Here is a 113,486-nt window from a genome sequence, read left to right as displayed (position 1 = left end):
GCGAGAATTTCGCCGGCCGAGTTTCCGATGCCACAACCTGCCGCATCCAAAGCGTTACTGAGGGCGAAGAAGTTTGCAAACGTCCCGATCCTGATCGTCTTCCACGCAGGGACATCGACGGCGGATTTGATTGGGATTTGCGGCCCAGACGGCGCTTGCTTGAGCTTCAGGTGATTCCGCAGGACGTCTCGCGCCGAGCATTGAGCCACGGCCTCGCTCGCAAACAGGAAAGTGCATGCGATGCAGAGGATGGCGACAATGAGAATGCCACCATGGTGCCATCCCGGCGAACGCCCCTGAATGGCATGGCAACTGACTTTCCTGCCAGCTGTTCGGCCCATAACGGACCTCTCTTGCGCAAATCCAACGCGCTAAGAAGAATTCGGAATCATCACTTCCATGTGGTCGGCGCGGTTACAGCGGAAAAGCTGTCGTTCCTGTAGCTATGGAAATTAGTCGGAGAAAATTCACGAAGGTTCAGCGACGAAGACGTCGGAGGGCAACTCAATATAGGTCAGCGTGCGTGCACTTTCGTAACTGCTCGACGTCAGCGGTCCCCTGAAAGGATCATCTTACCGACATCCTCGTAATGCGTGTCGCGCGCCTGGATCTGCTGAGCGATGGCGTGCATGTCGCGAAAGCGGCGCTCGAACGGATTGCTGCGGAATACGGCGGTCGCGCCGGCCATGTGATAGGCGGTGTCGACCACTTTGGCCGACTGGTGGATGGTCCAGGTCGCGGCGAGGCGAACCGAGCCCCGATGTGCCGCGCTGAATTCGCCGGTCGTACAGAGATCGCGCCACATCGCACTTGCCGTCGCATAGAGATAGGCGCGCGCGGCCCGCAGGTCGCCCTCGGTGCGACCGATCAGGCCCTGGACCGCCTGGTTGTCGCGCATGGCGCTTGCCGCCAGCGACTGATGCTTGCCGCGCGCCAGCGCGATCGCGGCATCCAGCGTGGCGCGCGCGACGCCGAGCGACACCGCGGCAAAGCCGAGGCTGAACGTCGAGCCGGTGCCGATCCTGTAAAGTGGACCCTGCTCGCGTAGCGCGGACGGCACGTCACGAAACGCGGTGAAGCGCTCGGGGACGAACAGGTCGGCGACCTCGTAGGAATCGGTGCCGGTGCCGGCGAGCCCGATCGCCTGCCAGACGTCGTGCAGCACGCCGCTCGCGACCGGAAACAGGATGGTGCGCACCTCCGCCGAGCCGTCGGCATTTTTCCGCGGCGCGCCGTCGGCTCCGACGATGCGGACATGCGCGCCGAGCCAGCTCGCCTGCCGCGAGCCGGAGGCAAAATCCCAGCGCGCCGTGACGCGATAGCCGCCTTCGACCGCCCGCGCCTCATGCGCGATCGCGCCCCAGGCGAGGATGCCCGGCGCCGTGTTGAAGATCTCCTGCGCGGTGTCGTGGTCGAGCGAGGCCGCGATCATGGCGCAGACCGTGCATTGGCCGAGGCACCAGGCGGTGGAGGCATCCGCTTTCGCGATCTCCTCCAGCATCTGCATGAAGGCTTCCGGCGGCGCTTCGGCGCCACCAAGGCTCTGCGGCAGCAGCGCGCGATAGAGCCCGTTCTCGATCAGCGCGCCGACGACGGGATCGGTCAGTCGCCGCGTCCGCTCGATCTCGTCGGCTTCGCGCGCGATCAGCGGCGCAATAGCCCGTGCCCGCTCGACGAGGCCAAATCCGGAAGTTGCGTTCATGCGCGTTTCCTCGCCCATTCTACCGTGAGCGGTCAATCGCACGATGGTGATCTATTTGGCGAGGGGGATCAAGTTGGTGTGGCGTCAATCCGGCCATCGCCACGTGAAGTGCGGAATCAGAGATGATCGCGCAAGCTCGAAAGGCTCACGCCGGCCCAAGAAACTATTGGGGCTGCTCGGACATTATCGTTTTCCAGAAGAGCATGATACTGTTCCGAAACAGGCAGCGATTTTGGCCTCCAACCGGCAGCGGCAAATGTCCTCGTCTGATGCTCCGATGAAACGCAGTGACGCAGCCCGCAGAGGGCGGAGACAGACGAAGACCCTATTGCTGATTTTAGCCATCGGATTTCTCGTTTTCGGTGCCGCTGCGGGCACGTTGTATTACGCGCTGCGGCCGATAACGCTTCGGATTGCCGTCGGACCGCCGGGAAGCAACGATCACAAGGTGATCGAGGCGATGACCGAGGCCTTTGCCAACGAAAGCAGGACGGTGAGGTTGTCTCCGATCGCGACCGCCGGAGCGGCCGAAGCTCTCGCTCTGCTCGGTGCCGGCAGGGCCGACCTTGCGGTCGGTCGCGGCGATCTGGAAATGCCGGCCGACGCGCAAACAGTCGTCATCTTGCGCAAGAACTTCGTCGTGCTGTGGTCTTCTTCGGGACCGGCGGGCAAGGGCTCCAAGCGAAAGCCGACGCCGAAAATCAAGGAGATTGCCGATCTCGCGGGGCACAAGGTGGGGGTGATCGGCGCGACCCCGGCGAACGCCGCGTTGCTGAGAGTCATCCTGAGCGCCGCCGGTGTGGAGCCGGACAAGGTCACGGTCACTCAATTCGGCACTGGCCAGCTCGAGGAGCTGGCGCGTGACCCGAGTCTCGACGCCTTCATGGCTGTCGGTCCGCTCGACAGCAAGATAACTGCCGATGCCGTCGCCGCGACCGCCCGGGCGCGTGGCGAGCCGAAATTTCTCGCGATCGACGCATCGGAAGCCATCGCCTTGAAGCACCCGCGTTATGAATCGGAGGAAATTCCGCCAAGCATTTTCAATGCGAATCCAGCCTGGCCCGATGACAAGGTGGAGACCGTCAGTGTCAGCCATTTGATCGTCGCACGGAAAGCCTTGTCCGAAACGACAGTGTCAGCGTTTTACCGCCAGCAATTTGCCCTCCGGCAGGCGATTGCCAGACAGGTGCCTGGCGCTGCGCAAATCACCAAGCCGGACACCGAGAAGGAAGCCGAGCTTCCGGTACATCGGGGAGCGGCGGCCGTGATCGACGGGACCGAGCGGACCTTCCTCGACAGATATGGCGACTATTTCTGGTTTGCGCTCCTGCTTCTCTCCGGCATTGGCTCGGCCGGCGCCTGGCTGCGTCAATATCTGAATCGGGATGAACGCGACGAGAACACTGGCCATCGCAACAGAATTCTGGCGCTGGTTTCCAAGGTGCGCACTGCGGAGTTCGACCACGAACTGCTGGCCATGCAGCAGGAGGTCGACGCCATCATCGTCGAAACACTTGGCTGCTACGACGACGGCGCCATCGAGGAGGAGGAACTGGCAGCCTTCGGCCTGGTGCTCGAACTGTTCGATCATGCCCTCAGCGAGCGGCGCGCAGTGTTGCAAACCCCTCCTTCGAACGTGCTCGCCGCCCGGCGGTAGCGATACCGGTTTTGGTATCCGGGAGTTGCGTTCATGCGCGTTTCCTCGCCCATTCTTGGTGTGAGCGGTAAGGAGGCAATCGTGGTCTATCTGCGGGAAGGATCAAGCTGGTCCTAGCGTCGGTCTCGCCAGCTCGCGCTGACACCGGCGACATCACAGCTCGGGCAAACCCGACGGCGGCCTGCGCGCGTTGGCTGCTTGCTCGAAGGCATACGCCAGACGCAGCAGCTTGTGCTCGCTCCAGGCGCGCCCTGCGAAAGTGACGCCGAGTGGATAGTCGGGCGTGTCTTTGCCGTCGTTTGTCCCCGAGACGAAGCCGCCGGGCACCATGACGCTGGGATAGCCCGCCTTGGCGGCGATTACGGCGCCGTAGGCGCCGGGGAACAGCACCGCGTCGAGCTCGTGCTGGTTCATATAGGCGTCCATGCCGCGCGTCCTGGCGGAGAGCAGGTCCATGACACGTGCAGACTTGTACTCGGGCTCGCTCAGATCGCCCCTGGTCAAGTCAGCGGCGAGGAAGTGGTCCTGTCCGAAACGCAGCGCATTGTCGGCGTTTGCTGCGTTGAAGGCCACGATGTCGGCCATGGTCTTGATGTCAGTGTTGGTCGCCCAATCCCTCAGGTAGAGATTGAGATCGTGCTTCAGCTCGTACAGAAAGACGACCGGCGGCCTTGCGACCGTGCCTTTGTGGGCGCTGAGCGGATTGCGGTTGAGCACAGCCATGGTCGTGCCCGGCCCACCGATCCAGCCAAGTGTGGGCATGCTGGCGCGCACGATGACGGCGCCGAGATCCTCCAGCACCTTGATCACCTCAGCCATCAGCTTGGCCGACTTCGCCGGCAGCTTGCCGTAATAGCAATCGTTCAGCGGGTCAGCGGGGTCGCTCGGCACGCCGATGCGCGCGCCCTTCATCGCGTCGGCGACGAGGCCGGCGGTGTAGTCGGCCGGCCGCCGCTGCTCTTGCGTCGCTGGGTCGAGCGGGTCCTTGGCAGCCAGCACATTTCAGCAACATCGCGGCATCGCGCACCGTGCGCGTCATCGGACCGGCGGTGTCCTGGCTGTGCGCAAGCGGCAGGATGCCGGCGCGGCTGATCAGCCCGACGCTCGGTTTCACGGTGACGAGGCCGTTCAGGCTGGCGGGGTGCAGCAGCGAGCCCGAGGTTTCGGTACCGATCGAGGCCGCGCACAGTCCGGCCGCCACCGCGACCGCCGAACCCGAGCTTGAGCCCCCTGGGGTCAGAACCGGGATGCCGTGCTCGTCCATCAGCCCTGGTGCGTAGGGGTTCTTCACCTGCCCGCCCAGCGATGAATAGCCCGAGGGCATGTCGATCGCGAGCATGTTGGCGAACTCCGTCAGGTTCGCCTTGCCCAGGATCACCGCGCCGGCGCTCCGCAGCAGCTTGACGATGGTGGCATCATCCCTGGCGCGCGCGCCCTCCAGCGCCAGCGAGCCCGCCGTGGTCGGCTGTTCGTCTCCGGTCGCGATATTGTCCTTGAGTAGGATAGGGACGCCCGCCAGCGGCCGCTGGGCCGACGGCCTCGTGCCGTCGAGCGTGCCGGCGAGCGCATCGGGATTGAGTGCACGGACCGAGTTGAGCTTAGGCCCGTCGCGGTCATAGGCCGCGATGCGCGCGAGATAGAATTCCGCCAGCGCTCTCGCGGTGATCCGTCTGCCGGCCAAGGCATCGATGACGTCGCTCATGGGCGCGTGCGCGAGCATCTGCATGGTCGACGCCGGCGGCTCAGTCAGGCCAGCTCTAGGAAGCTCGGACATTTGCCTTTCCTTGCTCCATTCCATCGCGAGTGCGAGAGGCACTATCGTGGCGGATTTGGCGGGGAGGATCAATGAGGGGCGATGGGTTTCGCAAGCGCCAAGCCCATCTTACGAGCTGCCATCGAGCAATCGCTCCATGACGATCGTGCGTTCGTCACCATGATAGCTGTCGCGCGCCGCCCTGAATCCAAGGCCGGCGTAGAAGGTTTCAGCGGTGATTGAGGAAGAAAGGGTCAGCGAAGGGATGTTGCGCTCGCGTGCGGTACGCTCGATCTCGGCCATCAGCAGCTTGCCGATGCCGCGGGCCTGAACGTGTGGAGCGACGAAGACAGTGCGGACGACGGACCCGTCGAGGCTCGCGGTCCCGACGATGCGGCTGCGGATGGTAGCGACAAAAACGGTGCGTTGCCCAATGAGCTGCCGCACAGCGTCCGGACTGAAGCCGCGCACGATCCTTTCGATGACCTCGTTCGGATAATCCTTCGCGTTGGCTTCCCGCAGTGCACGCACGATGACCGCGCTGATATGAGCGGCGTCATCTTCAAGTGCAGGACGGATTGTGCATTCCATGGGCCACTCCAGTTCGCGGCGTGAAAAGCACAAAGACCGCTCGCTATTGCAGTCCCAGACCGCTGCAGTACCACGCCATGTCTTCGTGTCTCCAGCCGCGCTTGACGCCTGATTCCTTGCATTCATTGTAGGTCTTGAAGTTAGCTCCGTTTCGGCAGCCTGACGGATAGCTCCCAAAGCCGCCACCCGAGGTGGAACATGCGACCGAACTGGCCGCCGTGGTCGGGGCGACAGTGGCTTTGGGTGCTGCGTTCGCTGATGTGATCGACAAAATCAGCAAGCCCCCTAACGCAAGAACCGACGCTTTCATTGCATTCTCCTGATGGAACGATGCGTATACTATCTCAGGATGCATTATAGCTGGAGGCGCAACCTGAATGAAAGAGACCCGCGCTGCGGGCGCCCTCTGGTTTTCCATTCAACACCAAACCGGACAGCGTTGGTTCCTCTGAAGGAACGGTCAGGAGCTCAAGGCGTTTGAGGTAGCGAAAGGACACTTGCATGACCGAGAAATTCGATCCGGCACCGCCGGACAAGAACGCGGAAGATCTCAAGCGTGGCATCCGACGCGACAAGGCCAGGGACGACGAGCTGGACAAGGGCTTGAAGGACAGTTTCCCGGCGTCGGACCCGGTGAGCAGCACCCAGGCGTCCAAGGCAACACCGGACGCATGAAGGAGGGATAGACTATGGGCCTCGCAGCCTATGATATTGTTGGCAGGGACGGTGCCTGGCACGTCGACCACGATGGCGAAATCCGGAACACTTACCAGACCAAGGAAGCCGCTTTCGAGGCGGCTGTGGCCGCGGCATCGCTCGCCATGCGGCAGGGTCATTCCGTCCGGCTAACGGTGCCGGAGAGCGAGAACACCGTCGGCGCAGAAAATTCGGGCGGATGACCTTCGAGAGCATCCTGGTTCTACACGGCCGCCAGCAAATGGGCGGGCGCAAACGGCTTGCGCAAAAAGGTCGTGTTGGGCGGCAGCGGCGCCATCACCGTCCCGGACATCAGCACGATGTTGAGCCCCGGATGAGCACTGCGAGCGTATTCTGCGAGCTCAAGCCCGGTCATTCTCCCCGCGAGGTTGTGATCGGTGATGAGCGCCCGTAGCTCCGTGCCCGTCGACGCCACAATAAGCTCCGCGGCTTCCGCAGTGGCGCACTCGACGACTTCGAACCCTTCGTCCTTGAGAAGGTCGGACAGAACTTCGCGCTGGAGTGAGTCGTCCTCGACCAGCAGCATGACGAAATTCGACATGCGGTCATTCCCAACTTATCGGATGTTAATGCGCATCCCGGAAGATTGTTCGGTTGTGATGTCTTCGTTCGGCGCTCCTTGCGCCACGGCATGATCAGTCGAACATGTTGCATTCTCCTTGAGGTTTCGACGCAGGCGCCGAAGCGGGGATCGAACAGGAGCGGCAATGGCAATCGTCTTCATCACCGGCAGCACGGACGGTCTGGGCCGCGCAGCTGCCCAGTCTCTGCTCGAACAGGGCCACCAGGTCGTCCTGCACGCACGATCAGCGGAACGTGCGACCGCAATCTCCGAGCTTGAATCGCATTCCGCACGGGTCGTGATCGGCGATCTCAAGAGCGCCGCCCAGACGAGACACGTGGCAGATCAGGTCAACGCAATCGGACGAATGGACGCGGTCATCCACAACGCCGGGGTCTATACCGAGCGCAGCCGCGGCCCGACGCCCGAAGGCCACGCCACCACCCTGGCGGTCAACACGCTCGCGCCCTATTTGCTCACCGCCCTGATGAAGCGCCCCGATCGCCTGGTGTATCTCAGCAGCGGACTACATCGCGGCGGAGAGGGATCGTTGAGCGATCTCGACTGGACGAGGCGAACCTGGGATCCGGCCAAGGCGTACGCGGAGAGCAAGCTGCACATGGTCGCACTGGCCTTTGCCTTGGCGCGGCGTTGGCCGCAGGTGCTGAGCAACGCCGTCGATCCCGGCTGGGCGCGCACCAAAATGGGCGGTGCCGGAGCGCCGGTCGGCGTGGCCACCGGACAACGGACGCAGACCTGGCTCGCTGTGAGCGATGATCCCGCCGCCCTGGTCAGCGGTCGTTACTGGCATGACCTCCGGCAACAAGAGCCGGCGCACGAAGCAGTTGATCCCGATTTTCAGGAGCGGCTTCTGGACAGGCTGGGCGAGTTGACGGGAGTGATGCTTCCACCGGCGTAGAAGCAATTCGCCTGAAGCCCACATCTTCCCAAAGCGTCCGGAGGCCGATGCTGCCTCTCATGCGCACGGCATTGCCACGTGCTGCATGATGGCATAATGCCCCTGTTTTGCCCGACGAGTCAAACGAAATTCTGAAAATCAAAAATTCAATCCGAACAAGCCCCTCGCTACTGTGCATGGGGTTGTTTTCGCGTTTTTTGTTTTCGGTCCCGAAAAGCGCGGACCGGACCTGTCTCGCCGCGCTCGCGGCGGCCTAAAGCCGTCGCCTCAGCTGTCCACCTTCAGCGCGGCGATGAAGGCTTCCTGCGGGATGTCGACCTTGCCGAACTGCCGCATCTTCTTCTTGCCTTCCTTCTGCTTCTCCAGAAGTTTGCGCTTACGCGTGATGTCGCCGCCGTAGCACTTTGCGGTGACGTCCTTGCGCAGCGCGCGCACCGTCTCGCGCGCGATCACCTTGCCGCCGATCGCCGCCTGGATCGGGATCTGGAACATGTGCGGCGGGATCAAATCCTTCATCTTCTCGACCATGGCGCGGCCGCGGCCTTCGGCGCGGGTGCGATGCACCAGCATCGAGAGTGCGTCGACCGGCTCGTTGTTGACCAGGATCTGCATCTTGACGAGATCGGCCGGCTTGTAGTCGGTGAGATGATAGTCGAACGAGGCGTAGCCCTTGGAGACCGACTTCAGGCGGTCGTAGAAGTCGAACACGACCTCGTTGAGCGGCAGATCGTATTTCACCATCGCGCGGGAGCCGACATAGGTCAGCTCCTTCTGCGAGCCGCGGCGGTCCTGGCACAGCTTCAGCACGCTGCCGAGATATTCGTCGGGGGTGAGGATCGTGGCCTCGATCCAGGGCTCCTGGATCTCCGCGATCTTGACCACGTCCGGCATGTCGACAGGATTGTGAATCGAGATTTCCTGTCCGTCGGTCAGGCTCATCTTGTAGATCACGCTCGGCGCGGTCGCGATCAGGTTGAGATCGAATTCGCGCGACAGACGCTCCTGGATGATCTCCAGGTGCAACAGCCCGAGGAAGCCGCAGCGGAAGCCGAAGCCGAGTGCGGCCGAGGTCTCCATCTCGTAGGAGAAGCTGGCATCGTTGAGGCGTAGCTTGCCCATCGCCGCGCGCAAGGTCTCGAAGTCGTCGGCGTCGGCGGGGAACAGGCCGCAGAACACCACGGGAATGGCCGGCTTGAAGCCCGCCAGCATCTCGGTGACCGGCTTCCTGTCGTCGGTGATGGTATCGCCGACACGGGTGTCGGCCACTTCCTTGATCGCGGCGGTGATGAAGCCGATCTCGCCGGGGCCGAGCTCGTCGACCTGCGTCATCTTCGGGGTAAAGAAGCCGACGCGCTCGATGTCATAGGCCGCGCCCGTGCCCATCATGCGGACCCGGCTGCCCTTCTTCATGACGCCGTCGACGACGCGGATCAGCACCACCACGCCCAGATAGACGTCGTACCAGCTGTCGACCAGCAGCGCCTTCAGGGTCGCTTCGCGGTCGCCCTTCGGCGGCGGCAGGCGGGTGACGATCGCTTCCAGCACGTCGGGCACGCCGAGACCGGTCTTGGCCGAGATCATCACGGACTCGGACGCGTCGATGCCGATGACGTCCTCGATCTGTTGCTTGACCTTCTCCGGCTCTGCGGCGGGAAGATCGACCTTGTTCAGGACCGGAACGATCTCATGCCCCGCATCGAGCGCGTGGTAGACGTTGGCGAGCGTCTGCGCCTCGACGCCCTGGCTGGCGTCGACCACCAGCAGGGAACCCTCGCAGGCCGCCAGCGACCGCGAAACTTCGTAGGCGAAGTCGACATGGCCGGGCGTATCCATCAGGTTGAAGATGTAATCCTTGCCGTCCTTGGCGCGGTAGGCGAGGCGAACCGTCTGCGCCTTGATGGTGATGCCGCGCTCGCGCTCGATGTCCATGGAATCGAGCACCTGCTCCTTGCCCGCCATTTCCCGGTCGGTGAGGCCGCCGGTCATCTGGATCAGGCGGTCGGCCAGCGTCGATTTGCCATGGTCGATATGGGCGACGATGGAGAAATTGCGGATGTTGGAAATGGGGACGGTCGTCATGGGCGCGGGATACCACTCACATCCCCGTGCGGCAACCATATTGCTGTATTTTCAGGGCCTTTGTTCACGCCAAGCTGATTCCACGAAGGCCCGAAACGCGCTACGCAACGCCTGATGTCCAGGCCCATGACGACGACCTCGATCCCGTCTGCCCGAGCGCGCGCGAAGACCCGGGTGAGCTATGCCCGCTTTCGCGCCTGGCTGGTTGCCAGCGCGACCCGCCCCGAGGCGCGCCTCTGGCTGGTGATCCAGCTCGCCATCCTGCATGCGGTGCTCTGGACCTTCATCCTGATCAATCTCAAGGCAGCGCAGGACGTTCACATGGACGTCGCGGAAGCCTGGGGCTGGGGGCAGAAATTCCTCTGGGGCTATGGCAAGCACCCGCCGCTGTCGGGCTGGGTCGCCGGCCTCTGGTTCACAGTGTTCCCGCCGACGGACTGGGCGACCTATGCGCTGGCGATGGCGACCGTCGGCACCGGTATGGTGATCTGCTGGCTCATCGCGCTGCGCGTCGTGGATGCGCGGCGCGCGTTCCTGGTCGTGGTGATGGTCGCGCTCTACCCGATCTTCAATTTCAAGGGTTTCAAGTACAATCCCGACCTGCTCCAGCTCGTCACCTTGCCGCTCCTCGTGCTCGCTTATCTCAATGCGTTCGAGAAGCGGAGCTGGCAGTCCGGAGTGTTGCTCGGCCTTGCCGGCGCGCTGGCGCTGATGACCAAATACTGGGTGCTGACCATGATCGGCGCCATCGGGCTTGCCGCGCTGATCCATCCGGAGCGAATGAGATTCCTGTCGTCGCCGGCACCGTGGGTTGCGATCGCGACGATGGTGGTGGCGATGATCCCGCACATCGTGTGGCTGGCGGACGCGCATTTCGTGCCGCTGACCTATGCCGGCGATACCTACAGCCTCGAGGACAGCGGCCAGGTGCATCAGCTCGTGACCGGCTATGCCCTGCATAATGTCGCGCTGCTGGCATTGCCGGTGGCGCTGGCCGCGCTGGCGATGGCGCTGGTGCCACCTTGGTTCAGGCTGCTCCTGCGTGCGCCCTTGCGCATCGTCACGCGGGACTGGGCGCGCGGCGCGAATTCCAGCGTGAACCTTTCGCAGGCGCGCAACGTCTGGCTCATTCAGATCATCGTCGCGGTCGGCCCCGCGCTCGGTGCGCTGGCCTTCAGCATCTACATGAAGACCGATTGGGGCATCTCGCTGTTCTTCCTGGTGCCCTTGGCGCTGGTCGCGATCCCGGCGTTGCGGGTGCAGAGCGCTGCGCTGTTCAACATTGTCGCGATCTGGCTCGTGCTCAGCGTTGCCACGCTCATTGCCTCGCCCTGGATCGCCGCCCGCGAGATGGCGGCCAATGCCGGCAATACGGCGACTTACGGCGCGCGCTCGGATCTCGCGCGCGAGCTGACGCAGGCTTGGCACGCGCGCTTCGCCTCGCACTGGGCGGTCGTCGCCGGCACCATGGAATCGATCCAGCCGATGGTGTTCTACAGCCCGGATCATCCGGCCGCGTTCACGCCGCTAGAGGCCTGGGGGTCCGGATTGATTTCGCCCGATGACGTCAAGCGATACGGCTTCATCGGCGTGTTCGACCCGGCCGATGGTCGCCTGCCGGCGTTCGAAAAATGGGTGTCCGAAGTTGCGCCGAAGGCCGAGCGCATCGTAATGACGACGCGCCGTTTCACTCACGGCAAAGCCGGTCCGTCGATGAGCTGGAACATCTACATCGCGCCGCCGGGGAATTGATCGAAGCGAATCCGCCTAAATCCCTTCCTCGTTGAATTTGCTTTCAACGAGTTCGGTGATCGCCGCGAGCGCGGCTTCGGCATCATCGCCGGACGCAGCGACCGTGATGGTGGTGCCGGGACCGGCGGCGAGCATCATCAGGCCCATGATCGAGGTGCCGCCGACGGTTTCGCCGCCGCGCGTCACCCAGACCTGCGCGCTGAAACGCTCGACGGCCTGGACGAACTTGGCGGAGGCCCGCGCGTGCAGGCCGCGCTTGTTGATGATCAGGAGGTCCTTGGAGATCGCGCCCGCGGGCACGCCCGTCCCGGCTTGCGGCGCCTCGTCGCTCATTTGCCGGCGAGGACGCGGCTGGCGATGGTGACGTATTTGCGGCCGGCTTCCTGGGCCATCGCGATCGCGTCGGGGAGCGGACGCTCCTCGCGCACCTTGGCGAGCTTCACCAGCATGGGAAGGTTGATGCCCGCGAGCACTTCGACCTTCGGCCGGCTCATGCAGGATATTGCCAAATTGGACGGCGTGCCGCCGAACATGTCCGTGAGGATCGCGACGCCGTCGCCGGAATCGACGCGGTTAACCGCCTCGATAATGTCGCTTCGACAGAGATCGGAATCATCTTCGGCGCCGATCGTGATCGCTTCGATTTGCTTTTGTGGGCCCATGACATGTTCAAGCGCTGCCTTGAATTCGTCGGCAAGGCGCCCGTGGGTCACAAGTACTAGACCAATCATCGGAAAACTCCTCGCGGGCGCTTTTGGTGCACCGCACGAACGCGCCACTTTGACCATCCAGAGCCCCCGCGCAAGAGGGGATGTTGCGTATCTCCCTGAATCTAGACGGATGGATAAGGGGAGCTGCGCCGGTCTATTCGGTCGCGAGTGTGGGGTTCATATGGTTACCATTTCCCTTCAAACAATCGCCTGAAGGGTTAACGGGAGATGAACTCTTGGTAGTGGTCAAGGCCGCGACAACCAGAGGAAGGGGCAAATAGTCGCGGCCGACTGGGATTCGTGGTATTTCGACACCTAAAATGGCTGTTTTCAGGGATTGGGCCGGCGGCAGCCGCTCCGCATCCGCGGCGTCCAGATCGACCACGAGGCCGACGGTCGCATGCTCCACAAAGTCGCAGCGGCGGATTCCCAGCCCCCGGATCTCGATCAGGCCGGCCAGAACCGGGGCGGGGCGGACCTCAATTTCGCGGCCGACTGTCGCCAGATGGACACGGTCATCACCGACCAGAACGGCCGTTTCGAGCACGCCGCTGCGTCCTGCCATGATCAAATCGAAGGCAAGGCGCGACTTGCCGGAGCCCGAGGGCCCGCGGATCAGCACCGCCAGATCTCCAACCTTGACCGCCGAGGCGTGAACGCTGGGCCCACCGTCGCTCATAGCGCCGGCAGCCTCACCACGAAACGCGCGCCGACAACACTGGGCGCGCCGTCCTCGTCCGCCGGGCCGAGGCGGTTCTCGGCCCAGATGCGTCCGCCATGCGCGTCGACGATCTGCTTGGAGATCGACAGGCCGAGGCCGGAGTTCTGGCCAAAGCCCTGATGAGGGCGGTCGGTGTAGAAGCGCTCGAAGATGCGCTCCAGCGCGTCGTCGCGGATTCCGGGGCCGTCGTCGTCGACCACGATCTCGATCTCTCCGCGTACGCGGCGGCAGGTGAGGCGCACCTTGTTGCCGGGCTCGGAGAAGGACTGTGCGTTCGAGAGCAGGTTGGAGACCACTTGTCCTAGCCGCGAATCGTGGCCGGTCACGGCGAAATTGTCGGTCGGGCTGCGGCCCTCGAAACGCATTTCGACCGCGACGTCATGGCCGAGCTTGGTTTCATTGGCGACGGAGACGAGCGTCGTCAGCAGGCGGCGCAGGTCGACCGGAATCGCATCCTGGCGCTGCAGTTCTGCATCGAGACGGCTGGCGTCGGAGATGTCCGAGATCAGCCGGTCGAGCCGCTTGACGTCATGCTCGATCACCTCGAGCAGGCGCGCGCGGCTGTTCTCGTTGCGCGCCAGCGGCAACGTCTCGACCGCGGAGCGCAACGAGGTCAACGGGTTCTTCAATTCGTGCGCGACGTCGGCGGCGAACATCTCGATCGCTTCGATGCGGCTGTAGAGTGCACTGGTCATGTCGCGCAGCGCACCGGAGAGATGGCCGATCTCGTCGCGACGACGGGTGAAGTCGGGAATTTCGACGCGGGTCCTGATCCGGCGGCGGATCAGCTCGGCGCTATCGGCGAGCCGGCGGACCGGACCTGCGATCGTGCTGGCGAGCAGCAGCGACAGCATGATCATGACCGCGGCGGCGACGCCGCCCACTTTGAGGATGGCGAGGCGCTCGGCGGTGACCATCTGGTCGATGTCGTCGCCCTGCGTCGACAGCATCAGCGCGCCATGGATGGCGCGCGAGCGCAGCACGGGGACCGCGACAGAGACGATCACCTCGCCGCGCGCATTGACCCGCACCATCGAGCGCTTCTGGCCCTGGAGCGCGTCGCCGACCTCCGCATAGCCATTGCCGTTCTCGGGGCCGAGCTCGCGATAGAGCGGCAGGTCGCCGCGATTGAGCCAAGTACGGACCGCGACCATGCCGCGTTCGACCATGCCAGGCTTCTCGGCGGACACTGACGGCAGGGGGAAGCGCACCACGGTATCGAGGCTGCGGCTATCGACCAGCAGGCTGCCGTTCGGGTCGTAGATGCGGGCGCGCGTCTTGGTCGGCGAGATCAGCGTGCGCAGCACCGGTGCCACGCGCTCCGGATTGATCGGAAAATCCAGCGGGGAATACTCGTCCGAGCCGCCATAGGTCTCGCCCGGCTTGAGGTCGAGCAACCGGTCGGGGTCGATGGTGATGGCGTTGGTCTGCACCGTCGCGGACGCCGCGATCGCGCCGGCGATGATTTCCGCCTGCACCAGCAGGCTCTGCGCGCGCGCGTCGATCAGGCCGGCGCGGAATTGCGACAGATAGAGGATGCTCGCCACCAGCGCGACCAGGCCGGCGAGGTTGAGCGAGACGATGCGGCGGGTCAGGCTCGAGAAGGACAGCGCGAAGAAGAACTGCCCGGCCCGCTTCAGCCAGTTCAGCGGACGCCAGCCCCGCACGGCCGGCTTGTCCTCAGCCAATTGATCCGGAGCGCCGTGGGCGGTGACGTCCTCGGCGTTCTGGTTCTCGTCAGGCTGCGTTCGGTCAAGCAATGCTCACGCCCGCGTTAGGACAGCTCGTGCGAAGGTCCCCGCATCCTAGAGCCATCCCGGTCCCGATGGAATCAGAACCGGCGATGCTCTCGGTCTTTCGTGGAGGCGCGTGCGCCTCAGGCTTCCTTGAAGCGGTAGCCGACGCCGTAGAGCGTCTCGATCATCTCGAACTCGTTGTCGACCACCTTGAACTTCTTGCGCAGCCGCTTGATGTGGCTGTCGATGGTGCGGTCGTCGACATAGACCTGGTCGTCATAGGCGGCGTCCATCAGCGCGTTGCGGCTCTTCACCACGCCGGGCCGGGTCGCGAGCGCCTGCAGGATCAGGAATTCGGTGACGGTCAGCGTCACCGGCTCGTTTTTCCAGGTGCAGGTGTGCCGTTCAGGATCCATGCGCAGCAGGCCGCGGTCGAGCGCCTTGGCGTCGTTCTCCTTCGGCGTGACGGTCGGGTCCTTCGGCGCCGAACGGCGCAGCACCGCCTTGACGCGCTCGACCAGCAGGCGCTGCGAGAACGGTTTGCGGATGAAGTCGTCGGCGCCCATCTTGAGGCCGAACAGCTCGTCGATCTCTTCGTCCTTCGAGGTCAGGAAGATCACCGGCAGGTCGGATTTCTGCCGCAGCCGGCGCAACGTCTCCATGCCGTCCATGCGCGGCATCTTGATGTCGAGGATGGCAAGATCGGGCTGGGTGGTGCGGAAACCGTCGAGCGCTGAGGCGCCGTCGGTATAGGTCATGATGCGATAGCCTTCGGCCTCCAGCGCGATCGAGACGGATGTGAGAATGTTGCGGTCGTCGTCGACCAAAGCGATTGTGGGCATGAGCCTCTGCTTTCTGCTTTCCGTTTGGGTCGTGGCTTGAAAACGGCGAGCAATCCACTGATGCGCCGCATACATGGGTGCCGATGTTGGCATTCGAACCTTGTCACCGAGCAATGCAAGCTAGGCTGAAGTGTGACCAAGTTCCACGAAACACGGCAGATTCGCCGCATCTCGACCCATAACCGGGCCCCGGTTTACCCGAAAAAAGGCCCTCCATGCAACCACCTGACCCGAGAAAGCCGATGCAACCGACCCCCGACTTCGACCCCGGAAAGCTCGCCAAATCGCTGCTGCGGCGGTCACGGCAGGGGGCCTTGGCGACATTGATGGCCGGCAGCGGCGATCCTTATTGTTCCCTGGTCAATCTGGCGAGCCATCCGGATGGCTCTCCGATCCTGCTGATCTCAGGATTGGCCGTGCACACCAGGAACATCCTGGCCGACAGCCGGGTGTCCTTGATGCTGGACGAGCGGGCGGCGGGCGATCCACTGGAAGGTGCCCGGATCATGCTGTCCGGCCATGCCGAGCCGGCCGATGCCGACAAGGATCTGCTCCGGCGACGGTATCTCAATGCTCATCCCTCAGCGGGAGCCTTTGTTTCCTTTAAAGATTTCTCTTTCTTTCGGATCCGGCCTACGGGAACCCATCTGGTCGCCGGCTTCGGCCGGATCGTCGACCTCAAGCCGGAGCAATTCCTGACCGACCTCACGGGGGCCGAGGACTTGCTGACGGCGGAGGAGGGCGCGGTGGAGCACATGAATGCCGACCACCGCGAGGCCATGGGCCTCTATGCAACAAAACTGCTCGGTGCTGCCGCGGGCGACTGGCGCTGCACCGGCTGCGACCCGGAGGGCCTCGACATGCAGGACGGCCAGACCGTCTTGCGGCTGGATTTTCCGGAGCGGGTGGCTGATGGCACGGCGCTGCGCAAGATGCTGGTTCGCCTCGCCGGCGAAGCGCGCACCAGGATGAACCAGAGCGCAACACATTGAACGCTGCTGCCCATCGCCGCGACCCAAGTTCGTTACCGGTCAGAAGGCGGCGGCGAGAGCGTCATGACAGAATGGAATAGACGGACGCTGGTTGCGGGTTTGACGCTCGCGATCACCGCATCGCTTGTCACGCCTAGCGTCGCCCAGAAAGGTCTCGCCGCGGAGAGCGCGCGGATCAACACCCTCATGAGCGCCGGCAGATATTCGGAAGCACTGCCTTTGGCGCAAGGTATGGTCGCGAACCTGGAGAAGAGCGACACAGGTCGCGAACTCGCCGCCGCGCTGAACAACCTCGGCCAGGTTCATGCCGGTCAGGGCCACGACGATCTGGCGGAGCCGCTCTACAAGCGCGCCATCATGCTGATGGAAAAGTCGCTCGGTCTCGAAACCCCGTTGATCGGAGCCGAACTGAGCAACCTCGCCGCGCTCTACCAGCGGCAGAGCCGCTACGCCGAGGCTGAGCCGCTGTTCAAGCGCGCGCTCGCCGTTCGCGAGAAGGGATTGTCGCGCGAGCATCCCGATGTCGGCCAGTCACTCAATAATCTCGCCACGCTCTATGTGAAGCAGCAGCACTATGCCGAAGCCGAGCCGCTGTTTCAGCGGGCGCTCGCGATCTACCAGAAGGCTGGCGGCTCCGAGCATCCGGCGGTGGCCACCGTCCTGAACAATCTCGGCCAGGTCTATCGCGATCTCAATCGCGATGCGGACGCGGAAGCGCCGATCAAGCGCTCGCTCGCGATCCGGGATAAGGTGCTGGGACCGGATCATCCCGACGTCGCCCGCTCGCTGAACAATCTCGCCGGCCTCTACGAGCACCAGCAGCGCTACGGTGACGCCGAGCCGCTCTATCGTCGCGCGCTGGTCATCCGCGAAAATGCACTCGGGCCCGATCATCCCGAGGTCATGACCTCGACCGGCAATCTGGCTTATTTCCTCTACGTGGCCGGGCGCGCCGCGGACGCATTGCCGTTCGCGGAAAGGACTCTTCGGGGCGATCGCGCCCAGTTGCGCATCGTCTTGCCGGTCCTGTTCGCCGCGCGCCAACAAGATCTGCTGTCCGGCGACAAGGCGCTCGACGAGGCCCTCGCCGCGATCCAGCGCGGCACGCAATCCTCCGCCGCATCCGCCGTGAACAAGCTCGCGGTTCGGCTTGCCGCCGGCAGCGACCGGCTCGCCGAGCTGGTGCGCCGGGATCAGGATCTCGCGGCTGAGTCAGAGGCACTCGACAAGGCGATCGTTGCCGCAGTGTCGAAGCAATCCGCGCAGCGCGATCTCGCAACCGAACAGCGCAGCCGCGCGCGGATTGCAATGATTGCCAACGAGCGTGCGGGCTTGCAGAAGACGCTCGCGGTCGAGTTTCCCGACTACGCGTCACTCTCCAATCCGCTGCCGTTGACGGCAAAGGACATCCGGCTGCTGCTGTCGGCCGACGAGGCGATGGTGCTCTATTCCGTCGTCGACAAGCAGAGCTATGTCATCGCGATCACGCGCGAGGGCGTCGACTGGAAGGCCATCCCACTCGGCGCGGATGCGCTGACGCAGAAGGTGACGGCATTCCGCAAGGGACTCGACGTCGGCAAAGCGCGCGACGCCTCCGGCAAATCCGGATTGTTCGATCTGGCGCTCGCCAACGAGCTCCATGTCGCGCTGCTCGGTCCGGTCGAGGCGTTGACAAAGCACAAGCACAGCCTGCTGGTGGTGCCGTCGGCTGCGCTGACCGCATTGCCGTTTCATCTGCTCGTCACGGAGAAGCCGCAGGCTGCGATCCCGGACACGCTCGAAGGCTATCGCGGCGCCGCCTGGCTGCTGCGGCGCCAGGCCGTCTCGGTGCTGCCGTCGGTGGGCAGTCTGAAATCGCTGCGGGCCTTCGCGCGTCGGGATCAAAGCGTGAAGCCGATGACCGGCTTCGGCGATCCCGTGTTCAATCCTGCACTGGAAGGGCCCGCCGAGCGGCGCGCCGCGAACGGCAAGGTCGCCGCGCGCAGCATCGCGACCATCGCCTATAGTGATTTCTGGCGCGGTGCCGGCGTCGATCGCGCGCGGCTTGCGCAGGCGCTGCCGCAACTGCCCGACACCGCCGATGAGTTGAACGCGGTGGCCAGGGATGTCGGGGCTTCCGAGGCCGACATTCATCTCGGCCGCGACGCCAGCGAGACGACGCTCAAGCGTGCAGCGCTTGCTCAATACGGCATCATCTACTTTGCCACCCACGGCCTCGTTGCCGGCGACATCAAGGGACTGGGTGAGCCCTCGCTCGCGCTCTCCATTCCCGATCAGCCCACTGAACTCGACGACGGTCTACTCACCGCGAGTGAAGTCGCTCAGCTCAAGCTCAATGCGGATTGGGTTGTGCTGTCGGCCTGCAACACCATCGCGGGCGACAAGCCCGGCGCCGAGGCCCTGTCGGGACTGGCGCGCTCGTTCTTCTACGCCGGTGCGCGCGCGCTCCTGGTCTCGCATTGGGCCGTGGATTCGGAAGCTGCCACCCGCCTGACCACGATGACTTTCGAGCTGCTCAAAAACGAACCACAAATCGGGCGTGCCGAAGCCTTGCGCCGCGCGATGTTAACCTACGTTGACGACACCTCGTCTCCGCGCAACGCCTATCCTGCGATATGGGGGCCCTTCGCGCTCATCGGCGAAGGCGCGGTACGATAGGGTGGCCTTGGAATTTTCATCGAGACCGTCTTGGGCATTGTGCGTCGCAATAACCTTGTGAAACGCCGAAACGCGCATTTGGTTGCGCGATCATTGTTGATTTTTTGATGCGCCTGCTCAGAGCTGACATGCGCGACGTTTGGCGCGGTCCTTGAATAAACCAAATCCGAAGGGATCAGCTTGGCAACGCCTGCGTTCATCAGTATTAGGTCGTTCCAACCGAGGCCGAACGGCCTGTAATCACGGTGACCGCGGCGGCGCCAAGCATGATCGCGCTGAGTGGGTTCTAGGAGGATTTTTCGTGCAAGAGACGGGCGTGCGCAACGGTGCCTTCGGCGCCGACAAATTCGGCTTAAAGAATCTCAAGCAGGTTCACTGGAACCTCGGTGCGCCGCAACTCTATCAATACGCGCTCTCCGCGGGCGAGGCGGTGCTGTCGGCCGATGGCGCGCTCTGCGCCGACACCGGCGAGTTCACCGGCCGCAGCCCCAAGGACAAATTCACGGTGCGTGACGCCACCACCGACAAGAAGATGTGGTGGGCCGGCAACCAGTCGATCACCGCAGAGCAGTTCGAGACGCTCTACCAGGACTTCCTCAAGCACGCCGAAGGCAAGTCGCTGTTCGCACAGGACCTCTATGGCGGCGCCGATCCGGCTTATCGCATCAAGACCCGCGTCTTCACCGAGCTCGCCTGGCACTCGCTGTTCATCCGCACGCTGCTGATCCGTCCCGAGGCGATCGAGCTCTCGGCGTTCGTGCCCGAGCTCACCATCATCGACATGCCGAGCTTCCGCGCCGATCCGAAGCGCCATGGCTGCAAGTCGGAGAATGTCGTCGCGATCGATTTCGCCCGCAAGATCGTGCTGATCGGCGGGTCTTACTATGCCGGCGAGATGAAGAAGTCGGTCTTCACCACGCTGAACTACTATCTGCCCGAGCGCGGCGTGATGCCGATGCATTGCTCGGCCAATGTCGGCGCCAAGGGCGATGCGGCGATCTTCTTCGGCCTGTCCGGCACCGGCAAGACCACGCTGTCAGCCGATCCGAACCGCACGCTGATCGGCGATGACGAGCACGGCTGGGGCCCGAACGGCGTCTTCAACTTCGAAGGCGGCTGCTACGCCAAGTGCATCAAGCTGTCGCAGGAAGCCGAGCCCGAGATCTATGCCGCCTCGACCCGCTTCGGCGCGGTGCTCGAGAACTGCGTGTTGGACGAAGACACCCGCGTGGTCGATTTCGACGACGGCTCCAAGACCGAGAATACGCGCTCGGCCTATCCGCTCGAGTTCATCCCGAACGCCTCGCGCACCGGCCGCGCACCGCAGCCGAAGAACGTGGTGATGCTCGCCGCCGACGCCTTCGGCGTGCTGCCGCCGATCGCCAAGCTCTCGCCGGCGCAGGCAATGTATCACTTCCTGTCGGGCTACACCGCCAAGGTCGCTGGCACCGAGCGCGGTCTCGGCAATGAGCCGCAGCCGGAATTCTCGACCTGCTTCGGCTCGCCCTTCCTGCCGCTCGACCCCTCCGTCTACGGCAACATGCTGCGCGACCTGATCGCCCAGCACAATGTCGACTGCTGGCTGGTCAACACGGGATGGACCGGCGGCAAGTACGGTACCGGCTCGCGCATGCCGATCAAGGTGACGCGCGCGCTGCTGACCGCGGCCCTCGACGGCTCGCTTCGCAACGTCGAATTCCGCACCGATAAATATTTCGGCTTCGCGGTCCCGACCGCGCTGCCGGGCGTGCCGAGCGAGATCCTCAACCCGGTCAACACCTGGAAGGACAAGGACGAGTTCGACAAGACCGCCCGCGCGCTGGTCGGCATGTTCCAGAAGAACTTTGCCAAGTTCGAAGCCCAGGTCGACGCCGAGGTCCGCGCCGCTGCACCGGACGTGAAGCTCGCGGCGGAGTAAGCTTGCGTCGTTTGAAATTCGAAAGGGCGGCCGTGAGGCCGCTCTTTTGGTTTTCGAGATGTCTCTCTACCGTCATTGCGAGCGCAGCGAAGCAATCCAGAATCCCTCCGCGGAAACAGTCTGGATTGCTTCGCCGCGCTCGCAATGACGAACTTGCGGAAGCAGCTACGCCTTGAAATACGCGATCTGCGTGCTCGTCGCGAGCAGCCTTCCGTGGGGCGACCACAGCTCGGCGTTCTGGTCGGCGTAGCTCTTGTGCATGATCTTTGAATCTGCGGTCGCCAGCACGCGGGTGATGTCCTCGGCCGCGAGTTCTTCGCTGTCAGTGTGGAAATACGTCGTCAGCGACACCGTGCCGAACGGCACCAGCTCGCGCCGCGCGTGGAAGATGCGGCCGAAGAAGGCGTCCGACATCGACATCAGCGACGGCATGTCCAGCTTGCGCGGCTCGCGATCACTGATCCAGAGCTTTGAGTAAGTGCTGGCGAGTTCGGGCTTGGACGGGCCGATCCGCATCTCGCCCTCGACGAACCGGAATTCATACTGGTTGGCCCAGGACGCCGCGATCTTTGGGAACGGCATCGTCTCTTCGAACGGCTTTGCATCCGGATATTGCGCCACCCTGTGGTCCCAGGACGGCCGGCGTTCGGCGAACACCGCGGTGGCGAGGGTTGCGACCTCGCCGCCGCCTTGCGACAGTTCGACGCTCCAGTGCTGGCTGGAGCGGTTGGCCTTCACCAGTCGCACGTCGAGATCGAACGGCCCCTTGGCGATCGGCGCGCAGTAATTCACGGTGAGCGCCAGCGGATCGCCGGCACGTTCCGGATGCTCGATCAGCGCGCGCAAAATGGTCGCGGCCGTGACGCCGCCGAACGGGCCGACAAAGGCCCAGTAATCGTCGCTGGTGTGTCCCTGCCAGCTCGAGTCACCGGCGGTGACGCGGGTGGCGTCGTCGAAAGGGTGCGGGAGCTTGGCGTGCATTGCTTGATCCGGCGTTCAATGACGGACGTCATATCACGTCCGCCGCCGGCTTGTGCAATTACCTCGTGGGTAACCGATTTCACGCAGCGGAAAATTAGCCGGCGACATCGCGCAGGGTCGGCAGCAGCGGTGTGGTCGGATTGACCGGCACGTTCCAGATCTCCTCGGCATATTCGCGGATGGTGCGGTCGGAGGAGAACCATGCCATGCGCGCGACGTTGAGGATCGAGGCACGCGTCCAGGCCGGCGCCACCTGCCAGCGCGCATCGACGCTACGTTGCGCATCGTAATAGGAATCGAAGTCGGCGCTGACCATGTAATGGTCGAGATAACGCAGCGCGTGCGCGATGGATTCGAAGCGGCCGGGATCGCCGGGCGAGAACTCGCCGGTGCCTATGGCATTGATGGCGCGCTGGAGCTTGGGCGAATTGCGGATCACGTCCGAGGCGTCCAGCCCCTGCTTGCGCCGGATCATCACGTCACCGGCTTCCATGCCGAAGATCGCGATGTTCTCCGCGCCGACATGGTCGCGGATCTCGATGTTGGCGCCGTCGAGCGTGCCGATGGTGAGGGCGCCGTTCAGCGACAGTTTCATGTTGCCGGTGCCGGAGGCTTCCATGCCGGCTGTCGAGATCTGCTCGGAGAGGTCGGCAGCGGGAATGATCACTTCGGCAAGGCTGACATTGTAGTCGGGCAGGAACACGACCTTGAGCTTGCCGCCGATGGCGGGATCGTCGTTGACGACTTCCGCAACATCGTTGATGAGTTTGATGATCAGCTTGGCGTAGCGGTAGCTCGCCGCCGCCTTGCCCGCAAAGATCTTCACCCGCGGCACCCAGTTGCCGTTGGGGTCGTCCTTGATCGACTGGTACAGCGCGACCGTCTCGATGACATTGAGAAGCTGGCGCTTGTATTCGTGGATGCGCTTGATCTGCACGTCGAACAGCGCGTTCGGGTCGACCTTGATGCCGAGCCGCTCGCCGATCAGGCGCGCCAGCGCGGTCTTGTTGTGAAGCTTGACTGCACGGAACTTCTTCTGGAATTCGACGTCGCTGGCGCGGGCCTCGATCAGGCTGAGCTGCGTCGGATCGTCGAGCACGGCATCGCCGCAAGTCTCGCGCAACAGATCGGTCAGCTTCGGATTCGCCAGCATCAGCCAGCGGCGGAAGGTGATGCCGTTGGTCTTGTTGGTGATGCGGCCAGGATAGAGATGGTTGAGGTCGTGGAACACGGTCTCGCGCATCAGGTCCGAATGCATCGCCGAGACGCCGTTGATGCGGTGCGAGCCGACGAAGGCGAGCTGGCCCATGCGCACGCGCCGGCCGCTCCGCTCATCGATCAGCGAGACCGAGGCGCGGAAGTCGATGTCGCCGGGGGCGCGCGCCTCAGCGAGCGCGAGATGCTGCACGTTGATGCGGTAGATGATCTCGAGATGCCGCGGTAACAGCCGTTCGAACAGCTCGACCGGCCAGGTCTCCAGCGCCTCGGGCAGCAGCGTGTGGTTGGTGTAGGACAGCGTGGCGACCGTGATCTTCCAGGCCTCGTCCCAGCGGAAATTGTGGTCGTCGATCAGGATCCGCATCAGCTCGGTGACGGCCAGGCTCGGATGGGTGTCGTTGAGCTGCACCGCGACCTTGCTCGACAGGCTGCGGAGCTGGCCGTCGGAGGCAAGATGCCGCTTGATCAGATCCTGCAGCGAGGCCGAGACGAAGAAATATTCCTGGCGCAGGCGCAGCTCGCGGCCCGCCGGGCTCTCGTCGTTCGGATACAGGAATTTACAGATCGCTTCCGCGCGCGACTGCTCGGCGCTGGCGCTGACATAGTCGCCGGTGTTGAAGGCGTCGAGCTTCAACGGATCGGGCGAGCGCGCCGACCACAGCCGCAGCGCATTGACGTGCTGGCCGCGCCAGCCGACGATCGGCGTGTCATAGGCCATCGCCTGCACGGTCTCGGACGGATGCCAGATCGCGCGATCGCGGCCCTTGTCGTCGACATGCTCGACACCGCCGCCGAAGCGAATGTCATAGATCACCTCGGGCCGCTGCAATTCCCAAGGGTTGCCGAAGCCGAGCCATTCGTCCGGATATTCCTGCTGCCAGCCCTGATTGATGATCTGGCGAAACAGGCCGTAATCATAACGGATGCCGTAGCCGATCGCGGGGATCGACAGTGTCGCCATGCTTTCCATGAAGCAGGCGGCAAGACGGCCCAGACCGCCATTGCCGAGCGCTGCATCCGGCTCGCATTTGCGCAGCTCAGGCAAGGAGACGCCGAGATCGCCGAGCGCGACTTCGAAGATCTTCAGCAGCCCCATATTGTTCAGCGCGTCGCTGAAGAGGCGGCCGATCAGGAATTCGAGCGAGAGATAATAGACGCGCTTGCGCCCTGCATCGTAGCTGTGCTTCTCGGCCGTGAGCCAGCGATGCACGATGCGGTCGCGCAGCGCCAGCGCCGCGGCCTGGTACCAATCGTGTTTGGTCGCCATGCCCGCATCCTTGCCGATGGCAAGGCGCAGCTTCGCCAGGATAGCGCCCTTGATCTCAGCCAGCGCGAGTTCGTCGATGGGCTGGTTGGGGGCGGGAAAATTAGGCTGGAACGATGAATCTTGCAAAGTCGTCACTTCCTGGTCGCGAGAACACTACTGACCCTACGCATCTTGCCTCTGTACCGGAACCATTGCTGGTGCGACCGTGCACTGCGTTGGCGTAAAATTATGCAAGGAACGGGCCGATTTGGGAACCCGGACGCATACGGGGAAACGTGGATTTGGTGCTAGAATGGCGGCCAATTCAGCCATCAGTGTGGAGGAGACGTCCCATGAAAGCTCTGATGAGACCTGTGATGCGACGGCTGATCGAAATCGCCGCGGCCACCTTCCTCGTCGTCTGCATCACGGCGTCCAGCGCCGCCTTCGCCGCCGGCAAGATCGGCCGCAGCGCCGACGGCCTGAGCTGCGCCGTCACGCTTCCGCAAAACGCATCCTCCGCCGCCCGCTGCGCCGCCATCAAGCGCCAATGCGGCGGCAAATTTTACGCAAGCGCGTGCGGGGATAAGTTGATGTCAGCGGCGAATTGAGCAGGGGCTGGTGCAACGAAGAAGGTGTCGTCCTGGCGGAAGCCAGGACCCATTACCCCGCCTGTCAGATGAGGCCTGACCGATCATTCCGGGATTTTCTTCCTCGATCAGCTTGATCTTCCAGTCCCGCTTCCAGAACTTCAGTTGCTTCTCGCGCGCGATAGCTTCCTGGGGAGTCGAGAATGCTTCGACGTGCACAAGGCGGAAGATCTTGTACTTGTGCACGAACTTGGAGCCATGACCCGAGCGGTGCAATTCAAGCCGCGCGCGGATGTCGTTGGTGACGCCGAGATAAATGTCCCGTGATGGCGGCTCGCCAGGATGTAGACGTAGTAGCTGCTTGCGCTCATGGCCTCAGCTCGCAAGGGCAGCGCTGACCGGGGTAATGGGTCCTGGCTTTCGCCAGAACGACGCTCTCAACAAAACACGTTTGCCGTCAGAACAAATTAAGAACACTTTAGCAAGTCTTTGATATATCATTGTGATTCGGCGTGTTGCCGACACCATATCTAGCGTCTGCCAGACTTCGCGAGGACTACATGTCCACCATTGCCTTCGATCAATTTGCCCTCACCAGGATCGCCGATTTCGCGCGCTCGCTGTCGCGGCTGCATCAGGCGGCGCGGCGCCACGCGGTCGACGACGACCAGTTCGACCGCGAGTTCAACGCGGTGTGCCAGTCGATCTGGGGCTACACCATCGACGACGTCAGCGACGATCTGTTTTCGGCGCAGGACCATCTGTTCCTCGACACGCTTGACGAAGCGCATGCGCGCATCTTCGCCGCCGAGCAGGGTTATGATCTCGTCGACGACCAAGGCATGCTCACCGACTGGTGGGGTTTTTGCTGGATGATTTTAGCCGAGAAGCGCGGCCTGCTCACGGCAGACAACCGCGCCGCCGCGCGCGCGGCGATCGAGGAGAAATATCTGGCGGCGCCGAACGTGATCGGCGTGATCATCGGACGGTGACCCATCATCCTCCGTCATTGCGAGGAGCCTCTTGCGACGAAGCAATCCAGAGTGCCTCCACGGAGCCAGACTGGATTGCTTCGCTTCCGCCTTCGCTCTTCGAGCTTCGGCGGACAAGTCGCTCGCAATGACGGCTTGGCTACAGACGAGCCCGAGCTAGTCCAGCCCAGCCCGCTTCGCCGGCTTTTGCGTTTTCGGCACCGTCACGTCGGGGAGCGTCTCGCGCACGATCTCCGCGGCAGGGGCATCCGCCGCCACCGTGTCGGCGCGCACCGGCGCCACCTTCATCTCGCCGAGCCGTGCGCGGACCTGCGCGGTGAGACCGGGATAGGAGGCGACCGGGGTGAAGTCCGCGGCCTGGTCGTTGCCGACGCGGATGCCGGTATAGGCGACGAGACCGTCGCTGGTGGCGATCACGTCGCCGGGCTTTAGCGACGAGTCCAGCGCCAGATCGACCGGAGCAAGGCCGACCGGCTCGCGGCCGTTGCAGGTGCAGTCGGCGCGCAGCGCCTTGCGATAGGCGAACGCGTTCTCGCTATCGGCATAGCGCTCGCCGGTCTGCGACGCCGCGCCGTCGATCGAGGAGCCGAAATAGATCTTGGTGGCGCTTGCAGGACAGAACGCCTGACACATCTGCGCGGGCGAGGTGAGACCGCGCATCAGCGGAAAATATTTGCCGTCGCAGCTGCGCACGCAGAACGCCGGTCCCGAGCCGCCGGCCGCAGCCGAACGTGTCGGCGGCACGTATGGCGGACTTGCGCCGTTCTGCTGGCCGGTGAATGGATCGGCGTAGGAGCTCGGCTGCTGCGGCACCTCACGCTGCGGCCGCTGCTGCTGCTGCATTCCGCCGAAGAAGAAGTCGAACAGGCCTTCGGCCGAAACCGGGGCCGGAGCCGCAACCAGCGGTGCTGCCAATGTGGCGGCTACGAGCATCGCGCGACGCCACCGGCGCGCATGGGACATGACTGTACGCAAACGCTTACTCCACCCGGCGCTACCCAACCGGCCGGGACCATCAGGTCTCAGCACATGATTCACCATAAGGCGGGATGGTAAATGAGCGGTTGAGGGGGGGAGGAGCGGTGTCGCCGGACGGGTGGACCTCGTCCATGGCCGGGCTTGTCCCGGCCATCCAGGATCTCTGGTGCGGCAAAGACGTGGATGCCCGGTCAAGCCCGGGCACGACGGCGGAAAAAGTCTAGCCGCTCAAGCCTTCAAGAACTCCGACGCCTTGTACAGCGAGCGGAACGGCAGCCCGGCCGCGCCAAAGGTGTCGTCGGCGCCTTCCTCGCGGTCGACCATGGTCAGCACCAGCACCACTTCCGCGCCGGTCTCGCGCACCGCTTCCACGGCCTTCATCGCCGAGCCGCCGGTGGTGGTGACATCCTCGACGATCACGACGCGCTTGCCCTCCAGCGTCTCGCCCCTGGGCAGCCCCTCGATCGCAAGCTTCGCGCCATGCTCCTTCGGCTTCTTGCGCACGAAGAAGGCCGCGATGGGATGGCCCTTGATCCAGGAGATCTGCGCCAGCGCGCCGGCCAGCGGCACCGCGCCCATCTCGAGCCCGCCGATGAAATCGAGCTGGTCGTCCTTCAGCGCCTCATAGGTCAGCTCGGCGAGCAGGGTCGCACCCTCCGGGTCGAGCATGGTCGGCTTGAGGTTGAAGTAGAAGTCGCTCTTGCGGCCCGACGCGAGCGTCACCTCGCCGCGGCCGAAGGAGCGCCGGCGGATGATCTCGAACAGGCGGGCGCGGGAGGCTGATTTAGACACGGCGGGCCCTCGGGAGCATTTTTGGAGGTGGCGGAATTTATCCGCGACGGCCTCGACATTCCAGAGGGGGCTTCCCCCGTCAACAGGGATCGGCCATCCCGGGCGGCCGGTTGTGGGGGTGCAACGTTCTGGGGTAGGTGGATGCCGGATATCTCGGGCAAGAAAACCTGCAAGAAGGCTGGGCAAGGACACGCGACAAATGACCATCGAGCTGCACACCTGGAACACGCCGAACGGCCGCAAGATCTCGGTCGCGCTGGAGGAGATGGGGCTGCCCTACAAGGTGATCCCGGTGAATATCAGCAAGGGCGAACAGATGGCGCCGGAGTTCCTGACGCTCTCGCCCAACAACAAGATCCCCGCGATCGTCGATCCTGATGGCCCGGACGGCAAGCCCGTCAGCATCTTCGAGTCGGGTGCGATCCTGCTGTATCTCGGCGAAAAGACCGGCAAATTTCTGCCGAAATCGCTTTCGGGCCGCATTCCCGTTTATGAATGGTTGATGTGGCAGATGGGCGGTTTCGGGCCGATGCCGGGCCAGGTGCACCATTTCATCGCGCTCGAGAACGAGCAGGACCGCGCCTACGGCCTCAAGCGCTACATGGCCGAGACGCGACGGCTCTACGGCGTCCTCGACCGCCGGCTGGAGTCCAGCGATTTCGTCGCCGGCGAGCTCTCGATCGCCGATTTTGCCATCCTGGGCTGGGCCTGGCGTCACCCTCGCCACAAGGTTGACCTGGCCGACTTTCCCAACGTCAAGCGCTGGTACGAGGCCCTGATGGCCCGCCCGGCGGTGAAGCGGGGCATGGAGGCGAAGCTGGATTGATCTTTCTCTCCCTCTCCCCGCAAGCGGGGAGAGGGGAAAATCACACCTTCCGCGCTTCCACCGCCATCCGCACCGCAAGCCCGGCCAGCACCGTGCCCATCAGCCAACGCTGGACCAGCATCCAGCTTGGCCGGCTTGCGAGAAACAGCGCGATCGACCCGGCCGCGAGCGCGATCATCGCATTCACGCTGACACTGATCGCGATCTGGATCGCGCCGAGCACCACTGACTGCGCCAGCACGCTGCCGGCGGTGGGATCGATGAACTGCGGCAGCAGCGCGAGGTAAAGCATCGCGATCTTCGGGTTGAGCAGATTGGTGACGAACCCCATCGCGAACAATTTGCGCGGGCTGTCGATCGCAAGCTGCTTCACCTGGAACGGCGAGCGCCCGCCCGGCTTCACTGCCTGCCAGGCCAGCCACAACAGATAACCCGCGCCGGCAAAGCGCAGCGCGTCATAGGCGAAGGGAACGGCGAGCAGCAGCGCCGTGATGCCGAATGCCGCGCACAGCATGTAGAACACGAAGCCGAGCGCCACGCCGCCGAGCGAGACGATGCCCGCCGCAGGCCCTTGCGTGATCGAACGCGAGATCAGGTAGATCATGTTCGGCCCGGGCGTGAGCACGAGGCCGAGGCAGACGAGAGCGAAGCCGAGCAGGGCGGAGGCGTGGGGCATGGCTGAACCGGTGCGGGAGACGGCACGGTTCTAATATGCGTGGCGCAGTGGGGCCATCGCGCAATTGCTCGGAGGACAATTCAGCTTGTGCGTGTGCCTTCGCCGGGGCGGTACCGTCCGATCAATGCGCCTCGTCCCAATTGTTCGCTGCGCGTGCATCGACATGCAGCGGCACCGAGAGCAGCACGGCCGGGAACGGCGCGTCCTGCATCACGTGCTGCACGACGGGGAGCGTCGCCTCGACCTCCGCGTCCGGTACCTCGAAGATCAATTCGTCATGCACCTGCAGCAGCATCTGCGCAGACAGTTTCTTCAGGACCAGGGCATCCTCCATCCGCGTCATGGCGCGGCGGATGATGTCGGCGGCGGTGCCCTGGAGCCGGGCGTTGATCGCGGCGCGCTCGTTGAAGGCGCGCACCGAGGCGTTCGAAGCCTTGATGTCGGGATAGTACATCTTCCGTCCGAACAGCGTGGTGACGTAGCCGTGGTTCCGGCAGAAGTCGCGCGTCTCGTCCATGTAGGCGCGGATGCCGGGGAAGCGTTCGAAGTATTTCTTGATGTAGGCGGAGGCCTCTTCGCGCGCGATGCCGAGCTGGTTGGCAAGGCCGAATGCCGAAATGCCGTAGATGATGCCGAAATTGATCGCCTTGGCCCGGCGCCGGATTTCGCTCGGCATGCCCTTGATCGGCACGCCGAACATTTCCGATGCCGTCATGGCGTGAATGTCGAGACCGTCGCGAAACGCCTGCTGCAGCACGGGAATGTCGGCGATCTCGGCGAGCAGCCGCAGCTCGATCTGTGAATAGTCGGCGGAGACCAGCTTGTGCCCTGGCGTTGCGATGAAGGCGCGCCGGATCTTGCGCCCGTCCTCAGTGCGCACCGGAATGTTCTGCAAATTCGGCTCGTTCGACGACAGTCGGCCCGTCGTGGTCGCGGCCAGCGCGTAGGTCGTGTGGACGCGGTGGGTCTGGGGATTGACGTAGGTCGGCAGCGCGTCGGTGTAGGTCGATTTCAGCTTAGAGACCTGGCGCCACTCCAGGATCTTCCGCGGGAGCTCGTGGCCCTGCTCGGCGAGTTCGTCGAGCACCTGGGCGGTGGTCGACCACGCGCCGGTCTTGGTCTTGGTGCCGCCGGACAGTCCCATCTTGCCGAACAGGATGTCGCCGATCTGCTTCGGGCTGCCGACATTGACGGGCTCGCCCGCGATCTGCTGGATCTCGGCCTCGACGCGCGCCGCGGTCTGGGCGAAGTCGCCGGACAGCCGCGACAGCACCTGACGATCGATCGAGATGCCGCGCCGCTCCATGCGTGCGAGCACCGCGACCAGCGGGCGTTCCAGCGTCTCGTAGACCGTGGTCATGTGCTCGGCGATGAGGCGCGGCTTCAGCACGCGCCAGACGCGCAAGGTCACGTCGGCGCCTTCCGCCGACAGCGACGCGGCCTTGTCGATCGGCACCTGGTCGAACGTGATCTTGCCCTTGCCGCTGCCGAGCAGCTCGTTGTCTTTGAGCATCGCGTGACCGAACCAGCGCTCGGACAGTTGCTCCAGCGCGTGCGAGCCGCGGCCGGCATCGAGCACGTAGGAGATCAGCTGCGCATCATCGGTGTTGCGCAGTGTGATGCCGTGCTGCGCCAGCATCACCGCGGTGAATTTGACGTCGAAGCCGATCTTGAGAATGCCTGGTGATTCCAGCACCGGCCGCAACGCTTCGATCGCATCAGTGTGCTTGACCTGGTCGGGCGCGAGGCCCGCGTCGAACAGGCCGGCGCCGCCGCCGGACTGCTTGTGCGCCAGCGGCACGTAGCAGGCCTCGTTCGGCGCCAGCGCCAGCGCGATACCGCAGAGGTCGGCCTGCATCGGATCGATCGAGTTTCCCCGGATCTCGACCGCGACATGGCCGGCATCGTGAATGCGCGCGATGAACGCGTTCAATTCCGCGAGCGTCTTGATGGCCTGGTACTTGCTGCGGTCGACCGGAAGCTTGCGCAAAGCCTCTTCCCGCGCGGCGGCGAGCGAAATCGGCGCGCCCTTCGGACTCGCGGCCTTGTCCTCCTTGCTCGCCGAAGGGTTGCGCTGGCCCACCGGAACTTGCGCCGGCGCGCCGGGTCCCGGGGCCGGCACGACGTCCGAAGGCGGCAGCGGCGAGAAGACGCTGGCGCCGCTGGAATAGCCGGGATCTGCATCGACGTTGGCCGGGTCAATCTGCGAGAATTCGGCGACGCGGCGCGTCAGCGTGGAAAACTCCATCGCCTTCAGGAACGCGATCAGCTTGCGCGCATCGGGCTCGTGGACGGCGAGATCGTCCAGGGGGACTTCGAGGTCCACCTTGTCGTCGAGCAATACGAGCTGCCGCGAGATGCGCGCCTTCTCAGCGTTCTCGATCAGCGCCTCGCGCCGCTTCGGTTGCTTGATTTCGGTGGCCCGGAACAGCAGTTGCTCGAGATCGCCATATTCGACGATCAGCTGCGCCGCGGTCTTGATGCCGATGCCGGGCACGCCAGGAACGTTATCGGTGGAATCGCCGGCCAGGGCCTGCACTTCCACCACCTTCTCCGGCGGCACGCCAAACTTCTCGATCACCTCGGGGATGCCAATGCGGCGGTCCTTCATGGTGTCGTACATGGTGACGCAGTCGGTGACGAGCTGCATCAGGTCCTTGTCGGAGGACACGATTGTCGCGCTTGCGCCGCGCTCGCAGGCTTGCCGTACATAGGTCGCAATCAAATCGTCGGCCTCGAAGCCCACCTGTTCCAGGCAAGGCAGGTCGAAGGCGCGCACCGCCTCGCGGATCAGCGAAAATTGCGGGATCAGATCGTCCGGGGCCGGCTGCCGGTGTGCCTTGTACTCAGGATAGATCTTGTTGCGGAAGGTGATTTCCGACTTGTCGAAAATGATCGCCAGATGGGTCGGCCGGTTGTCCTCGGGCATCTCGCGCAACAGCTTCCACAGCATGTTGCAGAAGCCGAGCACGGCATTGACCTGCAAGCCGTCGGACTTGCGGTTCATCGGCGGCAGCGCATGGTAGGCGCGGAAGATGTAGCCGGAACCGTCGACCAGGAAGACATGGTCGCCCTTGCCGGCCGCCTTCGCGGCAACGGGCTTGGCAGCAGCTGTCGCAGCAGCGGGCTTGGTTTCGGCGGCCTTGGGCGCGGCAGCCTTGGTGTCAGCTTGGGCGGTGGTCTTTGGGGAGCTCTTGGGCATGGCCGCAATGTATGAATTTTTGCGGGATTTGACAGCCTTAGGAGGTGGATTTTTGGCTTGCGGATGCCGCTATCCCCACTGTCATTTCCCGCATCCCCCGCTGTCATTCCCCGCGACGGCGGGGAATCCAGTACGCTGCGGCTTCTCCGTATACGACTGCTGCCCTCTGGAATACTGGATCCCCGCCTTCGCGGGGATGACAGCAGAGTATCACTCCGCCGCCTGCAACACCGCGCTTGTCTTCTTCGGCGCGATCCAGAACGCATCGGGCCGCTCGAACAGGAAGTTGCCGCCAAGGCGCAGTGCGATCTGCCAGATTGCGAGCGAGCCGATCACGCCGGCGATGGTCACGATCAGCGACACCGCACCGATGTCGGGAATGATGCCCGTGCGCAAGAGCAGAGTCCGTGTCGCCGCCATCGGCAGGAAGAAGGCGAGATAGATCACGATCGAATGCTCGCCGCAGAAGCGGAAGACATTCAGCCATTGCACGCGCGCGAGCAGCGTGCCCATCGTGATGATGGCGCAGGCGCCGGCGAAGCCGAGCACGAGCGATACGATTTTCCATTCGCTGGCGCCGAGCGCAACGAGGCCGGCATTGACCAGCACCCATGTCGCGAGCGCTGTCAGCGCCCATGCGGGATGATTGCGCGCGCGGTCCGACAGCGCGAACACGTAGGGCGCGAACAGATAGCCCGAATAGAAATAGATGAAGCGCGCGCAGAACTCGTCGATCGCGGTCCAGCCGGTCGAAATGCGCGCCGTCTCCAGCGCGGCCGCGACGAGCCATATCGCGGGCTGCGGCATGCGCCGTGTCAGTTTTGTGACGACGAAGAAGATCGGCAGGAGGTAGATGAACCATAGCGTGCCGAACGGCTCGACGAAGGATTCCAGATATAGCAATCCGGCGTCGCGCCAGCTCGTTTCCGCTGCGAATGCGGGGGCCTTGAAGCCGAACTGGATCGTCACCCAGACGACATAGAAATAGGCGAAATGCACCATCTTGCGGTCGAGATAGGTTCGCCAGTCCCGGTCGATCACCAGTGACAGGAACAGACCCGAAATCAGGAAGAAATCCGGCATCCGGAATGGCTTCGCGAAGGCCACCAAAACATGCATGAAACCGGTCTCGCCGGCGGCAAGCTCGACCCCCAGCACCGAATGCATCATCACGACCATGACGATGCAGATGCCCTTGGCGTAATCGACCCAATCGACGCGCGCAGCAGCCGGGGCCTTGAGTCCCCCGCTCGCGGCGATTGTGCCTGATGGTGCCATGGTGTCTCTTTTCGAGGCGTGTTCCGCCAGCATCTGTGTGAACGCGGAGCAGTTTGCCGCCTTGCGGCTTACGATTTCTTTACTGGTACAATTGCTGTGCCGTTTTTTGCACGCGGGCTGTTCCCTCACCCCGGGAAAATGCTAAACCGCCGTGGAATTGGGGTTTTGTTAACCAAGCCAAACAGGGTTTTTCATGCGCATTGCTATGATCGGCACGGGCTATGTGGGACTGGTGTCCGGAGCCTGCTTTGCGGATTTCGGCCACGACGTCATCTGCGTCGACAAGGACGAGAAGAAGATCGCGGCCCTTCATCGCGGCGAGATCCCGATCTACGAGCCTGGGCTCGACGAGCTGGTGGCGACCAACGTCAAGGCCAAGCGGCTGGAGTTCACCACCGATTTGTCCAAGCCGGTTGCGGATGCCGATGCTGTCTTCATCGCGGTCGGCACGCCGTCGCGCCGCGGCGACGGCCATGCTGATCTGTCCTACGTCTATGCCGCTGCGAAAGAGATCGCGCAGTCGCTGTCCGGCTTCACCGTCGTCGTGACCAAGTCGACCGTTCCGGTCGGCACCGGCGACGAGGTCGAGCGCATCATCGGCGAGACCAATCCCAAAGCCGACGTCGTCGTCGCCTCGAATCCCGAATTCCTGCGCGAGGGCGCGGCGATCCGCGACTTCAAATTCCCCGACCGCATCGTCGTCGGCACCTCCGACGAGCGCGGCCGCAAGGTGATGAGCGATATCTATCGTCCGCTGTCGCTGAACCAGGCGCCGCTGATGTTCACGGAACGCCGCACCGCCGAGATGATCAAATACGCCGCCAACGCCTTCCTCGCGACCAAGATCACCTTCATCAACGAGATCGCGGACCTCTCCGAAAAGGTCGGCGCCAACGTGCAGGAGGTCGCGCGCGGCATTGGCCTGGACAACCGCATCGGCACCAAGTTCCTGCACGCCGGTCCGGGCTTCGGCGGCTCCTGCTTCCCAAAGGACACCAAGGCGCTGATCAAGATCGCGCAGGACTACGACGTGAGCTTGCGCATCGTCGAATCCGTGCTCGCGGTCAACGAGAACCGCAAGCGGGCGATGGCGCGAAAAGTGAGCCAGGCGCTCGGCGGTTCGCTGCGCGGCAAGACCATCGCCGTGCTCGGGCTCACCTTCAAGCCCGACACCGACGACATGCGCGACGCGCCGTCGATCCCGCTGGTGACCGGCCTGATCGACATGGGCGCGAAGGTGAAGGCCTTCGATCCCGTCGGCATGGAGCAGGCGAAGACTGAGCTGCCCAGCATCACTTATTGCGAAGACGCCTATTCCTGCGCGGAAGGCGCCGATGCGATCGTGATCGTCACCGAATGGGTGCAGTTCCGTGCGCTCGACCTCGACCGGCTGAAGGCAACCATGGCACAGCCCGTCATTGTCGACTTGCGCAACATCTACCGCCCCGAGGAGATGGCTGCGGCCGGCTTCGTCTATGAGAGTGTTGGACGGCCGCCGGTGCAGGGCTAGCGATCCGACCTCGCAACGATTCCGTCATGGCCGGGCTTGTCCCGGCCATCCACGTCTGTTTTCTAGTGTGACGACGTGGATGCCCGGCGACTTCCGTGCGAAGACGCGCTTCGCGCTTTTTGCTCGGGCGTGACGAATGGACAGGCCTTGCCCCTCAGTTTCGACACGCCCCTCCCGATCGATGCCGTGCTCGACGACCTCTCGCGCACGCTGGAGGCGCATCATGCCGCCGTGCTGGTGGCCCCTCCTGGCGCCGGCAAGACCACGCGCGTGCCACTGGCGCTGCTCGATGCCCCCTGGGCCAAAGGCAAGAAGATCATCGTGCTGGAGCCGCGGCGCATCGCGGCGCGCGCCAGCGCCGACCGCATGGCCAAATCACTCGGCGAACGCGCCGGCGAGACTGTCGGCTATCGCGTCCGCTTCGGCTCGAAGATCTCGCGCGCGACCCGCATCGAGGTGGTGACGGAGGGCATCTTCACCCGCCAGATTCTCGACGATCCCGAACTGTCGGGCATCGCCGCCGTGCTGTTCGACGAATTCCACGAGCGCTCGCTCGATGCCGACATGGGCCTGGCGCTGGCGCGCGACGCGCAGCTGGGCTTGCGCGAGGATTTGCGCATCCTCGTGATGTCGGCAACGCTCGATGGCGCCCGCGTGGCAAAATTGCTGGGCGAAGCGCCCGTCGTCGAAAGCGAGGGCCGCGCCTTTCCGGTCGAGACGCGCTATCTCGGCCGCAAGGCTGACGCGCCGATCGAGCGGCAGATGGCGGATGCGATCGCCTCGGCGCTGCGGGCCGATGCCGGCTCGGTGCTGGCGTTCCTGCCGGGCGCCGCCGAAATCCGCCGCACCCAGAATTTCCTCGCCGAACGCATACACGATTCCAGCATTGAAATCGTGCCGCTGTTTGGCGCGCTCGACGCCGCCGTGCAGGATCGTGCCATCTCGCCGGCGCCCAAGGGCACGCGCAAGGTGGTGCTGGCGACCTCGATCGCGGAGACCTCGCTCACCATCGAGGGCGTGCGCATCGTGGTCGATTCCGGTCTCGCCCGCGTGCCGCGCTACGAGCCCGACATCGGCTTGACCCGGCTCGAGACCGTGCGCGTCTCCCGCGCGGCGGCGGACCAGCGCCGCGGCCGCGCCGGCCGCACCGAGCCCGGTGTCTGCTACCGGCTCTGGGACGAACCTCAGACAGCCTCGCTAGCGCCCTACACCCAGCCCGAGATCCTCAGCGCCGATCTGTCCTCGCTGGTGCTCGATCTCGCGCAATGGGGCGTCGCCGATCCTGCCGCGCTGTCGTTTCTCGACCCGCCGCCGCAGCCGGCCTGGAAGGAAGCAAAAAGCCTGCTCTCCGAGCTCAACGCGCTCGATGGCGATGGCCGCATCACCGCGGAGGGCAAGAGCCTGCGCGCGCTGGCGCTGCCGCCGCGGCTCGCGCGCATGATCGTGGATTCGCACCGTGCCGGCGAAGGCGAGGCCGCCGCCGAGATCGCGGCCATCATCACCGAGCGCGGGCTCGGCGGCGACAGCGTCGATCTCGAGCACCGGCGCGATCAGTTCCGCCGCGACCGTTCCCCGCGTGCCGCAAGCGCGCGCGACCTCGCCCGGCGCTGGGCTTCGCAGGTGGCGGCGTCAGAGAAGGCGGCGACCGCAGAAGGTGACCTCTCGACCGGCCTGATGCTCGCCTACGCCTTCCCGGATCGCGTCGCGCGCAACCGCGGCAATGGCAGCTTCGTGCTCGCCAACGGCCGGGGTGCTGCGGTGGATCAGACCTCGTCGCTCGCGCGCACGCCTTATATCGCGGTCGGCGAGATGACCGGCACGGCGGCGAGCGGGCGCATTCTGCTCGCGGCGCAAATCTCGCAGGACGAGATCGAGCGGCATTTCGCCGAGCATATCGAATCCGTCGAGGAGATCTCGTTCGATCGCGGCGCGATGGCGCTGCGGGCGCGGCGCAAGCGCGCGCTGCACGCGATCACGCTCTCCGAGGCGACGCTCGCCGTGTCGCCCTCGGGGGACACTGCGCGCATCTTCGCCGACGGGTTGATCGCCGCCGGACTCGACCGGCTGCCCTGGTCGAAGGTAGCCAAACAATGGCGCGATCGCGTGATGTTTTTGCGCAGGGCCGAAGGCGACAGCTGGCCCGATCTCTCGGACGACGGATTGATCGCGCGGCGCGACGATTGGCTGGTGCCGGCGCTCTACGACAAGATCGCGCTGAAGGATATTTCCGCCGGCGATCTCTCCGACGCGTTGATGGCTTTGTTGCCGTGGGAGATGCGCGCGCGGCTCGACCGCGAGGCGCCGACGCATTTCGAGGCCCCGACCGGCAGCGTGCTCGCGATCGACTATGAAGCCGAGCAGGGGCCGACCATCGCGGTGCGGCTGCAGGAATTGTTCGGCCTCAACACCCATCCCTCGATCGCCGCCGGCAAGGTGCCGCTGGTGCTGGAACTGCTGTCGCCGGCGCAGCGCCCGGTGCAGGTGACGCGCGATCTCCCCGGTTTCTGGCGCGGCAGCTACAGTGCCGTGCGGTCCGATTTGCGCGGCCGCTACCCGCGCCATCCCTGGCCGGAAGATCCGGCGAATGCGCTGCCGACCCGGCGGGTCAAGCCGCGCGGGACGTGAGGCGCAAGAAGACCCTCATGGTGGGGAGCGCGGCCCGCCCTTCACGGGCATCCTTCGAGACCCGCTCCTATGGAGCGCTCGTTAATCCAAGCACGGCACCGACCTCTAGCTGCCGCCGGAGTGGGGCTGTTTATCGCGGTAAATGGCGGCTCTGAGTTCGTCAATGAGTTATCATTTATGCGCTGCGGAGGCGCTCCGAACGAGCAAAAGCGTCACAAGCTCTCAGGATGAGGGTCTCACAAAATTGCATTCTGCCCGGAAATCGCTATTTTCCGCGGCCCGGAGGCCCCTTAGATGTCTGTTATCGATCTTGCCGCGAATCCGAGCGATCTGCGTGCGCTCGCCGAACAATCCAACGCCTGGCCGTTCGAGCAGGCGAAGGCCATTGTCGCGCGGCTGAAGAAAAGCCCGAAGGACGAGGTGCTGTTCGAGACCGGCTACGGGCCATCAGGCCTGCCGCATATCGGCACCTTCGGCGAGGTCGCGCGCACCTCGATGGTGCGGCACGCTTTTCATGTGCTGACCGAGAACAAGATCAAGACCCGCCTGCTCGCGTTCTCCGACGACATGGACGGGTTTCGGAAAGTGCCCGACAACGTCCCCAACAAGGAGATGCTGGCCGCGCATCTCGGCAAGCCGCTGACGCGGGTGCCGGATCCGTTCTCCAACGAATACCCGTCGTTCGGGCACCACAACAATGCGCGGCTGCGCGCCTTCCTCGATCATTTCGGCTTCGACTACGAATTCGCGAGCTCGACCGACTATTACACGTCCGGCCGTTTCGACGCGACGCTGCTCAAAATGCTCGCGGCCTACGACAAGGTGATGGCGATCATCCTGCCGACGCTCGGTCCCGACCGCCGCGCGACCTATTCGCCGTTCCTCCCCATCAGCAAGACCACGGGTGTCGTGCTGCAGGTGCCGATGATCCGCCGCGACGTTGCGGCCGGCACGGTGACCTACCTCGATCCCGATACCAACCAGGAAGTCGAGACGCCGGTCACCGGCGGCAACGTCAAGTGCCAATGGAAGGCCGATTGGGCGATGCGCTGGGTCGCGCTCGGCGTCGATTACGAGATGGCCGGCAAGGACCTGATCGACTCGGTCAAACTCTCCGGCGCGATCGCCAGGGCGCTCGGCGCCACGCCGCCGGAGGGCTTCAACTACGAGCTCTTCCTCGATGACAAGGGCCAGAAGATCTCGAAGTCGAAGGGCAATGGGCTGACCATCGACGAATGGCTGCGCTACGCCTCGCCGGAATCGCTGTCGCTGTTCATGTATCGCGAGCCGAAGGCGGCCAAGCGGCTGTATTTCGACGTCATCCCGCGCAATGTCGACGATTACCAGCAGTTCATCGACGGCTTTGCGAAGCAGGACGCCAGGCAGCAGCTCGGCAATCCGGTCTGGCATGTCCACAATGGCCATCCGCCGAAGTTCGACATGCCCGTCACGTTCCAGCTCCTGCTGACGCTGGTGTCGTCGTCGAATGCGGAGAATGCCGAGACACTGTGGGGTTTCATTGGTCGCTACCGACCCGGTGTGAGCCCGCAGACGCATCCCAAGCTCGACGCGATGGTCGGCTATGCCATCAACTATTATCGCGACTTCGTCGCGCCGACGAAGACGTTCCGCGAACCGACCGAGACCGAGCGCGCGGCGCTGCAGGATTTGCGGGATGCATTATCGCAGCTTCCGCAGGACGCCTCGGCCGAGGACATCCAGAACGTCGTCTACGAGATCGGCCGCCGCGAGCCGTTCCTCGACCAGGTCAAGAAGGGCAAGGACGGCCGTCCGGGCGTGACGCTCGACTGGTTCAACATGCTCTACCAGGTGCTGCTCGGCCAGGAAAAGGGCCCGCGCTTCGGCTCCTTTGTCGCGGTGTATGGCGTGCAGAACGCGGTCAACATGATCGACGGCGCGCTGGCGCGGAGTGCGTGAGAGCTACGGAACTGAGTTGTAGGCGCGACCTATCTCCCCGATTCGTCCTGGCGAAAGCCAGGACCCATAGCCACCGCCGGATGTGGTTACGGAGACTCGGAGTGGCCAATTGGTGCCACAACTTCTCCCGGGGTAATGGGTCCTGGCTTTCGCCAGGACGACACCGAGGCCTCACTGGCTTGCCCACACGATCCGCGCGATCCACACCACCTCGCTCGCCGCCATCCTGCGTTCGGCCTGCGTCGCATCGAGCGGCTGCAAATCCAGAGCCTTTGCGGTGCGGCGCTTCAGCGTCGCCACCGTCAGCTCGCCCGCGTTGGTCTTCACCACCACGCGATCGCCTTTGTGGATCGGCGCGCCGGGCGCGACCAGGATGATGTCGCCGTCGCGATAGGCGGGCGCAAGCGCTTCGCCGGACATCTGCAGCGCGAAGCTATGGTTGCCCTCGAAGGCGGGAAGGGCAAATTCGGTCCAGCCCTTGCCGACGGGAAAGCCGGACTCGTCGAAGGCGCCGCTCGCGCCCGCCAGCGCGAAGCCGAGCAGCGGCACCGAACGGCCGCCGCCTGCCTCGTCGCCGACCAGCCTGGCAAAAATGTCGATCGACGAATCTGCCGCCGCCAGCGCTTTCGCGATCGATTCGGTCGAGGGCCAGCGCTCGCGGCCGTCGGAGGTAACGCGCTTGGACTTGTTGAAGGTGGTGGGATCGAGCCCGGCGCGCTTGGCGAGGCCGGACGGCGACAGGCCGGCACGCGCCGCCAGCCGATCCAGCGCGCCCCAGATCTGGTCGTGGGTGAGCATCCTCTGCGCTTTGGCCTGCCTGACCATGGAAGGTCCAGCCCGTCGCAACTCAGGAAAACTATCCTCAAATCAATCGGTTTTCCGTTTTCGGTGCAAGAGGCGGCGTCTAAGTCTTGAGTTCGGCAGGGGTGGCCTTTACGGTCCCGCCCGGGATTTAACGACCCACGAGAGACGAAAATCCCCAGGAGACTCAAAGAGCTGTCTCCCCGGGCAAACAGGGCTGCGTAAGCGGTGGTCAAGATCTACAAAATCTGTCCGGCCTCGGCCTGGCGCGAGGCGGAACGGCAGGGCGTTTATCGCGGCAGCGCGGACGATTCGCGCGATGGATTCATCCATTTCTCGACCGCCGCCCAGGTTCCCGAGACCCTGCAGAAGCATTATGTCGGGCAGCGCGCGCTGTTCCTGGTGGAGGTCGACGGCGATGCGCTCGGCAGCGCGTTGCGCTGGGAGCGCTCGCGCAATGAGGAGCTGTTTCCGCATCTCTATGGCGAGCTCGATCTCGGCGCGGTGATGGCTGTGATGAACCTCAACACGCGCTCCGACGGCGGCCATGATGTTCCGGAGCTTGCCCCGTGATCCGCGCTTTCGACGCTCTCTCGCTGCCGGTGCTGCGTTGGCTCGATCCGGAGGATGCGCATCGCCTCGCGATCCAGGGCCTGCGCTTCCTGCCGCCGGGCAAGCCGCACGCTGACGATCCCAAGCTTGCGGTGCGTGCGTTCGGGCTCAACTTCCCCAATCCGATCGGCATGGCCGCGGGCTTCGACAAGAGCGCCGAAGTGCCGGATGCGCTGCTGCGGCTCGGCTTCGGCTTCGTCGAGATCGGCTCGGTGACGCCGAAGCCGCAAAGCGGCAATCCGCGACCGCGGCTGTTTCGTCTGGAGCGCGACGAGGCCGTGATCAACCGCATGGGCTTCAACAATGACGGTGCGGAGACAGCCCTGCGCCGGCTTGCGGCGCGCGCGCAGCACGGCGGCATCGTCGGCGTCAATGTCGGCGCCAACAAGGATTCGCCCGATCGGGTCAATGATTACGTCAAGCTGATCGAGACCTTTGCGCCGGTCGCGAGCTATTTCACCGTCAACGTCTCCTCGCCGAACACGCCGGGCCTGCGCAATCTGCAGGAAGGCGCGCTGCTCGACGATCTCCTCGCCAGGGTGATCGACGCGCGCCAGCGGGTGCGCGAGAGCGCCGGCGACACGCCGGTGCTGCTCAAGATCGCGCCGGATTTGAGCCTCGCCCAGCTCGACGACGTCGTGCAGGTCGCGCGCTCGCGCCGGGTCGATGGCATGATCGTATCGAACACCACGATCGCGCGGCCGAGTACGCTGCGCGAGGAGATGCGCGCCAAGGAGCAGGGCGGCCTGTCCGGCCGGCCGCTGTTCCGGCTGTCGACGCGGATGGTCGCGGAGACCTATGTGCGCGTCGAGGGCGCATTCCCCCTGATCGGTGTCGGGGGGGTGGACTCGGGCGGCGCCGCGCTGACGAAGATCCGCGCCGGCGCGAGCCTGATCCAGCTCTATTCGTCGCTGGTCTACAAGGGCCTCGGCATCGTCGACGAGATCAAGCGTGACCTCGCCTCGACCCTATTGCGGACGGGGCGGGATTCTCTCTCCGAGATCGTCGGCTCCGACGCCGCCACGCTGACGGCGGAAGACTGGCCGGGGATGTAGGCGGTCTCGTGCCACGAGCGCAGCGCAGCACGTTAGTGATGCACTGCTGAACCGGGGCCCACGCTCGCGGCATTCTGGGTCCCGGCTCCGCGCAGCAGCGTTTCACCCTGCAGCGTGTCCGGGACACGAGAGCTACGACCTCGAAAACGTCTTCCTGTACAGCGCCGGATAGCGCGCGGCCTGCAAGCCGCCGCGCGAGACGTAGGAGGCGATCAGCGCGCTCCACAGCCCGGCATTGCCGAACGATTGCAGCGCCCACCATGTGGCGAGGAAGATCGCGAGCGAGGCCAGCATCAGATTGCGCATCTCACGCGCCCAGGTCGCGCCGATATAGATGCCGTCGAAGCCGAAGGCGAACACGCCGGGAATCGGCGCGAGCACGACGAACGGCAGGAATTCCCGCGCGCCGCGACGGACGCTTTCGCTCGCCGTCATGAAATCGATTAAGTTCGGCCCGAATACCGCGAATAGCGCGGACACGACCAGCGCGAAGCCGAGCCCCCATAGCAGCACCAGCCGGGTCGAATCAGCAAATCCCCTGGCGTCGCGTGCGCCGAGCGTACGGCCGCAAAGCTGCTGGGCTGCGTTCGCTAGACCATCGAGAAAGAAGGCGCTGACCAGCAGAAAATTGTTGAGCACGGAATTCGCGGCCAGCGTGACGTCGCCGGCCCGCGCGCCCTTGGCGGTGAAGAACAAGAACACGGCGATCAGCGCCGCGGTACGGATCAGGATGTCGGAATTCACGGCCAGCAGCCGCATCAGCTTGGCCCGGTCGAACAGCTCTGCGTACGGCACCGCGAACCCACCGTCCGCATAGCGGCGGCAGACGATCATGCCGAGGCCGAATCCGGCCGCTTCAGACAGCAGCGCTGCGATCGCAGCACCTGCGATGCCGGTGTCGTAGACCAGCACCAGCAGGATCGTCGCCGCCGCGTTGACGAGATTGATGACGATTTGGAGCGCGAGCGCCGGGTTGGCGCGAGCCTGGCCGACCAGCCAGCCCAGGATAACATAATTGACGAGCGCCAGCGGCGCCGACCAGATCCGGATCACGAAGTAGGTTTTCGCCGCGCGCGTGACGCCTTCGCTGCCGCCCATCAGGTCGAACAGCACGGTGGCCAGCGGCAGTTGCAGCGCGATCAGTGCTACGCCGATCAAGCCGGCGACGATGAAGCCGCGCACCAGGATCGCGGTCAGCTCGCGCGTCTCGCCGGCGCCGAGCGCCTGCGCCGTGAAGGCGAGCGTGCTCATGCGCAGGAAACCGAACAGCCAGAACAGGCAATCGAAGATGACGGACGCGATGGCGACGCCGCCGAGCAGCGCGGCGTCGTCCAGCCGTCCGATCGCGGTGGTCGAGACCACGCCGATCAGTGGCGTGGTGAGGTTGGCGACCATCGCCGGGCCTGCGATGGCGAAGACCTGACGGGAACCGATCTTCAAGTGAACGGGTGCGTGCATGTCAGAACACGAGCACCATGCCGTCTTCGGCGGCGAGATGGGCGATGTCGTCGAGGCGCGACAGCACGTCTTCGCTCATATGGGTGAGCACGAGGCGTTTTGCGCCGATTTCGGGAAGGTGCTGTTCCAAGGTCGTCAGGCTGAGGTGATTCTTGACCACCTTCTCGTACATATAGGCTTCGGCGATGAAAAGGTCGGCGCCATGCGCCAGCGGAATGAGCGTCTCCGTCCATTCGGTATCGGCGCTGTAGGCCAGCGTGCGACCCTCGGCTTCGACGCGATAAGCGAGGAACGGTCCACCGGATTCGCCGTGCACGACGGGATAGGGCGTCACCGTCACCGCGCCGAAGCTTTGGCTCTGCTCGGGCGCGAGCTCGACGACGGACAGCTCGAAGCGCTGTTTCGTCTTCGAGGAGTGCTCGAACAGAGCCTCCATCACCTCACGCAGCCGCGTCTCGATGCCTTTGGGGCCGGCGATCGTGAGCGGCCGCGTCCGCCGCGAGAATTGTGCGTCGAGCAGGACAAACGGCAGCCCGGCAAAATGGTCGCCGTGGAAATGCGTGATCAGGATGAGATCGATCTCATTGCGGTCGATCTCCAGCCGCTTCAGTGCCGGCAAAGCCGACGCGCCGCAATCGATCAGGAAGTTGGCTTCGCGCCCCGAGACGTGGAAGCAGGTATTGAGCCTGCCGCCGGATCCGAAGGCGTCGCCGCAGCCGACAAAGCGCAATTGCATCGGCCGCCAGCTCCAAATCCTTTACCTGCGTGGCGCGCCGAAAACGCGCATCAGCAGCCAGATCGGAATCACGATGACAGCGCCGAGCAGGAAGTAGCGCCACAGCCAGTTCACGGTATCGAAGCCGAGATCCCACAAACGCTGGAACAGAAGACGAATGCTTAAGATGATATTCCAGGGGTCGAAGCCGATCGCCGCCAGCACGACGCCGACGAGGATCGAGAGCAGCACCAGGCGAAACGCGACCGCCAGCGGCGAGCCGCCGAGAAAGCGGTGCAGGCCGTCACTGCGGCCGGCCGGCAAATCTCTGACGTCGTGGGCCATCTCAAACTCCTCAGGGGATTCGACCTATCATAGGGCAAGGCGGGGACATGGGGAACCTGTGAGGGGGCGTCAATCGGCTTACGGGATTTTAATTCAGGCAAGCACACGCCCGGGGCTTCTTAAGCCTCAACCTCGGCCGCCTCCGCTTTCAGCATCTTTTCCAGCGTTTCCAGCCGGTCGGCCTCCCGCGGCGGCTTGTCCCAGCGCAGCCGGCTGATGCGGGGAAAGCGCATCGCGACGCCGGATTTGTGCCGTGGTGAGCGCTGCAGCCCCTCGAAGGCGACCTCCAGCACCAGCCCCTTGTCTGGCTCGTGCACGACGTGGCGGACGGGGCCGAATTTTTCGGTGGTATTGCGACGCACGAAGCGGTCGATCTGGAGCAGCTCCTCGTCCGTGAAGCCGAAATAGGCTTTTCCAACCGGCACCAGTTCGTCACTGCCCGGCCCTGCGGTCCAAACGCCGAAGGTGTAGTCGGAATAGTAGGACGAGCGCTTGCCGTGGCCGCGCTGCGCATACATCAGCACGGCGTCGATGATGTGCGGATCGCGCTTCCATTTCCACCATTGTCCCTTCGGCCGCCCCGGCAGATAGGGTGCGTCGCGCCGCTTCAGCATCACGCCTTCGACGGCGTCCGCGTCCTCGCCCGCACCAGCGCTGGCGGGATCGGCGCGTGCTGCGGTCAGCGCCTCCCAGCTTGCGAAGGCGACGGTGGGCGACAGATTGATGCGGGGATCGTCGAGCTTACCGATGAAGGTCTCCAGCCGTTCGCGCCGCTCCGCGAAAGGCAGCTCGCGCAAATCGTTCTCGTCGTCGCCGAGCAGATCGTAGGCGCGCAGATGAATCGGAAATTCCTTGATCAGCTTCGGAGACACGACCTTGCGGTTGAGCCGCTGCTGCAGAACATTGAAACTTTGCACGCGCCCTTCGCGCAGGATCAGAAGCTCGCCGTCGATGGCGCCGGGCAGCCGCAGCGACGGCACGAGGTCCGGAAAGCTCCCGGTGATGTCCTCGCCGGTGCGCGAATAGAGCCGAGCGGTGATGTGGCCGTGCTCGTCGCGGCCGGCCACCGCCTGCACGCGGATGCCGTCCCATTTCCATTCGGCGATGTAGTCGGCGGGATCGAGTGCAGCGAAATCGGTGTCCTCGATCGCATGCGCCAGCATGACAGGACGGAACGGCGCGGGATCGCGATTGACTGGCTTGTCGCCGCGGCCTTCCAGCCAGGCGAACAGGTCGAGATAAGGCGGCGCGAGACCGGGCCAGATCAGCTCGACCTCATGCGGGTCCTTGTCGCCGAGCGCGGCGGCCGCGGTCTTTGCCAGGCGCGCGGAGATGCCGATGCGCAACGCGCCGGTGACGAGCTTCAACAGCGCCCAGCGGCCGGTCTCATCCAATTCGTCGAGCCAGCGCTCGAGCTGCTTCGGCAGCTCGGTCTTGCCGAGGGTGCGCAGCGTGGTGACGACCTCGGTGAGGGTTGGGGGAGGTGGGTTGTTGTGGACACCCACGGCCTTCGGCCACATCAGCGCGATCGTCTCGGAGAGATCGCCTACATAGTCCCAGGATAGGCCGAACAAGACCGGGTCAGTTCGCTGGGCGATAAGATCGCGCAGCAGAGAAGGTTTTGCGTGCTTGAAACTCAGCGCACCGGTCAGCGCGGCCAGCGCGTAGCCGCGATCGGGATCGGCGACCTCGCGAAAATAACTCGTGATCAGCCGCAGCTTGTTGTTGCGGCCGGGTTCGTAGGCGAGGCGGTCGAGAAGCTCGGCGAAGCGGTTCATGCTTCGGCCTCGTCAGCGAGCGGCGTCTCGGTCTCCTCCTCGTCGCCATAGCCGACGAGATCGAGCGGCCGCGACCGCAAACCCTTGCTTTGGCACCAATGCACCAGCGCGTCTTCCTGGCCATGGGTAACCCAGATCTCGCCGGCACCGGTCGCGGCGATCGTGGCGGTGAGGCCGTACCAATCGGCGTGATCCGAGATCACCAGCGGCAGCTCGATGCCGCGTTGCCGCGCGCGGGCGCGCACCCGCATCCAGCCAGAGGCGAATGCCGTGACGGGATCGGGAAACCGGCGGGTCCAGAGATCGGATGTTGCAGAGGGCGGCGCCAGCGTGATGGTGCCGGCGAGCGCCGCCTTCTTGACGCCCTTCGCCGGCCGCAACTCGCCGAGCTCGATTCCGCGGCTCTGATAGTAATGCGTGATCTTCTCCATCGCGCCATGCAGATAGATCGGCGCGTCGTAACCCGCTTGGCGCAGCAGCGCGATCACGCGCTGCGCCTTGCCGAGCGAATAGGCGCCAACGAGATGCGCGCGCTCCGGAAACAGCGCCACCGACGCCAGCAGCTTCTTGACCTCGTCGGCCGCATCGCCATGGCGAAACACCGGCAGGCCGAATGTCGCCTCGGTGATGAAGACGTCGCAGGGCACGAGCTCGAACGGCGTGCAGGTCGGGTCGGGTGCATCCTTGTAGTCGCCGGAGGCGACGATGCAGGTGTCCTTGCAGGTCACCGCGACCTGCGCCGAACCGAGCACATGGCCGGCCGGATGAAACTTCACGCTGACGTCGCCGAGCCGGATCTCCTCGCCATAGCGGATCGCTTGTGTCGAGCCGGCAAAATTCTCGCCATAGCGCAGCCGCATCATGTCCAGCGTTTCCTGCGTCGCCAGCACCGCGCCGTGGCCGGCGCGGGCATGGTCGGAATGGCCGTGGGTGATCACGGCCCGCTCGACCGGCCGGACGGGGTCGATATGGAAGCCGCCCGGCTTACAGCATAGGCCGGCGGCAACTGGCAGCAGGATGTCTTGCGGACGCATGCCTGTTATATAGGTCGCGACCCCGCATCTTCGAGTCATCACCGCTTCGTTCCCTGGTTCCCACAATGCCCCTGCGCTTGTTCCTGACCTCCGGCGATCTCATGGCCGACCGCCGCTTCGAGTTCGCGCGCGACCTCCAGCTCAAGGGCGATCTGGCGGCCGCCGCCGACCTGCTGGAGCAGACCATCGAGATTGCGCCGAATTTCACCTCGGCCTGGTTCACGCTCGGCGAAATCCGCGCGCAACTCGGCGAGCGCGACAAGGCCATTGCGGCCTTTCGCAAATCGCGCGAGTCCGACCCGAGCGATCAGCATGGCGCTCATCTGCATCTGATACGCCTCGGCGATGCGCAATTGTCCGAGATGCCCAAGGCCTATGTGCAGGCCTTGTTCGATCAATACGCCCCGCGCTTCGAGCACGTGCTGATCAACGATCTCGGCTATCGCGCGCCGTCGCTGATCTTCAAGGCGGTGGTGGCTGCCCGCGTCGCCGCGAAGAAGCCCGCCCTGTTCAAGCGCGCCATCGATCTCGGCTGCGGTACGGGGCTCGCGGCCGCCGCCTTCGCCAAACAGGTCGACCAGTTCATCGGCATCGACCTGTCGCCCGGCATGATCAAGGAGGCGCGAGCCACCGGCCTCTATGCCGAGCTCGAAGTCGCCGACATGATCGAAGGCCTGCGCAGCAGGAGCGAGGCGAGCGCAAACCTCGTCGTCGCTGCCGATGCGTTCGTCTATCTCCCCGATCTCGCACCGGTGCTCAGTGAAGCCGGGCGCGTGCTCGCGCCCGGCGGCGTGCTTGCGTTCACGCTGGAGACCCATGGCGGCAGCGGCATCGTTCTCGGCGAAGGCCTGCGCTATGCCCATTCGGCGGAATATGTGCGCGATGCGATGGCGAAGGCCGGTCTCAAGCTCCTCACATTGGAGCAGGCCTCGCCACGCACCGAGAACAACGAACCGGTGGGCGGCCTCGTCTTGGTCGCCGAGAAAACTTGAGTTTAGGCGCTATAAGCGGCGCTTTAAGCGTCATTGCGTCGCAAAGCCGCGACTTCCCACTTGCGAGCCGTGCGGCGATGCCAGCACAATGCGCGCACCAGGGAGAAACAAACAATGACCAGGAATCCATCGCGGCGCGATTTCAGCGCCGCCGCGCTCGCGACCATCGCGGCCTCCACCTTGCCCGCGCCCTATGTCTGGGCCGCGGAGAAGAAATACGATTCCGGCGCCAGCGACACCGAGATCAAGATCGGGCAGACCGTGCCGCATTCCGGCCCCGGCTCGCTCTACGGCGTGCTCGGGCGGGTCGGCGAGGCCTATTTCCAGATGCTGAACGAAAAGGGCGGCATCAACGGACGCAAGGTCAAATTCCTCACCATGGATGATGCCTACAGCGCGCCGAAATGCGTCGAGGCGACGCGGCGCCTGGTCGAGCAGGAGGAGGTGCTCGCGCTCTACGGCTCGCTCGGCACCGCGCCGCAGACCGCCGTGCACAAATACCTCAACTCGAAGGGCGTGCCGCAGTTGCTGCTCAACACCGGCGCGTCGAAGTGGAATAACCCGAAAGAGTTCAAATGGACGATGGCGGGCTTGCCGCTCTATCCGACCGAGGCGCGGATCCTGGCGCGGCACGTCGTCAGCGTGAAGCCGAACGCGAAGGTCGGCATCCTGTACCAGAACGACGATTTCGGCCGCGACTTCCTCGGCCCCTTCAAGAAGGTTCTGGAAGACGCCGGCGGCACCGCCAAGGTGATCATGGAGCAGACCTACGATCTGACCGATCCGACGGTCGATTCCCAGCTCATCAACCTCTCGAAGTCGGGTGCGGACGTCTTCTACAACATCTCCACCGGCAAGGCCTCGTCGCAGTCGATCCGGAAAGTAGCCGAGCTCGGCTGGAAGCCGCTGCAGCTGCTGTCGGCCGGCTCGACCGGCCGCTCCATCCTCAATGCCGCGGGCCTCGAGAACGCCGCCGGCATCGTCGCCATTCGCTACAACAAGGAAGTCGGCCTGCCCAAATGGGAGAAGGACCCCGACGTCATGGCGTTCGAGGAGCTGCGCAAGAAGTACACGCCGGCGATCGATCAAGACAACACCATCGCCTTCGCCGGCTACGGCCAAGCCGTCACCATGGGCGAGATCCTGCGCCGCTGCGGCGACGAGCTCACCCGTGCCAACGTGCTGAAGCAGGCCTCCAACCTCAAGCGCTTCCACTCGCCTTATTTCCTCGACGGCGTCACCTACGACTACACGCCTGACGATTACACGCCGATGAAGACGCTCTTCATCTCCACCTTCACCGGCAAGGACTGGGACATCTCCGACAAGCCGATGTCGGAGTAGGGGCGCTTTCTTCTCCCCTTGTGGGAGAAGATGGCGCGAAGCGCCGGATGAGGGGGCTTTCTCCGCGTACTCGAACGATGCTCTTTCGCGGAGAGATACCCCTCACCCGTCTCGCCGCTTCGCGGCGATCCACCCTCTCCCACAAGGGGAGAGGGAACGGCAGTATCGCCCTCGTCGTTCACCCCCTCGACGAACCCGTCCCCACGGCTTACCTGTGATGCCGTGCCGCCCCGCATCCGCAAAATCCCGGCCGAGCCTGCCGCGCTGTTGCCCGACCGCTTCAAGGCGTGGTTCGCGGCCCGCGGCTGGTCGCCGCGCGCGCATCAATTGGCGCTGCTGGAAAAGGCGCGCGAGGACCGATCCGCATTGCTGATCGCGCCCACCGGCGCCGGCAAGACGCTGGCGGGATTCCTGCCGACGCTGGTGGAGCTGAGCTCCGCGCCCAAAGCTTCGGCGAAATCGGTGATCTCCACCGGCCGCAGTCTGCAACGCACCGGCGGCCTGCACACGCTCTACATCTCGCCGCTCAAGGCGCTCGCGGTCGATATCGCGCGCAACCTCGAGCGTCCCGTCGCCGAGATGGCGCTGCCGATCAAAATCGAGACCCGCACCGGCGACACCCCAACGTCGCGGCGGCAGCGGCAGCGGCGCTATCCGCCGGACATTTTGCTGACGACGCCGGAGCAGCTTGCGCTGCTGCTGTCCTCCGATGATGCGCCGTTTCTGTTTTCCTCCTTGAAGCGCATCGTGCTCGACGAGCTGCATGCGCTGGTGACGTCCAAGCGCGGTGATCTGCTCTCCCTTGGGCTCGCGCGGCTGTGGCGATTGGCGCCGCAGATGCGCGCCATCGGCCTGTCGGCGACCGTGGCCGAGCCTGAATCGCTGGCGCGCTTCCTGGTGCCGCAGCCCGGCGGCAAGGAAGCGGTGGCCGACATCGTCCTTGCGGGCGGCGCCGCACCGCCGCTGGTCGAGATGATGGACACGCGCGAACGCCTGCCCTGGGCCGGCCACAGCGCGCGCCATGCGCTTCCCGAGATCTACGAGCTGATCAAGGCGAACAAGACCACGCTGGTCTTCGTCAATACCCGCAGCCAGGCCGAGATGCTGTTCCAGAACCTCTGGAGCATGAACGACGACAATCTTGCCATCGCGCTGCATCACGGCTCGCTCGACGTCGCCCAGCGCCGCAAGGTCGAGGACGCCATGTCAGCGGGCAGATTGCGCGGCGTGGTCTGTACCTCCTCGCTCGATCTCGGCGTCGACTGGGGCGACGTCGATCTCGTCGTCAATATCGGCGCGCCCAAGGGCTCCTCGCGCCTGATGCAGCGCATCGGCCGCGCCAACCACCGGCTCGACGAAGCCTCGCGCGCGGTGCTGGTGCCCGCGAACCGATTCGAGGTGCTGGAGTGCCGCGTCGCGATCGACGCCATCGCGGAGAATGCGCAGGACACGCCGCCGCTGCGCCTGGGTGCGCTCGATGTGCTGGCCCAGCACGTGCTCGGCTGCGCCTGCGGCGAGCCGTTTTTCTCCGACGAGCTTTACGGTGAGGTGCGCACCGCCGCGCCCTACGCCGATCTCACGCGGCAGGACTTCGACGACGTGGTCGATTTCGTCGCCTCCGGCGGCTACGCGCTGAAGACCTATGAGCGTTTCGCGCGTATCAAGCAGGACAAGGAGGGACGCTGGCGCGTCGCCAATCCCAGGGTGCGGCAGAGCTACCGCATGAATGTCGGCACCATCGTCGAGGACGACATGCTGAAGGTGCGGCTGGTGCGCTCGCGCGGCGGAGGTCAAGGAAAAGCAGGCGGGTCGACCGGCGTGATCGCGCGCGGCGGCAGGCTGCTCGGCGAGATCGAGGAAGCCTTCATCGAAGGCCTCAGCCCGGGCGACACCTTCGTGTTCTCAGGCGAGGTGGTGCGCTACGAGACCCTGGTCGAAGACCAGGTCTATGTCTCGCGCGCCAACGACAAGGACCCGAAAGTGCCGTCCTATATGGGCGGCAAGTTTCCGCTCTCGACCTATCTTGCCGAACGGGTTCGCCGCCTGCTCGATGACGGGCGCGCGTGGGGCGCCCTGCCGGAGCAGGTGCGCGACTGGCTGTCGCTGCAAAAGGACGTCTCGCGCGTGCCGGCGGTGCGCGAGCTGCTGGTCGAGAGTTTTCCCCGCGCCAACAAGCATTACATCGTCTGCTATCCCTTCGAAGGCCGTCTCGCGCATCAGACGCTCGGCATGCTCTTGACGCGTCGGCTGGAGCGCGCCCGCGCCCGGCCGCTCGGTTTCGTCGCCAACGAATATGCGATCGCGGTCTGGGCGCTCGGCGACATGTCCTCCATGATCCGGGACGGCAGGATCGACCTCGACGCGCTGTTCGATCCCGACATGCTCGGCGACGACCTCGAAGCGTGGCTCGCCGAATCCGCGCTGATGAAGCGCACGTTCCGCAATTGCGCGATCATCTCCGGCCTGATTGCGCGGCGGCACACCGGTGAGGAGAAGAGCCGCCGTCAGGTGCTGTTCTCGACCGATCTCGTTTACGACGTCCTGCGCAAGCACCAGGCCGATCACGTGCTGTTGCGCGCCGCCCGCGCCGATGCCGCCACTGGCCTGCTCGATCTGCTCCGCCTCAGCGACATGCTCACCCGCATCCGGGGCCGCATCACGCATCGGGAACTCGACCACGTCTCCCCGCTCGCCGTCCCTGTGATGCTGGAAATCGGCCGCGAGTCAGTCTATGGCGAAGCTGGAGACGAGCTCCTGGCGGAGGCCGCCGACGAGCTCGTCAAAGAGGCGATGGGATAACAGCAGGTTTTGACGTGGGGGCAGGCGCGCTGGTTTCAGGGGATATCGAGGACATGCGCGTTTCGAATGTCAGCATCAGCAGCGTGACCTTCGCGGCCGATCTCTCCGGCGCGCTATTCTGGGAAGAGCAGCGCCTGCTCGTCGTCTCCGACCTGCATCTGGAAAAAGGTTCCAGCTTCGCCATGCGCGGCGTGCTGCTGCCGCCTTACGACACCATCGCGACGCTCAGTCGTCTCGCTGCTGTCATCTCCCGCCATGATCCCCGAATCGTCATTGCTCTCGGCGACAGTTTTCACGATCGCACGGCGCATGGACGGCTGTCGGCGGAGGATCGCGACGTGGTCGCCGCCTTGCAGGCTGGCCGCGACTGGATCTGGATCTCAGGCAATCACGATCCGGCGCTGCCGCGTGATCTCGGCGGCACCGTTGCCGACGAAGTCGCGATTGGCCCGATCACCTTCCGCCATGAGCCGACCGGCGCGAGCGGCGAGATCGCCGGCCATCTCCATCCCAAGGCGCGCGTCTCCGCGCGCGGTCGCTCGATGGAGCGCCGCTGCTTCGCCTGCGACGGCGAGCGCGCCGTGATGCCCGCCTTCGGCGCCTATGCCGGCGGCCTCAGCATCCGCGATGTTGCATTTGCAAAGATCTTTCCGAAGAACGGTTTTGTCGCGCACCTGCTCGGCGACCGCCGCGTCCACGCGATCGCCGCGTCACGGTGCAGCTAAGCCGCCTTCGCCTGCACGTCGTCGCAAAACTCAGCCAGCCGGTCCGCCAGCCGCAGCGTCGCGGGGCTCGCGCCCGGCGCGGCCATCAACGCGACTTCGGTCCGGTTGATCGGCGCAAAGCCGTCCTTCGCTGTCAGCACGCGGTGGTCGGACTGGATCGCCATCTCCGACAGGATGCTCAAGCCCATGCCGGCCGCGACCGCGGCCTGGATGCCGGCGAGGCTCGATGAGGTATAGGACATGTGCCAAGGCCGGCCCGCGCTTTCCAGCGCGTGGATGGCGCCGGCGCGGTAGAGGCAGCCGAGCGGAAAGCCGATCAGCGGAACGGAGGCGACATCGGCGTGGATCGGGTGGCTTTTGCTGGTCACCCAGTGCACCTGCTCCGGCCACACCGCAATCGCGCCTTTCTCACCGGCCGCGCGCTTGAACAGCGCGAGATCGAGCTCGCCGCGATCGAGGTCGCGGGCGAGATTCTTGCTCTGGTCGGCGCGCACATCGAGCCGCAGGCCCGGATGCGAGCGCGAGAACGCGCCGAGCAGCTTCGCCAGCCGATACGCCGCGAAATCCTCGGGGATGCCGAGCCGGATCGCGCCTTCGCCGTCAGGCTGGCGCAGCACGTCGCGCGCCTCTTCCGCAAGCGACAACAGCCGCCGCGCATAGGACAGCAATCGTTCGCCGGCTTCGGTTGGACGCACGTCCTTGCCGTCACGATGCAGCAGAACCTGGCCGACATCCTCCTCCAGCCGCTTGATCTGCTGGCTGACGGTCGATTGCGTCCGATGGACGCGCTCGCCGGCGCGGGTGAAGCCGCCGGCATCGACCACCGAGACGAAGCTGCGCAGGAGCTCCAGATCGAGCATGGGCGCCTCCATTCGAAAATCCACTGGCAGTAAGTTAATCATTTAATTTCCAAATGACAAGCCGGCTCCCTAGATCGAGGGCTCAGGAGAATGTCCCTCATGTCGCTCGCCCCCTCGCTTGCCGTTCCGCGCAGCCACTTCAACACGCTGCCGCTGGCCATCGGCCTGTTCTGCCTGCTCTGGAGCTACGCCTTCGTCGCCGGCAAGATCGGCGTCACCCATTGCCCGCCGCTGATCCTGCTCGCCGCGCGCTTCTCGCTCGCCGGCATCTTGATCATCGGTGCCACGCTGGTCCGCGGCGACGACTGGTCGCTGTCCTGGCGCGATGCCGCGATCTTCGCCGTGCTCGGCGTCGCCAACAACGCGCTCTATCTCGGCCTCGGCTACACCGGGCTGCAATCGGTCTCCGCCGGCCTCGGCGGCCTGATCGTGTCGGCCAATCCGGTGTTCACGGCGGGCCTCGCCGCGCTGCTGCTCGGCGAAGGCGTGACCTGGCGCAAGGCGAGCGGACTTCTGCTCGGCATCATCGGCGTGACCCTGATCGTCTGGCATCGCCTGTCGGTCGGTACCGATTCATGGCACGGCATCGTCTTCACCCTGGCCTCGCTTGCCTCCCTCGTCGCCGGCACCATCCTGTTCAAGCTGCTCGCGCCGAAGGGCTCGCTGTGGATCGGCAATGGCGTGCAGAATCTCGCCGCAGGCATCGTGCTGACGCCGGTGGCGCTGACCTTCGCGGATGTTCATGCCATCGACTTCACGCCGGGCCTGATCGGCGCCTTCGCCTTCCTCGTGCTCGGCGGCTCGATCCTGGCGTACTGGCTCTGGTTTCATCTCTTGAAAGTGTGTGGCGCGACGGCTGCCAGTGCCTATCATTTCCTGATGCCGCCGCTCGGCATGCTGTTTGCGTATCTCGTGCTCGGCGAGCACGTCGAGGCGCGCGATCTGCTCGGAATCATTCCGGTCGCACTCGGCATCTACCTGGTGACGCGGCCCGCCAAATCCGTCTCGTAAGAGGAGTCCATCATGCCCATTTCCATCACCCTGATCGGCGGTCCCACTGCGCTGATCGAGATCGATGGCTTCCGTTTGCTCACCGATCCGACCTTCGATGACGCGCACACCGCCTATCAGCTGCCGCATGTGAAGCTGGAGAAGACGATCGGCCCTGCGCTCAAGGCCGATGCGATCGGCCCGATCGATGCCGTGCTGCTCAGCCACGACCAGCATTCGGACAATCTCGACAATTCCGGCCGCGACTTTCTCAAACATGTGAAGCGCGTGCTGACCACCGAGGCCGGCGCGCAGCGCCTCGGCGGGCATGTCGAAGGTTTGGCGCCGTGGGGCACGGCGCATCTGAAAGATCGTGACGGCAACTCGCTGACGATCACCGCGACCCCGGCGCGTCACGGCCCGGCCGGCATCGAGCCGCTGTCAGGCGACGTCATCGGCTTCGTGGTGTCGTCGAGCCGGACCGACACCACATCGGTCTACATCAGCGGCGACACCACCTGGTTCGACGGCGTCGCCGAGGTCGCGCGCCGTTTCAAATGCGGCGTGGTGATGCCTTTCGCCGGCGCCGCGCAAACGCGCGGGCCGTTTCATCTGACCATGGACACCAACGACACCATCGAGACCGCGCGCGCCTTCCCCGATGCGATGATCGTGCCGGTTCATACGGAGGGTTGGGCGCATTTCCGCCAGAACAGCGAGGATCTACGCAAGACCTTCGACGTGCTCGGCTTCGGGACGCGGCTGCGATTGCTCGAGCCCGGCGTGCCGACGGTGGTGCAGGCGCCGTAGCCCCGACTGTCATGCCCCGGCTTGACCGGGGCATCCAGTACGCCGCGGCGGTAATTGTGAGAGCGAGTCGCCTAACGCAGGCCTCTGGAATACTGGGTCGCCCGGTCGAGCCGGCCGACGACGAGAGGAGAGAGCGTAGTCTCCTCAATCCTTGCGAAACACGATCGAAGCCATCCATCCCGTCATCAGCGCCATCGCGGCGGTGACGAGGCCGTAGATCAGGCCGTTCTGCCGCGCGGTGGTGGCGACGAACTGCTCGAAGCCGACCTTGACGATCTCGAACGCGGTCTCGGTCTTGCCGATGAACGCGCCGTCGGCAAACAGCTTGATCTCCACCTCGTAAGTGCCGATCGGCACCTCCGCCGGCAGCGGAATGCCGGTGCGGAACAGCGTCGGCGTCAGGAACGTCACCGCGCTCGGATCCTCGCGGTAGAGACCGCGCTGGGTGCGCAGGCGGATGAAGGCGGAGCGGAATACGTCGTTCGGCACCACATCGGCATAGTCGCCGCTGACACGCTGGGTCAGCAGCACGTTGTTAAGCCCGATCTGCTGGCGCCGCGCGATCTCGGGCGAGGTGATGACATCGAAGGAGCGGTTGGCAAACAGCGCGAGATAGCTCGGCACCTCCAGGAACTGGCGGTAGTCGGTGTTGATCCAGATCCCGAAGGTGCGCTCCTTGCGCCGCGTCACCATCTCGGCGCGCGGGCCCATCACGGTGACGACGAGATCGTAGCTCTTGCGATCGGCGGGCGTGGAGGCGTCCTTCTCGACCGAACCGAACAACACCAGCTCCTCGCCGGAATAGTTCGGCGTCACCGTGACGCGGTGGTTGGAGACCGACACGATCAGCCGCTCGGCGCGTGCGGCGGAGCCGAGCAGCAGAACGAGCAGGACTGCGAGAACTGCGCGCATCATCCGTTCACTCCCAGCTCGCGGATGGTGAAGAGATCCTCTGGCCGGATCACCAGCTCGATGGCGAAGCGGACGCCGACCGAGAGGATCAGCAGGCCGAGCAGCAGCCGCAGCTGCTCGCCGCGGATCTTCTGACCGGCGCGTGCGCCGAACTGCGCGCCGGTGACACCGCCGACCATCAGGATCAGCGCCAGCACCGCGTCGACGAGGTGATTGGTCACCGCATGCAGCAGGGTCGCAAACAGCATCGTGACCAGCGTCAGGACCATCGAGGTGCCGATCACCGTCGAGGTCGGCACCCGCAGCAGATAGATCATGATCGGCACCAGGATGAAGCCGCCGCCGATGCCCATGATGGCGCCGATGAAGCCGATCAGGACGCCGATGATCACGACCGGAATGACCGAGAGGTATATCTTGGAACGCTTGAACCGCATCTTCAGCGGCAGGCCATGGATCCAGTTGTGGGTGCGTCGTGGCGGCACCGCGCCGCGCCGGGTCCGCATTAGGGCGCGCAGGCCTTCGGAGAACATCAGGCTGCCGACGGTGGTGAGCAGCACGACGTAGGACAGTGCGATCATCAGATCGAGCTGGCCGAGCGCACGCAGCTGCGTGAAGGTCCACACGCCCAGCGCCGTCCCGGTCACGCCGCCGCATAACAGCACGCTTGCCAGCGCTGGGTCGATCGCGCGTCGCCGCCAATAGGCGAGCGCGCCGGAAAAGGACGAGGCGGCGATGTGGCTCGCGACGGAGGCGACCGCGACCGCCGGCGTGATGCCGATGAAGATCAAAAGCGGCGTCATCAGGAAGCCGCCGCCGATCCCGAACATGCCGGAGACGAAGCCGACCGCCGCGCCCATCGCTAGCACGAGGAAGACATTGACCGGAAGATCGGCGATCGGGAGATAGAGCTGCATCGAGAGACCACGCTTCCCGCGAGACGGATCGATTGCGCGGAATGCTCGCAGGAGGGCAGAACGATTGCCGCGCCCTTCAATAGCGGAATTCGGTGGCCGGCGGGACCAGGAATTTCAGGCGTGGTGAATGGGCTAAGAGAGATCAGATCACGGCTCGCAGCGAACCGAGCATTCCGCCACCTTCTCCGCCGTCATGCCCCGGCTTGACCGGGGCATCCACTATGCCGCAGCTTCTGGAATACTGGGTCGCCCGGTCAAGCCGGGCGACGACAAGAGGAGGAAAGCGTACTAAACCGATTAATGCACAGCCGAGGCCGCGCGCTTGGCGGCAACCGGCTTCGGCGCAGGCTTCGCGTTGGCCTGCGGGGCGCTGTCCCAGCCGCCGTTCGGGGCCGCAACATTGACGGCGTCGTCGGGCTGCGGTTCGGCGCTGAAGGTCTGGATCGCGAGCTTGGCGGCGGCGAGCGATTGCGGGTCGAGCCGCTTGGCGACGTCGTCGCGCTTGCCGGCCGCGTCCGCATCGCCCTGGGCGGCGGCGAGCGTGAACCATTTATAGGACTCGGCGAGGTTCTGCTCGACCCCGATGCCGCGGGCATAGAGGATGCCGAGGTTGAACTGGCTGTCGGCGACGCCGCGGTCGGCGGCCTTCCGGAACCACAGTGCCGCGCTCTTGTAATTGGCTCCGCGTCCGCCGCCATCGGCGTCGAGCACCGCGAGATTGTGCATCGCCTTGGCGTTGCCGCGCTCGGCCGCCTGCGTGTAGTAGCGGCGGGCGATGTCGGCGTCCTTCTTCACGCCAAGACCCTTTTCGTAGAGTGTCCCGAGGCGGAAGGTTGCGGGCACGACGCCGGCCTGCGCCGCACGGTCGTACCATTTGGCGGCTTCGTCGTAATTCGCGGCCACGCCCTTGCCCTCGGCAAAGCGCACGCCGATCTCGTAGGCCGCGGTCGCATCGCCCTTCATCGCGGCGGTGCGCAAGCCGGGGCCACCGATGCCGTCAGGCAGCTTTTCGCTCGGCGGCACCTGGATCATCGCGAGTTTCGCGCGGCTCGTGCCCGACAGCGCGCCGGTGACGTCGCTCGACGCCGCAGGCGGGGTTGGCGCCGCGGTTTGCGGGATTTCGACCGTAGCGGTGCCGCTCGGGCTCGTCACGGACCCCGGCGCGGCATTGTTCTGCGACTGCTTTCCGATCGGCGTCGGCGAGGTCATCGAGGGCGTGACCTGCTCTGGCGCGGCGGGCTTGTTCTCAATGGACGGCAGGGCTCGCGGCGCGGGCTCGCTCGACGTATTCTCCATCGCCTGCGGCGCTGGCGACGAGCTGCTGCCATCGAGCAGGTTCATCGCCATCTTGAAGGTGCCGAGCACGATCACGACCACGCTCGCGCCGACCAGCAGCGAGCGGATCTTCGAGGTGATGGTCGACCCGCCTTCCTGGCCCTTGTCCTTGGCGCGGCCGGCAGACGCCTTGGCGGCCCGGCCGGTTTTCTCGGGTGGCTGCGCGGCGGCGGCTTGCGCTGCGCGGCGCGCGGCAGCGATGAAGCTCGACGACGACACCGGCTCCTTGGGCGCGGCCGGGATTTCGCTGATTGCGCTTTCGGACGCAGCGATGCGCTCGGACGGCGTGGCGACGCGGCCACCCGGCCTTGTGCCCGGCTCGAGCGGATGATCCGGCGGCAGTTCGGGCGCAAGCGCGGCGCGCGTGGGCGCGGTATGCGGCTCCAGGATTTCGCTGATCGCGCGTGGCGGAACCGGCGGTGCCATCGGCATCGGCGGCGGCGCCGCCGGCGCGGCGGCTTGGAATTCGCGCGGCGCGGCGGCGAAGGCGGCGTGCGCCGCCTGCGCGGCGGCTGGATTGGGCAGCTCGGGCTTCGGATCGTATTTCGGGTGCTGCTGTTGCTGCGGCCGCGGCTCGTGCGCCATCGGCGCGGGCGCCATGGGAGCGGCCATCGGCATCGGCATCGGCATCGGCTGCGCCGCAGGGGCGGGCGGCGCGGTGCGCACATTGCGAAGATCGCCCTCGATCATCGAGAGACGATCGACGACGTGGCCAAGGGCGTTGTGGACGGCCTCCAGCGAATCCTGGGTGGTCCGGTTGGTCTCGGCCTGGCTGAAGCGGATGTCGGAGAGCTCGCGCTTGACGAGATCGACCATGCCGGAATCGGCGGGCGGCGCGGAGTTGCGGCTCTCCGCCAGCGCGGAATAGGTCGCCTGCTGCCGCTCCAGGTGGCGCAGGATGTCGTGCAGCCCGTCCTCGACGCGGCTGAAATTTCCGTTGCGCGGATCGGAGGCGGCCTCGAGCCGCTCCAGCAGATACGAGACCCGCTGTTCAAGATGAGCGAAGGTCGAAGCCGAGTCGTTGCCGACCTGCATGCGATCGAAACGGTCGGACAGGGCGCGGATCGCGCTTTCGAGCTGCTCGCTGCTCTCGGGTGGTTGAGGGCGCTCGCGCGTTTCCAGAGCGGCGGTGAGCGCCGCGATGCGCTGTTCCAGCACCGCAAAACTGTCGCCTTGGCCGGACGCACGGGTGACCTGGTCGACCTTGGACGACAGCAGCTGCACGTCGTCCGAGAGCCGTGCCAGCGCTTCGTTGGAGGCAACGTTGGAGACGATGCCACGCAGCGCCGAGATCGCGCCTTCGAGCTGGCGGACCGTGGAAGGATCGTCATTGGCGCGCAGGATTAGATCGAGCTTGGCGCCGAGATTGCGGATCGCCTCGTCATAGCCGGTGAGCTGCTCGGCCGGCGTCAGCGTGCGGAGCACCTGCTTGATCTCGGACAGCGCGTGCTCGATGCCGGACAGGACCTGACCGTCGGTGCCGTTGGAGCGGGTCTCGTCGATGCGCCGATGCAGCGAGCGGATCTCGTTCTCGATCGATTCGATCGCGCGGCGCGGCATCGCCTCGGTGATGGCGTTGCGGATCTCCGCAAGCTCGCTGCGGAAAGTGTTGATCGCCTGCTCGGTATTGTCAGGGCGCTGCAGCGATTCGATCTGGCTCGTGATCTTGAGCAGATGGCGCTCAAGCGCAGAGAAATCCGGCCCCGGCTGGGGTGGCGGCGGAGCATAGGCAGGCGCGGGCGGCGCCATCGGGGGCGCGTAAGGAGCTGCCGCGGGCGCGATCGGCGGCGCGGCGCGCGGCGGCATCTGCCTGGGCGTAAAGCCGTCGAGCTCGCTCTGCCGTGCGGTGATCTCGGCCACCGCGACGTCGAACGAAGCGGGGCTCAGGGGCGGTGAGTTGCGATAGACCTGTGCTGCCGCGCGCTCGACCGCATCGGCCTGGCGCTGGCGCGTTTCAACCGGGGCCTGTCGCTGTGCCGGAGCCTGCTGCGGCTTTGAGATTTGCGACAGCCTTGCATCGAGCCGCGAGATCGCGTCGTTGAGCTGGCGCGCAACGCCCTGCTCGCGCGAAACGTCTTGTCGCGGAGTATCTTGTCGCGAAGAATCTTGCCGCGGCGCGGGCTTTGAAATCCGCTCGATCTGCTGGGTGATGGCGTCGAGCCGCTGGTGGATGTCGGCAACTTCGCGGCTTTCCTGGCTCGGTGCTTGAGTCGGTACCTGGCTCGGGACGTTCTGGGCTTGCGGGCGCTGGTCGTAAGGTCCGCGAAAGTTCGGCGGGGCGGTCTCGCCGAGCGTGGAGTTCAGCCAATCGTTGAGTGACATGCCGGCGCGACGCGCAGCAGCTTCGGCCCGCTCCCGGACGGATGGATCGATGCCGTCAACACTCCACGATACGCGCGAATTCATGACTCTGTCCGGTTCCGACTCCGGCGCCCCACCCGGCGCCTCCAGTCTTCCCTCGCGTGCCGGTTGCAAAGACAATCGGATTTGGCGCGGGTCGTCTGCCTCGAAAACCGACTTTTGTCTGTTACGGTAAATAACGGGTTAAGGAACCCGTTGACGGTGTCTTAAAGTTGGGCGGCGGGAACGGAGTGCGATCGTTGTGGCGCTCGTCCGCTCGCCAAAATAACGGTGTCATGCCCCGCGAAGGCGGGGCATCCAGTACTCCGAGGCAGCGCGGCTAGGAACGAGGCGCCGTGGCGTACTGGATCGCCCGCCCCAGTGCGCAATTGCGCACAAGGCGGGCGATGACGGTGGAGCGGGTCGCGACAGCCCGCATACGGTCGGGCTCGACGACCTCAGCCCTTGCCCTCGCGCTTGCCGTCCTCCAGCGGCACCACGGTGCCGCTTGCGCTCATCGCCGACAGGGCCTCCAGCGCCTCTTCACAGAAGTCGGCGACCATCTGCTCGTGCCGGGCGCCGAGCTGAAGCAGGAGGAGGTTACCGAGGTCGAGTACGCCGGAGGCCGCCCCTTCCGGAAAGCGCTTCTTCAGGATGCGCTCGTAGTTCTCGTGGCGATCGCGGTGGTGCTCGAGCCGGGCCATCAGGTCGGTTCGCATGGGCTCGATGCCGATGCTGTCCAGCGCATGTAGCCGCACCAGGAGGTCGTCCTTGATGGAAGGGGGCGTGCTTGGCCGCGCGGCCCAGTGCCGCAGCGCTGTTCGGCCCTCCGGAGTCAGCGTATAGATCAGCTTATTGGGCTTGCCTGTCTGCACGACCTCGCGGCCCTGGATGTAGCCGCGGTCGCGCAGCTTGGAGAGCTCGCGGTAGATTTGCTGGTGGTCGGCCTTCCAGAAGAAGCCGATCGAGGAATCGAATGTCTTGGCGAGCTCGTAGCCCGTCATCGGACGTTCCGTCAGGCATGCGAGGATTGCGTCGCCTAAAGCCATGACCCGGTCCTCCTGTTCTCGACCTTAACCAATTGGCTTGACTTTATGCGCATCGGCGCATATGCGTCAATGTGCATATGAGGCGACCCAAAAACGAGGGCAAACACCGCCCCGAAAACCCCAATGGAATCAACCTTCGCGCTACTGTGCATGGGGTTGTTTTCGCGTTTTTTTGCGCAAGCCTTTAGGGAGGCAGCTGAATGACCGGCCTCGATTCCTGGTACGGCTACATGAAGTCGCATGACCGGGCAGCGCTCTGGGACCTGCTCCATCCCGACGCCGTCTTCGAAAGCCCCGTCGTGCATTCGCCGCAGCGCGGACGCGACATCACCTTCAAATATCTCGCCAGCGCCGAGAAGGTGCTTGGCGGCCCCGGCTTCCTTTATGTCGGCGAATGGAAGAGTGAGAGCGGCGCCGTGCTCGAATTCAAGACCATCATCGACGGCATCGAGATCAACGGCGTCGACATCATCACCTTCGACGGCGACGGACGCATCACGCATTTCAAGGTGATGGTGCGGCCGCTCAAGGCGATAAACATGCTGCACCGCCTGATGGCGGAGCAGTTGGCCGCCGCTCAATCCTAAGCCAGCATCATCACTTCAAGGCCTGCCGGGAGACCACCATGCCGATCTACAAAGCCCCCGTCGAAGACGTGAACTTCCTGCTCAACGACGTCTTCCAGATCGATCGCTACGACAATCTGGCCGGCTTCTCCGATGCGTCGAGCGACGTGCGTGAAGCCATTCTCGGCGAAGCTGCCAAGCTCGCCGAAGAAGTGCTGCAGCCGCTCAATCGCGTGGGCGATCTCGAAGGCTGCAAGCGCGCCGATGACGGCAGCGTCACCACGCCGACGGGATTCAAGGAGGCGTTCAAGCAGGTCGCCGAGGGCGGCTGGCTCGGCCTGTCGGCACCAACCGAGTTCGGCGGCCAGGGTCTGCCGGTGACGCTGAGCCAGGCGGTCAACGAATTCCAGATCTCCGCTAACATGGCGTTCTCGATGTATGGCGGCCTCACCATGGGCGCGACCGCGGCGCTGATCGTCCACGGCACGCCGGAGCAGAAGCAGACCTACGTGCCGAAGATGGTGGCGGGCGAGTGGACCGGCACCATGAACCTGACCGAGCCGCATTGCGGCACCGATCTCGGCATGCTCCGCACCAAGGCGGTGCGGCAGGCCGACGGCAGCTTCAAGATCACGGGCACCAAGATCTTCATCTCGGCCGGCGAGCATGACCTCGCGCCCAACATCATCCACCTCGTGCTTGCACGCATCGAGGGCGCGCCCGCCGGCATCAAGGGCGTGTCGCTGTTCGTGGTGCCGAAATTCCTGGTCAATGCCGATGGTTCGGTCGGCGCACGCAACGGCGTGGTCTGCGGCTCGATCGAGCACAAGATGGGCATTCACGGCAATTCCACCTGCGTGATGAACTACGACAACGCCACCGGCTGGCTGATCGGCGAAGAGAACAAGGGCATGCAGGGCATGTTCGTGATGATGAACGAGGCCCGCCTCGGCGTCGCCGTGCAGGGTCTCGCGCAGTCGGAAGTGGCCTATCAGAACGCGGTCGCCTATGCCCGGGATCGCATCCAGGGCCGTTCGCTCACCGGTGCCAAGGCGCCGGACAAGCCGGCCGATCCGATCATCGTCCATCCCGACGTGCGCCGCACGCTGCTGTCGATCCGCGCCTTCAACGAGGCCGCGCGCGCCTTCGTGATGTGGACCGCGCTAAAGAGCGACGTCGCCCATCGCTCCGAGGATCCCAAGGACCGCCAGGCCGCCGACGATCACATGGGCCTGATGACGCCGGTGCTGAAAGGCTTCCTCACCGACTACGGCTTCGCCAACGCGGTGCAGGCGCAGCAGATGTATGGCGGCCACGGCTACATCGCTGAGCAGGGCATGGAGCAGTTCGTGCGCGATGCCCGCATCGCCATGATCTACGAAGGCGCCAACGGCATCCAGGCGCTCGACCTCGTCGGCCGCAAGCTGCCGCGCGACGGCGGCCGCGCCATCATGGCGTTCTTTGGCGAGGTCATGGCCTTCGCCAAGGACAACGGCGGCGACGAGGCGATGAAGCCTTTCATCACCCCGCTCTCGGCTTCGCTCGGCCATCTCCAGCAGGCCACGACGTGGCTGATGCAGAACGCGATGGCCAAGCCCGACAATGCCGGTGCCGCCGCCACCGATTACCTGAATCTCTTCGGCTTCGTCGCGCTCGGTTACATGTGGGCGAAGATGGCGAAGGTGACGCAAGCCAAGATTGCCGAGAGCGGGGCGACTCCCTATCTCTCGACCAAGCTCGTCACCGGCCGCTTCTTCATGGAGCGGATGCTGCCGGAGACCGCCGCCAATCTCGCGCGCATCCAGGCCGGCTGCGCCACCATCATGGAACTGCCGGCGGAAGCGTTCTGAAGCCGCTTTCGCTGCGACCCGTCCAAACCGGATCACGACCAGAAGATCATCACATCAGGAGGGCGTTATGCCTGAGGCATTCATTTACGACCACGTCCGCACCCCGCGCGGCCGCGGCAAGGCGGACGGCGCGCTGCACGAAGTCACCGCGCTCGCGCTCGCGACCGTGCCGCTCAAGGCGCTCAAGGACCGCAACAACCTGCCGGAAGATTCCGTCGATGACGTCATTCTCGGCGTGGTCGATCCGGTCGGCGAAGCCGGCTCCGACATCGCGCGCTTTGCCGCGCTGAAGGCGGGCCTCGGCGAAGCGGTGCCGGGCGTCCAGATCAGCCGCTTCTGCGCCTCCGGCCTCGATGCCGTGAATTTTGCCGCAGCCCAGGTGATGAGCGGCCAGCACGAGCTGGTGATCGGCGGCGGCGCCGAATCGATGAGCCGCGTCGGCATCGGCGCTTCCGGCGGCGCCTGGCCGATGGACCCCTCGATGGCAGTGCCGGCCTATTTCATGCCGCAGGGTGTCTCGGCCGATCTGATCGCGACCAAATACGGCTTCTCGCGTGACGACGTCGACGCCTATGCGGTGCAGAGCCAGCAGCGTGCGGCGAAGTCCTGGGAAGAAGGCCGCTTTGACAAGTCGGTCGTCCCGGTCAAGGACATCAACGGCCTCACCATCCTCGCCAAGGACGAGCATATGCGTCCTTCGACGACGATGCAGTCGCTGGCGCAGTTGCAGCCTGCGTTCACGATGATGGCACAGATGGGCGGCTTCGACGGCGTCGCGGTGCAGTCGCATCCGGAAATCGAACGCGTCAATTACGTGCACCATGCCGGCAATTCGTCGGGCATCGTCGATGGCGCCGGCGCCGTTCTGCTCGGCAGCAAGGAAGCCGGCGGCAAGTACGGCCTGAAGCCGCGCGCAAGGATCCGCGCATTCGCCAATATCGGCTCCGAGCCCGCGATGATGCTGACCGGCCCGGTCGACGTCACCGAGAAGCTGTTCGCGCGCTCCGGCATGAAGAAATCGGATATCGACCTGTTCGAGCTCAACGAGGCCTTCGCCTCCGTCGTGCTGCGCTACATCCAGGCCTTCGACATCGACAACGCCAAGATCAACGTCAATGGGGGTGCGATCGCGCTCGGCCATCCGCTCGGCGCGACCGGTGCCATGATCCTCGGGACCGTGCTCGACGAGCTCGAGCGTACCAACAAGGCGACCGCACTGGTGACGCTGTGCATCGGCGGCGGCATGGGCACCGCGACCATCATCGAACGCGTCTAAGGGCAGGGAGCAACCAGCATGGCTTACAAGAACTTCAAGGTTGAGACCGATTCCGACGGCATCGCGCTCGTGACCTGGGACATCCCGGGCCGTTCGATGAACGTGCTCGACGAGACATCGACCAGCGAGCTCGACGCGATCGTCAAGGCGACCACGGCCGACGCCGCGGTGAAGGGCGTCGTCATCACCTCCGCCAAGGAAGCGTTCTGCGCGGGTGCCGATCTGTCCATGCTCGAAGGCATGAATCAGGCCTACGCAAAAGTGTTTGGGGAGCAGGGCGAGACGGCCGCGAACCAGATGCTGTTCGAGCAGAGCCGGCGCTTCTCGCTGGTGCTGCGTTCCATCGAGACCTCCGGCAAGCCGTGGGCGGCGGCGATCAACGGGCTCGCGCTCGGCGGCGGTTTCGAGATCACGCTGGGCTGCCACTATCGCGTGGCGGCGGAGAATCCCAAGACCCGCCTCGGCCTGCCCGAGGTCAAGGTCGGCCTGTTCCCCGGCGCCGGCGGCACGCAGCGCGTGCCGCGCCTGGTGCCGCCGCAGGACGCGATGACGATCCTGCTCAAGGGCGATCCGGTCACGATCGAGAAAGCCAAGGCGCTGAATCTGATCCACGCCATCGTTCCCGCCGCCGACCTCGTCAAGGCGGCAAAGGACTGGATCAAGGGCGGCGGCAAGGCTGTTGCGCCCTGGGACGAGAAGGGCTTCAAGCTGCCGGGCGGTCCGGTGTTCTCCAAGGCCGGCATGATGATGTTCCCGGCCGGCAACGCGATCTATCGCCGCGAGACCTACGACAATTATCCGGCCGCACGCGCGATCATGAGCTGCGTCTACGAGGGCCTGCAGCTGCCGATCGACGCCGCGCTCCGTGTCGAGTCGCGCTACTTCACCTCGGTGCTGCGCTCGAAGGAAGCGGCTGCGATGATCCGCAGCCTGTTCCTGTCGATGCAGGAGCTCAACAAGGGCGCGCGCCGTCCGAAGGATGTGCCGCCGACCAAGGTGAAGAAGATCGCCGTGATCGGCGCCGGCTTCATGGGCGCGAGCGTCGGCTATGTCTCAGCCCGTGCCGGTCTCGACGTCGTCCTGATCGATCGCGACCAGGAGAGCGCCGACAAGGGCAAGGCGCATGCGCAAAAGGTGATCGAGGAGCAGATCAAGAAGGGCCGCGCCAAGCCCGGCGACGCAGAAGCGCTGCTCGCGCGCATCACGGCGACCGCGGACTATTCCGCGCTCAAGGACGTCGATCTCGTCATCGAGGCCGTGTTCGAGGACCGCAAGGTCAAGGCTGATACCTTTGCCAAGGCGCAGGAGCACATGAAGCCGGACGTGATCTTCGCGTCCAACACCTCGACGCTTCCGATCACCTCGCTGGCGGAATCCTTCAAGGACCAGGGCAGGTTCGTCGGCATCCACTTCTTCTCGCCGGTCGAGAAGATGATGCTGGTCGAGATCATCCAGGGCAAGAACACCGGCGATCTCGCGATCGCGACCGCGCTCGACTACGTCCGGCAGATCGGCAAGACGCCGATCGTCGTCAACGACTCCAGAGGCTTCTTCGCCAATCGCTGCGTCGGCCGCTACGTCGCCGAGGGCAACGAGATGTTCCTCGAGGGCGTGCCGCCGGCGATGATCGAGAACTGTGCCAAGATGGCCGGCATGCCGGTCGGCCCGCTCTCGCTGTCGGACGAGGTCGCGCTCGACCTCGGGCTCAAGATCATGAAGGCGACGGAAGCCGACCTCGGCCCCAACGCCATCAATCCCGATCAGAAGAAGCTGATGGTGGAGATGGTCGAGAAGCAGGGCCGTCTGGGCCGCAAGAACAGCAAGGGTTTTTACGATTACCCCGAGAAGGGCAAGGGCCAGAAGAGCCTGTGGCCGGGCTTGTCCGCGCTGCAGCCCAAGCAGCTCGATCCCGATACCCTCGACGTTGAGGAGTTGAAGCAGCGCTTCCTGGTAGTGCAGGCGGTGGAGGCCGCGCGCACCGTTGAGGACCACGTCATCACCGATCCGCGCGAAGCGGATGTCGGCTCGATCCTCGGCTTCGGCTTCGCGCCGTTCACCGGTGGCACGCTGTCCTATATCGACTTCATGGGCCCGAAAAAATTCGTCGAGCTTTGCCACAAGCTGGAAGCGAAATACGGCTCGCGCTTCACCCCGCCGAAGCTCCTTGAGGAGATGGCCGCGAAGGGAGAAACCTTCTACGGCCGCTTCGCTCCGAAGAAGGCGGCGGCGTGATTCTCTGAACCCGTAGCCGGGATAAAAAATACGAAAGGCCGGATTTTCGATCCGGCCTTTCGCATGTGCGCTCAGGCAGCCTGGATCAGCCCTTCCTTCTTCATCGCTTCCTGCACCTGCGGCCGCGCCGCGACGCGGGTCTTGTACGCGGCAAGGTTCGGCATCGCCGAGAGGTCGAACTTCATCCGGTCGCCCCAGGTCAGCATCGTGAAGAGATAACCGTCGGCCACCGTGAACTGCTTGCCCATGAGGTAGTCGCGGCCGGCGAGCTGGCTGTCGATGTATTTCAGCTTGCCCATGACGCGGTCCTTGAAGAAGGCCTTGGCCTCGTCGTTCAGCGTCGGCGCGAACATCGGGCCGAAGCTCTTGTGGACCTCCGAGGTGAGGAAGTTCAGCCATTCGAGCAGCTTGTAGCGCTCGGCGCTGCCGTGGGCCGGCGCCAGCGCCTTGGCTGAGGCCTGATCGGCGATCATCTGGACAATCACCGGGCCTTCGGTCACGATCTCTCCGCTATCGAGGCCCAGCGCAGGGACCTGGCCCTTGGGGTTCAGCTTCAGATAATCCTCACCGTTTTCGAGCTTCTTGGCCCGAATATCGACCTTGACCAGTTCATAGGGCAGGCCGGCTTCCAGGAGCGCGATATGGGGGGACAGCGAGCACGCACCGGGCGAATAGTACAATTTCATGGAATTTCCTCCTCTTGTTGCTTGGTTCAGGCGAAAGAACGACTACATGCATCTGCTTGAAATAGTCAAGATTGATGCAGGTGCATCGAATAGGGTAAGAGACGGGCGACGAGCTTGAGCGGGACCATGAAACGCAAACCATCGACCGAGGCGACTTCCGCCTGGATCCGCTTGATGCGGGTGCAGAGCCGTGTGCTCAATTGCGTCGAGCAGGACCTGAAGAAGGCCGGCTTCCCGCCGCTCGCATGGTATGACGCGCTGCTCGAACTGTCACGGGCGCCCTCGGGCGAGCTCCGGCCGGTCGAACTCGAACGGCAGATGCTGATCCCGCAATATTCGACATCGCGGCTGATCGACCGCCTGGTCGACGAAGGCCTCGCCTCGCGGCGTGAATGCAAGATCGACAAGCGCGGCCAGTTCGTGGAGATCACGGAAGCCGGCCGCGAATTGCAGAAGCGGATGTGGGGCGCCTATTCGGCCGCGATCGAGAAATATGTCGGTTCGAAGCTGTCCGATGCGGATGCCGTGAAGCTCAGCGGTCTGCTCGACCGTCTGGGCTGCTCGTGCGGCGAGATGAAACTGCCGCCTGCCCACGTCAACGAAACCACGCCGTTGCGATGATCGCGCGGCAAACCAGCTCGTCCGTGCAGCCGGTGGCTGCGCGGACCATCCCTGTCACCCACGCGCGTTCGATCGAAGCGCTTTTGATTAGAGTCTGATATGGCGCGAGACCAGATCGATATGACGCCGCTGCAATCGCGCGACGAACTCGTCGCGTGGTTCGAGGCTGGTTGCAAGGACCCGTCCGAATTCCGCATGGGCACCGAGCACGAGAAGACGCCGTTCACGCTCGAAGGCCACCGTCCGGTGCCCTACGAGGGCGCGCGCGGTATCGGCGCGCTGCTCGAAGGCATGAAACTCCTGCTCGGCTGGGAGCCGATCATGGAGAAGGGCAACATCATCGGCCTCTACGACGTCACTGGCGGCGGCGCGATCTCGCTCGAGCCTGGCGGGCAGTTCGAACTCTCGGGTGCCCCCGTCGAGAACGTGCACCAGACCCAGAGTGAGCTGATGGCGCATCTGGCGCAGGTGCGCGAGATCGCAACGCCGCTCGGAATCGGCTTCCTCGGGCTCGGCATGACGCCGTCCTGGTCGCGCGCCGACATCCCGGTGATGCCCAAGGGCCGCTACAAGATCATGACCAATTACATGCCGAAGGTCGGCCAGTACGGCCTCGACATGATGTACCGGACCTGCACGGTACAGACCAATCTCGACTTCTCCTCCGAAGCGGACATGGTCAAGAAGCTGCGTGTCTCGCTCGCGCTCCAGCCGGCCGCAACCGCCTTGTTCGCCAATTCGCCGTTTACCGAGGGCAAGCCAAACGGCTTTCTCTCCTTCCGGTCCGAGATCTGGCGCGACACCGACAACGCGCGCGCCGGCATGATGCCGTGGGCATTCGAGGACGGCATGGGCTTCGAGCGCTATGTCGACTACGCGCTCGACGTGCCCATGTATTTCGTCAAGCGCGACGAGGACTACATCGACGTCTCGGGCTCCTCGTTCCGCGCCTTCTTCGATGGCCGCAACAACAATTTGCCCGGGGAACGCCCGACGCTGTCGGACTGGGCCAACCATCTTTCGACGATTTTCCCGGAGGTGCGGCTCAAGCGCTATCTCGAGATGCGCGGCTCCGACGGTGGCCCGTGGGGCCGTCTGCCGGCGCTATCGGCGTTCTGGGCCGGGTTGCTCTACGACGATGTGTCGCTGGATGCCGCCTGGGACCTCGTGAAGCACTGGACCGCGCATGAGCGTCAGGCGCTGCGCGACGACGTGCCACGCTTCGGGTTCAAGTCGCGAATCAAGGACCGCTATCTGTTCGAGATCGCCAAGGAGTGCCTCGTTCTGGCGCATGCCGGCTTGCGCCGGCGCGGCCGGATCGACCAGCTTGGCCGCGACGAGACCAGGCATCTGGAGCCGCTCGATCGCATTATCGATTCCGGCCGCACGCCGGCTGAGGAGATGCTCGACAAGTTCAACGGTCCCTGGAACCGCTCGGTGGAACCGGCCTACGCGGAATACGCGTTCTAGACCCAAGGCAAAACGATCGGACTCGGGCCGTTCATCGCCCGTACAGGTTTGCGGCGATCAAATGGCCAGCTGAAAAACCCGAGCGTCGTCAATAACTCGAAAGCTGTTCCGATGGGGAAGGGCCGCCTGGCCGTCATGGCAAGCGTCCTGGCAGGCGTCGTAGCCTGCGCCGCGTTGCTTTCGCTCGTGTTTGCGAGCTGGCCTGCGCGCGCCCAGACGGCGTTCGACCGGCCAGGCGGAGATTATTTCAGCTCTCCGGTCACGTCGGGCGATCCCGAGGATTGCGCGCTGCTGTGCGAGCGCGACCGCCGTTGCCGCTCGTGGAGCTTCAACTATCCTGACATCGAAGGCGGCTCGGCGGTGTGCTGGCTGAAGAACACGGTGCCTGCGCGCGTGCCGGGAAGCTGCTGCATCTCCGGCGTGCGCGGCGCCGGTGTGATCGAGCCGCGTGTCGAAGGCGTGGAGACCTCCATCGACCGCCCCGGCGGCGATTTGCGCAATTTCGAGATGAAGGACGGCGAAGGCGAAGAAGCCTGCAAGGCCGTCTGCACCGCCGACAACAAATGCCGCGCCTTCACCTATGCCCGCCCGGGCTACACGGGACGCGAAGCGCGCTGTTTCCTGAAAAAGGAGATCAAGCCGCCGCGGCGGAAGGCGGGATTCACGTCGGGCGTGGTGAGATAGCTCGGATCATTCCGGCGCAATCACCGTAAGCTCGGGCCACAACGCCCTCCATCTCGCGGCCTTTACCGCGTAATTCGCTGCGGAGAAATTCGGGCTTGGATTGGGGCGTGCAATCAAGCCCGCCACGTCATCGAAGCCGTGCGGCGCATAAACGTCGAAACCGTCGTCCGAGCGCCGCACGCCCACTTGCGTGTTCTGTGTGAGGAAACGGTCGATACCGTCAGTCGAGCACGACAGCGGCGGATAGGGCAGGCCGTGCTTGGCCGGGTACCACAGATGCACGCGTGCCTGGTTGCGGGTCTCGATCTTGACGCCGAGATGATCGAGGCGCGCTTGCAGCTTGCGGATCACGACGTCCTCCGCGTCCCAGGAGGTGTCAGGGTCGAAGTAGAAGACGTCGTAATCGGCAATGCCGTAATCGATCGCACGGCCGGTGAGCACGTTCCAAACCGATTGCACGAGACATCCCGAGACCAGCCACGCATCGGGCAGCGCGAGCTGGTGGAGCTCATCGAGAATCGCGACGTTAATCGGGTTCTTTAGCGCCAGCGCGAGGAAGCGGGCCTCATCCATGACAGTCGTCACGCGCTCACGCGTGCATCATAATCCGCTCGCGCCGCCTTCGAAGCCAGCGCGCGCCAACGCCGCCGCAGCAGCGACTCCACGATCGCGCGCTTTGCCTTGGACAGGCGGATCAGCACTATCGGATAATCGGCGTAGTGATCGGTGAAGTAGAAGATTTTTGGCTGGCTCTCGACCAGCATCGCGCGCTCGTCGAGCGGGACGTCCGGCATCACCAGGCTGTCGCCATCTTCCTTCAGACGCGCCAGCATCTTCTTGCGCACCTTTAGTGCGGGCGTGCCGTAGGAGGTACCGTCCTCGACCTCCGGCCACGTCAGTGCGAATTTTCTGACGTCGTCGAAGGTCATGAGATCGGTTCAATGCACGGCGGTGAAAAACCGCGCCATGCGAAATCCGGACAGCCAGGTCCACACCGGCTGGCCCCGGATACCGAGATCCCAGGATCCGAGCACGGCGTCTGCGCGGCCGACCAGATTGTCGATCGGCAACATGCCGACGCCGCCGGAGCGCAAGGGCACGCGGCTGTCGGCGGAATTGTCGCGGTTGTCGCCGAGCACGAAGAGATGGCCTGCCGGCACCGTCACTTCCTGCGTGTTGTCGAGCGGACCGTTGTCACGCATCTTGAAGATCAGATGCGAGACGCCGTTCGGCAGCGTCTCGACATAGCGATAGGCGGGTTCGCTGCCGCCATTGTCGTCCTCGGCGGCACCAACGCCGTCCGGCTTCAACTCGGCGGGGCGATCGTTGACGAAGAGCTGGCCCTGGCGCAGCTGGATGCGGTCGCCGGGCAGGCCCACGACGCGCTTGACCCAGGCCTGCGAGCGGTCGCCGGGCCAGCGGAAGACCACGACGTCGCCCTGCTTCGGCGTTTCCGCGAAGACGCGGCCGCTCTCGGGCAGGTTGATCTGGATCGGCAGCGACGAGGTGCCGTAGCCGTAGGGGAATTTCGAGGCGATCAAGGCGTCGCCGATCAACAGCGTCGGCTCCATCGAGCCCGACGGCACGTAGAACGGCTCGGCCAGCGCACCCTTGGCGATGAACACCGCCGCGACGATGCCGGCGAGCTGCACCAGCTGGCCGCCCCAGCCGCTGCTCTTCCGCTTGGTGGTGACAGTTATCTTCTCGACGCTCATCCGCCTGTTCCACCCACCGTAATGCGTTCCATCAACAGCGACGGCTGGCCGACGCCGACCGGCACGCCCTGACCGTTCTTGCCGCAGGTGCCGATGCCGGTATCGAGCGCGAGGTCGTTGCCGATCATGCGGATGCGATGCAGGTCGGTCGGCCCGTTGCCGATCAGCATGGCGCCCTTCAGGGGCGCACCGATCTTGCCGTTCTCGATCTTGTAAGCCTCGGTGCACTGAAACACGTATTTGCCCGAGGTGATATCCACCTGGCCGCCGCCGAAATTCGCGGCGAAGACGCCGTTCTTCACCGACGCGAGGATCTCGGCCGGATCGCGGTCGCCCGCCAGCATGTAGGTGTTGGTCATGCGCGGCATCGGCACGTGGGCATAGCCCTGGCGGCGGCCGTTGCCGGTCGGCTTCATGTTCATCAGGCGGGCGTTCTGACGGTCCTGCATGTAGCCGACCAGGACGCCGTCCTCGATCAGCACGGTGCGGTTGGTCGGCGTTCCCTCATCGTCGATCGACAGCGAGCCGCGGCGCGAGGCAATCGTGCCGTCGTCGACCACGGTCACGCCCTTGGCCGCGACCTGCTGGCCCATCAGGCCGGCAAACGCGGACGTCTTCTTGCGGTTGAAGTCACCTTCGAGGCCATGGCCAACCGCCTCATGCAGCATCACGCCGGGCCAGCCGGCCCCGAGCACGACGTCCATCTCGCCGGCGGGGGCGGGAATCGATTCCAGGTTGACCAGAGCCTCACGCAACGCGCCGTCGGCGGCGTCGCGCCAGTTCTTGCTTTCGATGAATTCGGCGTAGCCGGCGCGGCCGCCATAGCCCTTGCTGCCGCTCTCCTGGCGGTCGCCCTGACCGGCGACGACGGAGACGTTGACGCGCACGAGCGGGCGGATGTCGCGATAGCTCTCGCCGTCGGGCCGCAGGATCTCGACCACCTGCCAGGTCGCGCCCAGGCTGACGCTGACCTGCCGCACCCGCGGATCCTTGTCGCGCAGATAAGCGTCGATCTCGGCGAGCAGTTTGACCTTGGTCTCGAAGCCGGGGGCATCGAGCGGATTGTCGTCACTATAAAGCCGCACGTTGGTATGCGCAGGAGGCGCGGCGAAGCTGCCGGAATAACCGCCGCGCACGGCCGCCACCGCGTCCGCAGCGCGAATCAGCGCCGGCAGCGACACGTCGGAGGAATGCGCGTAGCCGACGGCGTCGTCCTTGACGGCGCGCAGGCCAAAACCCTGCGAGGTATCGTAGGTCGCCTGCTTCAGCCGGCCATTGTCGAACATCAGCGCTTCGGTCTGGCTGTATTCCAGGAACAATTCGCCGTCGTCGGCACCGGCAAGCCCGCGCGCGAGCTCGTTGCGAACCTGGTCGCGGTCGAGATTGGCGCGGTCGAGCAGGGAGGTTGTGGCAGGGTTGGTCATGCGTCCGTCCATTATCGGGGGATGTGAGGCAAGATAATGGTTTCCCGGCAGTTCCGCGAGGGCGCCAAGTCTCACATTACGGAAACAATAGGATTCGCGGGCCTAACCGCCCTTCGCACTACGGCAGCTTGTCATAGCCCTCGCCGAGCCCGTTGAGGCTGAGCGGGAAGCCGATGCCTTCTTCCGGGGTCTCGAAGATGATGAAGGTCGCGGTCTTGGCAGTGCGGAGCTGGCCGAGCAGCTTGTCGTCCATGACGACCTCGGCGACGCAGCCATTGGGCAGGCAGCGGACAAAGCCGGCACGGCCTACGTCCTGGTTGTCGAGCTTGAGGCCGAGGCCGGAGGGCAGGAGAACGCCGAGGGGGGCGACCACCCGCATCAGGCGGCTCTTCTGGTCGGCGGTCTTGAGAACGATCACGGTCAGGCCGGCGTTGGAGCGGTCTTCGGCCACCACGCTCTGGATCAGGGCGCATTGCTCGGACTGGGCGCCCGGCGGGGTGTCGCAGCGGATCTGCCAGTCGCCATGGACGGAGCGCACCGCGCCCTGCGCATGGGCGAGGCCCGGAAGCGCCAGGACGACGACCGCCGCCAGCAGAGCGGCCAGCATCGTGAGGCTGCCAGCCTGGCTTTTAGCCCGCCTTGCCATGGATCTCGAAAACCCCATCGGGTCGGTCCCTCTGCTCGCCTGGGTCGCTCGCGTCAGGCGGACTGATACGGGAATGACGGCGTCTTGAAGGCGATTCGCAAGCAAATTCCACGCCGCCCCGGCCGCAATCGCCCGCACGAATCAGGTTCCTGTGCGGCTGTGCGCCAAGTGCCTACCGCGGGCAATTCCGCTGTCAAGCGGCAGCATCCCGGGAAATGGTATTTTTGTCTGATGTTACTAGGAAATATCTTGCGGGTGATGGCTGACAGACGAGGCTCAAGACTGCATTGCGATAGATCAAGAATTATGGTTTGAGAGGCTTGATTTCGGCGTTCTAGCGATCTGGCCCCAATTCCTCTTAGAGGTATTCTTGCGCGGCGGTTTGTCAGACGGGGGGATCGAATAAAGCGTTTCCCGAAAATAGGGGAATGCACTTGGGGTGATTTCGTTAGGGGAGCGCGAACGGCATGAAGATGTCGATGGGCCCGGTGGGCCGGCACTTGCTGGGATTGGCCGTGGCGGGTCTGACGCTGGCGACGGGCGGTGCGGCATTTGCCGAGCTGGGGCAGCCGGCTGCGTGGGAGTGGACGCTTCAGCAGTCCGGGTCCCCGGTGATGGACAACATCGTCTGGTTCCACAATTTCCTGTTCGTGCTGATCACGCTGATCACGCTGTTCGTTCTGGCGCTGCTCGTGATCGTTGTCGTGAAGTTCAACGCGAGAGCCAATCCGGTGCCGTCGCGGACCACGCACAACACGCTGATCGAGGTGGCGTGGACGCTCGTGCCGGTGTTGATCCTGGTCGGCATTTCGGTGCCGTCGTTCCGCCTCCTGTTCCTCGAGCTCGACGTGCCGAAGGCGGATCTGACCATCAAGGCGACCGGCAAGCAGTGGTACTGGTCCTACGCCTATCCTGATAACGGCAAGTTCGAGTTCGACTCGCTGATGGCCCAGGACAAGCAGCCCCGTCTGCTCGGCGTCGACAATGAGATGGTGGTGCCCGTCAACAAGGTGGTTCGGGTTCAGGTGACCGGGGCCGACGTGATTCATGCCTTTGCGCTGCCGGCCTTCGGCGTCAAGATCGACGCCATTCCGGGCCGGCTCAACGAAACCTGGTTCAAGGCCACCAAGACCGGCATGTTCTACGGCCAGTGCTCGGAATTGTGCGGCAAGGACCACGCCTTCATGCCGATCGCGATCCGTGTGGTGAGCGACCAGGAGTTCGCCTCCTGGGTCGAGACCGCGAAGAAGAAATATGCGAGCGGCGGCACCAGCACCTACGCCTCCACGGCCGGCCCGACGCAGTGAGCGCCGGGCGCAGGGTTCGAGGAAACTGAAAGCGACATAAGGCGGGACCTCCAGAGGTCCGATCGGGACGCAAGGCAGGATTAGAAAATGGCAACGAGCGCAGCGGCACACGGCGATCACGCGCAAGACCACGGACATGACGAGCACGCCCATCCGACCGGATGGCGGCGCTACGTCTATTCGACCAACCACAAGGACATCGGCACGATGTACCTGATCTTCGCGGTCATCGCCGGCGTTATCGGCGCCGCGATGTCGATCGCGATCCGTGCCGAGCTGATGTATCCGGGCGTGCAGATCTTCCACGAAACGCACACCTACAATGTGTTCGTGACCTCCCACGGCCTGATCATGATCTTCTTCATGGTCATGCCCGCGATGATTGGCGGCTTCGGCAACTGGTTCGTGCCGCTCATGATCGGCGCGCCCGACATGGCGTTCCCGCGCATGAACAACATCTCGTTCTGGCTGCTGCCGGCCTCGTTCGCGCTGTTGCTGATGTCGACCTTCGTCGAGGGCGAGCCGGGCGCCAACGGCGTCGGCGCCGGCTGGACCATGTACGCGCCGCTGTCGAGCTCGGGCCATCCGGGCCCGGCGGTGGACTTCGCGATCCTGTCGCTGCATCTGGCGGGCGCTTCCTCGATCCTGGGCGCCATCAATTTCATCACCACGATCTTCAACATGCGCGCGCCGGGCATGACCCTGCACAAGATGCCGCTGTTTGTGTGGTCGATCCTGGTGACGGTGTTCCTGCTGCTGTTGTCGCTGCCGGTGCTCGCCGGTGCGATCACGATGCTGCTCACTGACCGCAATTTCGGCACGACGTTCTTCAATCCGGAAGGCGGCGGCGATCCCGTGCTGTTCCAGCATCTGTTCTGGTTCTTCGGTCACCCCGAAGTGTACATCCTGATCCTGCCCGCCTTCGGCATGGTCAGCCAGATCGTCTCGACCTTCTCGCGCAAGCCCGTGTTCGGCTATCTCGGCATGGCCTACGCCATGGTCGCGATCGGCGGCATCGGCTTCGTGGTGTGGGCGCACCACATGTACACGGTCGGCATGTCCTCGGCGACGCAGGCCTATTTCGTCGCCGCCACGATGGTCATCGCGGTCCCGACCGGCGTGAAGATCTTCTCGTGGATCGCCACGATGTGGGGCGGCTCGATCGAGTTCCGCGCGCCGATGATTTGGGCGGTGGGATTCATCTTCCTGTTCACCGTCGGCGGCGTCACCGGCGTGGTGCTGGCGAATGCCGGCGTCGACCGCGTGCTCCAGGAGACCTACTACGTGGTCGCGCACTTCCACTACGTGCTGTCGCTCGGTGCGGTGTTCGGAATCTTCGCCGGCTGGTACTACTGGTTCCCGAAGATGTCGGGCTACATGTACAATGAAGGGCTCGCCAAGGCGCACTTCTGGGTCACCTTCATCGGCGTGAACCTGGTGTTCTTCCCGCAGCACTTCCTCGGTCTGTCGGGCATGCCTCGCCGCTATGTCGATTATCCCGACGCGTTCGCGGGCTGGAACCTGGTCTCGTCGGTCGGCTCCTACATCTCCGGCTTCGGCGTGCTAATCTTCCTCTACTGCGTGATCGACGCCTTTGCGAAGAAGGTGCCGGCTGGCGACAATCCGTGGGGTGCAGGTGCGACCACGCTGGAATGGACGCTGCCCTCGCCGCCGCCCTTCCACCAGTTCGAAGTGCTGCCCCGCGTGCAGTAAGCCAATGCTCGCGGCGCCCGTGACGGGCGCCGCAGCTCGACAACAAGCGAGTCAGTCTAGTGTCCGTCCTCGACCACAACGCAATCGACATCAATCCCCGCATCTCCGAAGCGGAGGTTGGCGATTACATCGCGCTCCTGAAGCCGCGGGTGATGTCGCTGGTGATCTTCACCGCGCTGGTCGGAATGGCGATGGCGCCCGGGCATTTCCACCCGGTGCTGGCCATCACCTCGCTGCTCTGCATCGCGGTCGGCGCCGGCGCGTCCGGCGCGCTCAACATGGCGCTCGAAGGCGACATCGATGCCAAGATGTCGCGCACGGCGAACCGGCCGATTCCGCGCGGCCGCATCACCCGTCCCGAGGCGATGACCTTCGGCATGACGCTCGCCTTCTTCTCGGTGATGACGCTCGGCATCCTGGTCAACTGGATCGCGGGCGCGCTGCTCGCCTTCACCATCTTCTTCTACGTCGTGATCTACACGATTGGCCTGAAGCGCTGGACCGCGCAGAACATCGTGATCGGCGGTGCCGCCGGCGCGCTGCCGCCCGTGGTGGCCTGGGCCGCGGTCACAGGCACGGTCGATGTCGAGCCGCTGCTGCTGTTCGCCATCATCTTCTTCTGGACCCCGCCGCACTTCTGGGCGCTGGCGCTGTTCCGCTCCGACGACTACGCGCGCGCCGGCATTCCGATGCTGCCCAACGTCGCCGGTCCCGACGCGACGCGGCTTCAGATCCTGCTCTATACCATCGTGCTGATCGCGGTCGCGGCTGCGCCCTGGGCGCTCGGCTATTTCGACGCCATCTACGGCATCGTCTCGCTGATCCTCGGCGCCGGCATGCTGGCGTTCGCCATCAACGTTTATGTGCGTCGTGAGCGCAGCCAATCGCTGCGGGCGACCCGCAAGCTGTTCGCGTTCTCCATCCTTTATCTGTTCGCGCTGTTTGCGACCTTGCTGACCGAGGTCGTGTTCCGGGCGCTTGCGCCGATGGTAGGGGGCGCATGATCGCAGGAATGGCCGACAAACCCGAGATAGATGGAATCGTCCTCACCGAGGCGCAGAAGAAGAGCCGCCGTCAGCGCTCGATCGCGATCGCGCTCGCGCTCGGCGTACTCGTGGTGCTGTTCTTCGCCGTGACCATGGTCAAGGGGCCGGCCGTGCTCGTCCGGCCGATGTAGGAAACATGGATCAGAAGCCGACCATATCGCGGGATCAGGGCCCGATGGCCACCAAGGGACGCAGGCCTGCCAAGGGGCTTGGCCGCGACGTGGTGGTCGCCTCGATCTGCGGAGGCGTGGTCGCGCTGATGGTCGGCGCCTCCTACGCGGCGGTGCCGTTCTACAACTGGTTCTGCCGCGCCACCGGCTTCAACGGCACGACCCAGGTCGCGACCTCGGCGCCGGCCAGCGGCCCGATCGCACGGAAGATCGCGGTGCGTTTCGATTCCAACGTTGCGCCCGGCCTGCCCTGGAAGTTCGAACCGGAGCAGAGCGAGATCGAGGTCAATATCGGCCAGGTCGTGACCGTCTTCTACACTGTGACCAACCAGGCCGCGCGGACCACCGCAGGCCAGGCCGCCTACAATGTCGCGCCGCTGACGGTCGGATCCTATTTCCAGAAGATCAACTGCTTCTGCTTCACCGAGCAGACCATGGCGCCCGGCGAGAAGCGCGAGATGCCGGTCGTGTTCTACGTCGATCCGTCGATTGCCGACGACCACGAGAACGACGGTCTCAATACGATCACGCTGTCCTACACGTTCTATCCGGTGAAGGATCCGGTGGTGAAGCCGCTCGCGGCCAGCGAAGACGACAAACGCAAGGGAAATCTCTGATCGCCGGGCTCACGCGCCGGGGTTGGAAATAAGGGGATAAGTGCCTGACAGGCACGGGATTGAGGAGCGAGACCGCAAATGGCAACGGCGCAAACCAAGCATCACGACTACCATCTGGTCGATCCCTCGCCATGGCCCGTCGTCGGCTCCATCTCGGCCTTCATCATGGCGGTCGGCGCGATCACCTGGATGCACCACATGTTCTCGGCTGCGCCGATCATCTTCGGTGTCGGCACCGTCGGTGTGCTCTACACCATGGCGAGCTGGTGGGGCGACGTGATCAGGGAAGCCCAGTACAAGGGCGACCACACCCGCGTCGTGCAGCTGCATCACCGCTACGGCATGATCCTGTTCATCGCCTCGGAGGTGATGTTCTTCGTCGCCTGGTTCTGGGCCTATTTCAACGCGGCGCTATTCCCGGCCGACGCCGTCCACGCCACCCGCGATGCGGTGTTCGGCTGTGGTCTCGGGACCGCGGCCGGAGCCTGCACCGTGCCGGGCACCTGGCCGCCGCACGGCATCGAGACCTTCGATCCCTGGCATCTGCCGCTCCTGAACACGCTGATCCTGCTCACCTCCGGCACCACGGTGACCTGGGCCCACCATGCGCTGCTCGAGAACGATCGCCAGGGCCTGAAATATGGCCTGATCCTCACCGTCGTGCTCGGCGCGCTTTTCACCTGCGTGCAGGCCTATGAGTACAGCCACGCGGCATTCTCCTTCGGCGGCAACGTCTACGGCGCGACCTTCTTCATGGCGACCGGCTTCCACGGTTTCCATGTGCTGGTCGGCACCATCTTCCTGCTGGTGTGCCTGTTCCGCGCCTATGCTGGCCACTTCACGCCGACCCAGCATCTCGGTTTCGAGTTCGCCGCCTGGTACTGGCACTTCGTCGACGTGGTCTGGCTGTTCCTGTTCCTGTGCATCTATGTCTGGGGACACGGCGCCGAGACCATGGCCCACGGCGCGCACTGAGCGGGCTGACTTCCGATCGAGAAAGGGCGGCCCCGGGCCGCCCTTTTGCTTTTTTGCGCGCAGGGGTTTCGGCAGAAACTGTGATAGACCCTTTTGCCATGAACGAAGCCGCCAATACGTCCGAGCCGCAAGCCACCGTCCTGCAAAGCGCGCTGCGCGGACTTGCCTGCAAATGCCCGCGCTGTGGCCAGGGCAAGCTCTATGCAGGCTTCCTGACGCTTGCGCCTTGTTGCGAGCGTTGCGGCCTCGACTACGCCTTCATCGATTCCGGTGACGGTCCGGCGATCTTCATCATCATGCTGGCCGGCGCGATCGTGGTCGGCTGCGCGCTCGTCGTCGAGGTCAAGTACCAGCCGCCGTACTGGCTGCACGCGGTGCTGTGGCTGCCGCTGATCCTTGCGACTACCCTGCTGCCGTTGCGCGCGATGAAGTCGCTGCTGATCGCACTGCAATTCCACCATAAGGCGGCGCCGGGCCGGCTGGTCGATCGCGCGAAATGAACGAGACCGCGCGCAAGCCCCGCGTGGCCGGCTTCGCGCTGTTCACGCTTTTCCTGACCGCGGTCTGCGTCACGCTCGGCGTCTGGCAATTGCAGCGCCGCATCGCCAAGCACGAGCTGATCGCCGCACTGACCGAGCGCCTCGCGGAGGCACCGGTCGCTCTGCCGCCGCCGGCACGATGGGCCGCGCTAAGTCCCGCGCGCGATGAATTCCGCCGTGTCAGCTTTACCGCGACCTACGCGCCGTTGCCCGATGCGATGGTCTATTCCTCCGGATCCGCCGTGCGTAAGGACGCGTCGGGCCCCGGCACCTGGGCCTTCCTGCCGGCGCGGCTGCCGAGCGGCGAGACGGTGGTGATCGATGCGGGCTTCGTCGAAAACACCATGCAGGATCGCAGCGTCGAGGATCGCGCGGTCAGGAAGCTCGTCACCGGGCAGGCGGTCTCGTTCACCGGCTATCTGCGCTTCCCCGAGGCACCGGGCTGGCTGACCCCGGTGGAGAACCGCGGCAAGCGGCTGTGGTTCGTGCGCGATCACGTGGCGATCGCGAGCGCGCTGGGCTGGGGCGCGGTTGCGCCGTTTTATGTCGACCTCGAGCAGCCGGCGCCCGAGAACGGCATTCCGCGGCCGGGGCCGCTCGACGTCCATCTCAAGGACGATCACCTGCAATACGCCATCACCTGGTTCACCCTTGCAGGCGCCGTGCTCATCGCCTTCGCCGTGTGGGCAAGAGGGCGGCGGCGGGGCTGAGCTCCGTAGATCCACTTAGGGAACCCGGTATCGCCCGGGGTTTACCATTCAGCGCACATTCACGAGTGTGGTCCTAAGCCGCCAGTAATTTTCCGCGGCAGACAGGATTGCAGCGTGAGTGATTTCGACCAGATGGGAATTGTCGTCGATTGGGTGGATGCCTGCAGGAAGGGCGACCTCGCGACGCTCCTCGACCTCTATGCGGATGACGCCCAGGTCGAATGCACGTGCAACGGCACGCAGCGCTATCGCGGCCGGAGCGAGCTCGAAGCCTATTGGCAGCCGCGGCTCAGCGCTTTCTCGTCGGCCGGTTTCGGGTTGGAGGAAATCCATCCTGCACCCCACGGCGTCGATCTCGAATATTCCGTCGCCGGCGCGCTGCGCATTCGCGCCTCGTTTTGTTTCAGCCCCGACGGCAAGATCCGCACCACGCTGTGCGAGCCGGCGCGACAGAACGCGCAGCTTGGCTGTGCGTGCTAGAGTTTCCGTTCTGATTAATCAGAGCCGAACACCAGATTCTGTTTTGGCGTTTTCTTCACGCGAACCGGTATCCACTTCGCTCGAAAGCGCTTCAATCGCTGACCGGTGCCTCGCGTGCCGGTTCGGCGGGAAGGCGGCAGCGCACATAGGTTCTGTCGTCCACGCGCAGCAGTGACAGCGATCCGCTGAGTGCGCGCACGCGCTCATGCATGCCGGTCAGGCCGCGGCCGAACAGATTCCCTTCGGGAAAGCCGCCGCCGTCGTCGGAAATCTCGATGACGACCGTCTCGCCGGCGAAGGTCGCCTGCACATGGGCATGGCTGGCGCCGGCATGACGCAGCACGTTGGTCAGCGCCTCCTGAATCACGCGATAGACGGTTTGAGCCAGCGGCCCGTCGATCGCGTTGAGATTCGGATCGACCGTGTCCGTCAGGTCGATAGACGGCGCCTGCTTGCGAAAATTTCGGAGCAGCGTCTGCACACTGGTCTCCAGACCCAATTCCTCGATGTAGAGCGGTCGCAACCGGTCGAGGATGCGGCGGTTGGTCTGCTGGAGCGCCTCGACCGATTGCAACACCTCCTGCGCCGAACTGCTGAGATTTCCCGCCGGGGGCGAGGCATCGACCAATGCGATCGTGCCGACGCGGATGCCGAACAGCAGCGGACCGAGTTCGTCGTGCAGTTCGCGCGCGAGATCGCGCCGCTCGTCGTCCTGGAGCGAGACCAGGCGGTGCAGCAGGTCGCGATTGTCCTGGCTCAACTGCGCCAGCGTTTCGGCCAGCGCATTGGCCTCCTCGCAGCTTTGCCGGATTTCCGGCGGTCCCCCGACCGAGATCGGTGTTGCGTAGTCGCCGCGTCGTAGCCGCGTGAGGCCTGCGCCAAGATCCTGCAGTGGTCGCAGGGCTGATCCCGCAAACACATAGGCGACGACCCCTGTCAGCCCGGTCAGCGCGACGACGAAGCCGGCCAAGGCGAGGAAGCCCACCCAGGTCTCGAACAGCGCTGCGGACAGGTCCGGCACAAACACGATGTCGCCGAAATGCTCGCCGTTGAGGGATACCGGAAATGCGATGTGCAAGTCCGGAATGGAAAGGAGACTGACGAACCATTTTGGTGGGCCATGCGAACCTTGCAGGCCCCTCGACGCAAAGGGAGGAGCAACCGCTCCTGCAGGAAGGAATTGAATATCTGAGGACTCGTCCAGCATCCGGACGAAGTCATCCAGGGTCCTTCGCGGATGGTCGGATGAACGCAGAGCGTTGTTGAGGGCCTCGGCCACGGCTTTGGTCGATCGTTGGGCCGGCTGGTTCTCCTCGGCGAGCTGACCGGTCGTGAAGACGTGCAGCAGGACGCCGCCCATGATCAGCGCCGCCATGAACAGCAGGCCGAGCGGCAGAAACAATTGTGTACTGAAGGACAGCCGTTGCCACATTAGGTCAATTCTAACGCGCATCAGGGGATTTTGCTCTTTCCATTTGTTCCCGTCGGTTTATGAATCGAAAAACTAGAGAGTTACAATGCAAGATACTGCCAAGCCGGCGACCCGCGTCCTGATTGTCGACGACCATCCCGTGGTGTTGTCCGGTTGCCGCACCCTGTTCGCCTCCGACCATTCGATCCGGATCGACGAGGCGACCGACGCCAAATCCGGGCATCGCGCCTATGTCAGCAGGCGGCCCGACGTCACTGTGATCGACATCAGCCTGCCCGACGTCTCCGGCTTTGAACTGATGCGGCGCATTCGCAAGGACGATCCCGACGCCAAGATCATCATGTTCAGCATGAACGATGATCCAGCCTTCGTGGTGCGGGCGGTCGAGCTCGGGGCCCAGGGCTACGTCTCCAAGGGCGACGATCCCCGGATCCTGCTCAAGGCGGTGCGCAAGGTGGTTGCGGGCGACAATTTCATCTCACCGCAGCTCGCGGAAGCCGTGACGTTTTCCGGCGCGGCGATCAAGGCCAATCCTGCCTCGCAGATGACGCCGCGGGAGCTCGAGATTCTTCGCCTGTTGGGGCGAGGCGACAAGATCGTCGAGGTCGCCGAGGCGCTCGGCATCTCCTACAAGACCGTCGCCAACACCACCTCTCTGCTCAAGCAGAAGCTCGGTGCCAAGAACCATTCCGACCTGATCCGGATCGCGGTGGAAATCGGGATGAACTGACGCCTCGGGGCACCGAACCGGCTGCACCAGGATGCTGCCGGTTCGGCGGGCGGACCGGTCTCGGCGCTCAGCCGGGCAATGCATGGATAGCGCCGACACCATCCGCCGACACAATGAGCGCAGCCGTCGTTCGTTCCCGAACTGTGCTGTCGTTCGGGATATAATGGTAATGCGTGACGCGAAGCTGCTGGCGAACGTTTGCCCGCGCCAAAACGTGTCGGGAAAAACAGGAACATTTTCTCACACATTCCGTTTTGTCCCTTGACGATATCGTGACAGCCGACGAAAGCTTGCGCGAACAGTTTTTGCGGGTCGGTGACCCCAAGACGCCAAACCGGTCTGCACACAACGACAGACCTTCCAAGAGAGGGCTGCGGCATTGCCGCAGCCCTTTTCGTTGGCAGCGCTTTTCGTTGGCAGCCTTTTTCCTGGGACGGCCCCAGGCGCGAAGCGGTTTCCTGATGCCGCAAAACACTTTATGGTGGCCCAAAGCCTCTGGCTGTTAACAAGTAATTTCGTAAAATCAAAGGCTTGCGGACCGAGTCCAGGCTCGGCCGGCCTTTGGAGGGCAGTTTGACTCGTTATATCTCGACCCGGGGCGAGGCCCCCGAACTCGGCTTTTGCGACGTGATGCTGACCGGGCTCGCTCGCGACGGCGGCCTGTATGTGCCGGCCACCTGGCCGCAACTCTCGCCTGACGCCATCGCCGGCTTTTTCGGGCGTCCCTATTGGGAGGTCGCGGTCGAGGTGATCCGCCCTTTCGTCGCCGGCGAGATCTCGGACGCCGAGCTCGGCCGTATGGCGAACGAGGCCTACGCCACCTTCCGCCATCCGGCGGTGGTGCCGCTGCGCCAGATGGCGCCGCACCAGTTCGTGCTGGAGCTGTTCCACGGCCCGACGCTCGCCTTTAAGGACGTGGCGATGCAGCTGATCTCGCGGCTGATGGACCACGTGCTCGCCCAGCGCGGCCAGCGCACCACCATCGTGGTCGCGACCTCGGGCGACACCGGCGGTGCTGCGGTCGACGCGTTCGCAGGACTCGAAAATGTCGATCTCATCGTGCTGTTCCCGCATGGCCGCATCTCCGAGGTGCAGCGGCGAATGATGACGACGACGGGCGCGGCCAACGTCCATGCGCTCGCCGTCGAGGGCAATTTCGACGATTGCCAGGCCCTCGTGAAGGCGATGTTCAACAACCATCGCTTCCGCGATGCGACGTCGCTGTCCGGCGTGAATTCCATCAATTGGGCGCGCATCGTCGCCCAAGTGGTCTACTATTTCACCTCCGCCGTTGCCGCCGGTGCACCCGCGCGCGCGGTGGACTTCGTCGTGCCGACCGGCAATTTCGGCGACATCTTCGCCGGCTATGTCGCCAAGCGCATGGGTCTTCCGGTGCGGACCCTGGGCATCGCCGCCAACGTCAACGACATCCTGGCGCGCACGCTGAAGACCGGGATCTACGAGGTGCGCGAGGTCCACGCGACGGCTTCGCCGTCGATGGACATTCAGATCTCCTCGAATTTCGAGCGGCTGCTGTTCGAGGCTGGCGGGCGCGATGCTGCCGGCGTGCGCCGTCTGATGGATTCACTGAAGCAATCGGGCCGCTTCGTGCTGCCCGATGCGACGCTGGCCGCGATCCGCGAGGGATTTGACGCAGGCCGGGCCGACGAGACCGAGACCGCGGCCGCGATCCGCGCCGCCTGGCGCGAGGCCGGCGAGCTGGTCGATCCCCACACCGCGGTCGCGCTTGCGGTCGCCGACCGCGACACCACGGACAGGACGGTTCCCAGCATCGTGCTGTCCACCGCCCATCCGGCCAAATTCCCCGATGCGGTCGAAGCGGCCTGCGGCCAGCGGCCGCAACTGCCGGCCTGGCTCGATGGTCTGATGACCAAATCCGAACACATGAAGGTGATGAAGAACGACCAGACCGAGGTCGAGCGGTTCGTGCTGTCGGTCAGCCGCGCCGCGAAACAGGGAGTTGCCGGATGAGCGTCGAGATTTCCAAGCTTGCGTCCGGCCTCACTGTCGTCACCGACAAGATGCCTCATCTCGAGACCGCGGCGCTCGGCGTCTGGGCCGGCGTCGGCGGGCGCGACGAGAAGCCCAACGAGCACGGCATCTCGCATCTTCTGGAACATATGGCATTCAAGGGCACGACGAAGCGCTCCTCGCGCGAGATCGTCGAGGAGATCGAGGCGGTCGGCGGCGACCTCAATGCCGGCACCTCGACCGAGACCACGTCCTATTATGCGCGGGTGCTGAAGGCCGACGTGCCGCTCGCACTCGACGTGCTCGCCGACATCCTGGCCAATCCCGCCTTCGAGCCCGACGAACTCGAGCGCGAGAAGAACGTCATCGTGCAGGAGATCGGCGCGGCGCAGGACACGCCTGACGACGTCGTGTTCGAGCATCTCAACGAGCTCTGCTATCCCGACCAGCCGATGGGCCGCTCGCTGCTCGGCACTGCGAAGACCTTGCGTGCCTTCAGCCGCGACTCGCTGCGCGACTATCTGTCGACGCACTACCGCGGCCCCGACATGGTGGTGGCGGCCGCCGGCGCGGTCGATCACAAGCAGGTGGTCGCCGAGGTCGAGCAGCGCTTTGCCAGTTTTGAGGGGACAGCGGGTCCCAAGCCGCAACCCGCACAATTCGGCAAGGGCGGCACCAAGGTGGTGCATCGCGAGCTCGAGCAGGCGCATCTGACCTTGGCCCTGGAGGGCGTGCCGCAGACCGATCTGTCGCTGTTCTCGCTCCAGGTCTTTACCAACATCCTCGGCGGCGGGATGTCGTCGCGGCTGTTCCAGGAGGTGCGCGAGAAGCGCGGCCTCTGTTACTCAATCTACTCGTTCCATGCCCCCTATACCGACACCGGCTTCTTCGGCCTCTACACCGGCACCGATCCGGCCGATGCGCCCGAGATGATGGAGGTCGTGGTCGACATCATGAATGATTCGGTCGAGACCCTGACCGAGGTCGAGATCGCGCGGGCCAAGGCGCAAATGAAGGCGGGGCTGCTGATGGCGCTGGAGAGCTGCTCGTCCCGCGCCGAGCAGCTTGCTCGGCATGTGCTGGCCTATGGCCGGCCCCAGACCGCCGAGGAGCTGGTGGCCCGGATCGACGCCGTCAGCGTCGAATCGACCCGGGATGCGGCGCGTGCGCTGCTTTCGCGCAGCCGCCCTGCGGTTGTCGCATTGGGCAGTGGCAGGGGTCTGGACACGGCGGTGTCTTTTGCGGAAGGATTGACCCGGGCACGCGCCAAGGCGCGGCTGCATTAGGAGCCGCGCACGGGTTGATCCGCCCCGGGAAGCATCACCATGGCCCTCTTTCGCCTGCCATCCAGTGGACCCGCCGCTCTCGCGCCGCGCGGCAACGGCCTGTTGCTACGCGCGCCTCAGATGTCGGACTTCCTGCAATGGGCCCATCTGCGCGAGTCCAGCCGCGATTACCTGACCCCCTGGGAGCCGATCTGGCCGTCGGATGATCTCACCCGCTCCGGTTTCCGCCGCCGCCTGCGCCGCTATTCCGAGGACATCGCCGCGGACCGGTCCTATCCCTTTCTGATCTTCCGGGAGCTCGACGGCGCCATGGTCGGCGGCATCACGCTCGCCAATGTCCGCCGCGGCATCGTCCAGGCCGGCACCATCGGCTATTGGGTCGGCAAGCCCCACGCCCAGCGCGGCTACATGACGGCCGCGCTGCGGGTGCTGCTGCCGACGCTGTTCGGGGAGCTCAATCTGCACCGGGTCGAGGCCGCTTGCATCCCGACCAATGCGCCCTCGATCCGGGTGCTGGAGAAGTGCGGTTTCTCCCGCGAGGGGCTGGCGCGCCGGTATCTCTGCATCAACGGGGTCTGGCAGGACCATTTGCTGTTCGGCCTGCTGCACGAGGATTTCCGCGGCTGAGCCCGTTGATTGATGCGGCCAAAGTCTCCTTGTTTGCTGCCTTGGGTTCGCCGGTTTTGACGATATAACGGCGCAACCCGGCCGGTGATCGGTCGGGATGTCGTCAGGAGTATGGGTGTTGATGGTGCAGGAGCTTCGGTCATCGCGGAATGCGTTGCGGCGGGGGGCGGCGGTCGCGCTGGCGTTGTCAGTTGCGCTCGTCTCCATCTCGCCGGTCGCGGCGCAGTCGCTGACCGATCGATTCAAGGGCCTGTTCGGCGGCAAGTCGGACGAGCCGGCCCAACCCAAGCCGGCGCCTGCGCCGGGCCAGCCGGCGGCTGATGACGATCTTGATTGCCCGCAGGTCACGGTGCGTGCCGGAGCCTCCACCTACGCGGTCGGTGCCACCGGGAAGCCGGCCGTCGGCAACGAGATCCGCTTCCAGGCCACCATCACCAAGATGGCGCGCGAATGCGCCCGCAATGGCGGCGATATCACGGCCCGGATCGGCATCCAGGGCCGCGTCATTGCCGGACCCGCCGGCGCGCCTGCGAGCGTCGAGGTGCCGCTGCGCGTCGCCGTGGTGCAGGGCGGCGTCGGCGAGAAGGTGATCGCTTCCAAGGCCTACCGGACCACGGTCGGAATGTCGGAGGGCGGCAGCGTGCCGTTCACCTTCGTGGCCGAGGATCTGGTCTACCCGATGCCTTCGGCCAAGGACGCCGATAGCTACATCTTCTATGTCGGCTTCGATCCGCAGGCGCTGTCGCCCGAGCCGAAGGCGCGGGCGAAGAAGAAGTAACCACGTCAAGATAGTCGTCATGCCCCGCGAAGGCGGGGCATCCAGTACGCCGCGGCTTCTCGATCTATCAGGGCTGTCTCTGGAATACTGGATCGCCCGCCTTCGCGGGCGATGACATCAGATTTGCCGATGCAGTGCCCGACAAACAAAAAAGCCGGCGCTGATCGCGCCGGCTTTTTGATTGGTGAAGGCAAGATCTCTCAGTTCAGCTTCTGCCTGACTTCGGTGATGCCCTTGGCGAGCAGATCGTCGGCGACCTGGCCCCTGACCGACTTCGACAGGATCGTGGAGGCGGCCTGGACGGCGGCTTCGGCCGCTGCGGCGCGAACATCGGCCACCGCCTGAGCCTCGGCGAGCGCGATCTTGCCCTCCGCGGTCTTGGTGCGGCGAGCGACGAAATCTTCCACCTTGGCCTTGGCCTCGGTTGCGATGCGCTCGGCTTCGCTCTTCGCGTTGGCGATGATGTCGGCGGCCTCGCGTTCGGCCGAGGCGGTGCGCGCCTTGTAGTCGGCGAGCACCTTGGCGGCTTCCTGCTTGAGGCGCGTCGCGTCGTCGAGCTCGGCCTTGATGCGATCGGCGCGATGGTCGAGCGCAGTCATGGCCTTCTTGAAGACCCCGAGATAGCCGAACACGACCATCAGGATCACGAAGGCGATGGCGACCCAGGTTTCAGGATCGAAGAACATATCGATTAACCCTTCAAGGACGCATCAACGGCGGCATTGACCAATGCCGCGTCCGGAACCACGCCCGTGAGCTGCTGCACGATGGTGCCTGCCGCATCGGCCGCGATGCCGCGGACGTTGCTCATGGCGGTCGCACGGGTCGAGGCGATGGTCTTCTCTGCCTCGGCGAGCTTGGCCGCCAGTTGCTCTTCCAAGGCCTTGCGCTCGGCGTCCGCCTGCGCATTCGCCTTGTCGCGGGATTCGTTGCCGATGGCCTGCGCGCGCGAGCGTGCCGAAGCAAGCTCGTTTTCATAGGCCTTCAGCGCCGCTTCGGACTGGTCCTTCAGCTTCTGCGCTTCGGCGAGGTCGCCCTCGATCTTGTTCTGACGCGCCTCGATCGCACCGCCGACGCGCGGCAGAGCGAGCTTGGACACGATCACGTAAAGCGCGACGAAGAAGATCGCGAGCGACACCAGCTGTGAAGCATAAGTGCCGCTCTCGAACGGCGGAAAACCGCCACCGTGACCGCCTTCGGACCCGGTGTGGGCGCCCGCCGCCGGACTTTTCGCCCCGCCATGACTTTCAGCCATGGAGTACTCCTGTTGCAGTCATGCGCGTCGCCTCGGTTGAAGCGGCGCGAAAAATCGTTCTCAGAGCGGAACGAACAGCAGCAGCAGCGCGATCAGCAGCGAGAAAATGCCGAGCGCTTCGGTCACGGCGAAGCCGAAGATCAGATTGCCGAACTGGCCCTGAGCGGCCGAGGGGTTGCGAACGGCCGCGGCGAGGTAGTTGCCGAAGATCACGCCGACGCCGACGCCCGCGCCGCCCATGCCGATGCATGCGATGCCCGCGCCGATAAGTTTTGCTGCTGCCGGATCCATTTTAGACTCCTTGGAAGAAAGATTGGGTTTTGGGTGGAAATTCCCCGGACCGCTCAGTGTCCCGGATGAATGGCGTCGTTGAGGTAGATGCAGGTCAGGATCGCAAACACATAGGCTTGCAGGAACGCGACCAGAATCTCGAGAGCGTACAGCGCGACCGTGAGCGCCAGCGGCAGCACGCCGCCGACCCAGCCAAGGGCGCCGAGCGAGAAGCCGAGCATGGCGACGAAGCCCGCGAACACCTTCAGCGCGATGTGGCCGGCCAGCATGTTGGCGAACAGACGGACGCTGTGGGAAACCGGCCGCAGGAAGAACGACAGGATCTCGATGAACATCACCAGCGGCAGGATGTAGCCGGGGACCCCGTGGGGCACGAAGATCGAGAAGAATTTAAGGCCGTTCTTGGCAATGCCGTAGATCAGGACCGTGAAGAAGACCAGCAGCGCGAGCGCCGCGGTGACGATCAGATGGCTCGAGATCGTGAAGGTGTAGGGGATAATGCCGACCAGGTTCGAAACGCAGATGAACATGAACAGCGAGAAGATCAGCGGGAAGAACTTCATGCCTTCCGCGCCGGCGGTCGAGCGGATGGTGGAGGCGACGAACTCGTAGGAGATCTCGGCGACCGACTGCAGCCGGCCGGGAACCAGCTGCGTGCCGCTGGCGAGCATCAGGATCGAGATGATCGCGACCGCCACCAGCATGTAGAGCGACGAGTTGGTGAAGGCGATCGTGTGGTTGCCGATATGGCCCAGGGTGAAGAGAGGCTCGATGTTGAACTGGTGGATCGGATCGATTTTCATCAGCGCGGCATCTCTTGGTCTGCCGGGCGATGCCGGCGGGTCTCGGTCTGCCGGTCGGGCCCGGCCCGTACCGGCACGAGCCGGCACGATCATTCCTCTCCTGGTGTGGACCGCCTAAGAACCACCGCGCCTGTTTTGACCCGCGCCTGCCGTTCTCACCACATTCACCACGCCGGCGACGAAGCCCAGCAGCAGGAACACGATGAATCCGAAAGGCGACGTCGACAGCAAGCGGTCGAAACCCCAGCCAATCCCCGCTCCGACAACGACCCCGGCGACCAACTCGGAGGATAACCGAAAACCAAGCGCCATCGCCGAGGCTCTGGCCGCTCTGTCCTCACCGTCACCTGCGGGTTGCTCGGTCTTGACGTGGCGGCCGCGAAATTCGGACAACCGCTGATCAAGATTTCCGAGCCGTTCGGAAAGCGCAGCTTCCTCGGGCGATCTATCGCGATCTCCATTCTCGCCGTGTCCCGTGCCCTGTGTCATGCAACGAAGACCCGAAACGCCGCGGTTGAATGGAAATTACGCCCGCCACCCTCAAAAGCCGCGCGGACCATACTGATGGCCCATAATCAAGTCAAGCCAAGTCACGATTGTGTCCATTCCTGTTATGTATTTGATTTATCTTACAATATCGGCGCGGGCGGCAGCGCTGCACACAGCGTGACGCCGCACCGCAGCAGGTCTCCGCTGGATCGGCGGATGCCGTCGCCATTTCGCCCGGCTGCCGGGATCAAAGGGGGCGCCGTGATCGTTCATGTCAAAGGCGCGTTTTGGGCGGCGGATCGCCTCGCCGGGGTGTAGAATTGCGAGACGTGCCACCTTTATGAGCGCCATCTTTGGACGTGCTACCTGCGCGTCGTGGCGGAGAACGCGATGAGAGCAGCGAATTCATCCACAGCATCATGGCTGGCGGCGGCGGCGTTCGCCGCGGTGTTGACCATCAGCGGCGGCTGCCTCGTCGCGCAATCCGCGCCCGACAGCGAAAACGGCCGCTACAGCATGACGCCCATCCCCGAGGGGGTGCTGCGGCTCGACAGCCGCACCGGCACGGTGTCGACCTGCACCCGCAGCGGCGCCGGCTGGGCCTGCTACGCGGTGCCCGATGAACGTACCGCGCTCGACGCCGAGATCGGCAGGCTCCAGGCCGAAGTCGAGACGCTGAAGGGACGGCTTGCGGCGGGGCCGACCGTGTCAGGCAAGATCGACGAGGCGCTGCCGAAAACGGATCCGCTCAAGAAGGCGGAGCCGCAAGCACCAAAGGCCGCCGAGGGCGAGCGCAGGATCGAGATCCCGCTGCCGAGCGACCAGGACGTCGATCGCGTGATGTCATTCCTGGAAAGGGCCTGGCGCCGGCTGATCGACATGGCCAACCGCGTGCAGAAGGACGTGTCGGGGAAGATTTAGCACGTGGCGAGATGCGGTAGGGTGGGCAAGGCCGCGACGCGCCGTGCCCACCATTTTTGTTTTCGTTGCGTGAGTCGGTGGGCACGCTTCGCTTTGCCCACCTATGGCAGCTTTCCGAATTGAGAGAGTGATGATGACATCAGCCAAATCCATCACGCGCTCGGCGCCATCGTCGGTGCAAGCCACCACCATCGCATCGTCGCTGCTGACCGTGCAGACGCCCGGCCGCGGCTTCACCGATCTCACCGCTGAAGCTGCGAAGTTCGTGGCGGAGGCAGGCGCGCGAGACGGCGCGTTGACGCTGTTCGTTCGTCACACCTCCGCATCGCTGACGATCCAGGAGAACGCCGACCCTTCCGTGCTCGTGGATCTCACCACGGCTCTGTCCCGGCTCGCGCCCGAGAACGCCGGCTGGACGCATGATGCCGAGGGACCGGACGACATGCCGGCGCACGTCAAGACAATGCTGACCCAGACTTCGCTTCATGTGCCGGTCCTGAGCGGCAAGCTCGCGCTTGGCACCTGGCAGGCGATCTATCTGATCGAGCATCGCGCCCGCCCGCACCGGCGCGAGGTGGTGCTGCAATTCCTCGGTAGCAATCAGTAGGCCAAAACAAAACCGGCCGCGGAGACCGCGGCCGGTTGGTGTTGATCTCGATCTGCGTCGATCAGGTCGACTTGATATCGACGTCCTTGGTCTCCGGCAGGAAGAACAAGCCGATCACGACGGTAATCGACGCGAAGATGACCGGATACCAGAGGCCCGCATAGATATCGCCCGTCGAGGCCACGATCGCGAAGGCGGTCGCCGGCAGCAGGCCGCCGAACCAGCCGTTACCGATGTGGTAGGGCAGCGACATCGAGGTGTAGCGGATGCGGGTCGGGAACAGTTCGACCAGCATCGCGGCAATCGGGCCGTACACCATGGTGACGAAGAGCACCAGGACGAACAGCAATCCGACGACCGCGGCCACCTGCGGACGGAAGATGTCGAACGGATGCGCCATCTTCACGATGCCCGCATCTCCGGCCTTCGGATAGCCGGCTCCCTGCACGGCGGCGAGCACTGCCGGATTGCCGTCCTTGGCGTTGGCGTAGGGAACTTCCTTGCCGTTGACCATCACCTTCACGCCGGAGCCTGCCGCACCTGGCGTGGTCGAGTACTTGACCGACGACTGCGACAGGTAGGCACGTGCCGTGTCGCAAGGCGAGGTGAAGACGCGGGTGCCGACCGGATTGAACAAGTCGCCGCAACCTGCGGGATCTGCCACCACGTCGACCTTGACCGACTCGATCGCCTTTTCCAGCGCCGGGTTGGCATTGGTGGTGATCATCTTGAAGATCGGGAAGAAGGTCAGCGCCGCGATCAGGCAGCCGCCGAGGATGATCGGCTTGCGGCCGATCTTGTCGGAGAGCACGCCGAACACGATGAAGAAGACGGTCCCGAGCAGGAGCGACCAGGCGATCAGCAGGTTGGCGGTGTAGCCGTCGACCTTGAGGATCGATTGCAGGAAGAACAGCGCGTAGAATTGGCCAGTGTACCAGACCACGCCTTGGCCCATCACGCCGCCAAACAGCGCCAGCAGCACGAGCTTGCCGTTCTGCCAGTTGCCGAAGGCTTCCGTCAGCGGGGCCTTCGAGCTCTTCCCCTCGTCCTTCATCTTCTGGAAGATCGGGGATTCGTTGAGGCGAAGCCGGATCCAGACCGAAACGCCGAGCAGCAGCACGGAGACCAGGAACGGAATGCGCCAGCCCCATGCCGCGAAGTCGGGTTCGCCGAGCGCGGAGCGCGTGAACAGGATCACCAGCAGCGACAGGAACAGGCCGAGCGTCGCCGTGGTCTGGATGAAGGAGGTGTAGTAACCGCGCTTGCCGTTCGGAGCATGCTCCGCGACGTAGGTGGCCGCACCGCCATATTCACCGCCGAGCGCGAGGCCCTGGGCGAGACGCAGCGCGATCAGGATGATCGGGGCCGCGATGCCGATGGTGGCAGCGTTGGGCAGCAGGCCGACGATGAAAGTCGACAGACCCATGATCAGGATGGTGACGAGGAAGGTGTATTTGCGGCCGACGATGTCGCCGACACGGCCGAACACGATCGCGCCGAACGGGCGCACCAGGAAGCCGGCCGCGAAGGCCAGCAGCGCGAAGATGTCGCGGGTTGCCGGCGGATAGGCCGAGAAGAACTGCGCGCCGATGATGCCGGCCAGCGAACCGTAGAGATAGAAGTCGTACCACTCGAAGACGGTACCGAGCGAGGAGGCGAGAATGACGAACCGTTCGTCCTTCGTCATCCCTCCCGCGCCTGCTTGAGACACAGCCATTGTCGACATGTTGAGTCGCTCCCCGAAAAATCGTTTCCTCGCGCCCTGGATGTCCGGTCATGCCGGATCAACCCAAGCCTTGCCCCCAAGGTAACATTGGCGTGAAACCCGCCCCAATACGACTTTCGGCCTTTCACACTGACGCTCGCCTGACACTGCGAGCCTTCCATCCGGCAACATAGTGCCGGCCTGTGGATTAACCCCGTTGCCGCAAAGGGATAATGTCCACTTGCATGCCACGGCTGGTCGGGAAAGAATTGACCAGGGCCCCGCGCCGGCTTACTGGCCCGGTGCGATTGCCAGCAAGAGAACGATGAACGCTCCCTCGACCCATCTCATCATTGCCGATGACCACCCATTGTTCCGCGACGCGTTGCGGCAGGCGGTGACGGGCGTCCTGAGCTCGGCCAGGATCGACGAGGCTGGATCGTTCGAGGATCTGACCAAGCTTTTGGAACAGACCTCCGACGTCGACCTGATCCTGCTCGACCTGTCGATGCCCGGGATCTCCGGCTTTTCCGGCCTGATCTATCTGCGCGCGCAATATCCGGCTATTCCGGTGGTGATCGTCTCGGCGTCCGACGACAGCGCCACCATCCGCCGCTCGCTCGACTTCGGCGCCTCCGGGTTCATCCCGAAGCGCTTCGGCGTCGACACCTTGCGCGACGCGATCCTCAAGGTAATGGAGGGCGACGTCTGGGTTCCCGCCGACACTGATCTGTCGGCAGTCGCCGACCCCGACATGACGCGCCTGCGCGACCGGCTGGTGACGCTGACGCCGCAGCAGGTCCGGGTTCTGATGATGCTGTCGGAGGGATTGCTCAACAAGCAGATCGCCTATGAGCTCGGCGTCTCCGAGGCCACCATCAAGGCGCATGTCTCGGCGATCCTGCAAAAGCTCGGCGTCGAAAGTCGGACCCAAGCCGTGATCGCCGCCGCGAAAATCGCCGGCGGCCAATGGAAGCAGGGTACCCCGACGGGGTGAGCCTGTAGCGAGCGCCTCTCGCAGCCTGTAGCCCGGATGAGCGAAGCGACATCCGGGACCGCTAGTGCGGCTAGCTAGCGAAAACCCCGGATATAGCTTCGCTCATCCGGGCTACCGGACCTCCTCTGTGTCGCCCCCGTCAATCCGCCGCCGCAAAAATATTCCACTTTACCGAAATTCGGAAATGGCGTATGTGTCGCGCATCCCGGCTCATCCTTGAGGGGCGATCTTGTGGTCGTCATGTTCGCGAGCCGGGCTTGCGGTGGACGCGGCAGCGTTCGGGTGCGAGAGGCCAAGGGCAGGGCGGATTGCTCTCCGTGAGCCCAAGGCTGCGTTCCGACGAGCGGCGCTGCTAGGCTTCGTCTCGTCTGTAAGTTTCCGGCTCCGTCGACAGGGCTGGAAAAACTGCGGCGAAATGGCGAGCCGTGCGTACGGCAAAAACCGTGTGGTCCTGGCCGTCGTTGCTACGGTCAAGCCCTGGCGAATGCGGCATCCGCGTCAACCGGCGCGGTGCCGGTGACTTTCGTTGGGACGAGGGAGGCCAAAAGGAACTCGGCTCCCGGGAGAGCACGGCATAAGCCGTCCAACCATCGCGCAGGGAAGGCCGAGTGATTGGCTACACCTGTATGCTGCTGTGCGGTTTCCTTGCGCTACATTTTCGCGCAGCGGACCGCGGGTGCCAGCCGGCACCCGGCCTTCCCTGCGCCCTCTTGGCTTTGAGGGTGGATGACCAGGCAAAGCTCGGGCGAAACGCGCCGCGAGGACGCGAAGGCATGTCTGCAAGTTGAACCTGAATTGGAGGATGGCGATGCTGCCCTTTGCTCCGTCATTGCGAGCGTAGCGAAGCGTTCCAGCGTCCTACCGCGGAGAGATTCTGGATTGCTTCGCTGCGCTCGCAATGACGCTTTGAGAGAGTGCGCGCCTCACTCCGCACCAGAGTCCGCGTCACAATGTTTGCAACAACTTCTCGGCAGCCTTGATATCCGCTGTTTCCGAGCCCTGGGCGAAGCCTTCATACGCCAATTGAAGCCACCGCTTCGCTTCCTCGCGCCGGCCGCGTTCGACAAGGAGACCGGCGAGATCGATCGCGGCCCGCAGCTCCCAGGCCTTGGCACCTTTGCGACGACTCAATGCCAGTGATTGCACGAAATGGGCTTCCGCTTGATCGGCCTCGGGCTGGGCTCTGGCCAAGAGAACCCTGCCCTTCATGCGCAGCAGCTCGGGCATGTACAGATGATCGCCGCTTTGCTCGACGAGGCGGATCGCGTCGTCGAGCAGGCGCGCGCTCCGCTCGATCTGCCCAAGCGTCATCAAGCCCTGAACAAGCGCGATGTTGAACGTCGTGGTGAGCAACTCGTAACCGGCATCGTGGAGCTCACGCAGACACGTCCCGATCGTCTCGACGCCTTCGGCGGCATTGCCGCGCTGGATCGCCAGCTCGCCTTTGACGCCGCGGCCGACCGCAAGATAGGGCCCCATGGAGCGCGATTCGGCATGGGCGATGAAGCGGTCGATGTTCTCTTCCGCGGCATCGAGGTCTCCGCTCCAGAGATCGATCGAGACCGCCCAGATCAACGCAATGCAGAGCGTGATCGGATGGTCCATCTGGGCGGCCTCGACGACCGTCTGCCGGGCCAGTTGCATCGCATCCGCGGGGCGGCCCTGCAACCAAAACTCGCGCGCGAGCGAGATGCCGGCCCGGTTGCGGTGATCGAAGCCATAGACGGTGCTGATCCGTTCCGTGCCCGGCTTATGCCAGGCGGTCTCCAGCATCGTCAACGCGTCGCGATGCTCGCCGGCAAGATGCAAGGAGACACCGAGGAGCGAATGGGCGAGGGCGAGGGAGGCGGCATCGCCGAGTGTCCCGGCGACCGTGAGGCTTTGCTGCGCATAGCCGAGCGCGGCGTCGAACTGTCCCATCCGCTCGTGGAAGATATGCATGCGCCCGAGCAGCTGGAGCTGGTTCGGCGCGTCGCCGCGCGCCTCGGCGATCGCAAGGCTTCGGCTCAACGCGGCACGCGCCGCTTCGCTGCCGCCGCGCGTGAACATCAAGGTCAGTCCGAGCGCGGCCTGGATGTGCATTTCCTCGGCGCCGCCGCGCGAGGAAGGATCGAGCGCAAGCAGCGCCCGTTCAGACCAGCGCCGGCACTCGACCAGCAACGACATCGCGAGAAAAATTGGCGCTGCAGCTGCGGCCAGTGCAATGCCGATGCTGGCATCGCCGTCCGTGCCAAAACACCAGTCCAGCGCCGCGCGCACGTTGTGAAGCGCGGAGAAGTGGATCGCGCGCTCGTCGGCGCTCGGCACCGTGGCCCATGTCGTGCCGGCCTGCTCCAGCCATTGCCGGTAATAGGTCGCGTGGCGGGCGGCGAGCGCCGCGTCATCAGGTTCGATCTCGAGCAGATAGGCGCGCGTCGTGTCGAGCAGACGGTAACGCATCATGGCGCCAATCGGCCGCGCCGCGACCATCGACTTGGCCACCAGGCCGTCGATGGCATCGAACAGGCGGGAGCGGTCGACGCGTTCGTCCGGCACGATCTCGAGTGCGGCGTCGATAGTGAAGTGACCGGCGAAAACCGCGAGCCTGCGCAGCACGAGACGTTCGATATCGGACAAGAGCCCGTAGCTCCATGCCAGCGTCGCCTGCAACGTCTTCTGTCGCGGCGGCGCCGTGCGCTGGCCCTGCCAGAGCAGATTGAGGCGCTCGTCGAGCAGTGCCGCGGTCTGCTCCAGGCCGTAGGCTTCGACCCGGCCGGCGGCGAGTTCGATTGCCAGCGCCATGCCGTCCAGCTTGCGGCAGATCCCGGCGACGATCGCTGCATTGGCATCGTCGAGCGCGATCTGCGCGCCACCGGCCGTGGCACGTTCGAGGAAGAGTTGAAGTGCAGGATAAGTCTGCGCCGCGGCCGCCGTCAGACCGGGATGGTCGGGCGGAACGGCAAGCGGCGCCAGCCGATACACCTGCTCGCCCTCGACCCGCAGGGCTTCGCGGCTCGTCGCCAGAATGTAGATATTCGGTGCGGCGTGGAAGATCTCGGCGGCCAGCGGGGCCGCGGCTGCGATGACGTGTTCGCAATTGTCGAGGATCAGCAGCATCCGCTTGTCCCGGAGATGCGCGAGCAGCGCAGGCAGGGGATCGTCGGTTTGCGCCGGCAAGCCCAGCATCAGCAGGATCGAGGTGATCACGAGATCGGGATCGCTCAGCGCGGCAAGATCGACGAAATGTGCGGCGTCGGAGAATGTCGCGAGCAGATCGTGAGCGATGGCAACGGCAACGGCGGTCTTGCCGACACCGCCCGGGCCGACGATCGTGACGAAGCGCGAGCGGATCAGCCTGTCGGAGACGGCGGCGACCGCATCGTCGCGCCCGACCATTCGTTGCAGCCGGTTCGGCAGTTTGACGGGCGGCAATTCCGTTCGCGCTACGGTGCGCCGATCTGCCGCGATAGCCGCCTGCGAGATCGGCGCCACGAAGCAATAGCCGCGGCCGGAGAGCGTCGTGATGTAGCGGGCACCGTCCCTGCCGTCGCCAAGGGCCTTGCGAAGCGCCGCGACGTGAAAGCGCAGATTGGCGTCCTCGACTGTCATGCCGGGCCACACCAGCGCCATCAGATCATACTTGCTGACGACCTGGTTCGGCCGCGACATCAGCGCGAGCAGCGTGTCGAAGGCCTTTGCACCGAGCGGCAGCGCGACGCCGTCGCGCATGACGAGTCTTTCGTGCGGCGTCACAGTGAATGGCCCAAACGAGAGGGTTCCCGTTGCGGTGCCGGCCGGCTCGGTCATGGCGGAATCCTGATCTTTTGGAACGGACCGGATAGCCAGATGATCGCAATCCGGCAAGGCCGTCCCACGCCGCGATCGGACCGCGGATGCAGGTCCTGTGAGGCGCGCGAACCGAGACCTCACAACTTCTCACAAGTCCCAACGGGTGTGTCGCGGCAGCCGCTGCTAGTGAGTTGCGCGATGGCAAGGAGACATTCATGACCCAAGCGGCAAAATTGCTCTACACGGCCCGGACCCGCACCAGTGGCGGGCGGCAGGACGGGATATCGCGCAGTTCCGACGGCCGTCTGGATGTCAAGCTGTCGCCGCCGGGCGGCAACGGCATCGGTACCAATCCCGAGCAATTGTTCGCGGCCGGCTGGTCGGCCTGCTTCGAAGGCGCGATGGAAATCGCGGCCCGCAAGCGGAAGATCGAGCTCCCCAGGAAATGTGCGATCGATGCGGAGATCGACCTCGTGCTCGACGAGGGCGCCTATTCGCTCAGGGCACGCCTCGATGTCAGCCTGCCCGGCCTCGATCGCGAGATCGCGCGCGGCCTCGTCGATGAGGCGCATCAGACCTGTCCCTATTCCAAGGCCGTCCGCGGCAACATCGACGTCACGGTCGCACTGATCTGACGCACCACCTCCAACTATCAGAAAGGTAGCAGCATCATGAAACAGATCATCGATCAGCACCGCCGCCAGTTTTTCGGCATCGCCGCGGGAACTGTCGCCGCCGGCCTCGGCGTGATCGGCCTCGCCCGCGCCGAATCGCAAGCGACGCGCTCTTCCGCAAGGAATGCGTCGTTCGGCGCGATCAAGCAGATCGATGCCGGCGTCCTCAACGTCGGCTACGCGGAGGCCGGTCCTGCGAACGGCCCCGTCGCGATCCTGCTGCACGGCTGGCCCTACGACATTCACGCCTTCGTCGACGTCGCGCCAATCCTGGCAAAGGCCGGCTATCGCGTCATCATTCCCTATCTCCGTGGTTACGGCTCGACCCACTTCCTCTCCGCCGAGACGCCGCGCAACGGCGAGCCCGCGGCAATGGCAGCCGATATCATCGCGCTGATGGACAAGCTCGACATCAAGAAAGCGGTGGTCGCCGGTTTTGATTGGGGCGCGCGCACCGCCGACATCATCGCCGCGCTCTGGCCGGAGCGCTGCCGCGCGCTGGTCTCGGTCAGCGGCTATCTGATCTCCAGCCAGGCCGCGGGCAACGCGCCGCTGCCGCCGTCGGCCGAGCTGCAATGGTGGTACCAGTTTTATTTCGCGACCGAGCGCGGCCGCGCCGGATACGAGAAGTACACGCATGATTTCGCAAAACTGATCTGGAAGCTCGCTTCGCCGCAGTGGAAGTTCGACGACGCCACTTTCGAGCGCAGCGCGGCGGCGCTGGACAACAAGGATCACGTCGCGATCACCATCCACAATTACCGCTGGCGGCTCGGACTCGCCCAGGGCGAGGCGAAGTACGAGGAGCTCGAAAAGAAGCTTGCCGCAGCTCCCGTCATCAGCGTCCCGGCGATCACGATGGAAGGCGATGCCAACGGCGCGCCACATCCCGATCCAAGCGCCTATGCCAAGAAATTCTCGGGCCGGTACGACTATCGCCTGATCACCGGGGGCATCGGCCACAATCTGCCGCAGGAAGCACCGCAAGCCTTTGCCAAGGCCGTCATCGACGCCGACGGCGGCGCCTGAGGATTTTGGCAGCGCCTCGGTCCGGCAAGGCCGGACCGAGGCCTGACATGCGAACGCAGTTCAATGAAGCGTCAGCGAAAATGAAATCCGAAAAGTCAAAAGTTCCGTCTTCTACGACGATGATCGTGCTTGCCGTGCTCCTCCTCGTCGTTGTCCTGACCTGCGTGCCCTATCTGGTCACGATCGCTTTCGCGCAGGGCCCGGCGGATGCCTCGCCCATCTTCGGCGTCACTGTGCCGGAGGGCTACAAGCAGTGGGAGCTGATCGCGCCGGCCGAGGAGGCGGCTCCCCTGGACGAGCTGCGTGCCGTCGTCGGCAACAGGACCGCGATCGATGCTTATCAAGACAACAAGCTTCCGTTCCCGGACGGCACAATTCTGGTCAAGCGGGCCTGGAAGCGGAAACAGTCGCCCGAATTTGCGTCCGCGACGATTCCCGGTGAAGCCACCACCGTCCAGGTGATGGTCAAGGATTCCAAAAAATATGCCTCGACCGGCGGCTGGGGATTTGGTCGCTTCATCAACGGCAAGCCGGTCGACGAGGCCCAGCATCGCACCTGCTTCGCGTGCCACGAAGCTCGTGTGAAGTGTCGCGACTACGTGTTTACAAGGCTTGCGCCCTGAGTGCGGAGTTTCACTCCGCAGCCACCATCTGCTGCGTGCGCCACTGGCCGAGCAGGGCGCGCAGCGAAGCCGGCTTGACCGGCTTGTTGAGCACCGCAACCTTTTCGTCGCGCGCAGCCATTTGCACGGCGGGGCTGCGGTCGGCGGTGATCAGGATCGCGGGGATGCCGTCACCGAAGCGGCGGCGGATGTCGCGGATCGCGGCGATGCCGTTGCCGCGGTCGAGATGGTAATCGACCAGCAGGCCGGTCACGCGGCGGCCCGCAGTCTCGATTGCGGCGATCGCGGCCTCGGGATCGGCGACCGCGATCACCTCGGCGTCCCACGCCTTCAGCAGCGTGCGCATGCCGTCGAGGATCGCGGCGTCGTTCTCGATGCAGACGATCAGGGTACCCGAGATCGAGGTCCGTGCGAGCGGCGTCGCACTGGTCACGGCCGCGGTGTGAGTGATCGCCTTCGCCGTCGGCACCGTCACGGAAAACACCGAGCCGCCGCCGACATTGGAATCGATGGCGATGTCGTGCTTGAGCACGCGCGCCAGCCGCTCGACGATCGACAGGCCCAGGCCGAGGCCGCGGGCAATTCGCGCGCCCTGCTCCAGGCGGTGGAATTCCTTGAAGATCTCGCCGCGCTTGACCGTCGGGATACCGACGCCGGTGTCGTAGACGCAGATCTTCAGCGTGGCGCCGCGGCGGCGGCAGCCGACCAGCACGCGCCCGCGTGGAGTATATTTGATCGCGTTGGAGATCAGGTTCTGGAGCAGCCGCCGCAGCAAGAGACGATCCGACTCGACGGGCAGCGAACACGGCACGAACACGAGCGCCAGATTCTTCGCGCGTGCGATCGGCGCGAACTCGATCTCCAGCGAGCGCATCAGATCGGCCATCTTGAAGCTCGAGATCGAGGTCGTCATCGCGCCGGCGTCGAGCCTGGAGATGTCGAGCAGCGCGCCGAGAATTTCCTCGATCGCCTGGAGCGATTCGTCGATGTTCTCGACCAGCCGTGTCTCCTCGCCGCTGTGCTGACGCTCGACCAGGCTCGTGACATAGAGCCGCGCCGCGTTCAGCGGCTGGAGAATGTCGTGGCTTGCGGCGGCGAGAAAGCGGGTCTTGGAGATGCTGGCGTCTTCGGCCGCGCTCTTGGCCAGCGCCAGCTCGGAATTCAGCCGGGTCAGCTCCTCGGTGCGGTCGCGCACCCGCTTTTCCAGCGTCGCATTGGCCCTCTCCAGCGCTTCGGCCGCCTCGAACGTGGGCGTGACGTCGGTGAAGGTAATGACGAAGCCGCCGCCGGGCATGCGGTTGGTCAAGATCTCGATCACCATGTGGCGGTCGGGCAGGCGCTCGAGATAAGGCTCGCCGTCGGTGGTGTAAGCCACCAGCCGGCGCTCCAGCATGGCCTCGCGCTCGATCGGATCGGCCGGCTCGCTCACGCCCATGAATTCCAGGATTTCACGCAATGGCGTGCCGAACTGGATGAAATGCGGAGGAACGTTGAGGAGATCGCCGAACTGCCGGTTGGAGCAGATCAGTTGCAGATCGGCATCGAACACCGCGATGCCCTGGCGCACATGGTTAAGCGCGGTCTGGAGGATCTCGCGGTTGAAATGCAGCGCCGCATGGGAATCGTCGAGCAGTTTTAGCGCAGCCTTGGCGGAGACCGTCCGTTTGCGCAGCAGCAGCGACATTACGAGACGCGAGGAGGCTGCGCCGATCGAGGAGGCGATCAGGTGCTCGGCGTGCTGCAGCAGCTCGAAATCGGCGGGCGCCCCGGACTCCAGCCGCACATTGCGCCGCGCGGATAAGGCGTCGAACGAATGCCGCGCGCGGTCAGGCCCGAGATATTGCGCTACCGTGGTCTGGATGTCCTGCACCGTGACCGTGGTGCGCCAGCGGCGGAAATTCGGGGAAATCGGCGCGAGCGTGTTGGGGACGAACAGATCGGCCTGGACCAGCTCGATCGAAGACGGCCGGCGCGCCAGCGACAGCAGCACGTAGGTGAGGATGTTGAGCGACAGCGACCAGACCACGCCGTGCATCAGCGGCGGCAAATCGGCGCCGAACAACGCCTGCGGCCGCAGCGCCTCGATCCCGAACGGGCCGTGCTGGAGCAGCAGGATGCCCGCCGTCGAGGTATCCATGAAGCTCGGGATGAAGAGCGTGTAGAGCCACACTGCGAAGCCGACCAGCATGCCGCCGATCGCGCCGCGCGCGGTCGCGCGCCGCCACAGCAGTCCGCCGAAGAAGCTTGGTGCAAGCTGGGCGATGGCGGCAAAAGACAGCAGGCCGATCGCCGCGAGCTGGGTGTTGCCGAGCGCGCGGTAGTAGAAATAGGCCATCACCATGATGGCGAAGATCGCGAGCCGGCGCGAACGCAACAGGAAGTCGCTGAAATCGGCGCCGCCGGTGCGCCCCTCCGGCCGTCGTTGCAGCACCAGGGGCACCACGAGGTCGTTCGAAACCATGATGGAGAGCGCGACGCATTCGACGATCACCATCGCGGTCGCCGCCGACAGCCCGCCGACGAAGACGGCGACGCTGAGCAGATCCGCGCCGCCCTCCATCGGCAGCGCCAGCACGTACATGTCAGGATCGGCGGCGCCGAACGGGAAGCTGACGAGGCCGGCGAGTGCGATCGGGATCACGAACAGATTGATGGCGACGAGATAGAGCGGAAACAGCCAGCGCGCGCGACCGACCTCGGCGTCCGAGGAATTCTCCACCACGCTGACGTGGAACTGGCGCGGCAGCAGCATGATCGCGCACAGCGACAGCAGCGTCATGGTCAGGAAGTTGCCGATCGACGGCGAATAGTTGATGACGCGCACCGCCTCCGGTGTCTTCATCGCGCGCTCGATCAGTTCGTGCGGCGAGAACATCCAGAACGTGACGAAGATGCCCGCAGCGAGGAAGGCGACGAGCTTGATGATGGATTCGGTTGCGACCGCCAGCATCAGGCCGTGCTGGTGCTCGGTGGCGTCCGTCTGCCGCGTGCCGAACAGCACCGCGAAGGCCGCCATCGCCAGCGTCACGATCAGCGCCACGTCGCCGATGATCGGGATGTGGGAGAAGGCCTGGTCTTCGCTCAGGATGGTTTCGAGCGAGGAGGCGACCGCCTTGAGCTGGAGCGCGATGTAGGGCACCGAGCCGATGATGGCGATCAGCGCGACGGTTGCCGCCACCGCCTGGCTCTTGCCGTAGCGCGCGCCGATGAAGTCCGCGATCGAGGTGATGTTGTGGGCCTTCGCGAGCTGGATCACGCGGCGCAGCACGCCGGCTCCGAGTCCGATCATCAGGATCGGGCCGACATAGATCGCGAGGAAGTCGGTGGAGGTGCGGGTGGCGAAGCCGACCGAGCCGAAGAAGGTCCAGGAGGTGCAGTAGATCGCCAGCGACAGCGGATAGATCAGCCCCGAGGCGCGGCCGCGCCCGGCCGGCGAGCGGCGGTCGCCATGGCTCGCCACCAGGAACAGAAAGCCGATATAGCCGAAGGCGGCGGCGATCACGCCCCAATCGTGCAGCATGGCGAGCGTGCTTCTCCCGGGGCGCGCGCTGGCCGCGCCCGATCTCATTTTCCCTGTAAATCTAGCGCGTTGGACGGGTGGAGGCGACAGCGAAATGCCGTGCCACGGCGGGAACCGGAGGTTGTCGTTAAGCGGCTGCCTTAAAGCTGCGCTGCTTCTGGCTCCCCGAGAGAGTCCCCGCGTGGTACCCCCCTCCCTGACCCTCCCCCACAAGGGGGAGGGAACGGAGAGACCGTCCGCGTTGCAGGAAATTCGAGACCGACCGCTACGCTGTGGGGCTCCCCCGACGTAAGGGAGGCGCAACTCTCTCGCTCCCTTTCCCCCTGTGGGGGAGGGTGGGGGGGGGAAGCTCCGGGACGGTGAAACTTAGATCGAAAGAGAAGGCGAAGAAGCCTATTCCGCCGCCAGCGACTTCTCGCGGAGCGGCAGACCCAGGCGGTCCCACACCTGCAGCAGGGCTTCGGCGAGTTGATCGATCAGGCCGTCGTCGTGATAGGGCGAGGGCGTGATGCGCAGGCGTTCGGAGCCCTTGGCGACCGTCGGATAGTTGATCGGCTGGATGTAGATGCCGTGCCGTTCGAGCAAGAGGTCGGAAGCCTGCTTGCACTTCTCGGCATCGCCGATGAACAGCGGGACGATGTGGGTGTCGCTCGACATCACCGGCAGGCCGGCGGCGTTGAGGATCGCCTTGACCCGGGCGGCGCGGTCCTGGTGACGCTCGCGCTCCCAGCTTGACGTCTTCAGATGCTTGATCGCGGCGGTCGCGGCCGAGCAGATCGCCGGCGGCAGCGCGGTGGTGAAGATGAAGCCGGGCGCATAGGAGCGCACGGCGTCGATGATCTGACCGTTGGCGGCGATGTAGCCGCCGAGGCAGCCGAACGCCTTGGCAAGCGTGCCTTCGAGAATGTCGATGCGATGCATCACGCCGTCGCGCTCGGCGATGCCGCCGCCGCGCGGGCCGTACATGCCGACGGCGTGGACCTCGTCGACATAGGTCATCGCGCCGTACTTCTCGGCGAGGTCGCAGATCTTGGCGAGCGGGGCGATGTCGCCGTCCATCGAATAAAGACTCTCGCAGGCGATCAGCTTGGGCCGGCTCGGGCCCGCAGCCTTCAACAGCGCTTCGAGATCGGCGAGGTCGTTGTGGCGGAACACGACCCGCTCGCAGCCGGACTGGCGGATGCCCTCGATCATCGAATTGTGGTTGAGCTCGTCGGACAGGATCAGGCAGTTCGGAATGAGCTTTGCGATGGTCGCGATGCCGGTCTGGTTCGAGACGTAGCCGGACGTGAAGAGCAGCGAGGCTTCCTTGCCGTGGAGATCGGCGAGCTCGGCCTCGAGCTGCACCAGCGGATGATGCGTGCCGGCGATGTTGCGGGTGCCGCCGGCGCCGGTGCCGACGCGGGTCGCGGTCTCGACCATCGCGCCCACCACCTTCGGGTGCTGGCCCATGCCGAGATAATCGTTGGAGCACCAGATCACGACGTCGCGCTTGCCCTTGGGCGAGTGCCAGAGCGCATGCGGGAACCGGCCGGCAATGCGCTCGAGATCGGCGAACACGCGGTAGCGCCGCTCGGTGTGGAGACGATCAAGGGCGGAATTGAAAAACTGGGCGTAATCCATCGTCAAACCTGCAGCGGAACCGACCAAAGACCCGCATATCCTTAGAGCTTTTCCAGCTCCAATGTCTATGCGCTATCCCACATTTGGACCTGCGGGGGTTTGGGCAAAATGCCCTATCGTGCGATTTGAAACTTGATCCGGATCAAGTTCGCGCGAGATGCAATGTTGCTCTGCACCATTCGCTGAATTGAAGTCAGCGCTCAGGTCGTCCTGAACTGCAACACGCCGTCCTGCGTCTCGGCCGTCAGCCGGCCCTCGACGATCATGTAATTGACGTGGGCGACCAGTTCGCCGGCAGCGAAACCCATCTGATGTTCGTCCAGAACGTGCTTGTTGAACACCACGGGCACCAGGGCGCGCGAGGTCTGCGGCACCTCGCGGCAGGCTTCCGCGATCAGGCGGCAGCGCTCCTCATGGTGATCGGCGAGCTGCTTGATGCGGGTCTTGAGCCCGTAGAACGGCACGCCGTGGCCAGGCAGCACCAGCACGTCATAGGGGAGAGTCGTGGTGAGGCTGGCGAGCGAGGCCAGATATTCGCCGAGCGAGTTCTGGTCGGGTTCGACCGCCCACACGCTGACGTTCGGCGAGATCTTGCTCAGCACCTGGTCGGCCGAGAGGAACAGCTTGTCGTCTGCGCAGTACAGCATCACCTGGTCGAGTGCGTGACCGCCGCCGGTGATCACCTTGAAGCGGCGCGTGCCGATCACGACGTCCTCGCCATGCGAGATGCGGCGGTAGGACGGCGGCAGCACCGAGACGCGCTTGAGATAGTCCTGACCGCGGCCGAGCAGTTTTTCGGTGAGCGACTCGTCCATGCCATGGCGGCGGAAGAACAGCCGCTGCGCTTCCTGCCGCTCCTCGGTGCCGCGGTTCTGGTGATAGACCGATTGCAGATATTCGACCTGCGACATCACGAGCGGGCAGTTGAACCGCTCGACGATCCACCCGGCCAGACCGACATGATCGGGATGGGAATGGGTCACGATCAGGCGCGTGATGTTGACGCCCTTCAGCGGCCCGTCGAACAGCTTCGTCCAGGCTTCGATCGTCTCCTCATTGCCGAAGCCGGCATCGATCATGGCATAGCCGTCACCATCGGCGAGCAGGTAGATGTTCACATGGTTGAGGCGGAACGGCAGCTTCAGCCGCGCCCACAACACGCCTGGCTTCACCTCGACGACCTGTTCGGGGCCGGGATGCTGTTCCCAGGGATAGCGCAGGGCGTCGGCGGAGGACTGCACGGTGTCGGTCTTTGCGTTCATCCTACCGGCTTAAACCCGCCCGTCACGGCGCGCCAGCCGAAAAAGAACGCTGGCGCGGCCTGCATAGCGGTCATTCCGGGCTACGGAACGGCGCCTTACGCAGCCCGCATGTTGTTGAGGAACGCGTCGATCTCTCCGCGCAGCATGTCGGCTTCGCGGCGGAGCGCGTCGGAGGCGCCGAGCACTTCGTTCGCCGCTGCGCCGGCTTCCGCCGAAGCCGTGGAGACGCCGACGATGTTGCTGGAAACCTCGCTGGTGCCACCGGCCGCATGCTGGATGTTGCGGGCGATCTCGCGTGTCGCCGCGCCCTGTTCCTCGACGGCGGCGGCGATCGTCGTAGTGACGTCGTTGATCTCGCCGATGATCCGGCCGATGCCCTGGATGGCGCCGACCGCCGACGTCGTCACTGACTGCATGCTGGCGATCTGGCTACGGATCTCCTCCGTGGCCTTGGCGGTCTGGCTCGCGAGGCTCTTCACCTCGGAGGCGACCACCGCGAAGCCGCGGCCGGCTTCGCCCGCGCGCGCCGCCTCGATGGTGGCGTTGAGCGCCAGCAGATTGGTCTGCGAGGCGATGGTCTGAATCAGGTCGACCACCACGCTGATGCGGCTCGCGCTGTCGGCGAGGCTCTGCACGGTGGCGTCGGTCGCGCCCGCTTCGTCGACCGCCTTCCTGGCGATCGCGGCCGAGGTGACGACCTGCTTGCTGATTTCCTCGATCGAGGACGAGAGCTGCTCGGTGCCTGACGATACGGTCTGCACGTTGACCGAGGTCTCTTCGGCTGCGGAGGCAACCGCGTTCACCAGCGCATTGGACTGGTCTGCCGTGGTCGACATGCTCTGCGCGGTCGATTGCATCGAATTGGCCGACTGCGCGAGATTGTCGAGTGCGGAGCGCACCGTACTCTCGAACCCGGCGATCTTCGCCTCCATCTGCGCCGCACGCTCGGCCTTGGCGATGCGATCCCTGTCCTGCTCGCTCGCAAGCGCCCGGGCTTCGATCATGCTGTCGCGGAACACCGTCAGCGTTTCCTTCATCGCGCCGATCTCGTCGTTCTGCCGGGAGCGGACGATCTCGGTGTCAAGGTCGCCGGCCGAGAGCAACTGCATGGCGCGTTGAAGCTCGCGAATGCGGCGCAGGATGTTGCGGCCGACATAGAGCCAGACGAACAGCGCCGAGCCGACCAGCGTCAGTGCGCCGAGCGCCAGCATCGCGGTGGTCGCGAGCGAGATCTCCTGCCGCGCCTGGAAGGTCGACGCGTTGGTCTCCTTCTGCACACCCTCGACCAGCTGCTGCACGCTGATGCCGAGGCCGACATTGAGCTTGCGGGTCTCGTCCAGGATGGTCTGGCCGTAGTCGATGGCGTCGAGCTCCTTCTGGCGGATCTTGAACACGCCGGACTTGCCTTCGCCGAAGGCGAGCAGCTTTTGCACGGTGTCGCGCACCGCTTGCATCGAGGCCATGTTCGGCAGGTCCTCGAGGTTCGACTTGACACGGTCGCGCGTCGCCTTGAACTCCTTCTCGATCGCCTCCAGCGTATCGCTGTTGTTGGCCGACAGCGCCGCCATCATGTCGGCGGCCATCAGATTGCCGTTGGCGGAGATGGTCGCGACCTGGGAGACGGTGCGGGCGGCTTCGGTGGCATCGTCAGCGGAAACTTCCGCCGCACCGAGGATCGCGTTCAGACGCGTCTGCGCATCCAGCATGGCAGGACCGGCCGCACCGACGAAGGTGAGCTGCGCCTTGCGGAGTGCTTCATATTGCTTGTCATGCAGCGCGCCGGTATCGAGCCGCTCGCGCGCGGCTGACACCAGGCTCTGGGTCGCCTCGTCGATGCTCTTGGCGGTGTCGCGCAACGCGGTTGCGATCTGCTTGTCGGCGCCGAGCTCGATGATCTCGCCAAGCTTGGCCATGGCAAGCTGCTGGATCTCCTGCACCTTCTTGGTGCGTTCGTTCAGCGCCTCGTCGGACGGCGACGCCAGCAGGCCCGGCCCCTGCGCCGCGAGCGTTGCGCTTTGCGATGCGAGTTGAAGGCTTGCGGAAAGGCGCGGGATATCGCGGCCGCTCAGGTCCACCATAGTGCTGCCGAGATGGTTGAAGACGAAGCCGGCGCCGGCCGCGATCACGAGACCCATGCCCGCGATCACTGCGAAGGCCGTGAACAGGCTGCCGCGCACGCCCCATGTCGGCATTTTGAAACGAGGCCGGATACCACCAAGCAAACGGCCAAGGCCCAGACGGATCGCCATCGAAATTCCCCCACGCATGATCTTTATGTTTTCGCGGCGGAGTATCCTCGGGGCAGGTTAAAAAATCGCAAGTTGCTCAATTGGTTGCGTTGCGTTCCGCACAGCGAAAAAAGAAGGGCCGGCAACGATGCCGGCCCTTCATCATGATAAGGCTTTGATAACCGTTCAGTAGCGCGCGACCGCCGAGTTGGCCCAGTTGAAGCGGTAGTTGACGCCCGCCTTGATGGTGTGGTCGTCGGTGGTGAAGTTGCCGGTTCCCGCCAGCGGGCCCGCGGTGAAGTGGGCGTCGCCGAAATTGTAGTACTGGTACTCGGCCTTGGCTGACCAGTTCGGCGCGAACATGTATTCGAGGCCGGCGCCGACGGTGTAGCCGTTGCGGTGGTCGCCGCTGATGATGAAGCCGGTCGGCACGCCGCCGACGGTCACCTTCTCGTTGTTGTCGGAATAGGCGTAGCCGCCCTTCACGTAGAGCAGGCCCGGACCCCAGGTGTAGCCGACGCGGCCGGTGATCGAGCCGAGACCGCGCTGGTCGTTGGTGTAGGCGACGCCGCCTGGGAACACCGCGCCGACGCTGCCGGAGAGCCAGGAATACTGGCCTTCGACGCCGACAACGAAGTTCGGGTTGAACTGCCAGTCCGCACCGGCCTGCAGACCGCCGAGGAAACGGCCGTTGCCGTTATTGCCGGTGGAGAGGCCGCTGAAATTGTTGTCGCTGGAGAACGCGCCGCCGACATGGCCGCCGATATAGAAGCCGGTCCAGTTGTAAATCGGGGCGGCATAGGCGGGCGCGGGCGCCTTATAATAGTTGCGGTTACCGAGATCGGCACCGACCGCCGGTGCGGCAGCGCCCACCACGAGCAGCGCAACGGTTGCAAACAGAATCTTCTTCATCGTCCAAACTCCAACACTTAGGTCCCCGGCAGGCGCGCTTTCCGCGCCGTCGTTGGTTCTGCAGATAGCTCGCTTTTGACGAAAATGCTGTCACATCCGTGGCACAGAGGCAGCCAACCTAACTTATTGGACTGTAAATGATTTTCGTGCTTAATGTCGGCTTAAGAAGTGGTGA

Annotated in this window: 98 protein-coding genes and 1 pseudogene (1 of these 99 only partly in view); 49 read left to right on the top strand and 50 right to left on the bottom strand. The window is 64.6% G+C overall.

Features of this window, described 5'->3' with window-relative positions; translation table 11 throughout:
* Together ACIPUD_RS22010 and ACIPUD_RS22005 are read right to left on the bottom strand one after the other, a co-directional pair.
* Positions 1-341: the 5' end (the start) of a hypothetical protein gene (locus ACIPUD_RS22010; protein ID WP_446481530.1), read on the bottom strand. Its footprint begins 400 nt before the window's first position; the window shows 341 of its 741 coding nt (coding positions 1-341); its start codon is at positions 339-341; its stop codon lies beyond the left edge, outside the window.
* A gap of 206 nt (positions 342-547) precedes the next feature.
* Positions 548-1,702 carry an acyl-CoA dehydrogenase family protein gene (locus tag ACIPUD_RS22005; RefSeq protein WP_446481529.1) on the bottom strand — a complete coding sequence of 385 codons (1,155 nt, stop codon included), beginning with the start codon at positions 1,700-1,702 and terminating at the stop codon, positions 548-550.
* 256 nt (positions 1,703-1,958) lie between these two features.
* Between ACIPUD_RS22005 and ACIPUD_RS22000 the strand changes: the two genes are divergently transcribed.
* The gene (locus ACIPUD_RS22000; RefSeq protein WP_377791604.1) at positions 1,959-3,359 is read left to right on the top strand and encodes a TAXI family TRAP transporter solute-binding subunit; all 1,401 of its coding nucleotides are present in this window, start codon (positions 1,959-1,961) and stop codon (positions 3,357-3,359) included.
* Positions 3,360-3,512: 153 nt separating this feature from the next.
* On the opposite strand, the gene ACIPUD_RS21995 is transcribed toward ACIPUD_RS22000, so the two are convergent.
* The 3 genes from ACIPUD_RS21995 to ACIPUD_RS21985 form a co-directional block, all read right to left on the bottom strand.
* Positions 3,513-4,271, bottom strand: coding sequence for a hypothetical protein (locus ACIPUD_RS21995; RefSeq protein ID WP_446481528.1), 759 nt, complete (start codon positions 4,269-4,271; stop codon positions 3,513-3,515).
* Entirely contained in the window at positions 4,231-5,133 is a 903-nt protein-coding gene (locus tag ACIPUD_RS21990; protein WP_446481527.1) for an amidase family protein, read from the bottom strand. The genes ACIPUD_RS21995 and ACIPUD_RS21990 overlap by 41 nt, the downstream gene beginning before the upstream one ends.
* Positions 5,134-5,241: 108 nt before the next feature.
* Positions 5,242-5,703, bottom strand: a complete 462-nt coding sequence (locus tag ACIPUD_RS21985; protein ID WP_446481526.1) for an N-acetyltransferase family protein — start codon at positions 5,701-5,703, stop codon at positions 5,242-5,244.
* 501 nt (positions 5,704-6,204) lie between these two features.
* Here ACIPUD_RS21985 and ACIPUD_RS21980 point away from each other — a divergent pair.
* Positions 6,205-6,378, top strand: a complete 174-nt coding sequence (locus ACIPUD_RS21980) for a hypothetical protein (RefSeq protein ID WP_007604975.1) — start codon at positions 6,205-6,207, stop codon at positions 6,376-6,378.
* Positions 6,379-6,392: 14 nt separating this feature from the next.
* The gene (locus ACIPUD_RS21975) at positions 6,393-6,602 is read left to right on the top strand and encodes a hypothetical protein (RefSeq protein ID WP_085352004.1); all 210 of its coding nucleotides are present in this window, start codon (positions 6,393-6,395) and stop codon (positions 6,600-6,602) included.
* Positions 6,603-6,622: 20 nt separating this feature from the next.
* On the opposite strand, the gene ACIPUD_RS21970 is transcribed toward ACIPUD_RS21975, so the two are convergent.
* Positions 6,623-6,961, bottom strand: coding sequence for a response regulator (locus ACIPUD_RS21970; protein ID WP_018460063.1), 339 nt, complete (start codon positions 6,959-6,961; stop codon positions 6,623-6,625).
* Positions 6,962-7,127: 166 nt separating this feature from the next.
* Between ACIPUD_RS21970 and ACIPUD_RS21965 the strand changes: the two genes are divergently transcribed.
* Positions 7,128-7,901, top strand: a complete 774-nt coding sequence (locus tag ACIPUD_RS21965) for an SDR family NAD(P)-dependent oxidoreductase (protein WP_446481525.1) — start codon at positions 7,128-7,130, stop codon at positions 7,899-7,901.
* 267 nt (positions 7,902-8,168) lie between these two features.
* Here ACIPUD_RS21965 and lepA read toward each other — a convergent pair whose 3' ends face one another.
* Positions 8,169-9,980: a translation elongation factor 4 gene (gene lepA, locus ACIPUD_RS21960; protein WP_204513183.1), complete on the bottom strand. Its 1,812-nt coding sequence runs from the start codon at positions 9,978-9,980 to the stop codon at positions 8,169-8,171.
* A 126-nt stretch (positions 9,981-10,106) separates the two neighbouring features.
* On the opposite strand from lepA, the gene ACIPUD_RS21955 reads away from it, so the two are divergent.
* On the top strand, positions 10,107-11,732 hold the full coding sequence (locus tag ACIPUD_RS21955) for a glycosyltransferase family 39 protein (protein WP_026233935.1): 1,626 nt from the start codon (positions 10,107-10,109) through the stop codon (positions 11,730-11,732).
* Between the two features lie 15 nt (positions 11,733-11,747).
* Here the strand turns inward: ACIPUD_RS21955 and ACIPUD_RS21950 are convergent, their stop codons facing one another.
* From ACIPUD_RS21950 to ACIPUD_RS21930, 5 genes are all read right to left on the bottom strand, one after another.
* On the bottom strand, positions 11,748-12,065 hold the full coding sequence (locus ACIPUD_RS21950; RefSeq protein ID WP_018460059.1) for an HPr family phosphocarrier protein: 318 nt from the start codon (positions 12,063-12,065) through the stop codon (positions 11,748-11,750).
* Positions 12,062-12,463 carry a PTS sugar transporter subunit IIA gene (locus tag ACIPUD_RS21945; protein WP_007597752.1) on the bottom strand — a complete coding sequence of 134 codons (402 nt, stop codon included), beginning with the start codon at positions 12,461-12,463 and terminating at the stop codon, positions 12,062-12,064. Before ACIPUD_RS21945 ends, ACIPUD_RS21950 begins: the two co-directional genes overlap by 4 nt.
* Positions 12,464-12,596: 133 nt before the next feature.
* Positions 12,597-13,121 (bottom strand): HPr kinase/phosphorylase, encoded by a 525-nt coding sequence (locus ACIPUD_RS21940; RefSeq protein ID WP_018460057.1) that lies wholly within the window; start codon positions 13,119-13,121, stop codon positions 12,597-12,599.
* Complete coding sequence (locus tag ACIPUD_RS21935) at positions 13,118-14,923, bottom strand: stimulus-sensing domain-containing protein (protein WP_446481524.1); 1,806 nt, start codon at positions 14,921-14,923, stop codon at positions 13,118-13,120. The genes ACIPUD_RS21940 and ACIPUD_RS21935 overlap by 4 nt, the downstream gene beginning before the upstream one ends.
* Positions 14,924-15,039: 116 nt before the next feature.
* Positions 15,040-15,741, bottom strand: coding sequence for a response regulator transcription factor (locus tag ACIPUD_RS21930; RefSeq protein ID WP_007597749.1), 702 nt, complete (start codon positions 15,739-15,741; stop codon positions 15,040-15,042).
* Positions 15,742-15,983: 242 nt separating this feature from the next.
* Here ACIPUD_RS21930 and ACIPUD_RS21925 point away from each other — a divergent pair, with 242 nt between their 5' ends.
* The 3 genes from ACIPUD_RS21925 to ACIPUD_RS21915 all read left to right on the top strand — a co-directional run bounded on the left by ACIPUD_RS21925 (position 15,984) and on the right by ACIPUD_RS21915 (position 21,309).
* Positions 15,984-16,733 (top strand): HugZ family pyridoxamine 5'-phosphate oxidase, encoded by a 750-nt coding sequence (locus ACIPUD_RS21925; RefSeq protein ID WP_026233934.1) that lies wholly within the window; start codon positions 15,984-15,986, stop codon positions 16,731-16,733.
* A gap of 63 nt (positions 16,734-16,796) precedes the next feature.
* Positions 16,797-19,391, top strand: coding sequence for a CHAT domain-containing protein (locus ACIPUD_RS21920; protein ID WP_446481523.1), 2,595 nt, complete (start codon positions 16,797-16,799; stop codon positions 19,389-19,391).
* 301 nt (positions 19,392-19,692) lie between these two features.
* Complete coding sequence (locus tag ACIPUD_RS21915) at positions 19,693-21,309, top strand: phosphoenolpyruvate carboxykinase (RefSeq protein ID WP_018460052.1); 1,617 nt, start codon at positions 19,693-19,695, stop codon at positions 21,307-21,309.
* Between the two features lie 165 nt (positions 21,310-21,474).
* Here ACIPUD_RS21915 and ACIPUD_RS21910 read toward each other — a convergent pair whose 3' ends face one another.
* Both ACIPUD_RS21910 and ACIPUD_RS21905 read right to left on the bottom strand, forming a co-directional pair.
* Positions 21,475-22,290: an acyl-CoA thioesterase gene (locus ACIPUD_RS21910; RefSeq protein WP_085352000.1), complete on the bottom strand. Its 816-nt coding sequence runs from the start codon at positions 22,288-22,290 to the stop codon at positions 21,475-21,477.
* Positions 22,291-22,384: 94 nt separating this feature from the next.
* A complete protein-coding gene (locus ACIPUD_RS21905; RefSeq protein ID WP_446481522.1) occupies positions 22,385-24,901 on the bottom strand; it encodes a glycogen/starch/alpha-glucan phosphorylase in 2,517 nt (838 codons plus the stop codon).
* 230 nt (positions 24,902-25,131) lie between these two features.
* Between ACIPUD_RS21905 and ACIPUD_RS21900 the strand changes: the two genes are divergently transcribed.
* Positions 25,132-25,365: a hypothetical protein gene (locus tag ACIPUD_RS21900; protein WP_231189520.1), complete on the top strand. Its 234-nt coding sequence runs from the start codon at positions 25,132-25,134 to the stop codon at positions 25,363-25,365.
* Positions 25,366-25,455: 90 nt separating this feature from the next.
* Here the strand turns inward: ACIPUD_RS21900 and ACIPUD_RS21895 are convergent.
* Positions 25,456-25,715, bottom strand: a pseudogene (locus tag ACIPUD_RS21895) (GIY-YIG nuclease family protein); the annotation flags it as partial.
* A 189-nt stretch (positions 25,716-25,904) separates the two neighbouring features.
* Here ACIPUD_RS21895 and ACIPUD_RS21890 point away from each other — a divergent pair.
* The gene (locus ACIPUD_RS21890) at positions 25,905-26,336 is read left to right on the top strand and encodes a hypothetical protein (RefSeq protein WP_018460048.1); all 432 of its coding nucleotides are present in this window, start codon (positions 25,905-25,907) and stop codon (positions 26,334-26,336) included.
* 156 nt (positions 26,337-26,492) lie between these two features.
* Here the strand turns inward: ACIPUD_RS21890 and ACIPUD_RS21885 are convergent, their stop codons facing one another.
* Together ACIPUD_RS21885 and pyrE are read right to left on the bottom strand one after the other, a co-directional pair.
* Positions 26,493-27,269 carry a DUF2865 domain-containing protein gene (locus ACIPUD_RS21885; RefSeq protein ID WP_083926594.1) on the bottom strand — a complete coding sequence of 259 codons (777 nt, stop codon included), beginning with the start codon at positions 27,267-27,269 and terminating at the stop codon, positions 26,493-26,495.
* 273 nt (positions 27,270-27,542) lie between these two features.
* Positions 27,543-28,106: an orotate phosphoribosyltransferase gene (gene pyrE / locus ACIPUD_RS21880; protein ID WP_018460046.1), complete on the bottom strand. Its 564-nt coding sequence runs from the start codon at positions 28,104-28,106 to the stop codon at positions 27,543-27,545.
* Between the two features lie 199 nt (positions 28,107-28,305).
* On the opposite strand from pyrE, the gene ACIPUD_RS21875 reads away from it, so the two are divergent.
* Positions 28,306-28,932, top strand: coding sequence for a glutathione S-transferase family protein (locus ACIPUD_RS21875; RefSeq protein ID WP_446481521.1), 627 nt, complete (start codon positions 28,306-28,308; stop codon positions 28,930-28,932).
* A gap of 40 nt (positions 28,933-28,972) precedes the next feature.
* Here ACIPUD_RS21875 and ACIPUD_RS21870 read toward each other — a convergent pair whose 3' ends face one another.
* From ACIPUD_RS21870 to ACIPUD_RS21860, 3 genes are all read right to left on the bottom strand, one after another.
* Positions 28,973-29,608, bottom strand: a complete 636-nt coding sequence (locus tag ACIPUD_RS21870) for a LysE family translocator (protein ID WP_085351997.1) — start codon at positions 29,606-29,608, stop codon at positions 28,973-28,975.
* A gap of 121 nt (positions 29,609-29,729) precedes the next feature.
* On the bottom strand, positions 29,730-32,810 hold the full coding sequence (polA, locus tag ACIPUD_RS21865) for a DNA polymerase I (RefSeq protein WP_446481520.1): 3,081 nt from the start codon (positions 32,808-32,810) through the stop codon (positions 29,730-29,732).
* Between the two features lie 210 nt (positions 32,811-33,020).
* The gene (locus tag ACIPUD_RS21860; RefSeq protein WP_026233930.1) at positions 33,021-34,088 is read right to left on the bottom strand and encodes an acyltransferase family protein; all 1,068 of its coding nucleotides are present in this window, start codon (positions 34,086-34,088) and stop codon (positions 33,021-33,023) included.
* 193 nt (positions 34,089-34,281) lie between these two features.
* Between ACIPUD_RS21860 and ACIPUD_RS21855 the strand changes: the two genes are divergently transcribed.
* The 3 genes from ACIPUD_RS21855 (at position 34,282) to ACIPUD_RS21845 (ending at position 40,161) form a co-directional block, all read left to right on the top strand.
* A complete protein-coding gene (locus tag ACIPUD_RS21855; RefSeq protein ID WP_018460041.1) occupies positions 34,282-35,598 on the top strand; it encodes a UDP-glucose dehydrogenase family protein in 1,317 nt (438 codons plus the stop codon).
* A gap of 147 nt (positions 35,599-35,745) precedes the next feature.
* A complete protein-coding gene (gene hrpB / locus ACIPUD_RS21850; protein ID WP_204513191.1) occupies positions 35,746-38,223 on the top strand; it encodes an ATP-dependent helicase HrpB in 2,478 nt (825 codons plus the stop codon).
* Positions 38,224-38,517: 294 nt separating this feature from the next.
* Complete coding sequence (locus tag ACIPUD_RS21845; protein WP_018460039.1) at positions 38,518-40,161, top strand: lysine--tRNA ligase; 1,644 nt, start codon at positions 38,518-38,520, stop codon at positions 40,159-40,161.
* Positions 40,162-40,332: 171 nt separating this feature from the next.
* On the opposite strand, the gene ACIPUD_RS21840 is transcribed toward ACIPUD_RS21845, so the two are convergent.
* On the bottom strand, positions 40,333-40,986 hold the full coding sequence (locus ACIPUD_RS21840) for a S24 family peptidase (protein ID WP_018460038.1): 654 nt from the start codon (positions 40,984-40,986) through the stop codon (positions 40,333-40,335).
* 204 nt (positions 40,987-41,190) lie between these two features.
* Between ACIPUD_RS21840 and ACIPUD_RS21835 the strand changes: the two genes are divergently transcribed.
* Complete coding sequence (locus ACIPUD_RS21835; RefSeq protein WP_018460037.1) at positions 41,191-41,535, top strand: DUF952 domain-containing protein; 345 nt, start codon at positions 41,191-41,193, stop codon at positions 41,533-41,535.
* Positions 41,532-42,629, top strand: a complete 1,098-nt coding sequence (locus ACIPUD_RS21830) for a quinone-dependent dihydroorotate dehydrogenase (RefSeq protein ID WP_018460036.1) — start codon at positions 41,532-41,534, stop codon at positions 42,627-42,629. Before ACIPUD_RS21835 ends, ACIPUD_RS21830 begins: the two co-directional genes overlap by 4 nt.
* A gap of 132 nt (positions 42,630-42,761) precedes the next feature.
* Here the strand turns inward: ACIPUD_RS21830 and ACIPUD_RS21825 are convergent, their stop codons facing one another.
* The 5 genes from ACIPUD_RS21825 to ACIPUD_RS21805 all read right to left on the bottom strand — a co-directional run bounded on the left by ACIPUD_RS21825 (position 42,762) and on the right by ACIPUD_RS21805 (position 47,959).
* Positions 42,762-44,087 (bottom strand): MATE family efflux transporter, encoded by a 1,326-nt coding sequence (locus ACIPUD_RS21825; RefSeq protein WP_446481519.1) that lies wholly within the window; start codon positions 44,085-44,087, stop codon positions 42,762-42,764.
* Between the two features lies 1 nt (position 44,088).
* A complete protein-coding gene (locus tag ACIPUD_RS21820; RefSeq protein WP_018460034.1) occupies positions 44,089-44,823 on the bottom strand; it encodes an MBL fold metallo-hydrolase in 735 nt (244 codons plus the stop codon).
* A 21-nt stretch (positions 44,824-44,844) separates the two neighbouring features.
* Positions 44,845-45,147, bottom strand: a complete 303-nt coding sequence (locus tag ACIPUD_RS21815) for a DUF6460 domain-containing protein (protein ID WP_018460033.1) — start codon at positions 45,145-45,147, stop codon at positions 44,845-44,847.
* Between the two features lie 119 nt (positions 45,148-45,266).
* Positions 45,267-46,925: an ATP-dependent DNA ligase gene (locus tag ACIPUD_RS21810; protein WP_446481518.1), complete on the bottom strand. Its 1,659-nt coding sequence runs from the start codon at positions 46,923-46,925 to the stop codon at positions 45,267-45,269.
* A complete protein-coding gene (locus ACIPUD_RS21805; protein ID WP_085351991.1) occupies positions 46,922-47,959 on the bottom strand; it encodes a ligase-associated DNA damage response exonuclease in 1,038 nt (345 codons plus the stop codon). The genes ACIPUD_RS21810 and ACIPUD_RS21805 overlap by 4 nt, the downstream gene beginning before the upstream one ends.
* A gap of 65 nt (positions 47,960-48,024) precedes the next feature.
* Here ACIPUD_RS21805 and ACIPUD_RS21800 point away from each other — a divergent pair, with 65 nt between their 5' ends.
* From ACIPUD_RS21800 to pdeM, 4 genes are all read left to right on the top strand, one after another.
* Positions 48,025-48,951, top strand: coding sequence for a methyltransferase domain-containing protein (locus ACIPUD_RS21800; protein ID WP_085351990.1), 927 nt, complete (start codon positions 48,025-48,027; stop codon positions 48,949-48,951).
* A 114-nt stretch (positions 48,952-49,065) separates the two neighbouring features.
* Positions 49,066-50,295: an ABC transporter substrate-binding protein gene (locus ACIPUD_RS21795; protein WP_166517648.1), complete on the top strand. Its 1,230-nt coding sequence runs from the start codon at positions 49,066-49,068 to the stop codon at positions 50,293-50,295.
* 222 nt (positions 50,296-50,517) lie between these two features.
* Entirely contained in the window at positions 50,518-53,094 is a 2,577-nt protein-coding gene (locus tag ACIPUD_RS21790; protein WP_446481517.1) for a ligase-associated DNA damage response DEXH box helicase, read from the top strand.
* A 53-nt stretch (positions 53,095-53,147) separates the two neighbouring features.
* Positions 53,148-53,819: a ligase-associated DNA damage response endonuclease PdeM gene (pdeM, locus tag ACIPUD_RS21785; RefSeq protein WP_377828457.1), complete on the top strand. Its 672-nt coding sequence runs from the start codon at positions 53,148-53,150 to the stop codon at positions 53,817-53,819.
* Here the strand turns inward: pdeM and ACIPUD_RS21780 are convergent.
* Positions 53,816-54,679 carry a LysR family transcriptional regulator gene (locus ACIPUD_RS21780; RefSeq protein ID WP_166520850.1) on the bottom strand — a complete coding sequence of 288 codons (864 nt, stop codon included), beginning with the start codon at positions 54,677-54,679 and terminating at the stop codon, positions 53,816-53,818. The genes pdeM and ACIPUD_RS21780 overlap by 4 nt on opposite strands.
* Before the next feature lie 99 nt (positions 54,680-54,778).
* Here ACIPUD_RS21780 and ACIPUD_RS21775 point away from each other — a divergent pair, with 99 nt between their 5' ends.
* Both ACIPUD_RS21775 and ACIPUD_RS21770 read left to right on the top strand, forming a co-directional pair.
* The gene (locus ACIPUD_RS21775; protein ID WP_085352030.1) at positions 54,779-55,690 is read left to right on the top strand and encodes a DMT family transporter; all 912 of its coding nucleotides are present in this window, start codon (positions 54,779-54,781) and stop codon (positions 55,688-55,690) included.
* 12 nt (positions 55,691-55,702) lie between these two features.
* The gene (locus ACIPUD_RS21770; protein ID WP_018460024.1) at positions 55,703-56,479 is read left to right on the top strand and encodes an MBL fold metallo-hydrolase; all 777 of its coding nucleotides are present in this window, start codon (positions 55,703-55,705) and stop codon (positions 56,477-56,479) included.
* Between the two features lie 144 nt (positions 56,480-56,623).
* On the opposite strand, the gene ACIPUD_RS21765 is transcribed toward ACIPUD_RS21770, so the two are convergent.
* From ACIPUD_RS21765 to ACIPUD_RS21750, 4 genes are all read right to left on the bottom strand, one after another.
* Complete coding sequence (locus ACIPUD_RS21765; protein ID WP_085351985.1) at positions 56,624-57,394, bottom strand: TIGR02186 family protein; 771 nt, start codon at positions 57,392-57,394, stop codon at positions 56,624-56,626.
* Positions 57,391-58,308: a sulfite exporter TauE/SafE family protein gene (locus ACIPUD_RS21760; RefSeq protein WP_018460022.1), complete on the bottom strand. Its 918-nt coding sequence runs from the start codon at positions 58,306-58,308 to the stop codon at positions 57,391-57,393. Before ACIPUD_RS21760 ends, ACIPUD_RS21765 begins: the two co-directional genes overlap by 4 nt.
* A gap of 297 nt (positions 58,309-58,605) precedes the next feature.
* Entirely contained in the window at positions 58,606-62,049 is a 3,444-nt protein-coding gene (locus ACIPUD_RS21755; protein WP_446481516.1) for a hypothetical protein, read from the bottom strand.
* Between the two features lie 392 nt (positions 62,050-62,441).
* Positions 62,442-63,032, bottom strand: coding sequence for a PadR family transcriptional regulator (locus tag ACIPUD_RS21750; RefSeq protein WP_446481515.1), 591 nt, complete (start codon positions 63,030-63,032; stop codon positions 62,442-62,444).
* A gap of 200 nt (positions 63,033-63,232) precedes the next feature.
* On the opposite strand from ACIPUD_RS21750, the gene ACIPUD_RS21745 reads away from it, so the two are divergent.
* From ACIPUD_RS21745 to ACIPUD_RS21730, 4 genes are all read left to right on the top strand, one after another.
* The gene (locus ACIPUD_RS21745) at positions 63,233-63,619 is read left to right on the top strand and encodes a nuclear transport factor 2 family protein (protein WP_446481514.1); all 387 of its coding nucleotides are present in this window, start codon (positions 63,233-63,235) and stop codon (positions 63,617-63,619) included.
* A 38-nt stretch (positions 63,620-63,657) separates the two neighbouring features.
* Complete coding sequence (locus ACIPUD_RS21740) at positions 63,658-65,448, top strand: acyl-CoA dehydrogenase C-terminal domain-containing protein (RefSeq protein WP_446481513.1); 1,791 nt, start codon at positions 63,658-63,660, stop codon at positions 65,446-65,448.
* Between the two features lie 67 nt (positions 65,449-65,515).
* Positions 65,516-66,724, top strand: coding sequence for an acetyl-CoA C-acetyltransferase (locus ACIPUD_RS21735; RefSeq protein ID WP_018460017.1), 1,209 nt, complete (start codon positions 65,516-65,518; stop codon positions 66,722-66,724).
* Positions 66,725-66,742: 18 nt separating this feature from the next.
* A complete protein-coding gene (locus tag ACIPUD_RS21730; protein WP_446481512.1) occupies positions 66,743-68,956 on the top strand; it encodes an FAD-dependent oxidoreductase in 2,214 nt (737 codons plus the stop codon).
* Between the two features lie 71 nt (positions 68,957-69,027).
* Here the strand turns inward: ACIPUD_RS21730 and gstA are convergent, their stop codons facing one another.
* Positions 69,028-69,642, bottom strand: coding sequence for a glutathione transferase GstA (gene gstA / locus ACIPUD_RS21725; RefSeq protein ID WP_018460015.1), 615 nt, complete (start codon positions 69,640-69,642; stop codon positions 69,028-69,030).
* A gap of 126 nt (positions 69,643-69,768) precedes the next feature.
* Here gstA and ACIPUD_RS21720 point away from each other — a divergent pair, with 126 nt between their 5' ends.
* The 3 genes from ACIPUD_RS21720 (at position 69,769) to ACIPUD_RS21710 (ending at position 72,417) form a co-directional block, all read left to right on the top strand.
* On the top strand, positions 69,769-70,263 hold the full coding sequence (locus ACIPUD_RS21720; RefSeq protein WP_007599417.1) for a MarR family winged helix-turn-helix transcriptional regulator: 495 nt from the start codon (positions 69,769-69,771) through the stop codon (positions 70,261-70,263).
* A gap of 99 nt (positions 70,264-70,362) precedes the next feature.
* Entirely contained in the window at positions 70,363-71,733 is a 1,371-nt protein-coding gene (locus ACIPUD_RS21715; protein WP_018460014.1) for a glutamate--cysteine ligase, read from the top strand.
* A gap of 111 nt (positions 71,734-71,844) precedes the next feature.
* Positions 71,845-72,417 carry a PAN domain-containing protein gene (locus ACIPUD_RS21710; RefSeq protein ID WP_018460013.1) on the top strand — a complete coding sequence of 191 codons (573 nt, stop codon included), beginning with the start codon at positions 71,845-71,847 and terminating at the stop codon, positions 72,415-72,417.
* A gap of 6 nt (positions 72,418-72,423) precedes the next feature.
* Here the strand turns inward: ACIPUD_RS21710 and ACIPUD_RS21705 are convergent, their stop codons facing one another.
* The 5 genes from ACIPUD_RS21705 to ACIPUD_RS21685 form a co-directional block, all read right to left on the bottom strand.
* Positions 72,424-72,990 carry a nucleotidyltransferase family protein gene (locus ACIPUD_RS21705; protein ID WP_085351978.1) on the bottom strand — a complete coding sequence of 189 codons (567 nt, stop codon included), beginning with the start codon at positions 72,988-72,990 and terminating at the stop codon, positions 72,424-72,426.
* An 8-nt stretch (positions 72,991-72,998) separates the two neighbouring features.
* Positions 72,999-73,346, bottom strand: a complete 348-nt coding sequence (locus ACIPUD_RS21700; protein WP_368508846.1) for an MmcQ/YjbR family DNA-binding protein — start codon at positions 73,344-73,346, stop codon at positions 72,999-73,001.
* A gap of 9 nt (positions 73,347-73,355) precedes the next feature.
* Positions 73,356-74,132: a signal peptidase I gene (gene lepB, locus ACIPUD_RS21695; protein ID WP_018460010.1), complete on the bottom strand. Its 777-nt coding sequence runs from the start codon at positions 74,130-74,132 to the stop codon at positions 73,356-73,358.
* A complete protein-coding gene (gene tldD / locus ACIPUD_RS21690; protein ID WP_026233924.1) occupies positions 74,129-75,556 on the bottom strand; it encodes a metalloprotease TldD in 1,428 nt (475 codons plus the stop codon). Before tldD ends, lepB begins: the two co-directional genes overlap by 4 nt.
* A 118-nt stretch (positions 75,557-75,674) precedes the next feature.
* Entirely contained in the window at positions 75,675-76,220 is a 546-nt protein-coding gene (locus ACIPUD_RS21685; RefSeq protein WP_026233923.1) for an invasion associated locus B family protein, read from the bottom strand.
* Positions 76,221-76,669: 449 nt separating this feature from the next.
* Here ACIPUD_RS21685 and coxB point away from each other — a divergent pair, with 449 nt between their 5' ends.
* The 9 genes from coxB (at position 76,670) to ACIPUD_RS21640 (ending at position 83,759) form a co-directional block, all read left to right on the top strand.
* Positions 76,670-77,509: a cytochrome c oxidase subunit II gene (gene coxB, locus ACIPUD_RS21680; protein WP_018460007.1), complete on the top strand. Its 840-nt coding sequence runs from the start codon at positions 76,670-76,672 to the stop codon at positions 77,507-77,509.
* An 87-nt stretch (positions 77,510-77,596) separates the two neighbouring features.
* Positions 77,597-79,222, top strand: coding sequence for a cytochrome c oxidase subunit I (gene ctaD / locus ACIPUD_RS21675; RefSeq protein ID WP_007605061.1), 1,626 nt, complete (start codon positions 77,597-77,599; stop codon positions 79,220-79,222).
* A gap of 59 nt (positions 79,223-79,281) precedes the next feature.
* Positions 79,282-80,226 (top strand): heme o synthase, encoded by a 945-nt coding sequence (locus tag ACIPUD_RS21670; protein WP_446481511.1) that lies wholly within the window; start codon positions 79,282-79,284, stop codon positions 80,224-80,226.
* A complete protein-coding gene (locus ACIPUD_RS21665) occupies positions 80,223-80,399 on the top strand; it encodes a hypothetical protein (protein WP_007599435.1) in 177 nt (58 codons plus the stop codon). The genes ACIPUD_RS21670 and ACIPUD_RS21665 overlap by 4 nt, the downstream gene beginning before the upstream one ends.
* 5 nt (positions 80,400-80,404) lie before the next feature.
* Positions 80,405-81,055, top strand: a complete 651-nt coding sequence (locus tag ACIPUD_RS21660) for a cytochrome c oxidase assembly protein (RefSeq protein ID WP_085351974.1) — start codon at positions 80,405-80,407, stop codon at positions 81,053-81,055.
* A gap of 78 nt (positions 81,056-81,133) precedes the next feature.
* Positions 81,134-82,030: a cytochrome c oxidase subunit 3 gene (locus ACIPUD_RS21655; protein WP_085351973.1), complete on the top strand. Its 897-nt coding sequence runs from the start codon at positions 81,134-81,136 to the stop codon at positions 82,028-82,030.
* A 98-nt stretch (positions 82,031-82,128) separates the two neighbouring features.
* Complete coding sequence (locus ACIPUD_RS21650; RefSeq protein WP_085351972.1) at positions 82,129-82,530, top strand: DUF983 domain-containing protein; 402 nt, start codon at positions 82,129-82,131, stop codon at positions 82,528-82,530.
* Positions 82,527-83,279: an SURF1 family protein gene (locus tag ACIPUD_RS21645; RefSeq protein WP_085351971.1), complete on the top strand. Its 753-nt coding sequence runs from the start codon at positions 82,527-82,529 to the stop codon at positions 83,277-83,279. Before ACIPUD_RS21650 ends, ACIPUD_RS21645 begins: the two co-directional genes overlap by 4 nt.
* A 114-nt stretch (positions 83,280-83,393) precedes the next feature.
* On the top strand, positions 83,394-83,759 hold the full coding sequence (locus ACIPUD_RS21640; protein ID WP_026233921.1) for a nuclear transport factor 2 family protein: 366 nt from the start codon (positions 83,394-83,396) through the stop codon (positions 83,757-83,759).
* A 91-nt stretch (positions 83,760-83,850) separates the two neighbouring features.
* On the opposite strand, the gene ACIPUD_RS21635 is transcribed toward ACIPUD_RS21640, so the two are convergent.
* On the bottom strand, positions 83,851-85,191 hold the full coding sequence (locus ACIPUD_RS21635) for a histidine kinase (RefSeq protein WP_446481581.1): 1,341 nt from the start codon (positions 85,189-85,191) through the stop codon (positions 83,851-83,853).
* Positions 85,192-85,276: 85 nt separating this feature from the next.
* Between ACIPUD_RS21635 and ACIPUD_RS21630 the strand changes: the two genes are divergently transcribed.
* The 5 genes from ACIPUD_RS21630 (at position 85,277) to ACIPUD_RS21610 (ending at position 90,604) form a co-directional block, all read left to right on the top strand.
* Entirely contained in the window at positions 85,277-85,921 is a 645-nt protein-coding gene (locus ACIPUD_RS21630) for a response regulator transcription factor (protein ID WP_204513205.1), read from the top strand.
* A 573-nt stretch (positions 85,922-86,494) separates the two neighbouring features.
* Positions 86,495-87,913 carry a threonine synthase gene (thrC, locus tag ACIPUD_RS21625; protein WP_018459997.1) on the top strand — a complete coding sequence of 473 codons (1,419 nt, stop codon included), beginning with the start codon at positions 86,495-86,497 and terminating at the stop codon, positions 87,911-87,913.
* Positions 87,910-89,199, top strand: coding sequence for a M16 family metallopeptidase (locus ACIPUD_RS21620; protein ID WP_007599446.1), 1,290 nt, complete (start codon positions 87,910-87,912; stop codon positions 89,197-89,199). The genes thrC and ACIPUD_RS21620 overlap by 4 nt, the downstream gene beginning before the upstream one ends.
* Positions 89,200-89,238: 39 nt before the next feature.
* Positions 89,239-89,826 (top strand): GNAT family N-acetyltransferase, encoded by a 588-nt coding sequence (locus tag ACIPUD_RS21615; protein ID WP_007599447.1) that lies wholly within the window; start codon positions 89,239-89,241, stop codon positions 89,824-89,826.
* 121 nt (positions 89,827-89,947) lie between these two features.
* The gene (locus ACIPUD_RS21610) at positions 89,948-90,604 is read left to right on the top strand and encodes a hypothetical protein (protein ID WP_018459996.1); all 657 of its coding nucleotides are present in this window, start codon (positions 89,948-89,950) and stop codon (positions 90,602-90,604) included.
* A 200-nt stretch (positions 90,605-90,804) separates the two neighbouring features.
* On the opposite strand, the gene ACIPUD_RS21605 is transcribed toward ACIPUD_RS21610, so the two are convergent.
* The 5 genes from ACIPUD_RS21605 to ACIPUD_RS21585 form a co-directional block, all read right to left on the bottom strand.
* The gene (locus ACIPUD_RS21605; protein WP_018459995.1) at positions 90,805-91,290 is read right to left on the bottom strand and encodes a F0F1 ATP synthase subunit B family protein; all 486 of its coding nucleotides are present in this window, start codon (positions 91,288-91,290) and stop codon (positions 90,805-90,807) included.
* Between the two features lie 5 nt (positions 91,291-91,295).
* The gene (locus ACIPUD_RS21600) at positions 91,296-91,859 is read right to left on the bottom strand and encodes a F0F1 ATP synthase subunit B family protein (protein ID WP_018459994.1); all 564 of its coding nucleotides are present in this window, start codon (positions 91,857-91,859) and stop codon (positions 91,296-91,298) included.
* Positions 91,860-91,919: 60 nt separating this feature from the next.
* Complete coding sequence (locus ACIPUD_RS21595) at positions 91,920-92,150, bottom strand: F0F1 ATP synthase subunit C (protein WP_007599451.1); 231 nt, start codon at positions 92,148-92,150, stop codon at positions 91,920-91,922.
* 53 nt (positions 92,151-92,203) lie between these two features.
* Positions 92,204-92,953 carry a F0F1 ATP synthase subunit A gene (locus tag ACIPUD_RS21590; RefSeq protein ID WP_018459993.1) on the bottom strand — a complete coding sequence of 250 codons (750 nt, stop codon included), beginning with the start codon at positions 92,951-92,953 and terminating at the stop codon, positions 92,204-92,206.
* 114 nt (positions 92,954-93,067) lie between these two features.
* Positions 93,068-93,442, bottom strand: coding sequence for an AtpZ/AtpI family protein (locus ACIPUD_RS21585; protein ID WP_018459992.1), 375 nt, complete (start codon positions 93,440-93,442; stop codon positions 93,068-93,070).
* Positions 93,443-93,832: 390 nt separating this feature from the next.
* Here ACIPUD_RS21585 and ACIPUD_RS21580 point away from each other — a divergent pair, with 390 nt between their 5' ends.
* Both ACIPUD_RS21580 and ACIPUD_RS21575 read left to right on the top strand, forming a co-directional pair.
* A complete protein-coding gene (locus ACIPUD_RS21580; RefSeq protein WP_026233920.1) occupies positions 93,833-94,363 on the top strand; it encodes a hypothetical protein in 531 nt (176 codons plus the stop codon).
* 133 nt (positions 94,364-94,496) lie between these two features.
* Positions 94,497-94,970 carry a secondary thiamine-phosphate synthase enzyme YjbQ gene (locus tag ACIPUD_RS21575; protein WP_026233919.1) on the top strand — a complete coding sequence of 158 codons (474 nt, stop codon included), beginning with the start codon at positions 94,497-94,499 and terminating at the stop codon, positions 94,968-94,970.
* Positions 94,971-95,031: 61 nt separating this feature from the next.
* On the opposite strand, the gene ACIPUD_RS21570 is transcribed toward ACIPUD_RS21575, so the two are convergent.
* Positions 95,032-96,657, bottom strand: a complete 1,626-nt coding sequence (locus ACIPUD_RS21570; RefSeq protein WP_446481510.1) for an MFS transporter — start codon at positions 96,655-96,657, stop codon at positions 95,032-95,034.
* Positions 96,658-97,000: 343 nt separating this feature from the next.
* On the opposite strand from ACIPUD_RS21570, the gene ACIPUD_RS21565 reads away from it, so the two are divergent.
* Positions 97,001-97,672: a response regulator transcription factor gene (locus tag ACIPUD_RS21565; RefSeq protein WP_018459987.1), complete on the top strand. Its 672-nt coding sequence runs from the start codon at positions 97,001-97,003 to the stop codon at positions 97,670-97,672.
* A gap of 945 nt (positions 97,673-98,617) precedes the next feature.
* Here the strand turns inward: ACIPUD_RS21565 and ACIPUD_RS21560 are convergent.
* Entirely contained in the window at positions 98,618-101,458 is a 2,841-nt protein-coding gene (locus tag ACIPUD_RS21560; protein ID WP_018458155.1) for an ATP-binding protein, read from the bottom strand.
* Between the two features lie 197 nt (positions 101,459-101,655).
* Here ACIPUD_RS21560 and ACIPUD_RS21555 point away from each other — a divergent pair, with 197 nt between their 5' ends.
* The 3 genes from ACIPUD_RS21555 to ACIPUD_RS21545 all read left to right on the top strand — a co-directional run bounded on the left by ACIPUD_RS21555 (position 101,656) and on the right by ACIPUD_RS21545 (position 103,766).
* Positions 101,656-102,075 (top strand): organic hydroperoxide resistance protein, encoded by a 420-nt coding sequence (locus ACIPUD_RS21555; RefSeq protein ID WP_018458156.1) that lies wholly within the window; start codon positions 101,656-101,658, stop codon positions 102,073-102,075.
* A gap of 36 nt (positions 102,076-102,111) precedes the next feature.
* On the top strand, positions 102,112-103,143 hold the full coding sequence (locus tag ACIPUD_RS21550) for an alpha/beta fold hydrolase (RefSeq protein WP_018458157.1): 1,032 nt from the start codon (positions 102,112-102,114) through the stop codon (positions 103,141-103,143).
* 119 nt (positions 103,144-103,262) lie between these two features.
* The gene (locus ACIPUD_RS21545) at positions 103,263-103,766 is read left to right on the top strand and encodes a cytochrome P460 family protein (RefSeq protein ID WP_018458158.1); all 504 of its coding nucleotides are present in this window, start codon (positions 103,263-103,265) and stop codon (positions 103,764-103,766) included.
* A 10-nt stretch (positions 103,767-103,776) separates the two neighbouring features.
* Here the strand turns inward: ACIPUD_RS21545 and ACIPUD_RS21540 are convergent, their stop codons facing one another.
* The 5 genes from ACIPUD_RS21540 to ACIPUD_RS21520 form a co-directional block, all read right to left on the bottom strand.
* A complete protein-coding gene (locus tag ACIPUD_RS21540; RefSeq protein WP_204513211.1) occupies positions 103,777-107,286 on the bottom strand; it encodes a PAS domain-containing hybrid sensor histidine kinase/response regulator in 3,510 nt (1,169 codons plus the stop codon).
* Positions 107,287-107,679: 393 nt separating this feature from the next.
* Positions 107,680-108,909 carry a 5-aminolevulinate synthase gene (gene hemA / locus ACIPUD_RS21535; protein WP_085349285.1) on the bottom strand — a complete coding sequence of 410 codons (1,230 nt, stop codon included), beginning with the start codon at positions 108,907-108,909 and terminating at the stop codon, positions 107,680-107,682.
* 200 nt (positions 108,910-109,109) lie between these two features.
* On the bottom strand, positions 109,110-110,171 hold the full coding sequence (locus ACIPUD_RS21530; RefSeq protein WP_446481509.1) for an MBL fold metallo-hydrolase: 1,062 nt from the start codon (positions 110,169-110,171) through the stop codon (positions 109,110-109,112).
* A 95-nt stretch (positions 110,172-110,266) separates the two neighbouring features.
* On the bottom strand, positions 110,267-112,420 hold the full coding sequence (locus tag ACIPUD_RS21525) for a methyl-accepting chemotaxis protein (protein WP_446481508.1): 2,154 nt from the start codon (positions 112,418-112,420) through the stop codon (positions 110,267-110,269).
* A gap of 165 nt (positions 112,421-112,585) precedes the next feature.
* A complete protein-coding gene (locus tag ACIPUD_RS21520) occupies positions 112,586-113,311 on the bottom strand; it encodes an outer membrane protein (RefSeq protein ID WP_204513213.1) in 726 nt (241 codons plus the stop codon).
* Between the last annotated feature and the right edge of the window lie 175 nt (positions 113,312-113,486).

The sequence above is a fragment of the Bradyrhizobium sp. CAR08 genome (genome assembly GCF_052871955.1).
Note: the sequence above shows the minus strand (reverse complement) of the source record. Positions and strands in the feature narration are given on the sequence as shown.

Bases quoted from the DNA above. Each gene is read 5' to 3' on its own strand.
- ACIPUD_RS21685 (WP_026233923.1), bottom strand. From the start codon at position 76,220: ATGGGGTTTTCGAGATCCATGGCAAGGCGGGCTAAAAGCCAGGCTGGC.
- ACIPUD_RS21945 (WP_007597752.1), bottom strand. From the start codon at position 12,463: ATGATTGGTCTAGTACTTGTGACCCACGGGCGCCTTGCCGACGAATTC.
- ACIPUD_RS21610 (WP_018459996.1), top strand. From the start codon at position 89,948: ATGGTGCAGGAGCTTCGGTCATCGCGGAATGCGTTGCGGCGGGGGGCG.
- ACIPUD_RS21825 (WP_446481519.1), bottom strand. From the start codon at position 44,087: ATGCACGCACCCGTTCACTTGAAGATCGGTTCCCGTCAGGTCTTCGCC.
- ACIPUD_RS21700 (WP_368508846.1), bottom strand. From the start codon at position 73,346: ATGACCTTCGACGACGTCAGAAAATTCGCACTGACGTGGCCGGAGGTC.
- ACIPUD_RS21735 (WP_018460017.1), top strand. From the start codon at position 65,516: ATGCCTGAGGCATTCATTTACGACCACGTCCGCACCCCGCGCGGCCGC.
- ACIPUD_RS22005 (WP_446481529.1), bottom strand. From the start codon at position 1,702: ATGAACGCAACTTCCGGATTTGGCCTCGTCGAGCGGGCACGGGCTATT.
- ctaD (WP_007605061.1), top strand. From the start codon at position 77,597: ATGGCAACGAGCGCAGCGGCACACGGCGATCACGCGCAAGACCACGGA.
- ACIPUD_RS21720 (WP_007599417.1), top strand. From the start codon at position 69,769: ATGAAACGCAAACCATCGACCGAGGCGACTTCCGCCTGGATCCGCTTG.
- ACIPUD_RS21740 (WP_446481513.1), top strand. From the start codon at position 63,658: ATGCCGATCTACAAAGCCCCCGTCGAAGACGTGAACTTCCTGCTCAAC.
- ACIPUD_RS21615 (WP_007599447.1), top strand. From the start codon at position 89,239: ATGGCCCTCTTTCGCCTGCCATCCAGTGGACCCGCCGCTCTCGCGCCG.
- ACIPUD_RS21655 (WP_085351973.1), top strand. From the start codon at position 81,134: ATGGCAACGGCGCAAACCAAGCATCACGACTACCATCTGGTCGATCCC.
- ACIPUD_RS21970 (WP_018460063.1), bottom strand. From the start codon at position 6,961: ATGTCGAATTTCGTCATGCTGCTGGTCGAGGACGACTCACTCCAGCGC.
- ACIPUD_RS21590 (WP_018459993.1), bottom strand. From the start codon at position 92,953: ATGAAAATCGATCCGATCCACCAGTTCAACATCGAGCCTCTCTTCACC.
- ACIPUD_RS21930 (WP_007597749.1), bottom strand. From the start codon at position 15,741: ATGCCCACAATCGCTTTGGTCGACGACGACCGCAACATTCTCACATCC.
- polA (WP_446481520.1), bottom strand. From the start codon at position 32,810: ATGCCCAAGAGCTCCCCAAAGACCACCGCCCAAGCTGACACCAAGGCT.
- ACIPUD_RS21555 (WP_018458156.1), top strand. From the start codon at position 101,656: ATGACCCAAGCGGCAAAATTGCTCTACACGGCCCGGACCCGCACCAGT.
- ACIPUD_RS21520 (WP_204513213.1), bottom strand. From the start codon at position 113,311: ATGAAGAAGATTCTGTTTGCAACCGTTGCGCTGCTCGTGGTGGGCGCT.
- ACIPUD_RS21870 (WP_085351997.1), bottom strand. From the start codon at position 29,608: ATGCCCCACGCCTCCGCCCTGCTCGGCTTCGCTCTCGTCTGCCTCGGC.
- ACIPUD_RS21575 (WP_026233919.1), top strand. From the start codon at position 94,497: ATGACATCAGCCAAATCCATCACGCGCTCGGCGCCATCGTCGGTGCAA.
- ACIPUD_RS21940 (WP_018460057.1), bottom strand. From the start codon at position 13,121: ATGAGCGACGGTGGGCCCAGCGTTCACGCCTCGGCGGTCAAGGTTGGA.
- ACIPUD_RS22000 (WP_377791604.1), top strand. From the start codon at position 1,959: ATGTCCTCGTCTGATGCTCCGATGAAACGCAGTGACGCAGCCCGCAGA.
- tldD (WP_026233924.1), bottom strand. From the start codon at position 75,556: ATGACCAACCCTGCCACAACCTCCCTGCTCGACCGCGCCAATCTCGAC.
- ACIPUD_RS21775 (WP_085352030.1), top strand. From the start codon at position 54,779: ATGTCGCTCGCCCCCTCGCTTGCCGTTCCGCGCAGCCACTTCAACACG.
- ACIPUD_RS21620 (WP_007599446.1), top strand. From the start codon at position 87,910: ATGAGCGTCGAGATTTCCAAGCTTGCGTCCGGCCTCACTGTCGTCACC.
- gstA (WP_018460015.1), bottom strand. From the start codon at position 69,642: ATGAAATTGTACTATTCGCCCGGTGCGTGCTCGCTGTCCCCCCATATC.
- pdeM (WP_377828457.1), top strand. From the start codon at position 53,148: ATGCGCGTTTCGAATGTCAGCATCAGCAGCGTGACCTTCGCGGCCGAT.
- ACIPUD_RS21550 (WP_018458157.1), top strand. From the start codon at position 102,112: ATGAAACAGATCATCGATCAGCACCGCCGCCAGTTTTTCGGCATCGCC.
- ACIPUD_RS21635 (WP_446481581.1), bottom strand. From the start codon at position 85,191: ATGTGGCAACGGCTGTCCTTCAGTACACAATTGTTTCTGCCGCTCGGC.
- ACIPUD_RS21760 (WP_018460022.1), bottom strand. From the start codon at position 58,308: ATGCAGCTCTATCTCCCGATCGCCGATCTTCCGGTCAATGTCTTCCTC.
- ACIPUD_RS21710 (WP_018460013.1), top strand. From the start codon at position 71,845: ATGGGGAAGGGCCGCCTGGCCGTCATGGCAAGCGTCCTGGCAGGCGTC.
- lepB (WP_018460010.1), bottom strand. From the start codon at position 74,132: ATGAGCGTCGAGAAGATAACTGTCACCACCAAGCGGAAGAGCAGCGGC.
- hemA (WP_085349285.1), bottom strand. From the start codon at position 108,909: ATGGATTACGCCCAGTTTTTCAATTCCGCCCTTGATCGTCTCCACACC.
- ACIPUD_RS21975 (WP_085352004.1), top strand. From the start codon at position 6,393: ATGGGCCTCGCAGCCTATGATATTGTTGGCAGGGACGGTGCCTGGCAC.
- ACIPUD_RS21795 (WP_166517648.1), top strand. From the start codon at position 49,066: ATGACCAGGAATCCATCGCGGCGCGATTTCAGCGCCGCCGCGCTCGCG.
- ACIPUD_RS21925 (WP_026233934.1), top strand. From the start codon at position 15,984: ATGCAACCGACCCCCGACTTCGACCCCGGAAAGCTCGCCAAATCGCTG.
- ACIPUD_RS21965 (WP_446481525.1), top strand. From the start codon at position 7,128: ATGGCAATCGTCTTCATCACCGGCAGCACGGACGGTCTGGGCCGCGCA.
- ACIPUD_RS21750 (WP_446481515.1), bottom strand. From the start codon at position 63,032: ATGGCTTTAGGCGACGCAATCCTCGCATGCCTGACGGAACGTCCGATG.
- ACIPUD_RS21820 (WP_018460034.1), bottom strand. From the start codon at position 44,823: ATGCAATTGCGCTTTGTCGGCTGCGGCGACGCCTTCGGATCCGGCGGC.
- ACIPUD_RS21745 (WP_446481514.1), top strand. From the start codon at position 63,233: ATGACCGGCCTCGATTCCTGGTACGGCTACATGAAGTCGCATGACCGG.
- ACIPUD_RS21565 (WP_018459987.1), top strand. From the start codon at position 97,001: ATGAACGCTCCCTCGACCCATCTCATCATTGCCGATGACCACCCATTG.
- ACIPUD_RS21860 (WP_026233930.1), bottom strand. From the start codon at position 34,088: ATGGCACCATCAGGCACAATCGCCGCGAGCGGGGGACTCAAGGCCCCG.
- ACIPUD_RS21875 (WP_446481521.1), top strand. From the start codon at position 28,306: ATGACCATCGAGCTGCACACCTGGAACACGCCGAACGGCCGCAAGATC.
- ACIPUD_RS21660 (WP_085351974.1), top strand. From the start codon at position 80,405: ATGGATCAGAAGCCGACCATATCGCGGGATCAGGGCCCGATGGCCACC.
- ACIPUD_RS21560 (WP_018458155.1), bottom strand. From the start codon at position 101,458: ATGACCGAGCCGGCCGGCACCGCAACGGGAACCCTCTCGTTTGGGCCA.
- ACIPUD_RS21815 (WP_018460033.1), bottom strand. From the start codon at position 45,147: ATGGCCCACGACGTCAGAGATTTGCCGGCCGGCCGCAGTGACGGCCTG.
- ACIPUD_RS21605 (WP_018459995.1), bottom strand. From the start codon at position 91,290: ATGTTCTTCGATCCTGAAACCTGGGTCGCCATCGCCTTCGTGATCCTG.
- ACIPUD_RS21985 (WP_446481526.1), bottom strand. From the start codon at position 5,703: ATGGAATGCACAATCCGTCCTGCACTTGAAGATGACGCCGCTCATATC.
- ACIPUD_RS21645 (WP_085351971.1), top strand. From the start codon at position 82,527: ATGAACGAGACCGCGCGCAAGCCCCGCGTGGCCGGCTTCGCGCTGTTC.
- ACIPUD_RS21525 (WP_446481508.1), bottom strand. From the start codon at position 112,420: ATGGCGATCCGTCTGGGCCTTGGCCGTTTGCTTGGTGGTATCCGGCCT.
- ACIPUD_RS21805 (WP_085351991.1), bottom strand. From the start codon at position 47,959: ATGCGTCCGCAAGACATCCTGCTGCCAGTTGCCGCCGGCCTATGCTGT.
- ACIPUD_RS21955 (WP_026233935.1), top strand. From the start codon at position 10,107: ATGACGACGACCTCGATCCCGTCTGCCCGAGCGCGCGCGAAGACCCGG.
- ACIPUD_RS21755 (WP_446481516.1), bottom strand. From the start codon at position 62,049: ATGAATTCGCGCGTATCGTGGAGTGTTGACGGCATCGATCCATCCGTC.
- ACIPUD_RS21780 (WP_166520850.1), bottom strand. From the start codon at position 54,679: ATGCTCGATCTGGAGCTCCTGCGCAGCTTCGTCTCGGTGGTCGATGCC.
- ACIPUD_RS21650 (WP_085351972.1), top strand. From the start codon at position 82,129: ATGAACGAAGCCGCCAATACGTCCGAGCCGCAAGCCACCGTCCTGCAA.
- ACIPUD_RS21810 (WP_446481518.1), bottom strand. From the start codon at position 46,925: ATGAACCGCTTCGCCGAGCTTCTCGACCGCCTCGCCTACGAACCCGGC.
- ACIPUD_RS21765 (WP_085351985.1), bottom strand. From the start codon at position 57,394: ATGATGCGCGCAGTTCTCGCAGTCCTGCTCGTTCTGCTGCTCGGCTCC.
- ACIPUD_RS21840 (WP_018460038.1), bottom strand. From the start codon at position 40,986: ATGGTCAGGCAGGCCAAAGCGCAGAGGATGCTCACCCACGACCAGATC.
- ACIPUD_RS21585 (WP_018459992.1), bottom strand. From the start codon at position 93,442: ATGACACAGGGCACGGGACACGGCGAGAATGGAGATCGCGATAGATCG.
- ACIPUD_RS21600 (WP_018459994.1), bottom strand. From the start codon at position 91,859: ATGGCTGAAAGTCATGGCGGGGCGAAAAGTCCGGCGGCGGGCGCCCAC.
- ACIPUD_RS21995 (WP_446481528.1), bottom strand. From the start codon at position 4,271: ATGAAGGGCGCGCGCATCGGCGTGCCGAGCGACCCCGCTGACCCGCTG.
- ACIPUD_RS21845 (WP_018460039.1), top strand. From the start codon at position 38,518: ATGTCTGTTATCGATCTTGCCGCGAATCCGAGCGATCTGCGTGCGCTC.
- ACIPUD_RS21910 (WP_085352000.1), bottom strand. From the start codon at position 22,290: ATGCACGCCAAGCTCCCGCACCCTTTCGACGACGCCACCCGCGTCACC.
- ACIPUD_RS21730 (WP_446481512.1), top strand. From the start codon at position 66,743: ATGGCTTACAAGAACTTCAAGGTTGAGACCGATTCCGACGGCATCGCG.
- ACIPUD_RS21855 (WP_018460041.1), top strand. From the start codon at position 34,282: ATGCGCATTGCTATGATCGGCACGGGCTATGTGGGACTGGTGTCCGGA.
- ACIPUD_RS21630 (WP_204513205.1), top strand. From the start codon at position 85,277: ATGCAAGATACTGCCAAGCCGGCGACCCGCGTCCTGATTGTCGACGAC.
- ACIPUD_RS21665 (WP_007599435.1), top strand. From the start codon at position 80,223: ATGATCGCAGGAATGGCCGACAAACCCGAGATAGATGGAATCGTCCTC.
- ACIPUD_RS21540 (WP_204513211.1), bottom strand. From the start codon at position 107,286: ATGCTGCACGATTGGGGCGTGATCGCCGCCGCCTTCGGCTATATCGGC.
- lepA (WP_204513183.1), bottom strand. From the start codon at position 9,980: ATGACGACCGTCCCCATTTCCAACATCCGCAATTTCTCCATCGTCGCC.
- ACIPUD_RS21570 (WP_446481510.1), bottom strand. From the start codon at position 96,657: ATGACGAAGGACGAACGGTTCGTCATTCTCGCCTCCTCGCTCGGTACC.
- coxB (WP_018460007.1), top strand. From the start codon at position 76,670: ATGAAGATGTCGATGGGCCCGGTGGGCCGGCACTTGCTGGGATTGGCC.
- ACIPUD_RS21950 (WP_018460059.1), bottom strand. From the start codon at position 12,065: ATGAGCGACGAGGCGCCGCAAGCCGGGACGGGCGTGCCCGCGGGCGCG.
- ACIPUD_RS21885 (WP_083926594.1), bottom strand. From the start codon at position 27,269: ATGCTCGTAGCCGCCACATTGGCAGCACCGCTGGTTGCGGCTCCGGCC.
- ACIPUD_RS21595 (WP_007599451.1), bottom strand. From the start codon at position 92,150: ATGGATCCGGCAGCAGCAAAACTTATCGGCGCGGGCATCGCATGCATC.
- ACIPUD_RS21990 (WP_446481527.1), bottom strand. From the start codon at position 5,133: ATGTCCGAGCTTCCTAGAGCTGGCCTGACTGAGCCGCCGGCGTCGACC.
- ACIPUD_RS21545 (WP_018458158.1), top strand. From the start codon at position 103,263: ATGATCGTGCTTGCCGTGCTCCTCCTCGTCGTTGTCCTGACCTGCGTG.
- ACIPUD_RS21770 (WP_018460024.1), top strand. From the start codon at position 55,703: ATGCCCATTTCCATCACCCTGATCGGCGGTCCCACTGCGCTGATCGAG.
- ACIPUD_RS21580 (WP_026233920.1), top strand. From the start codon at position 93,833: ATGAGAGCAGCGAATTCATCCACAGCATCATGGCTGGCGGCGGCGGCG.
- ACIPUD_RS21800 (WP_085351990.1), top strand. From the start codon at position 48,025: ATGCCCCTGCGCTTGTTCCTGACCTCCGGCGATCTCATGGCCGACCGC.
- ACIPUD_RS21530 (WP_446481509.1), bottom strand. From the start codon at position 110,171: ATGAACGCAAAGACCGACACCGTGCAGTCCTCCGCCGACGCCCTGCGC.
- ACIPUD_RS21715 (WP_018460014.1), top strand. From the start codon at position 70,363: ATGGCGCGAGACCAGATCGATATGACGCCGCTGCAATCGCGCGACGAA.
- ACIPUD_RS21705 (WP_085351978.1), bottom strand. From the start codon at position 72,990: ATGGATGAGGCCCGCTTCCTCGCGCTGGCGCTAAAGAACCCGATTAAC.
- ACIPUD_RS21920 (WP_446481523.1), top strand. From the start codon at position 16,797: ATGACAGAATGGAATAGACGGACGCTGGTTGCGGGTTTGACGCTCGCG.
- ACIPUD_RS21980 (WP_007604975.1), top strand. From the start codon at position 6,205: ATGACCGAGAAATTCGATCCGGCACCGCCGGACAAGAACGCGGAAGAT.
- ACIPUD_RS21890 (WP_018460048.1), top strand. From the start codon at position 25,905: ATGTCCACCATTGCCTTCGATCAATTTGCCCTCACCAGGATCGCCGAT.
- ACIPUD_RS21900 (WP_231189520.1), top strand. From the start codon at position 25,132: ATGCGACGGCTGATCGAAATCGCCGCGGCCACCTTCCTCGTCGTCTGC.